General features: G+C 38.1%; 95 protein-coding genes, 2 tRNA genes and 1 pseudogene. 52 read left to right on the top strand and 46 right to left on the bottom strand.

All coding sequences use genetic code 11. The features are described from left to right. Position 1: 1 nt before the first annotated feature. Positions 2-86: transfer RNA gene (locus tag DUT70_RS03125), tRNA-Ser, on the top strand. A gap of 57 nt (positions 87-143) precedes the next feature. On the opposite strand, the gene DUT70_RS03130 is transcribed toward DUT70_RS03125, so the two are convergent. Next, positions 144-779 (bottom strand): GNAT family N-acetyltransferase, encoded by a 636-nt coding sequence (locus DUT70_RS03130; protein ID WP_240432010.1) that lies wholly within the window; start codon positions 777-779, stop codon positions 144-146. 125 nt (positions 780-904) lie between these two features. Here DUT70_RS03130 and DUT70_RS03135 point away from each other — a divergent pair. Further along, a tRNA-Ser gene (locus tag DUT70_RS03135) sits at positions 905-989 on the top strand. Between the two features lie 174 nt (positions 990-1,163). Beyond that, the gene (locus DUT70_RS03140; protein WP_113645834.1) at positions 1,164-1,769 is read left to right on the top strand and encodes a hypothetical protein; all 606 of its coding nucleotides are present in this window, start codon (positions 1,164-1,166) and stop codon (positions 1,767-1,769) included. A 29-nt stretch (positions 1,770-1,798) separates the two neighbouring features. On the opposite strand, the gene DUT70_RS03145 is transcribed toward DUT70_RS03140, so the two are convergent. From DUT70_RS03145 to DUT70_RS03165, 5 genes are all read right to left on the bottom strand, one after another. Further along, entirely contained in the window at positions 1,799-2,977 is a 1,179-nt protein-coding gene (locus DUT70_RS03145) for a hypothetical protein (RefSeq protein WP_113645835.1), read from the bottom strand. A gap of 90 nt (positions 2,978-3,067) precedes the next feature. Beyond that, positions 3,068-4,333, bottom strand: a complete 1,266-nt coding sequence (locus tag DUT70_RS03150) for an aspartate kinase (protein WP_113645836.1) — start codon at positions 4,331-4,333, stop codon at positions 3,068-3,070. Continuing rightward, positions 4,334-5,143 carry a DUF3298 and DUF4163 domain-containing protein gene (locus DUT70_RS03155; protein ID WP_162926559.1) on the bottom strand — a complete coding sequence of 270 codons (810 nt, stop codon included), beginning with the start codon at positions 5,141-5,143 and terminating at the stop codon, positions 4,334-4,336. Between the two features lie 11 nt (positions 5,144-5,154). Beyond that, on the bottom strand, positions 5,155-5,625 hold the full coding sequence (locus DUT70_RS03160) for a GNAT family N-acetyltransferase (RefSeq protein WP_113645838.1): 471 nt from the start codon (positions 5,623-5,625) through the stop codon (positions 5,155-5,157). An 83-nt stretch (positions 5,626-5,708) separates the two neighbouring features. After that, positions 5,709-6,401: a YggS family pyridoxal phosphate-dependent enzyme gene (locus DUT70_RS03165; protein WP_113645839.1), complete on the bottom strand. Its 693-nt coding sequence runs from the start codon at positions 6,399-6,401 to the stop codon at positions 5,709-5,711. 75 nt (positions 6,402-6,476) lie between these two features. Between DUT70_RS03165 and DUT70_RS03170 the strand changes: the two genes are divergently transcribed. From DUT70_RS03170 to DUT70_RS03205, 8 genes and pseudogenes are all read left to right on the top strand, one after another. Continuing rightward, positions 6,477-6,869, top strand: a complete 393-nt coding sequence (locus tag DUT70_RS03170; RefSeq protein ID WP_113645840.1) for a DUF4296 domain-containing protein — start codon at positions 6,477-6,479, stop codon at positions 6,867-6,869. A gap of 2 nt (positions 6,870-6,871) precedes the next feature. After that, positions 6,872-9,244, top strand: coding sequence for an endonuclease MutS2 (locus DUT70_RS03175; protein ID WP_113645841.1), 2,373 nt, complete (start codon positions 6,872-6,874; stop codon positions 9,242-9,244). Positions 9,245-9,247: 3 nt separating this feature from the next. Next, positions 9,248-9,853, top strand: coding sequence for a Crp/Fnr family transcriptional regulator (locus DUT70_RS03180; protein ID WP_205529721.1), 606 nt, complete (start codon positions 9,248-9,250; stop codon positions 9,851-9,853). 57 nt (positions 9,854-9,910) lie between these two features. Further along, complete coding sequence (locus DUT70_RS03185; RefSeq protein ID WP_113645842.1) at positions 9,911-10,642, top strand: GNAT family N-acetyltransferase; 732 nt, start codon at positions 9,911-9,913, stop codon at positions 10,640-10,642. A 269-nt stretch (positions 10,643-10,911) separates the two neighbouring features. Continuing rightward, a complete protein-coding gene (locus tag DUT70_RS03190) occupies positions 10,912-11,994 on the top strand; it encodes a PQQ-dependent sugar dehydrogenase (RefSeq protein WP_113645843.1) in 1,083 nt (360 codons plus the stop codon). Positions 11,995-12,138: 144 nt separating this feature from the next. Then, positions 12,139-12,840 carry a CoA transferase subunit A gene (locus DUT70_RS03195; RefSeq protein WP_113645844.1) on the top strand — a complete coding sequence of 234 codons (702 nt, stop codon included), beginning with the start codon at positions 12,139-12,141 and terminating at the stop codon, positions 12,838-12,840. A 179-nt stretch (positions 12,841-13,019) separates the two neighbouring features. Next, positions 13,020-13,262 (top strand): annotated as a pseudogene (locus DUT70_RS21530) (four helix bundle protein). 66 nt (positions 13,263-13,328) lie between these two features. Further along, positions 13,329-13,988, top strand: coding sequence for a CoA transferase subunit B (locus tag DUT70_RS03205; RefSeq protein ID WP_113645845.1), 660 nt, complete (start codon positions 13,329-13,331; stop codon positions 13,986-13,988). Between the two features lie 64 nt (positions 13,989-14,052). Here the strand turns inward: DUT70_RS03205 and DUT70_RS03210 are convergent, their stop codons facing one another. Beyond that, positions 14,053-14,898, bottom strand: a complete 846-nt coding sequence (locus DUT70_RS03210; RefSeq protein ID WP_113645846.1) for an NAD(P)-dependent oxidoreductase — start codon at positions 14,896-14,898, stop codon at positions 14,053-14,055. Between the two features lie 905 nt (positions 14,899-15,803). On the opposite strand from DUT70_RS03210, the gene DUT70_RS03220 reads away from it, so the two are divergent. Further along, a complete protein-coding gene (locus tag DUT70_RS03220; protein ID WP_113646548.1) occupies positions 15,804-16,529 on the top strand; it encodes an RluA family pseudouridine synthase in 726 nt (241 codons plus the stop codon). Positions 16,530-16,551: 22 nt separating this feature from the next. Continuing rightward, positions 16,552-18,339 carry a chloride channel protein gene (locus tag DUT70_RS03225; protein WP_113645848.1) on the top strand — a complete coding sequence of 596 codons (1,788 nt, stop codon included), beginning with the start codon at positions 16,552-16,554 and terminating at the stop codon, positions 18,337-18,339. Here the strand turns inward: DUT70_RS03225 and DUT70_RS03230 are convergent. Beyond that, entirely contained in the window at positions 18,331-20,235 is a 1,905-nt protein-coding gene (locus DUT70_RS03230) for a tetratricopeptide repeat-containing sensor histidine kinase (RefSeq protein ID WP_128353281.1), read from the bottom strand. The two genes, DUT70_RS03225 and DUT70_RS03230, sit on opposite strands and share 9 nt — an antisense overlap. A 335-nt stretch (positions 20,236-20,570) precedes the next feature. Between DUT70_RS03230 and DUT70_RS03235 the strand changes: the two genes are divergently transcribed. The 11 genes from DUT70_RS03235 (at position 20,571) to DUT70_RS03290 (ending at position 40,566) form a co-directional block, all read left to right on the top strand. Next, positions 20,571-21,035 carry a pyrophosphohydrolase domain-containing protein gene (locus DUT70_RS03235; protein ID WP_113645850.1) on the top strand — a complete coding sequence of 155 codons (465 nt, stop codon included), beginning with the start codon at positions 20,571-20,573 and terminating at the stop codon, positions 21,033-21,035. 21 nt (positions 21,036-21,056) lie between these two features. Beyond that, a complete protein-coding gene (locus DUT70_RS03240) occupies positions 21,057-21,518 on the top strand; it encodes a MaoC family dehydratase (RefSeq protein ID WP_113645851.1) in 462 nt (153 codons plus the stop codon). A 124-nt stretch (positions 21,519-21,642) separates the two neighbouring features. Then, positions 21,643-23,565, top strand: a complete 1,923-nt coding sequence (locus DUT70_RS03245; protein ID WP_113645852.1) for a 7TM diverse intracellular signaling domain-containing protein — start codon at positions 21,643-21,645, stop codon at positions 23,563-23,565. Positions 23,566-23,856: 291 nt separating this feature from the next. Further along, the gene (locus DUT70_RS03250; protein ID WP_240432012.1) at positions 23,857-27,009 is read left to right on the top strand and encodes a SusC/RagA family TonB-linked outer membrane protein; all 3,153 of its coding nucleotides are present in this window, start codon (positions 23,857-23,859) and stop codon (positions 27,007-27,009) included. Positions 27,010-27,020: 11 nt separating this feature from the next. After that, entirely contained in the window at positions 27,021-28,901 is a 1,881-nt protein-coding gene (locus tag DUT70_RS03255) for a RagB/SusD family nutrient uptake outer membrane protein (RefSeq protein WP_162926560.1), read from the top strand. 125 nt (positions 28,902-29,026) lie between these two features. Beyond that, entirely contained in the window at positions 29,027-31,657 is a 2,631-nt protein-coding gene (locus tag DUT70_RS03260; protein ID WP_113645854.1) for a glycoside hydrolase family 2 TIM barrel-domain containing protein, read from the top strand. A gap of 370 nt (positions 31,658-32,027) precedes the next feature. Beyond that, the gene (locus DUT70_RS03265; protein ID WP_113646550.1) at positions 32,028-34,490 is read left to right on the top strand and encodes a glycoside hydrolase family 2 TIM barrel-domain containing protein; all 2,463 of its coding nucleotides are present in this window, start codon (positions 32,028-32,030) and stop codon (positions 34,488-34,490) included. A 9-nt stretch (positions 34,491-34,499) separates the two neighbouring features. Next, positions 34,500-35,666, top strand: coding sequence for an alginate lyase family protein (locus DUT70_RS03270; protein ID WP_205529722.1), 1,167 nt, complete (start codon positions 34,500-34,502; stop codon positions 35,664-35,666). 39 nt (positions 35,667-35,705) lie between these two features. Then, on the top strand, positions 35,706-36,884 hold the full coding sequence (locus DUT70_RS03275) for a glycoside hydrolase family 88 protein (RefSeq protein WP_113645856.1): 1,179 nt from the start codon (positions 35,706-35,708) through the stop codon (positions 36,882-36,884). Positions 36,885-37,012: 128 nt separating this feature from the next. Further along, positions 37,013-39,040 carry an FUSC family membrane protein gene (locus DUT70_RS03280; protein WP_113645857.1) on the top strand — a complete coding sequence of 676 codons (2,028 nt, stop codon included), beginning with the start codon at positions 37,013-37,015 and terminating at the stop codon, positions 39,038-39,040. Positions 39,041-39,375: 335 nt separating this feature from the next. Continuing rightward, on the top strand, positions 39,376-40,566 hold the full coding sequence (locus DUT70_RS03290; protein ID WP_113645859.1) for a BaiN/RdsA family NAD(P)/FAD-dependent oxidoreductase: 1,191 nt from the start codon (positions 39,376-39,378) through the stop codon (positions 40,564-40,566). A 198-nt stretch (positions 40,567-40,764) separates the two neighbouring features. On the opposite strand, the gene DUT70_RS03295 is transcribed toward DUT70_RS03290, so the two are convergent. Beyond that, entirely contained in the window at positions 40,765-44,016 is a 3,252-nt protein-coding gene (locus tag DUT70_RS03295; protein ID WP_113645860.1) for an amidohydrolase family protein, read from the bottom strand. Positions 44,017-44,491: 475 nt separating this feature from the next. On the opposite strand from DUT70_RS03295, the gene DUT70_RS03300 reads away from it, so the two are divergent. The 5 genes from DUT70_RS03300 (at position 44,492) to DUT70_RS03320 (ending at position 50,354) form a co-directional block, all read left to right on the top strand. Further along, on the top strand, positions 44,492-46,384 hold the full coding sequence (locus DUT70_RS03300) for a RecQ family ATP-dependent DNA helicase (protein WP_113645861.1): 1,893 nt from the start codon (positions 44,492-44,494) through the stop codon (positions 46,382-46,384). Positions 46,385-46,574: 190 nt separating this feature from the next. After that, positions 46,575-47,204, top strand: a complete 630-nt coding sequence (locus DUT70_RS03305) for a putative polyvalent protein kinase domain-containing protein (protein WP_113645862.1) — start codon at positions 46,575-46,577, stop codon at positions 47,202-47,204. Between the two features lie 51 nt (positions 47,205-47,255). Beyond that, positions 47,256-48,590, top strand: a complete 1,335-nt coding sequence (locus tag DUT70_RS03310) for an MFS transporter (RefSeq protein ID WP_113646551.1) — start codon at positions 47,256-47,258, stop codon at positions 48,588-48,590. A 21-nt stretch (positions 48,591-48,611) separates the two neighbouring features. Continuing rightward, positions 48,612-49,349, top strand: a complete 738-nt coding sequence (locus tag DUT70_RS03315; RefSeq protein WP_113645863.1) for a (Fe-S)-binding protein — start codon at positions 48,612-48,614, stop codon at positions 49,347-49,349. Positions 49,350-49,466: 117 nt separating this feature from the next. Next, positions 49,467-50,354, top strand: a complete 888-nt coding sequence (locus tag DUT70_RS03320; RefSeq protein ID WP_113645864.1) for a hypothetical protein — start codon at positions 49,467-49,469, stop codon at positions 50,352-50,354. A gap of 188 nt (positions 50,355-50,542) precedes the next feature. Here DUT70_RS03320 and DUT70_RS03325 read toward each other — a convergent pair whose 3' ends face one another. Then, a complete protein-coding gene (locus DUT70_RS03325) occupies positions 50,543-50,920 on the bottom strand; it encodes a GxxExxY protein (RefSeq protein WP_113645865.1) in 378 nt (125 codons plus the stop codon). Positions 50,921-51,114: 194 nt separating this feature from the next. On the opposite strand from DUT70_RS03325, the gene thrS reads away from it, so the two are divergent. The 5 genes from thrS (at position 51,115) to trxA (ending at position 54,678) form a co-directional block, all read left to right on the top strand. Further along, entirely contained in the window at positions 51,115-53,040 is a 1,926-nt protein-coding gene (gene thrS, locus DUT70_RS03330) for a threonine--tRNA ligase (RefSeq protein WP_113645866.1), read from the top strand. Positions 53,041-53,052: 12 nt separating this feature from the next. Then, positions 53,053-53,625 carry a translation initiation factor IF-3 gene (gene infC, locus DUT70_RS03335; protein WP_113645867.1) on the top strand — a complete coding sequence of 191 codons (573 nt, stop codon included), beginning with the start codon at positions 53,053-53,055 and terminating at the stop codon, positions 53,623-53,625. 25 nt (positions 53,626-53,650) lie between these two features. Continuing rightward, positions 53,651-53,851: a 50S ribosomal protein L35 gene (rpmI, locus tag DUT70_RS03340; RefSeq protein WP_113645868.1), complete on the top strand. Its 201-nt coding sequence runs from the start codon at positions 53,651-53,653 to the stop codon at positions 53,849-53,851. 74 nt (positions 53,852-53,925) lie between these two features. After that, complete coding sequence (gene rplT / locus DUT70_RS03345; RefSeq protein ID WP_113645869.1) at positions 53,926-54,270, top strand: 50S ribosomal protein L20; 345 nt, start codon at positions 53,926-53,928, stop codon at positions 54,268-54,270. Between the two features lie 111 nt (positions 54,271-54,381). Next, positions 54,382-54,678, top strand: a complete 297-nt coding sequence (gene trxA / locus DUT70_RS03350; protein ID WP_113645870.1) for a thioredoxin — start codon at positions 54,382-54,384, stop codon at positions 54,676-54,678. Positions 54,679-54,684: 6 nt separating this feature from the next. On the opposite strand, the gene pdeM is transcribed toward trxA, so the two are convergent. After that, positions 54,685-55,320: a ligase-associated DNA damage response endonuclease PdeM gene (pdeM, locus tag DUT70_RS03355; protein WP_113645871.1), complete on the bottom strand. Its 636-nt coding sequence runs from the start codon at positions 55,318-55,320 to the stop codon at positions 54,685-54,687. A gap of 167 nt (positions 55,321-55,487) precedes the next feature. Next, on the bottom strand, positions 55,488-57,938 hold the full coding sequence (locus DUT70_RS03360; RefSeq protein ID WP_113645872.1) for a ligase-associated DNA damage response DEXH box helicase: 2,451 nt from the start codon (positions 57,936-57,938) through the stop codon (positions 55,488-55,490). A 109-nt stretch (positions 57,939-58,047) separates the two neighbouring features. On the opposite strand from DUT70_RS03360, the gene DUT70_RS03365 reads away from it, so the two are divergent. Continuing rightward, on the top strand, positions 58,048-58,728 hold the full coding sequence (locus DUT70_RS03365) for a hypothetical protein (protein WP_128353282.1): 681 nt from the start codon (positions 58,048-58,050) through the stop codon (positions 58,726-58,728). 3 nt (positions 58,729-58,731) lie between these two features. Here the strand turns inward: DUT70_RS03365 and DUT70_RS03370 are convergent, their stop codons facing one another. After that, entirely contained in the window at positions 58,732-60,321 is a 1,590-nt protein-coding gene (locus DUT70_RS03370) for an ATP-dependent DNA ligase (protein ID WP_113645874.1), read from the bottom strand. Further along, complete coding sequence (locus DUT70_RS03375) at positions 60,318-61,355, bottom strand: ligase-associated DNA damage response exonuclease (protein WP_113645875.1); 1,038 nt, start codon at positions 61,353-61,355, stop codon at positions 60,318-60,320. Before DUT70_RS03375 ends, DUT70_RS03370 begins: the two co-directional genes overlap by 4 nt. Before the next feature lie 156 nt (positions 61,356-61,511). Between DUT70_RS03375 and DUT70_RS03380 the strand changes: the two genes are divergently transcribed. From DUT70_RS03380 to mgtE, 3 genes are read left to right on the top strand one after another with little or no spacing between them, the layout of a single operon-like run. After that, on the top strand, positions 61,512-62,129 hold the full coding sequence (locus DUT70_RS03380) for a SatD family protein (RefSeq protein ID WP_113645876.1): 618 nt from the start codon (positions 61,512-61,514) through the stop codon (positions 62,127-62,129). Next, positions 62,120-62,824 carry a DUF3307 domain-containing protein gene (locus DUT70_RS03385; protein WP_113645877.1) on the top strand — a complete coding sequence of 235 codons (705 nt, stop codon included), beginning with the start codon at positions 62,120-62,122 and terminating at the stop codon, positions 62,822-62,824. The genes DUT70_RS03380 and DUT70_RS03385 overlap by 10 nt, the downstream gene beginning before the upstream one ends. A 30-nt stretch (positions 62,825-62,854) precedes the next feature. Beyond that, positions 62,855-64,204 (top strand): magnesium transporter, encoded by a 1,350-nt coding sequence (mgtE, locus tag DUT70_RS03390; RefSeq protein ID WP_113645878.1) that lies wholly within the window; start codon positions 62,855-62,857, stop codon positions 64,202-64,204. 99 nt (positions 64,205-64,303) lie between these two features. Here the strand turns inward: mgtE and DUT70_RS03395 are convergent, their stop codons facing one another. Together DUT70_RS03395 and DUT70_RS03400 are read right to left on the bottom strand one after the other, a co-directional pair. Then, positions 64,304-64,714: an organic hydroperoxide resistance protein gene (locus DUT70_RS03395; RefSeq protein ID WP_113645879.1), complete on the bottom strand. Its 411-nt coding sequence runs from the start codon at positions 64,712-64,714 to the stop codon at positions 64,304-64,306. Between the two features lie 63 nt (positions 64,715-64,777). Next, entirely contained in the window at positions 64,778-66,949 is a 2,172-nt protein-coding gene (locus DUT70_RS03400; protein WP_240432013.1) for an FUSC family protein, read from the bottom strand. Positions 66,950-67,058: 109 nt separating this feature from the next. Between DUT70_RS03400 and DUT70_RS03405 the strand changes: the two genes are divergently transcribed. Together DUT70_RS03405 and DUT70_RS03410 are read left to right on the top strand one after the other, a co-directional pair. After that, positions 67,059-68,231, top strand: coding sequence for a DmpA family aminopeptidase (locus DUT70_RS03405; protein ID WP_113645881.1), 1,173 nt, complete (start codon positions 67,059-67,061; stop codon positions 68,229-68,231). Between the two features lie 687 nt (positions 68,232-68,918). Further along, the gene (locus DUT70_RS03410) at positions 68,919-70,265 is read left to right on the top strand and encodes a PhoH family protein (RefSeq protein WP_113645882.1); all 1,347 of its coding nucleotides are present in this window, start codon (positions 68,919-68,921) and stop codon (positions 70,263-70,265) included. Positions 70,266-70,405: 140 nt separating this feature from the next. Here DUT70_RS03410 and DUT70_RS03415 read toward each other — a convergent pair whose 3' ends face one another. From DUT70_RS03415 to DUT70_RS03425, 3 genes are all read right to left on the bottom strand, one after another. Next, positions 70,406-71,617 carry a TCR/Tet family MFS transporter gene (locus tag DUT70_RS03415; protein WP_113645883.1) on the bottom strand — a complete coding sequence of 404 codons (1,212 nt, stop codon included), beginning with the start codon at positions 71,615-71,617 and terminating at the stop codon, positions 70,406-70,408. A gap of 325 nt (positions 71,618-71,942) precedes the next feature. After that, complete coding sequence (locus DUT70_RS03420) at positions 71,943-72,191, bottom strand: hypothetical protein (protein ID WP_113645884.1); 249 nt, start codon at positions 72,189-72,191, stop codon at positions 71,943-71,945. Between the two features lie 106 nt (positions 72,192-72,297). Further along, positions 72,298-74,466 (bottom strand): S46 family peptidase, encoded by a 2,169-nt coding sequence (locus DUT70_RS03425; RefSeq protein WP_113645885.1) that lies wholly within the window; start codon positions 74,464-74,466, stop codon positions 72,298-72,300. Positions 74,467-74,574: 108 nt separating this feature from the next. Here DUT70_RS03425 and DUT70_RS03430 point away from each other — a divergent pair, with 108 nt between their 5' ends. The 3 genes from DUT70_RS03430 (at position 74,575) to DUT70_RS03440 (ending at position 75,922) form a co-directional block, all read left to right on the top strand. After that, complete coding sequence (locus tag DUT70_RS03430) at positions 74,575-74,775, top strand: PLDc N-terminal domain-containing protein (protein ID WP_113645886.1); 201 nt, start codon at positions 74,575-74,577, stop codon at positions 74,773-74,775. A 66-nt stretch (positions 74,776-74,841) separates the two neighbouring features. After that, the gene (locus DUT70_RS03435; protein WP_113645887.1) at positions 74,842-75,318 is read left to right on the top strand and encodes a GAF domain-containing protein; all 477 of its coding nucleotides are present in this window, start codon (positions 74,842-74,844) and stop codon (positions 75,316-75,318) included. Further along, positions 75,311-75,922 (top strand): DNA-3-methyladenine glycosylase, encoded by a 612-nt coding sequence (locus DUT70_RS03440; RefSeq protein ID WP_113645888.1) that lies wholly within the window; start codon positions 75,311-75,313, stop codon positions 75,920-75,922. Before DUT70_RS03435 ends, DUT70_RS03440 begins: the two co-directional genes overlap by 8 nt. A 190-nt stretch (positions 75,923-76,112) precedes the next feature. On the opposite strand, the gene DUT70_RS03445 is transcribed toward DUT70_RS03440, so the two are convergent. Next, positions 76,113-76,949: a hypothetical protein gene (locus DUT70_RS03445; protein WP_113645889.1), complete on the bottom strand. Its 837-nt coding sequence runs from the start codon at positions 76,947-76,949 to the stop codon at positions 76,113-76,115. Next, the gene (queG, locus tag DUT70_RS03450; protein ID WP_113645890.1) at positions 76,946-77,881 is read right to left on the bottom strand and encodes a tRNA epoxyqueuosine(34) reductase QueG; all 936 of its coding nucleotides are present in this window, start codon (positions 77,879-77,881) and stop codon (positions 76,946-76,948) included. The genes DUT70_RS03445 and queG overlap by 4 nt, the downstream gene beginning before the upstream one ends. Positions 77,882-77,987: 106 nt before the next feature. On the opposite strand from queG, the gene DUT70_RS03455 reads away from it, so the two are divergent. Then, positions 77,988-78,209: a hypothetical protein gene (locus tag DUT70_RS03455; RefSeq protein WP_113645891.1), complete on the top strand. Its 222-nt coding sequence runs from the start codon at positions 77,988-77,990 to the stop codon at positions 78,207-78,209. Between the two features lie 35 nt (positions 78,210-78,244). Here the strand turns inward: DUT70_RS03455 and DUT70_RS03460 are convergent, their stop codons facing one another. The 9 genes from DUT70_RS03460 to gyrA form a co-directional block, all read right to left on the bottom strand. Further along, positions 78,245-79,750, bottom strand: a complete 1,506-nt coding sequence (locus tag DUT70_RS03460; protein WP_113645892.1) for a carbon-nitrogen hydrolase family protein — start codon at positions 79,748-79,750, stop codon at positions 78,245-78,247. A gap of 380 nt (positions 79,751-80,130) precedes the next feature. Further along, positions 80,131-80,856 (bottom strand): TlpA family protein disulfide reductase, encoded by a 726-nt coding sequence (locus DUT70_RS03465; RefSeq protein ID WP_113645893.1) that lies wholly within the window; start codon positions 80,854-80,856, stop codon positions 80,131-80,133. Positions 80,857-81,057: 201 nt separating this feature from the next. Further along, positions 81,058-81,297 carry a DUF4369 domain-containing protein gene (locus tag DUT70_RS03470; RefSeq protein ID WP_113645894.1) on the bottom strand — a complete coding sequence of 80 codons (240 nt, stop codon included), beginning with the start codon at positions 81,295-81,297 and terminating at the stop codon, positions 81,058-81,060. A 28-nt stretch (positions 81,298-81,325) separates the two neighbouring features. Continuing rightward, positions 81,326-82,348, bottom strand: coding sequence for a Holliday junction branch migration DNA helicase RuvB (gene ruvB / locus DUT70_RS03475; protein WP_113645895.1), 1,023 nt, complete (start codon positions 82,346-82,348; stop codon positions 81,326-81,328). Positions 82,349-82,521: 173 nt separating this feature from the next. Further along, the gene (locus DUT70_RS03480; RefSeq protein ID WP_113645896.1) at positions 82,522-83,409 is read right to left on the bottom strand and encodes a 3-hydroxyacyl-CoA dehydrogenase family protein; all 888 of its coding nucleotides are present in this window, start codon (positions 83,407-83,409) and stop codon (positions 82,522-82,524) included. Positions 83,410-83,473: 64 nt separating this feature from the next. Then, on the bottom strand, positions 83,474-84,535 hold the full coding sequence (locus tag DUT70_RS03485) for an HNH endonuclease (RefSeq protein WP_113645897.1): 1,062 nt from the start codon (positions 84,533-84,535) through the stop codon (positions 83,474-83,476). Positions 84,536-84,699: 164 nt separating this feature from the next. Beyond that, entirely contained in the window at positions 84,700-85,836 is a 1,137-nt protein-coding gene (locus DUT70_RS03490; protein ID WP_113645898.1) for a tetratricopeptide repeat protein, read from the bottom strand. Positions 85,837-85,925: 89 nt separating this feature from the next. Continuing rightward, positions 85,926-87,011: a tetratricopeptide repeat protein gene (locus DUT70_RS03495; RefSeq protein WP_113645899.1), complete on the bottom strand. Its 1,086-nt coding sequence runs from the start codon at positions 87,009-87,011 to the stop codon at positions 85,926-85,928. Between the two features lie 97 nt (positions 87,012-87,108). Beyond that, positions 87,109-89,661 (bottom strand): DNA gyrase subunit A, encoded by a 2,553-nt coding sequence (gene gyrA, locus DUT70_RS03500; protein WP_113645900.1) that lies wholly within the window; start codon positions 89,659-89,661, stop codon positions 87,109-87,111. A gap of 341 nt (positions 89,662-90,002) precedes the next feature. On the opposite strand from gyrA, the gene DUT70_RS03505 reads away from it, so the two are divergent. The 4 genes from DUT70_RS03505 to DUT70_RS03520 all read left to right on the top strand — a co-directional run bounded on the left by DUT70_RS03505 (position 90,003) and on the right by DUT70_RS03520 (position 93,836). Continuing rightward, a complete protein-coding gene (locus DUT70_RS03505; RefSeq protein WP_113645901.1) occupies positions 90,003-90,488 on the top strand; it encodes a DUF4442 domain-containing protein in 486 nt (161 codons plus the stop codon). A gap of 59 nt (positions 90,489-90,547) precedes the next feature. After that, the gene (locus DUT70_RS03510; RefSeq protein WP_113645902.1) at positions 90,548-91,183 is read left to right on the top strand and encodes an AlbA family DNA-binding domain-containing protein; all 636 of its coding nucleotides are present in this window, start codon (positions 90,548-90,550) and stop codon (positions 91,181-91,183) included. 95 nt (positions 91,184-91,278) lie between these two features. Then, positions 91,279-92,676: an MATE family efflux transporter gene (locus DUT70_RS03515; protein ID WP_113645903.1), complete on the top strand. Its 1,398-nt coding sequence runs from the start codon at positions 91,279-91,281 to the stop codon at positions 92,674-92,676. Positions 92,677-92,696: 20 nt separating this feature from the next. Then, a complete protein-coding gene (locus DUT70_RS03520) occupies positions 92,697-93,836 on the top strand; it encodes a cytochrome-c peroxidase (RefSeq protein ID WP_113645904.1) in 1,140 nt (379 codons plus the stop codon). Between the two features lies 1 nt (position 93,837). Here the strand turns inward: DUT70_RS03520 and DUT70_RS21095 are convergent, their stop codons facing one another. The 5 genes from DUT70_RS21095 to DUT70_RS03540 form a co-directional block, all read right to left on the bottom strand. Further along, positions 93,838-93,996: a hypothetical protein gene (locus DUT70_RS21095; RefSeq protein ID WP_162926561.1), complete on the bottom strand. Its 159-nt coding sequence runs from the start codon at positions 93,994-93,996 to the stop codon at positions 93,838-93,840. Positions 93,997-94,210: 214 nt separating this feature from the next. Then, positions 94,211-95,302, bottom strand: coding sequence for a DNA polymerase IV (gene dinB / locus DUT70_RS03525; RefSeq protein ID WP_113645905.1), 1,092 nt, complete (start codon positions 95,300-95,302; stop codon positions 94,211-94,213). Beyond that, positions 95,302-96,243 (bottom strand): hypothetical protein, encoded by a 942-nt coding sequence (locus DUT70_RS03530; RefSeq protein ID WP_128353283.1) that lies wholly within the window; start codon positions 96,241-96,243, stop codon positions 95,302-95,304. Before DUT70_RS03530 ends, dinB begins: the two co-directional genes overlap by 1 nt. 16 nt (positions 96,244-96,259) lie before the next feature. Further along, entirely contained in the window at positions 96,260-97,009 is a 750-nt protein-coding gene (locus tag DUT70_RS03535; protein WP_113645907.1) for a hypothetical protein, read from the bottom strand. A 37-nt stretch (positions 97,010-97,046) separates the two neighbouring features. Next, entirely contained in the window at positions 97,047-97,730 is a 684-nt protein-coding gene (locus DUT70_RS03540) for a pseudouridine synthase (protein WP_113645908.1), read from the bottom strand. 76 nt (positions 97,731-97,806) lie between these two features. On the opposite strand from DUT70_RS03540, the gene DUT70_RS03545 reads away from it, so the two are divergent. Next, a complete protein-coding gene (locus DUT70_RS03545; protein WP_113645909.1) occupies positions 97,807-99,414 on the top strand; it encodes a Na+/H+ antiporter in 1,608 nt (535 codons plus the stop codon). Positions 99,415-99,482: 68 nt separating this feature from the next. Then, on the top strand, positions 99,483-100,490 hold the full coding sequence (locus DUT70_RS03550; RefSeq protein ID WP_113645910.1) for a bestrophin family protein: 1,008 nt from the start codon (positions 99,483-99,485) through the stop codon (positions 100,488-100,490). A 42-nt stretch (positions 100,491-100,532) separates the two neighbouring features. On the opposite strand, the gene DUT70_RS03555 is transcribed toward DUT70_RS03550, so the two are convergent. The 5 genes from DUT70_RS03555 to DUT70_RS03575 form a co-directional block, all read right to left on the bottom strand. Then, the gene (locus tag DUT70_RS03555; protein ID WP_162926562.1) at positions 100,533-101,408 is read right to left on the bottom strand and encodes a carboxypeptidase-like regulatory domain-containing protein; all 876 of its coding nucleotides are present in this window, start codon (positions 101,406-101,408) and stop codon (positions 100,533-100,535) included. 142 nt (positions 101,409-101,550) lie between these two features. Next, positions 101,551-102,453 (bottom strand): histone deacetylase family protein, encoded by a 903-nt coding sequence (locus DUT70_RS03560; RefSeq protein WP_113645912.1) that lies wholly within the window; start codon positions 102,451-102,453, stop codon positions 101,551-101,553. Between the two features lie 96 nt (positions 102,454-102,549). Then, a complete protein-coding gene (locus DUT70_RS03565; protein WP_113645913.1) occupies positions 102,550-103,410 on the bottom strand; it encodes a bestrophin family protein in 861 nt (286 codons plus the stop codon). Beyond that, positions 103,403-104,695, bottom strand: a complete 1,293-nt coding sequence (gene kynU / locus DUT70_RS03570; RefSeq protein WP_113645914.1) for a kynureninase — start codon at positions 104,693-104,695, stop codon at positions 103,403-103,405. Before kynU ends, DUT70_RS03565 begins: the two co-directional genes overlap by 8 nt. A gap of 97 nt (positions 104,696-104,792) precedes the next feature. Then, positions 104,793-105,734 (bottom strand): 3'-5' exonuclease, encoded by a 942-nt coding sequence (locus DUT70_RS03575; protein ID WP_113645915.1) that lies wholly within the window; start codon positions 105,732-105,734, stop codon positions 104,793-104,795. 134 nt (positions 105,735-105,868) lie between these two features. Here DUT70_RS03575 and DUT70_RS03580 point away from each other — a divergent pair, with 134 nt between their 5' ends. Together DUT70_RS03580 and DUT70_RS03585 are read left to right on the top strand one after the other, a co-directional pair. Continuing rightward, positions 105,869-107,845 (top strand): DUF3857 domain-containing protein, encoded by a 1,977-nt coding sequence (locus DUT70_RS03580; RefSeq protein WP_113645916.1) that lies wholly within the window; start codon positions 105,869-105,871, stop codon positions 107,843-107,845. Further along, positions 107,845-109,743 carry a DUF3857 domain-containing protein gene (locus DUT70_RS03585; RefSeq protein ID WP_113645917.1) on the top strand — a complete coding sequence of 633 codons (1,899 nt, stop codon included), beginning with the start codon at positions 107,845-107,847 and terminating at the stop codon, positions 109,741-109,743. The genes DUT70_RS03580 and DUT70_RS03585 overlap by 1 nt, the downstream gene beginning before the upstream one ends. Positions 109,744-109,812: 69 nt before the next feature. Here DUT70_RS03585 and DUT70_RS03590 read toward each other — a convergent pair whose 3' ends face one another. From DUT70_RS03590 to mutS, 6 genes are all read right to left on the bottom strand, one after another. Further along, complete coding sequence (locus tag DUT70_RS03590; RefSeq protein ID WP_113645918.1) at positions 109,813-110,427, bottom strand: thioredoxin family protein; 615 nt, start codon at positions 110,425-110,427, stop codon at positions 109,813-109,815. A 25-nt stretch (positions 110,428-110,452) separates the two neighbouring features. Further along, a complete protein-coding gene (locus DUT70_RS03595; protein WP_113645919.1) occupies positions 110,453-110,935 on the bottom strand; it encodes a TlpA family protein disulfide reductase in 483 nt (160 codons plus the stop codon). Positions 110,936-111,030: 95 nt separating this feature from the next. After that, complete coding sequence (locus DUT70_RS03600; RefSeq protein ID WP_113645920.1) at positions 111,031-111,594, bottom strand: redoxin domain-containing protein; 564 nt, start codon at positions 111,592-111,594, stop codon at positions 111,031-111,033. Further along, positions 111,594-112,091 (bottom strand): C40 family peptidase, encoded by a 498-nt coding sequence (locus DUT70_RS03605; RefSeq protein ID WP_113645921.1) that lies wholly within the window; start codon positions 112,089-112,091, stop codon positions 111,594-111,596. Before DUT70_RS03605 ends, DUT70_RS03600 begins: the two co-directional genes overlap by 1 nt. Beyond that, a complete protein-coding gene (locus tag DUT70_RS03610; protein WP_113645922.1) occupies positions 112,088-112,387 on the bottom strand; it encodes an RNA polymerase alpha subunit C-terminal domain-containing protein in 300 nt (99 codons plus the stop codon). The genes DUT70_RS03605 and DUT70_RS03610 overlap by 4 nt, the downstream gene beginning before the upstream one ends. A 52-nt stretch (positions 112,388-112,439) precedes the next feature. Beyond that, positions 112,440-115,049: a DNA mismatch repair protein MutS gene (gene mutS, locus DUT70_RS03615; RefSeq protein ID WP_113645923.1), complete on the bottom strand. Its 2,610-nt coding sequence runs from the start codon at positions 115,047-115,049 to the stop codon at positions 112,440-112,442. Positions 115,050-115,343 lie beyond the last annotated feature (294 nt).

The raw sequence follows: 115,343 nt of genomic DNA on the forward strand, positions 1-115,343 counted from the left end.
CGGAGAGCTGGCAGAGTGGTCGAATGCGGCAGTCTTGAAAACTGTTGACTGTAACAGGTCCGGGGGTTCGAATCCCTCGCTCTCCGCACAAAAAAGGGAATGATGTGAAAATCGTTCCCTTTTTTTATTTCATTAGCAGCAGCTCAATTTACTTTCAGCTCAAGATGAATATCAAATGGTTCCAGTTCAAACAATTCTTCATCAATTTCCTCGACCAAACTGGCTCCTTCCTTTAAGTAGAAATCAACAGTTGCTTTGGTAGGCGTTGCCGAGATATAGAGTTTTTCCGCTCCAAATGTTGTTGCAATCTTCACACACTTCCGAACCAATTGATGTCCAATTTTATTCCCCCTGTAGCTATTGCTCACATACAAAATATCCATTTTGCAATAGTGCTGTTTCTTGCCTCTTCGTTTTCGTTCAACGGAAGCTACGCCTATCAGTTTGTCATCAGAAAATGCGGCAATCACTTTTCCGCCGTTGGCAATCAGTAGGTGCTGGCGTTGTATCATCTCTTGAAGTTCCGCCTCATCAAAGGAATTAACCAAATCATGTACCGACTTTATGATCAGTTCACCATCTTTATATTCGTAATATTCAAATATATTTTCGGTCCTATCAATTTCCTTTATCCTGATTAGCTCATTTTGTTTCAATAATCTAAAAGTAATTTCTCTCATAATGTAAAATACACCTATACTCATCAAGTTATCGAAATATTGCCTGTCGAGAGCATTTTTATTTGCATTAAGAGCCGTAAGTTTTGCCTTTATAGGCAATTTACAGTTTTATTTTAAAGCTATTTTTTTTGGTTTTCAATAGGTTTGGCAAAGGCCTTTAAACTTTATTTAACATTTTTTTAATCAAAGTTTGCAAAATTGATTAGAGTTTGTACTTTTGCGGCGGAGAGCTGGCAGAGTGGTCGAATGCGGCAGTCTTGAAAACTGTTGACTGTAACAGGTCCGGGGGTTCGAATCCCTCGCTCTCCGCGGAAAAAGCCGTCCTTTAGGATGGCTTTTTTTATTTCTTTTCAAATAAGCAACACACTCCCTAGCTTTCGCAAAGTATAAGGTCGATTTTGTACGCCAGTATAAGCATAACTATATCTGAATTATTGATTTTCTTCATATATTGCTTATAATTCTAACTAAAAAACATTTACTATGAAACACATTTTAACAAGATTTACCATTGAGAATATGCTTGATGAAGTAGGGCATGATATTGCACTAGTCAACCTATTTTATCGTATTAGTAATCAGCCAGAAATTGAAAAACCCCTTGTTGTTCCTTTTGATAAGCTGTTGAAGTTTATAGCGCAAGAGGATGTAGAAGCTTCCAGATATCTTCATAAAATCCGTTCTAGCATAGGTGGTTACGGACCAAAACATAGCAAGGTTTTAGACATGATGAATAATGAAGGATTTGATTTAGATCCTTATGTACTCATTTTTTTTAATTCCCTTAACAGAGATATGCTTGATCAACATATTCAACATGTAGAGAATTTGTCGATACAAAACAGCGAAGCGATAGCAGATAAATTTGAAGAGCTTGAAGATTTGGTTGATGACATGAAAGAAAGTAATATCAAAATGTCACAGTTTACCGAAGAGGTTGATCAAGTTTTGCATGAACTGACACTTAAGCACTTCCCCGAACTTTTTGAGAATGGGAATGAATGTATCGAAGCTTATCGAAGCCATCTTATTACTACCACCTTAGATTTTGTGGAGGGGATAGATGAGATTTTGAATGACGAATTTTAAGGACCGTTCGTCATTAAGCTAACGATTTTTCAATAATACTGCTCAATCACCGTTTTAAATACAACATAATCCTGTTGTACTTGGCTAAAGATATAAAATGTGTCTTGATCGGGTTTTATTTTAAGCTTTTTAACTAGGTTTTCTGCTCGTTCTGGGAAGTTTCTAATGATGACGTTCCCTTGCAAGTTCTTTTCCTTTTTAAGCTCATTAGGCGCATAAATTTGCGTTATCTTAAATATGCGGCCAATAAAATCTTCCTTAAGATCTTCAGAAAAGTATAAATGGCTTTGTTTTCCGAGTTTTGTTAAAGTAAATGCATTGGCAATGGCATTAAAAGCACCGCTTTTCATCAGCGCTGCATCAGGTTCGTATAAATAACCTGAGCTTTGCACCTTTTCCATCAAGACTACATCACTATCGTCGTGTAAGGGCAACTCTATTTGCTTAATGCTCGAATTTAAAGTAGCACAGATGATTTTTGTTTCTTCGTTAAAATTCTTATCAATTACCCACAAGAGTTCCTTACATTCGTTTTTGACGCTTACAATGTGAATTTCGGAAACATTTTTCAGTTCCGTTAATCCTGCTTGAAGGTCTAATAAAGGGGAGGTTTTAATGATGATTCGCGCTGCCTTATTCAATAGTAGTTGAAAATGTTCTACCACATTTGGCGTACAATCGGCCAGTTTAAAAACTTTTCCACTGGTGCTTCTTCTGGCAGGGTCTATATAAATGGTATCGAATGTGCCCTCGGTTTCCGAAAGGTAGGCCAAACCATCTATGGCGAGACATTGAATAGATTTTGCGTCCAGTAATTCAGCGTTATACGCAGAAATGGCCGAGAGTTCTTCGTTGATTTCACAACTATAAACCTCTTCCATTTTTTTGGAGAAGTAATAACTATCTACCCCAAAACCAGCAGTAATATCAATCAGGCGTTTTCCTTTTGCCAGGTTGCTTTTATACTTTGCAGTATCTTCTGACGAAGTTTGCTCAATAGATAACATAGTTGGATAATAAACCTCTTTAGTGTTAAACCAAGTCGGCAGTTTCTTCTCCGCTTTCTTTTTGGCTGCAATTTGATTGGCCAATTCCGCAGAACTTACCTCAGGAAAAGGAGATTTTGACAGCACAATTTTACTCACATCAGCGTTTAAATGACTGTTGATGTAAGCTTGTACTTCCTTTCCTAAGATGTTATTGTTCATGAAATAATAGTGGCTAGGGGTTAGTAATTAGTGGTTAGTAGTTTGTTCCTAACCAGATAACAATTAAGCTATACAACAATTCCTCAAAAATTAATCTCTATTCTTCATCACCATTTGACAGGTGTTACGGCTTTTTACTTCTAACCAAACTTTTTTATCCGTAGTTACCCTATCAATGGTTTGTTGGTTGTAATAACGTATCGTTACCAACTCCATATTTTTATTGTATTTCACCTTAAAATCCGCCGATAAATCATTAATTAGGCGTTCAATTTTAGAATCATCTTCGTCAACACTTACCGAAAAGCTAATGGCCGAATTAAGCATGGTATTTACCTTTACTTTGTTTTTGTGCAGAATGGCAAAAATATGGCTCAAGTTTTCTTCAATAATGAAAGAAAAATCTTTAGGCGAAATTGACAACAATACCTGGTTAACCTTAAATATAAATGAAGGAATAGGAATAGTAGTTGCTTCACTGCTGATCTCGGTTCCTTTTTCCTCTGGATGGATAAAAGATCTTACATACAAAGGAATGCTCTTATTTTGTACGGGTTTAATCGTTTTTGGATGGATTACCGTAGCACCGTAGTAGGTCAGCTCAATGGCATCGTGATAGGAGAGTTGCGGAATTTTCTCCGTCTCGTCAAACCATTTTGGATCGGCATTGAGTACTCCCGGAACATCTTTCCAAATGGTCATTTTCTCGGCATCAAGTGCTGCACTAAAAATTGCTGCACTGTAATCGGAACCTTCGCGACCTAAAGTACTGGTGAAATTCTCGCTGGTTGCCCCAATGAAGCCCTGCGTTAACACTATACCTTGCTCTAAATAGTTAGGCAACTGCTTTTGTATCGCTTGGGTAGTTTTATCCCATTGCACATTTGCTTCTCGGTAATTGTTATCCGTTTGGATATAATTCCTAGCATCTTGCCAAATGGCGAAAGTGCCTTGCTGATTCAAATAAGCCGCAATAATTTTGGAAGAAACCAATTCACCAATGGAAACAATTTGGTCATAAAGGTAGTCGGCACTGTCTTCGGCATCTTCCTCTAAAAGCCATTCTATTTCTACAAAAGTATTGGATACGTCATTATACACTGGATTTTTAGTGTCTGGAAACAACTTTCCAATGATATCAAAATGGAACGCCTTGATGTTTTCAAGCAATTGATGCTGGTTTTCATCACCATTAATGTGTGCAAAGGCTAATTCCTGTAACCTATCCGTCGTTTTGTCCATTGCCGAAACGACCACCAGTAAGTTTTTTGTGCCGTAGGACTGTATAATTTGAGTAACGTTTTTTATTCCTTCGATGTTTTTGATGGATGCTCCACCAAACTTGTATACCTGCATTTATTCTATAGGAGTTAAGATGGTTTGTGGTTTAGCAATATCGCCAAGGGCTGCAAATGGGATTACCAATTCAGTGGTTCCTTCGGCGTATGCTTTAATTTCATAAGGATTGTAAAGGAAAGTCAGGCCTTTATCGCTCACATAAAATGCTGCTGGCAAGGAGAATTTTCCATTGGTAAAAAAGTAGCGTTTATCTAAAGGCTCTGTAGCACTCATGTGCTCATTTTTTCTGAATATACCTTCTGCTAGCTTAAGTAAATCCGCTTTTTTATTGGGTAAAATCAACGAATCTAACACAATAGGTTGATTGGTTTTTGGGTTATAATTGATGTAAGAGATAGAGGTGTTGCCATGCGCACCGCCAGCATAATCAGAATGGATGTACTTTAGGGCAATGTAATTGTGCAATTGACGCATTACTTTAATGTCAATCAGCAAATACCACCATTGAGCCGTTCCAGGATTTTCCATATAAAAATCGTTATAGCCTCTAATGAAACTACTGGCTACATCTTCATAAGCGGTAGGATGTTCATCTTTTCCAAAGTAATCGAATACTTGCTTTTTGATGTAGTGGTTTAAGCTATCATTGTCAAAAACAGGATATTTTACCACTGCGTTTGCAGTATCTGCTTCCGAATTTACACCTGGCTTTACTAAATTATTACTTACCACCTTCACCGAATCATAACGATAGGTAAGCGTGTCATTTTCAGCAGTAATTACATGGGCAACTTTTTTGTCCTTGTTCTCATTTCTACAAGCCATTAATAAACTAATAGCTACTAGGGGTAAGATAATTTTTTTCATATCTATAAGATTTAATTTAGTGCTTCCAACTGCTCTTTGGAAAAGGAAGCATTTAACCATTCACTTTCATAAGCTGCGCCATACTTATCGTAAAAGTTAATCGCAGGAGTATTCCAGTCAAGCACTTGCCAGTTCATCCCATTAAAATTTCCTTCTTTAGCCTCTTGCACTACACGGTCAAACAGTAATTTTCCAATGCCTTTTCCGCGGTAGTTTTCTGTAACCAAAAAGTCTTCCAAATATAAACGACAACCTTTCCAAGTGGAGTATCTCACATAAAACAAAGCAAGACCAACGATGTTTTCGCCATCAACAGCCACAAATGATTTCCATACTGGATTTTCTCCAAAGCCAGCCGCTACAAACTCATCTAAGGTAACCGTTACTTCTTGTGGCGCTTTTTCATAAATGGCTAATTCCATAATCAGTTCCAATAAACGTGGACAGTCCTCGGCGATTGCTCTTCTTAATTTAATATTCATTTTTTTTTAGGTACTAGTGGTTAGTTTTTTGGCTTATGCTAACTTGCACTCACGCTGTAAGTAACTTTCCAACTTTCAACTATTTACTCTTTGTTTTTCCAGTGTTTAATCACTCTTTTCCCAAAGATATTACTGCCAATTCTTACCATGGTGCTTCCTTCTGCTATGGCTAATTTATAATCGGCCGACATGCCCATCGAAATCTCCTTAAAGGAATCAGCTTTTCTGAAAAAACTTACTTTCACGCCATCAAATAACACTTTTAGCTCGTTAAACTCGGCAATGGTTTGCTTTTCTTGCGCTGTATTGGTGGCAATGCCCATTAAACCTATAATGCGCACATTTTTCATCGCTTCAAACTCCTCAGAACGCAATAGTTCAATAGCTTCATCAAAGCCTAACCCAAACTTACTTTCCTCATCAGCAATATAAATCTGCAATAGGCAATCAATTACACGTTTGTGCTTCGCCGCCTGTTTATCTATTTCTTTAAGCAGTTTTAAGCTATCTACAGATTCAATCAATTTTACAAAAGGAGCAATGTATTTAACCTTGTTCGTCTGTAAGTGACCAATCAAATGCCATTCAATATCAGCTGGTAACTGTGCTTGCTTATCTACCATTTCCTGCACCAAATTCTCACCAAAAACACGTTGACCAGCTTCATAAGCTTCCATTACAGCCTCTGCAGGATGATTCTTCGAAACTGCTACCAACTTTACACCTTGGCTCTCAATTTCGTTTTTATATTTCAATAAGTTATCAGCAATGCTCATTTATCAGTATTTTTGGAGGTAAAATTAACAACCCTTTTTTAATTTGGCTAAGAAAGCTGAAGTTTTAATCAAGAAATGACGAGATTTTTGTTGCTATTTTTCTGCGCGGTGTTGGCTTTTAGCTGTAAACCTGGTATTCCGAAGGATATTGTACAACCCGAAGAAATGGAAAAAATATTATTTGATATCCATGTGGTAGACGGTTATGTATCGTCTATTCCTACGCCAGATAGTGCCAAGAAAGTGTCGGCACCAATCTACAAAGGCATTTTCAAGAAATTTGGCATCGATTCGGCCATGCATGCAAAAAGTATGGCATATTATTATAGTCGCCCTGATTTGCTATCGAAAATGTACGATAGGATTAGCGATAAGATCAACAAAAGTAGAGAAGATTTAATTAAGAAGCACGAAAAGCAAACGGCAGCTGAAGCAGCCAAACCAGCAGCGCCGCAACCTGTAAAATAAATATGCTGTACCCTGAAAATTGCGAAGAGAGATTAGGTTTTAACGAAGTAAGGCAATTGGTGCGTGATTATTGCCTAAGCACCATGGGTCAAAACTTGGTTGATAAGATGCAGGTAATGACCAAGCATGACCAGATTGACAAGTTTTTGCGTCAAACCAAAGAGTTTAAAAGTATCCTGGAGAACCAGGAACCCCTACAGATTAGTACTTTTTTTGACATTAAAGTGCTGGCCGATAAGATTAAAGTAGAAGGCAGTTACCTAGTGGAAGAGGAACTGTTCAAAATATACACTTCCTTGCAAACGGTATTTTCCGTAATTCGCTTTTTTGATGAGCGTAAAGAGGTTTACCCTAGTTTAGAAGCACTATTTGAACACCTGCCCATTGAGCGGAATATCCTTAAAAAAATAGAAACGGTACTGGATGCGAAAGGCAAAATTAAGCCCAATGCTTCTGCAACGTTGTTAGAAATCAGCACGGCTATTTCCAAAGGTGAACAAGAAGTTCGTAAAAAGATGGATTCCATCTATAAAAGTGCCGTAGCCAGCAATTGGGTAGCCGATGGTAGTTTGACCATTCGTGATGGTAGGATGTGCATCCCCATTTTAGCCGAAAACAAACGTAAAATCAAAGGCTTTATCCACGACGAGTCAGCCAGTGGACAAACCGTTTATTTGGAGCCAGAAGAGGTTTTTACGCTAAATAACAAGCTTCGCGATCTAGAGTTTGATAAACGCAGGGAGATTATCCGTATCCTGATCGCTACTACGACGGAACTTAGGCCGTATATTCCGATATTACTTTCGTATCACGGATTTTTAACCAAGTTAGATTTCGTAAGAGCAAAAGCTTTATTCGCCATCAAAATTGGTGCTCAAATGCCTGTATTGGTCAAAGAGCCTAAAACAAAGCTGATCAATGCTCAGCACCCTTTGCTGTTGCTTTCCTTTGCCAATGATCAAAAAAGCGTTGTGCCTTTAAACATCCATTTAAATGAAGGCATGCGGATTGTGCTGGTTTCAGGACCAAATGCGGGTGGTAAGTCGGTTTGTATGAAAACCGTTGGACTTTTGCAGATGATGTTGCAAACAGGTTTATTGGTACCTGTGGATGAGCATAGCGAAATGGGAGTTTTCAATCAAATTTTTGCAGATATTGGTGACGACCAGTCCATAGAATCTGATTTGAGTACCTACAGCGCCCATTTGAACAAGATGCGCTATTTTGTAGAACACGCCACACCTAAAACCTTGATATTGATTGATGAGTTTGGCACAGGAACCGACCCACAATTTGGCGGACCAATGGCCGAGGCAGTACTTGAGGTGCTTAATCAAAAAAAGGTACGTGGCGTAATTACCACTCACTATTCTAACCTTAAACTTTTTGCTGGCGATACCGAAGGTTTAGAAAATGCTTCCATGTTATTTGATAACAGTAAAATGAAGCCGCTTTATATTTTAGATATTGGAAAGCCAGGTAGCTCTTATGCTTTTGAAATTGCACAAAACATTGGCTTGCAAAAAGAGGTATTGGCATTGGCTAGACAAAAGATTGGCACCAACCAAAATAGTATCGATAGTTTATTGGTGAACTTGGAGCGAGAAAAACGTCAAGTGCATGAAACCAAAGTGAAACTGGCCAATCAGCAGAATAAGCTGAACCAACTGCTATCTGAAAATGAAAAGCAAAAATCTTTTCTTGAAGAGAATAAGAAAACGCTGATTAAAGATGCGAAGGTTCAAGCTCAAAACATCATTAAAGATGCTAATAAGCTGGTAGAGAACACCATTGCCCAAATTAAAAAGAAGCAGGCTGATCGGGAAGCAACTCGAGAAATTAGACAAAATCTACAGCAAGGGCTGGCTAAAAATGAAGTAAAGCCAGAGCCTAAACCAGTGATAGAGTTTGATGATACTGAAATTGAAGTTGGGGACTGGATACAATTGCTTGGCACCGAAAATACTGGGCAGATTTTAGAAATCAATAAAAACAATTTAGTGGTTGCCTTTGGTGACTTACGCTCGGTAGTAAAACGTAACCGAGTGCAAAAAATTAGTAACCGACAGGTGAAAAAGCTTGTGCAGCGTACCTCATTTACCAATAGTTTAAGCGATGCCGTAAGTAATTTTAGGGCCGAACTTGATTTGCGTGGTATGCGTGGTGAAGTGGCTTTGCAAGAATTAGAGAATTACATGGACAAGGCCGTGATGTTAGGTTTTCCATCCATTAAAATTATACATGGTAAGGGCGATGGTATTTTGCGTAAGTTGATCAGGACCCATTTAAAGCAATACTACAAACAAGTAGACCGAATGGAAGATGAACATTTGGATAGAGGTGGAGATGGTATTACTTACGTTTATATGAAATAGCCAGTGGATATCTCAGATGAAGATAAAGTGTTTTATTTGGATGCGTTAAGAACTTACTTGTGCAATTATTCAAGCATTACTTTATCTTCATTTGAATTGGTTAAAGACCTTGTTAAATTTCAACAAATCTCTAAAAACGATATTTTACTCAACGAAGGTGATGTCGCTAAAAACATCTACTTTTTAGGCAGTGGAGTCGTTAGGGCTTATTCTAGTGATCAAGAAGGACACACCTATAACAAAAATATTTTCCTAGCTGGCAAAATGGTAGGTTCAATGGTTTCGGCCTTACTGCAAAAGCCGTCTTCATTTACCTTACAGGCTTTGGACGAAAGCATATTACTTAGTCTCAATTTCACCAAATTCAAGCAGTTCATTCTCGAAAAAGACGACCTAAAAAACTATTATATTGCTTACCTCGAAAAGGAATGGGTGATGGATAAAGAACAACGAGAAGTGTCCTTAGTGATGGAAAGTGCCAGTGTCAGGTATGAAAAATTCATGGAAGAAAATCCTGGTATCGATCGAAAGATTTCATTGCATCACATTGCCTCGCATTTGGGAATTACCCCCACACAATTAATTCGAATCAGAAAAGATTTAAAATGAGATCAAAATCAACATATGTAAATGTTTTTGTTTGATAAAGGGTAGAACTTTGCCTCTATGGAAAATATTAACGAATTAAATATAGATAACCTTACTTCTTTGTGGGTTAAAGTAGGACAGGCTGTTGGGCATTATGTGAACGAAAACAATTACGAATTGAGTTGCGTGAAAAACTCTGAATGGCCTAACAAAATATGGATTAAACAGCCTCTAACTAACGAGCTACTCATTAGTTTATCTCAAAAAATGGCTTCGTCCGAACAGTCTTTAGTATTTCCTCATTGGGATATTTACCCCAATGAAGGTTCAGAAATAGCACTGGAAGGTTTTACCCAAAAATCGTTTCAAACCGGTATGTCGCTTCCATTAAACAAACCATTCCCGTCATCCAGTTCTTTAACAGCTAAAAGAGTATCTAATACCGAGGAAGCTAAATTTTGGGCAGCCATTTATCCGAAATGTTTTGGCTATGTGATTGGCGAAGAAATACTCATCCAAACTATGAATGAGATGGAATACAATCTTTTTTATTTTAACGGAGCACTGGTAGGCACCGCAATTTATCATCCAAATGAGCAAGTTGCAGGGATACATGGTGTGGGGATTGTTCCAGAGATGAGGAGAAGAGGATTTGCAGAAGAAATCATGTATCTTCTGCTCAATAGAGCCATCGCTGAAAATATCTCCTATGCAACGCTGCAAGCCTCTGAACTTGGAAAAGGAATTTATCAAAGACTTGGGTTCACGGAAGATTTCATCATTAAGAACTATGTGCCTAAGTTCGACTAATATATTGCTAGTTTATTACTGTTTAACTCTTTCGGTGTATAGCTGACCCTGAAATAAATTTATTGCACAGCTTTCTGCTTCGCTACAGGTCAGGGTAACGTTAAACCAAGCTCACCGTCATGCTGAATTTATTTCAGCATCAGTTTTACATTACCAATAAGTTAGAAATGGAACTTAGGTTATGTTTTAATAAGGTAATCAACCATCTATTTGACTGATTATAAACCAAAAGCGACTTATGATTGTTGTGTCCTTAAAATATTAGGGATATGAAAAAGTTATGGATTGTTTTTGGAATACTGCTCTTAAGTATTGGTTGTAAAAAAGATGGTAACAATAGTGGGGATGATGATACGCCTGTAGACCTTAAAACCAGGACGTTGGTTTCCAATCTGTCTCTACCTTGGGAACTGGTGTATGGCCCCGATAACCTCATTTGGTTCACCGAAAAATCGGGGAAAATTAGCAGACTAAATCCCGCTAACAGTCAAGTAACCTTGCTACATACCATTTCAGAAGTAAGTGCACAGGGCGAAGGTGGTTTATTGGGTATGACGCTTCATCCTAACTTTGGAGCAAGCCCTTATGTGTATGTGTTTTATGGTTATGGAAATCCTTATAAAAACAAGTTGGTAAGGCTTACTTATAGCAACAATAGTCTAACCAGTCCACAAACTTTATTAGACAATATTCCTGCGGCCAGTATCCATAATGGCTGTAGATTGCTTATTGATGGCGACAAATTGTTCGTCACCACTGGCGATGCTAATGATACCAGCACACCCCAAAACCTCAATTCCGTAGCTGGAAAGGTATTACGTATTAACTTAGATGGAAGTATTCCTGCCGATAATCCATTCCCTAATAGCCCTGTATGGTCTTTCGGCCACAGGAACCCTCAAGGTTTAGCCTTGGTAGGGAATAAGTTGTTTTCTTCGGAACACGGACCAGATACTGATGACGAAATTAATATTATTGAAAAAGGTCGTAATTATGGTTGGCCTACTGTAAGAGGCAAATGTGATGCTACCAATGAAACCGCCTTTTGTAATCAGAATAATGTAGCAGAGTCTATTATCCAATGGACACCAACCATTGCACCAAGTGGAATGATTTACTACAATTCAAACTACATCCCTCAATTTAAAAATTCCCTGCTGTTGGGTTTGTTAAAAGGCACCAAGTTAATGCAGCTAAAATTAAACGATGCACAAACTGCGGTTGCTGAAACCAAAGACTTATTTGTGGGTGATTTTGGTCGAATTAGAGCGGTTTGCCAATCGCCAGAAGGCAAAATATATTTATGTACTAGTAATGGATCAGGTGATAAGATTGTAGAAATTTATAAGTAGCGAATAAGCTTCGCACACTTATTAACCAGCTGTTAATCTTGTTTTTAAAGATCACCTTAGTGTAGCCCTTACAATGTTATAGGCTACACTTTACTTTTGCAAAGCGATAGATTAATCCTATTTTAGTCGCAAAACACACCAAATATGATCAACAAAGTTGTAGCAAACGCCGATGAGGCCATCGCTGACATTACGGATGGGAAAACCCTTATGCTGGGCGGCTTCGGTTTATGTGGTATCCCCGAAAACTGCATCACTGCCTTAGTAAAAAAAGGCACCAAAGATTTAACTTGTATTTCGAACAATGCTGGCGTAGATGATTTTGGCATAGGACTCATGCTAAAACAACGTCAGGTAAAGAAAATGATTTCTTCCTACGTAGGTGAAAATGCCGAATTTGAGCGTCAGTTATTGAGTGGCGAACTTGAGGTGGAATTGATTCCGCAAGGAACTTTAGCCACTCGTTGCTTAGCTGCTGGATATGGTATGCCCGCTATTTTCACGCCTGCAGGGGTAGGTACCGAAGTGGCGGAAGGTAAGGAAGTAAGAAATTTCGACGGAAAAGATTACCTGATGGAATATGCTTTCGATGCTGATTTTGCTATTGTGAAAGCTTGGAAAGGCGATACTGCTGGAAATTTAATTTTCCGTTCTACCAGTAGGAATTTTAATCCTGTGATGGCCATGGCTGGTAAAATTACCATTGCAGAAGTAGAGGAGTTGGTAGAGGTAGGCGAATTAGAACCTGACCATATTCATACCCCTGGAGTTTATGTACATCGCATTTTTCAGGGTAAGGATTACGAGAAGAGGATAGAGCAGCGTACTTTAAGGAAAAGGGATTAGATGATGAGATAATTCAATAATTTGATGATTGGAGAGATCGATCATCAGAACTTTCTACCTATGAATAATGAAAGAATTAATGAGAATATCATTGTTAAACTAAGTTTTGAATTTGCTTTACAAATTATTCAGTATACGGAGATCTTAGAGGAGAAACGAAATGTGTCTTAGCAAAACAATTGCTAAAAGCAGGAAGCAGTATTGGTGCTAATATTTGGAGAGCTCAAAATGCAGAAAGTAAGGCAGATTTTATTCATAAAATAAAGATATCTGCCTAAGAATGCGAAGAGTCAAAATATTGGTTGCTTTTATGTAAACATGCCGACAACTATCCTGATACTAATAATTTATTGGAGAAGATAGAAGCAATTCAAAAAATACTTAATAAGATAATCACTACTTCAAAAACGAAAATAACTTGATCATCAGCTAGTAACGATAAGATTAAATTAGCCAATGATCAAATCAACTAATTATCAAATTAATCTATGTTAGATAAAGACGGTATAGCGAAACGGATCGCTAAAGAAATAAAAGACGGTTATTATGTAAACTTGGGTATTGGTATCCCAACTTTGGTAGCCAATTACATTCCCGAAGGAGTAAATGTTGTTTTACAATCAGAAAACGGATTGCTAGGCATGGGGCCTTTTCCTTTTGAAGGAGAGGAAGATCCAGATTTAATTAATGCAGGTAAGCAAACCATTACCACTTTGCCAGGATCGTCGATTTTTGATTCGGCCATGAGCTTTGGTATGATTAGGGCTCAAAAAATAGATTTAACCATTTTGGGAGCGATGGAAGTTTCAGAGAATGGTGACATCGCCAACTGGAAAATTCCTGGTAAAATGGTGAAAGGAATGGGAGGGGCCATGGATTTAGTAGCTTCGGCCAAAAACATTATTGTAGCCATGCAGCATGTCAACAAAGCAGGCGAAAGTAAATTACTGCCCAATTGTACTTTGCCGTTAACAGGCGTAAAATGCATTAAAAAGATAGTAACCGAATTGGCTGTTTTAGATGTTTTACCTGAGGGGGGCTTTAAGCTATTAGAAAGAGCACCAGGAGTGAGTGTAGAAGAGATTAGAAAAGCTACCGCAGGAAAGCTGTATGCCGATGACGATGTGCCAGAAATGGTGATTGATTAGTGTTAAAGACTATACTTTTTGAGACTTACGAAGTTTCTAAAACTTCGTAAGTCTATATTTGATACTACTTCAACGATTTGATGATTCCAATTACATCATCACCACCCAATCCTTTGTTGTGTGCTGCTTGATAAGTATTGATAACCGCTTCCGACAATGGGAAATCTGCACCTGCCTTTTGTGCCAGTAAAATATCTTTAAGCATCAAATCCAATGCAAAAGCAGGCGGATAGTTTTCTTGGATCAGCAAAGGGGTTTTCACTTTGGTAGCACCGCTTCCGCTAGCACTTTCATTGATGATTTCGAGCATATCCTTACGCTGAATACCTAATTTTTCGGACAACAAAACTGTTTCTGCCAAACCTTGATAAATCAATGAAAGAAAGTAATTGATGGATAACTTAGCTGCAATTCCTTTTCCGTTCTCGCCTAAATGCTTAGTAAGCTTTCCTAATTTATTAAAATAGGGCTGAGCCTTCGCAATATCTTTCTCGTCACCTCCAACCATCATAATTAACGTGCCTTCCGCTGCTGGTTGCGTACTGCCTGCCACTGGTGCATCTATAAAACCAGCGCCTTTTGCTTTAATTTGTTGAGCAATGGTTAGAGAACATTCTTGGGAAATGGTGCTGCAATCAATGAAAAGCTTTCCTTCCAGCTCTTCATTCAATATTTCGGCATAAACTTGGTTTATGGCTTCATCGTTGGTGAGCATGGTGAAAATTACGTCACTTGTTTGTACCAGTTGACCAATGTTTTTGCAAATGGTAGCGATCGTTTTAAAATCTTCTGTTTTATCGGCTGAGCGATTATAAACGGATATAGGATAACCTGCTTTGATGAGGTTTTTAGCCATTGGGCTACCCATGTTGCCTAAGCCTATCCATCCTAATGTAGTATGTTGCGTCATTTTTCTTAAATGTGATAAAGTGAATCAAGCTGTTGTATTTAAAATATATGGAAGTTCCCTAATAAATACATTCGACTTATTTTTCTGCTAATTTAGATATTTCGTTTGTTTTGGGGCAAGGTTAATGTCTTCGTTTAAATCGACCTGCACCAACGTACCTATAACGTCATTTCGACCGTAGTGGAGGCCGAGGAGCAGCTACGAAGTAAGATCTTTGGATATGCTTCAAAGAAAATACTATGTAGCGTAGGAACGGAATGACTAATAATCAAGTTCCAATAACTAACCACTAGTGACTAACCACTAAAAATGATAACCAGTTTCAAAAGATTCTTCGTTGCACTCTGAATGACAAACTAAGGGTGCGATAATATGACATTGTACGAGAGCTGATGGAAAAGAAAAATACAGCTTTGAAAAAGGCAAATGTGTAATGATAAATTAGTGCTGCATCTTTTACCAGAAAGATGCGCATCTTTTGCTCAAGACTACGTTAGGTTTTGCCCAAAAGATGCGCATGTTTTTTGAAGAGGTACGCCAGCAATTGAAAAAGTGCCCTGAAGGGGTCAATAAGCATGGTCATTACATCATAATGATTCACCGAATAACTGGCTTAAAGAGATCCTTCGCTACCGAAGAGTCGGTACAGGTAACGCTCTGGATGACAAATAGGGTTTGTTTCCAAATAGACTTACGAAGTTTCTAAACGGCGAAGCCATCAACCTTACCTTTAAAACAATCAAAAAACTAAGGTTAAACTTCGTAAGTCTCAAACCAATGACCCAATGACCAATATTCAATAGACTAACTAACCACTAGCCACTAAAATTTCAGAAATTAGACTTGCCATAAGGCCAATAAAGTGCTAAATGTATTGTATTTTTGCAGCTTTAATTTGTATCCATTTGAAATATCCCAATTTTAAAGATCTTATCCTATTCGAAAACGAAGATTATATCGTTATCAATAAACCTCCGTTTGTGGCTTCACTAGATGAACGCGGTGCTGCTGGTGCTGGTGAAGTGAACATTTTGCGTTTGGCGAGGCTGTACACGGAAGATGCGCAGATTTGCCACAGGTTGGATAAGGAAACTTCGGGTGCTATTGTGATTGCCAAAAATCCTGAGGCTTACCGTAACCTTTCGATACAGTTTGAAAAGCGAAAAGTAAACAAAATTTATCATGCAGTGGTTGATGGTCAATTCCAATTTGACAATCTTTTTGTGGATTTGCCGATTTTGAATGATGGCAATAAAAATGTAACCATTGACAGGCAAGAAGGCAAACGTGCCGAAACTTACTTTAATTCGTTAAAATACTATAAGCATTATACCTTGGTAGAATGTAAGCCTGTAACAGGTCGTATGCACCAAATCAGGATACATTTGGCTACTCAACGTGCAGCGATTTGTGGAGATACGATGTATCGTGGAAAACCTGTTTTTCTTTCTAAAATTAAAAGGGGATATCGGTTAACTGATGAAGAGGAGCAACCTATAATGAAGCGTTTCGCCTTACATGCTAAGCAAATTACGTTTAAAGGTTTGGATGGAAAGGATATTTTAGTGGAAGCTCCTTATCCTAAAGACTTTGCTACATTATTGAAACTATTGGACAAGTTTGATAGTTAGTGGTTAAACTAAAATAAATATTATGTACATCAAGTTTGTAAATTTTGTAGACCGTTTTAATCAATACAGACAAAGCAAAATTTCGAACAAAAATTTTCTAATTATCGCTGCTGTTCTGGTAGGGATATTGGCAGGATTAGCGGCTTCGCTGTTAAAAGGAATTACGCACAGGATAGAACATTTTTTACAAACTGATTTACAGTGGCAATACAAATATTACTTGTATCTTTTGTTTCCAACCATTGGTATTTTACTTTCGGTACTTTATGTACGTAGGTTCATCAAAAAGGGAAAGTTCGAAACAGGTTTAACGCCTTTACTATTTGCCATTTCTAAAAAATCGAGTAAGGTAGAAGCGCACAATAGTTATTCACAGATTATCACTTCCGCTATCACCGTTGGTTTTGGAGGTTCTACAGGTTTAGAAGCCCCAATTGCTACCAGCGGCGCCTCAATAGGTTCAACCTTAGGAAGGTTTTTGGGCTTAAGTTACAGAGAAACTACTTTGCTATTGGCTTGTGGCGCTGCTTCGGGCATTGCAGGTGCTTTTAATAGTCCAATTGCGGGAATTGTTTTTGCCATTGAAATATTATTGCCTGAATTTACTATTCCTGTTTTTATTCCACTTTTATTATCAGCAGCCACCGCTTCTGTAGTGGCAAGAACTTTTTACAACGAACAGTTGTTTTATCTAGTAACAGAAGGCTGGCAAATGAAAGCATTGGGCTTTTATGTGATTTTAGCGGTGTTGGTGGGTCTATATTCCATTTATTTTGGAAAGGTTAATTCTGCAGTGAAAGGCGCTTTCTATAAAATCAAAAATCCTTATCATAAAATTGCCATTGGTGGTTTAATGCTGGGCGTGTTGATTTTCTTATTTCCGACCTTATATGGCGAAGGATATATTACCATTAACAATTTACTTAAAGGCGATTATAGCTCAGTCATTAGCAACAGTATTTTTGCTGAATTTAGCAATCTGCCCATGGTAGTAATTGCCTTTACCGTGGCTACTATTATGTTAAAATCAGTAGCAACCTTGGTGACGCTATCTGCTGGTGGTAATGGCGGTACATTTGCACCAAGTTTAATTATCGGTGGTTTAATAGGCTTTGTGGTGGCTTACAGCATTAATGTTTCGGGATTGGCCGAAGTAAATACTGCCAACTTTATTGTAGCTGGCATGGCGGCGGCCTTAGGCTCGTTAATGCATGCCCCTTTAACGGGGATATTTTTAATTGCTGAAATTACTGGTGGCTATATTTTGATGGTACCTTTGATGATTACCACGGCCATTGCTTATTTGATTAACAGAAGTGTGAGCCAATATTCTATTTATACCAAACCATTAGCTGATAAGGGAGAGCTTTCACATCATTCGGATAAAGATACAACGGTACTTAACATGATGAACCTAAAGGCACTGATTGAAAAAGATCAGATAATTTTAGTAGTTGATGATTTGTTAAGAGATAGGGTAAATGATGTTTTAAAATCGAAACGAAATGTTTTTCCTGTGGTAGATGTAAAGGGACAATTTAAAGGCGTGATTTATGTCGAAGTTATTTTAGAACAATTGCTAGCAGATAAAAATTCTGACCTGCGTGTAAATGATTTAATGCATACTGAAATTATTCCCATTACCCTTAACAGTGACCTTAAATTGGTTTTGAATAGGATGGAGGAAGATAATTTATGGGTGTTGCCTGTGGTAGATAGTTTAGGCAACTATATTGGCCTTATTTCTAAAACTTCTATTTTTAACAAGTATAGAGACATTTTAAGCCAACAGGCAGATTATCTAGCTTAAGGGCAGCTCCACGTAAAAAATTGTTCCACCCCCAACGTTGTCCTGCAGCCATATTTTTCCTTGATGGCTTTCTACAATTTGTTTACTGATGGACAAACCAATGCCAAATGGCTGTTCACCAGAAGTTCCTGTACGTTTGGCCGAAGTGAACATTTCAAAAATGCGTTGCTTGTCATTTTCCGGCACGCCAATGCCTTGGTCAATAATAGCAATCCTTACGCTTTTCTCTAACCGTTCTAATAGTACTTTAACCACGGTATGGTTGGGGCTAAATTTAATGGCATTGACCACAAGGTTATTGAAAACTCGCCAAATTTTTTCGCGGCTCAATTGCAAATAAACTGGTCCACCGCTAATAAAAATAATCTTTTGCTGCTTCTCGTCGGCTTTGTATTGTAAAAGCTCAGTACATTGACGCAGCAGATGTTGGATATCTACCTTTTCTTTAGTGAGCACCTCGTTTTCAATGGCTAAATTGGAATTGAGCAGTTGATTGATCATTTCGATAGCATTATTGCCAGAGCTGGAAATAAGCTGCAGCATTTCTCTATCGTCTTCCAAAAACCGCTTTTCTTCCAATAATAAATTACTGATACCGACCATACCCCCAAGCGGATTTTTCAAATCGTGGGCCATTACCTTCATCATTTTTGCATAGTCCTTATTCCGATTTTCCAAACGCACCATCGCTTTTTTCAATTCTTCACTATGCTTGATGGTTGCTTTTTCGGTTTTATGGGCTTGCCTAGCATTTTTAATTACCAAAAATACAATGCAAATGAGCATGATAATAAAAACAGCGGCACATAATAAATAAAAAGTGATATGCTCGTTAGTTTTAGTTAGTGACTTTAAATCCTGTTCAGTCTGTTTATTTTTAAATCTAACTTTTAAATCGACCCTTGATAGCTCGTTTTCAACATTGATGCTATCCATCGCAACGCTATATCTATTCAATAAACGATAAGCTTCTTTATAGTTTCCTTTAGAAAGATATAGCTCACTTTTGGCCTTATTCCAGCGAGGCATTAATAAGTAAGGATCAAATGGGTTTTCCTGAATAACGTTTTTAGCAATGGTTAATAATGAATCTGCCTTTTGAAGTTTATTGAGCCTACGATATACATCCGCAAGTTTCATAAACGCCGTAATTTTAATCTTTTCTTTGGCATCGCTATCCAAAGAAATACTTTCCTGTAAATATTGCTCTGCTAGTTTTAGCTCGCCCAGCTTAGCCATTAATCCACCTAAATTGTCAAGCAAAACTATTTTAGATTGATTGTGTTGATTAATAGTGACTGTATTTTGTTTTAGCTGCTGCTGTATGAATGAAAGTCCTTTTCTGTAAAGAAATGCAGCGCTGTCCAACATTCCTGCTTTTTCATAAGAAAATCCTGCATTGTTAAGTGCTCCCTGCTTAATGTGAAACATACTCCTTGGATCTAAGCCGTTTACAGATTCTAAAACATTAAATGCTTCTAAATGATAATTTGCAGCCTGTTTAAATAGGTTTTGAACATAATAAAGATGTGCAATACGAGTAATGTAATTTGCATAAACTAGAGGGTCGTCCGTTTTATTTAAGGTTGATTTTATTTTGAAGTAGTTTTCTAAAGCCTTATCATATTTTTTAAAGAAAACATAAACATCACTCTTTAACATCAATGCTTTTGCAAAAGCCATAGGAAATTGCTGCTGCCTATTTGGGTCTTCAAAAAAGGCCAACGCACTATCTGCATACCTATTCATCGATAGTGTATCTTTATAACTGGTTAAGCCTTTATAGTAATAAAAATTAGTCAGTTCATTAATGTCGTTTGCATCAATTTTTGGCTTGAGACTATCTAAAAGTCGTGAGGTTTCCGCTAAATTGCTGGTTAAATAAACACTATCCACTCGCTTAAAATTAGTTGAAAGGCCTTTATTAACGACTGGATCAGTTTTTTGCTTAGAATTACAACCAAAAATAGATAAAGCTAAAAGCGTGAAAACAAATAAGCTTTGGATTTTGAGGGCTTTAGAAAGAGGTAGACTTAATATAAATATTGATGGATTTTCCAATAATCAAAAGTATCTTAAGTATCAAACAAATTTACCAAAAATATAGCTAAAAGAAGTTAACATTTTATAATATTGATAAACAGCTTCATCCATCGCTTTTATTTATTGTTGATAAGAAAATTTGATATTCATCTCAAATTGTTAAACCTTAGCGTTTTTAAAATATCATTATGGAAGATTTAAGTGCTTTAAGCCAAGTAGCAGAGTTTCACCACACTTTTAAACACCCCATTGTAGAACGAGCGGCCATCCCATCTAAAGTGCGAAGTAAATTGAGAATAGATTTGATTGCTGAAGAGCTAAAAGAGCTGCAAGAAGCGGTGGATAACGATGACTTGGTTGAGGTAGCCGATGCATTATGTGATTTGCAATATGTATTGGCAGGTGCTGTTTTAGAATTTGGACTAGGTACTAAATTTAAAACACTTTTTGATGAAGTGCACCGATCCAACATGAGCAAAGCTTGCAAAACAGTAGAAGAGGCAGAAGAAACCATCGCTTTCTATAAACAAAAAGATAATGTAGATGCATATTTTAAAGAAATAGACGGCTTATATCTTGTTTATCGCAAGGGTGATGATAAGACCTTAAAATCTATCAATTATTCTCCTGCGGATCTTAAAGGTTTACTATAGCATTAAATAATAACTTATTATATGATTGAAATTAACAACCATGATGATTTTGCTTCCTACTTAGGAAACGAATTAGGCACATCTGCTTGGTATCAAATCACCCAAGATCAAATCAATAAATTTGCAGATGCTACGTTGGACCATCAATGGATACACACTGATGCGGAAAGAGCAGCGGTAGAAAGTCCGTTTAAAACAACCATAGCACATGGCTACTTAACACTTTCATTAGTTCCCTATTTGTGGCAGCAGATTGTTAAAATTGGCAACCTAAAAATGGAAATCAATTATGGCATCGAAAGTTTAAAATTTGGTCAGGCGGTAACCGTTGACAGCGAAGTACGTTTAAAGGCTAGCTTAAAGTCTATTTTAAACTTACGAGGTACCACAAAAGTAGTGGTAAATATCATTTTGGAAATTAAAGACCAGACAAAGCCTGCTTACAATGGCGATGTGGTATTCCTTTACCATTTCCATTCATAAAGAAATTCTTATTCTGACGTGAAATAGGTGTTCAAAGTTTATTCTTTTGAATACCTATTTCAATTTTAGTGACTATATTTAACGTTACCAAACAAAACTAACTGGATGTTGGCACTTCATTGTAATGTTTAAAATTCAATCACGAGCATTTTTATTTTTATTCTTCCTCATTTCTTTCGGTGCTATTGCGCAACAACCAGTAGTCATTAACAATAATACTGCCGAGTACATTTTTAAATCGAAAGAGATTGTAGGCTTAGAAGATCCTAAGGGAGAGCTAAGTTTCGATGCGATTTCAAGTGCCGCCTATCAAAATAAATTTAAACCTAATGTAGATTATTATCCGAAAAACTATAATCGTAGCTCCACCTATTGGTACAGGGTAAAAGTAAGGTTTGAAGAAGACTTTGAAAAATCGAGTGTCATTGAGTTTTTTGACCAAGTTACTGATCATATTGATGTTTACTTTCCAGATGAGAATGGTAAGTATGTTCATGCCCGCTCTGGCGCCGACTTAACGTTTAAAGAACGTTTATATCGCCATAAGAATTTTGAATTTCTAATTAAGAACCTTAAAAAAGGGGAGTATTATTATTATTTTAAAATCAAATCGAAAGATCGGGTAAACGTCATTATTGTATTCAGAACCATTGAAAGGTTTATACAATACGGGCTTACCGAGTACCTTACTTATGGCTTGTTCTATGGCATGATCTTCATCTTCAGTTTCCATAACCTGTTGATGTATTTGGCCGTACGCAGAAGGCAATACCTATATTACATCTTGTACATTTTAAGTGTAGGTTTGTATGAGGTGTCTATTGATGGCATTGCTTTTCAGTATTTTTGGCCCCAACATCCCATTTGGAATGAATATGCCTACGGAATAGCGTTATTTTGTATCAGCTCGTTTGCACTGATCTTCACCAAGGAACTACTTCACGTTAAGCAAAAGGCACCTGTTTTTTCGAAAATGATTAACGTAGTGCTTTTGCTTCGTTTATTGTTTTTTCTTGTTTGCTTGATATACAATCCTGATTGGTTTAAATACAAATTCATTGAGTTTATACCACTTTCCATTGGCTTTATAACAGGTATTTACATTTTATGGAAGAAGAGATACAGGCCAGCTCGCTTCTTTGTAGTTGGCTATTCATTTCTGTTCCTAGGCTTTGTAATCAAGGTAGTTCATATTTTAGGTTATGCCCGACACATTCCTGGTGCCTTGGGTTTCTACAGCTTAAGTTTTGGCTTTTTATTTGAAATGGTGTTTCTATCCTTCGCTATCGGAGATCAAGTGCGTATCCTAAAGAAGAAGAAAGAAAATGCACAGAAGCAGATAATCAAGCAAATGCAGCTAAATGCTGAAATGAAGGATAATTTGAATAGAGAATTAGAGGCAAAGGTTGAAAAACGCACCATAGAAGTGAAACAACAAGCTATTGCCCTACAAAAGCAAAATGACACGATCGAAAAGCAAAATTCTGAACTACTGTTAAAAAATGACTTGCTACTACAACAGGCTGAAGAAATTTCGAGGATGAATGTCTTGTTGGAAAACGACAACATCAACCTTAAAACAAGTATTGAGAAGGTTACGGATGCTCGTGTAAATGCTACTGAATTGGATTTTGACGAATTCAGTTTAAAATATCCTGATAAAGAAGCTTGTTACAAATTTCTATCTGAACTAAAATGGGCTGGGGGATATACTTGCTTAAAATGTAACCACACCAATTATTGCAATGGAAAAGTACCTTATAACAGGCGCTGTACCAAATGTGCGTATGAAGAGTCGGTATTGCACCACACCATATTCGAAAATAACCGTATTCCAATCAATAAAGCGTTCTATTTGGTCTATCTAATGTATAGCTCCAAAGGAACAATCTCTTCTCACAAGCTTTCCGAGAAGCTTGGTATTAGGCAAAGTACTTGCTGGGCCTATGCGTCTAAAGTTAAAAAGGTAATGGAAGAGCGAAAAAAAGATCTCAGAGGCGTTGGTAAATTAGGCTGGGCCAAGCTAGTACTTGATAAAAATGCCTAGAAAACGGCGTTTAATTCTGTTAACGCAAACGTTTTCGTAATTTTTTATGATGATTTTTTATTGCGTTTTAAACGTATCAGTTTAAAATTTTATGATCTGTTCATATAGCAACTAGTCAGTTACTTACTCTATTTTATAATTGTGATTTAAGCGTATCAAAATCAATATAACATTCTAATTATCAGTTGTTTGTGTTTTAATTGCTATTGTAAATATCACAATAACACCTCTATATTTACACTTGTCAAATCCCATTTTGACACTAACCCATTAAACCAAATTTTTAACTGTATGAGTAAAATTCTATCAAAAAGGATTTTGCAGAACGTAGCCATGGTGCTTCTTTGGTGTTTCTTTCTGCAACTTAAAGCCTCAGCTAGCATTCACAACGCTGAATCTGAAAAATCATTAAAAATATTTAAAAACAGTGCGCAAACGGAAATTACTGGTACCGTTACAGATGCGTCAGGTGTGCCTATGCCAGGTGTTGGCGTTAAAATAAAAGATACACAACTATCAGTAGTAACCAACGGTTCAGGAAAATTTGCCATCAGAACCAACAATTCAAATGCCGTATTGGTATTCACTAGCATTGGATATAAAACAAAAGAATTACCGTTGAACGGAAAAACCAGTGTAACAGTTACCCTAGAAGAAGATGATGCCAAAGGACTTTCTGAAGTGGTGGTAATTGGTTATGGTACGGCAAGTAGAAAAGATGTGACTGGTGCCATTTCCAGCGTTAACGCAGCCCGTTTAGAAAATGAAAATCCGCAAAGTGTGGCCGACATTTTAAAAGGTAATATTGCCGGGATGAGCGTAAGCTTAAATACTAGTGCTAAAGGTGGTGGTGATTTGTTGGTGAGGGGAAAATCAACCCTTACGGCTGGTAACTCGCCATTAATTGTATTAGACGGAATTATTTACAACGGTCAATTATCTGACATTAACCCTAACGACATTGAAAGTGTAGATGTACTGAAAGATGCCAGTTCGCTTGCTGTTTACGGTGCCAAGGCAGCAACTGGGGTTGTGGCCATTACCACCAAAAAAGGAACAGGATCTAAACCAACCATTACCTTTAATACTAATGTTGGTTTGGCTCAACTGGCACAAAACATGAGACCTTACGATGGTCCAGGTTTTTTAGATTGGCGTGCAGATGTAATGAGAAGCGGTGCTTCAACGCCAAGTTATATTTACAACGACCCAAGAAACCTGCCTGCTGGAGTAACCATTACACAATGGTTAAATGGACAAACTACTGCAGATCCTGTTGATTTATGGTTGAATAGACTTGGCTTAACCGCTAATGAAAAAGCCAATTATATGGCTGGAAAAACAACCAATTGGTACGATGACATTTTTAGAACTGGTTTCCGTCAGGACCATACTTTAAGTGTGAGCGGTAACAAAGAAGACATCAGATATTACATGTCATTAGGCTACCAAAAAAACCAAAACTTAATTGAAGGTGGCGAGTTTAGCACGGTAAGATTTAGGTTAAACCTAGAAAGCCAAATTGCCAAATTTATGACGGTTGGTGCCAATATCCAATACGCAGATAGGGACGAAGGTGCTATTGAAGCTGACTGGGGACAGTTGATCAACCTTTCACCATACGGAGACAAATACAATCCCGATGGCAGCTTGCGTAGAATACCAACGGATGATGTGGGCTTAAATGCCAGAAATCCATTTTTAGATATGACCTATAATAGCCGAATGAATAGACAAAATACCTTGTTCGGTAGTTTGTATGGTAAAGTAACCTTGCCATTCGGTATTACTTATCAGCTTAATTTTAGCCCTGGTATTGATATGTATCGTACATTCAATCACTTGTCTTCACAAAACCCTAACGTAATAACACCTGGAGGTTCAGTAACCAGAGCAAACGAAACTCGCTATAACTGGCAAGTAGATAACTTGATCAAATGGAATAGAACCTTTGGCAAAATCCATAACGTAGATGTAACCTTACTTGCAAATGCAGAGAAATATCAAACTTGGTGGACAAATGCAGGTAACTCAGGCTTTATTCCAAGCGATCTTTTGGGCTATCATAATTTAGCAGCGGGTATTTTGCCAACTGTAAATGCCGAAGATAAAGTATATACAGGTGATGCTTTAATGGCGAGAGTGAACTACAGCTTGATGCAACGCTATTACCTTACTTTATCGTTAAGAAAAGATGGCTATTCAGTATTTGGTGTGAACTTTAAAGATGCTACTTTCCCAGCGGCGGCATTAGCATGGACATTTACTGAAGAGTCGTTCATGAAAAACATCAAATGGCTAAACTATGGTAAATTACGTTTTTCATATGGTATAAATGGTAACAGGGATTTACGTAATCCAAGCAATGGTACGGTTGAGCCTTATGCGGCTTTGGCGGTATTAACCACAGGGAAATCAGTTGGTTTTGATGCCAATGGAAACGTAGTATCGATTACGACCTTGGCTAACGGTGGTCGTATGGCCAACTCTGATTTAAGATGGGAAGAAACCAAGGCGTTTAACGTTGGTTTAGACTTTTCTGTATTAAAAGATAGGTTAAGCGGAACAGTAGAATTCTATTCTAAACAAACCAATAACCTTTTGGTAGAGCAAAAAGTACCTGATATCACTGGATACGATTATGTTTATTCAAACCTAGCTGAAATCAAAAACAAGGGGATGGATATTACTTTGAACAGCAGAAACTTTAGTAGCACCAATTTCAAGTGGAATACGAATTTCACCATGTCTTTCTCTAGAAATAAGATTGTTAAACTGGCATTACCAACTGACGACCCTGCAAACGGTTGGTTCATTGGTAGAGATATCAATAGTGTTTGGGATTATAGAGTGGTAGGCGTATGGCAAGAAAACGAAGTAGCCGAAGCCAATAAGTTTAATAAGGCAATTAGACCAGGTGATTTCAAATTACAAGATAGAGATGGAAACTATGTGTATGGTGATGCGGATAAAGATTTCTTAGGATTTACCACACCCCGCTTCATTTTTGCGATGAGAAACGAATTTAATATCTTCAAAAACTTCGATGTTTCTTTCCAATTACTTTCTAACTGGGGACAATTAAAACAATTCAATACCGCTAAAAACCAACCAGGCAGTGTGGGATTTGCCCGTATGACTTCATATCAAGTTCCTTATTGGACCCCGTCTAATCCAATTAATGATTATTCAAGATTAAATTCAGGAACAAGCGGTACCAGCTTTAACGTTTACAGAGATAACTCTTTCATCAGATTAAACGCTGTAGCGGTAGCCTATTCGTTACCACAAAGTTTACTAGGCAAAGTGAAAGTGAAAAATGCGAAAATATACGCCAACGTAAATAATGCCTACGTATGGACCAAGGATTGGAATTTCTGGGATCCAGAGAATAATGGCCCTACACCAAGAATTTACACCTTAGGTTTGAATGTTTCTTTATAATGCTAATCAAAATGAAAAATATAAATAAGAAAATTGCTGTATCATGCTTATCGGTAATCTTGTTGGCCGATATGGGTTGTAAAAAAGCCTTTTTAGATACAGATATGCTATCTACTTACCAGCCAACAAGTTTAAATACACCAGCGGCAATGCGTTCTGCCCTGGCTGGCGTATCCACAATCGTAAGAAGTGAATATTTTGGAGACTCGGCGCCAATGCTAACCGAATCGATTTTTTCAGATGTGGCTGTTGAAGGTACTACTGATAAAAGTACACCAGCTCAAGATTTAGTTACCCGTATTACTCCTGATGCCAATTTAAACAGTGACGATTACAACAAAATTGGATGGTACTGGACCAATGAATATCGTGCCATCAGGCAGGCCAATACGGTAATTACCAATATTGATATTCCTAAATATGCTTCTGAAGCAGAGAAAAATGCCATTTTAGGAACGGCTTATTTCTACAGAGCTTATTTCTATTACAAATTGGTACATCAGTTTGGCGATATCCCGGTTTTACTAAAAGATTTGGATGCCCCACGTACCGATTTTTATTCGACCAAAAGAGAAGTGATTTTGGCAAGAATGAAAACGGATTTGGAATTTGCTCAAACTTGGGTAACCGATAATGTGGCTAAAGGCGAAGTAACTAAAGGTGCGGTAAGCCATTTGCTCACTAAAGTAAATTTGGCCCTAGGTAAATTTGACGATGCCATCACTTCGGCCACCAATGTGATTAATGGCGGTAAATATGCCTTAATGACCACTCGCTTTGGTAGCACTGCTGCTGATATCACTAAAAACGTGGTATGGGATTTACACAGAATGGATAACAAAGCTATTCCTGCAAATAGAGAAGCTTTATTTTTAGTATTGGATAGAGAAGCATTTCGTGACTTAGGTGCAACCGCCAATGGTTCACAATTGATGCGTAATACCGTACCAGCATGGCACTTTGCCAACGTAAAAACGCCTTCTGGAGCAACAGCAATGGTAGATGCTGCTACTGCAGAGATTCCATTGACTAGAATGTATGGTAGAGGTATTGGAAGGTACCGTGGTACACCTTACAGTACACAATACATTTGGACCGACAATACAGATTATAGACATGCTAAAGGAATGTGGATGGACATGACGGATTTAGTTTACAACAATCCAGCATTAAAAACCTCTTCAAATTTAGCCGACAGAGCATTATATGGTCAACCATTGCAACCTTATAACTCATCAAACGTAGCACAAAGATTTCAAAACGGCGCTTTAGATACCATTCGTCACTGGTTTGGCTGGCCACACTACAAAGTATTCATCAATTCAACCAATGCCTTGGCAACTGACCCTTATTGGAATCCGCCTCGTGGTACTAATACCGATTGGTATGTGTTCCGTTTAGCAGAAACGTATTTATTACGTGCAGAGGCTTACTATTGGAAAGGCGATTTAGGTTTGGCCATGGCTGATATTAATGAAGTTAGAAGACGTGCTAATGCAACCCTTTTAACTGATGCCAGCAAAGTTACCATCGGTACCATTTTAGATGAGCGTGCAAGAGAATTGTTCTGGGAAGAGTCACGTAAAACAGAGTTAACTCGTATAGCTTTCATTTTTGCACAAACGGGTAAACCTGCCTATAATGGTAAAACATACAGCTTGGCTACTTTTTCAGATAACAACTTCTTCTATGATCGCATCATGGAAAAGAATGATTTCTACAAAAATAATGTACCAACGTTACAAGGGGTAAAATATACTATAGCCTCATATCATGTATTATGGCCAATTCCTGCATCAGCACAAAGATTTAATACCACAGGACATATTAACCAAAACAAAGGTTATATAGGCTATGAAAGCAATGTTCCTGCAAAGGACAAAATTGAGTAATGGTTTTTTTTCATAAAATAGGTTAGTAGATTGGAGGAGCATCCAAATGGATGCTCCTTATTAAATCACTTCCCCCATAATTCTAATAGTATCCCTCTAATTGATCACTCGTTAAAAGTATCTTCTTGAAAACAAAACTCACTTTCCTTCTTTTATTCAGCTTCCTTCAAGTCTTTTCACAGTCGAAAATAAATGTAAAACCACGAACGGCAATTAATATCAATCAAAACTGGAGCTTCTCCAAAGATCCTAAAGCTCAAGGTTATGCGCTGCTAAAATACACGCCTGTAAATATTCCCCATACCTGGAATGCCTTTGATGTATTAGATGATGTGCCTGGTTATTATAGAGGTGCGGGCTACTATAAAAAAAAGCTTCAACTTCAACCTAGTTGGAAAACAAAGAAAATATATCTTGATTTTGGTGGAGCAAACCAAGAAACAGAAGTTTATTTAAATGGCAAAAAAATTGGACAGCACATCGGCGGCTATACTGGTTTCATGGTTGCATTAAACGATTTAAAATTTAATGGCAATGATGAAATCATTGTAAAAGTTGATAATAGTTACAATGAAGCCATAGCCCCATTAACGGGCGATTTCACCTTTTTTGGCGGCTTATACCGAAATGTTTCTTTGGTAATTGTTAACGATGCGCATTTTGCAGAAGAGCAATATGGCACAAATGGCGTATACATTCATGCAGAAAATGTCAGCCAGCAAAATGCCACCATTCAAGTGAAAGGCAATATCGCTGATCACACAGGCAAACAGTTGAAAGTAATCACTACCATTATCGATGCAGTTGCCAATAAAGTGGGAGAAAGTAGCATCGTTGGTGTTAATGCTTTTCAACTCCCTCAAATACAAATCAAGAACCCAATTTTATGGTCTCCCGAAAGACCATATCTATATAAAACCATCACCAAGCTGATAGATCCAACCACGAATAAAGTATTAGACGAAATTAAAATAAATGTTGGCTTAAGATATTTCAGTTTTGATGCTGAAAAAGGCTTTTTCTTAAATGGAAAGCAAACCAAATTAATCGGTGCTAGTCGTCATCAGGATTTTGCAAAAATGGGTAATGCCGTACCTTCGGCATTACAAGTAAAGGATGTAGAACTGCTCAAGGAAATGGGCGGGAACTTTTTGCGTGTAGCACATTATCCCCAAGACCAAGCCATTCTCGACGCCTGCGATCGTTTGGGTATTTTAGCCTCGGTTGAAATTCCAATAGTGAACGAAATCACGGAAAGCGAAGCCTTCTACAACAATTGCAAAGCCATGCAGGTAGAAATGATCAAGCAAGGCTACAACCATCCAAGCATTATCATGTGGGCCTATATGAATGAGGTATTGCTTAAAATGCGCTACGGAAATGATCCAGAGAGAAAGAAGACCTATTTAAAGAATATTGAAAATCTTGCACAGCAATTAGAAGATTTGACCCGCAAAATGGATCCTACACGCTATACTTTAATGAGCAATCATGGTGATGTAAATGGATATACCAATGCAGGTTTAACTAAAATCCCTATGGTGGTAGGATGGAACCTTTACCAAGGTTGGTATGGTGGAAAATCGGAAGACTTTGGCCCTAATTTGGACAAGATACATGCAGCCATGCCCGATAAACCTTTAATGGTGACCGAATACGGGGCAGACGTTGATCCAAGAATACACGCCGACCTTCCTGTGAGGTTCGACAAAAGCTTGGAATATGGAATGGACTACCATCAAATCTATATCAAAGCCATTATGCAGCGTCCCTTCATTGCGGGTGCTGCAGCGTGGAATTTATCCGATTTCAGTTCTGAAACTAGAAGCGAAACCATGCCAGGTATCAACAACAAAGGATTGCTCACCTTGGATAGAAAACCAAAAAACACCTATTTCTTATACAAAGCAAACTTTAGCCCAGTGCCTTATATTAAAATTGGTGATGGTTCATGGACATTAAGATCTGACGTTAAGACTAAGCAAAATCTAAGCGTCATCAGTAATTTAGATAGCGGAACGTTAACGGTAAATGGAAAGACTTACGAAAAAAAGGCATTTAAAGAAACACTCGCCAATTGGCAGATTGATCTTAAATTGGGTAAAAATACAATCATTGCCAAAGGCTACAAAAATGGAAAGTTATTTACTGATCAAAGTACTATTGATTTTGTGTTGCAGCCACAAGCCTTTTTAAATGGAACCCATTCTTTTAATATCCTAATGGGTTCACAAAGACAATTTATAGATGACCAGCAACGAATTTGGCTACCAAGCAAAGCTTACGAACAAAACGGCTGGGGACATTTAGGTGGCGAAGCATTCAAAATTAAGAATAGTGGTAGGATGGCTTATGGTTCAGATAAAAATATCCTGGGAACACAAAACGATCCTATTTACCAAACCCAGCAGGTAGGTATAAATGGATACCAGCTCACTGTACCTAAAGGAAAATATGAAATCACCTTACATTTTGCAGAGCTCATGGGAAATGGCATACAAACCAATTTACCCTATAACTTGGATAGCTTGATTGCAGAAGGGAAGGATGTGCCACCTCAACGTATTTTTGATGCTTACTTGAATGGCAAACTGATAATTAAAGCTTTAAACCTAGCAGCTAAATATGGCGTCGCCCAAAAAGTAGAAAGAAAGTTTGAATGTACTGTTAGCGATGATAAGGGTATCCAAATCACTTTTAAAAGTGTAGAAGGAAAGCCTGTTTTAAATGCACTTCAGGTGAAAAAAGTAAAATAATAGTCTGCCAAAAAAGAAGATTAGTCCGCAAACGTTTTCGTGTTTTTTCGCAGCTATTTTTTCAACATGTTTTGGTTTGGAGTAGACATCATTAATTATTCAAAAGTAATTGATATATGTTAATGAAATTATCTCCAAAACGATATTAATAAGCTTTATTTCAGTTAATTAAAAAGAAATAAAACATCAAAAAGGTTATACTGTAGCACTAACGAACTAAACAACGAAACGACATTTTCTATTAGACTTATTCGATTAAAATGAAGCAGCACATAAGGGAGATAGTTTGCCAAACAAAAAGCGTTTTGTAGCTTACAGGGATAAAAATGTTGGAGGAAATCCTGCATTCAACCAAATAAAAACTTTAAGTATGTTCAAAAAAATCAAACTGCTATTTCTATGCTTAATTGCAGTAAGCCAAGCTTTACAAGCTCAAAATTCAAAACGGTTAAATACGGATTGGGAGTTTGTAAAACAAGATTTAGGCGGTATTTGGGAAGCTGTGCGTACCGCAGGCAAAGGAAACCCAGAAGAACTTCCGTTTTGGCAAAAAGTTAATTTACCGCATTGCTTTAATGCTACTGATGCCACCAATCCCGATGTTCATTATTATCAGGGACCAGGTTGGTATCGCACCAATATTGATATAGAGAACCCGTACACCAACGGTAGAACGCTATTACATTTTGAAGGCGCAGGGCAAAAAACCGAAATATACATTTACACGACTAAAGTAGCTTCACATGTGGGCGGTTACGAGGAATGGACAGCTGACATTACCGATGCCGTAGCTGCTTTTAAGAAGCTACCTGTTTATAAAACGCAATTCAAGGGCAAGGTACCAGTCATCATTCGTTGTGATAACAGTAGAGATTTGGAAATGATGCCATCCAGTTTATCTGATTTCAACGTTTACGGGGGACTTTATCGCTACCTAAATTTAGTGTACAATCCGCCTTTGGCTGTAGATAAGATTTTTGCTAATGCTTCAGTTGACGCCAAAGGAAGTTTGGGTAAACTGTCTATAAAAGCGAGATTGCTTAACGCCGATCAAATCAAAACAGCAACCCTAAAAATCAACTTGGTTGATCCAAGTGGAAAAAATGTTTTGAGCATCGATAAAAGCATCAATACTTTTAAAGGTGATTCCTTATTGCTGGAAACCAGTGTCAAATCGCCAAAATTATGGTCGACAGAGTTACCACACCAATATGAAGTAAAACTGAGTTTATCTGCCAATGGACAAACTTACCAATTGAGTCAAAAGATAGGATTCAGGCATTTCGAATTTGTAAAGAAAGGCCCGTTTACGATTAATGGAAAACGATTGTTGCTACGAGGAACGCATCGACACGAAGACCATGCTGGAGTTGCCGCTGCCATGACGGAAGAAATGATGGTAACTGAAATGAAGATGATGAAGGAAATGGGGGTAAACTTCATTCGCTTGGGTCACTACCAACAATCTCGCATCATTCTTGACCTTTGCGATAGCCTAGGTATTTTGGTTTGGGAGGAAATTCCTTGGTGTCGTGGTGGTTTGGGCGGCGCAGTTTACCAAGCTCAAGGCAAACGTATGCTGACCAATATGATTGAACAACATTACAATCATCCATCCATTATTATTTGGGGATTAGGTAACGAAAACGACTGGCCTGGTGATTTCAGCGAATTTGATAAAGAAAAGATCCGCACTTACATGAAAGAGCTTAATAACTTGTCGCACCAATTAGACCCATCAAGAAGCACGGCCATTAGACGTTGTGACTTCTGTAGAGACATTGTCGATGTCTATTCACCTTCTATTTGGGCGGGTTGGTATCGTGGCAACTACACCGAATATAAAAGTGTTTCGCAAGGCGAATTTGATAAGTCAGACCGTTTCCTACATGTAGAATGGGGAGGAGATAGCCATGCCCGACGTCATTCTGAAAATCCAGACAATGCTTTGTTAAAGATCAGACAAGGCGGCGGTGCCGATGAAAGGGCAGGAGATGCCTCTTTATACGGTGGCGCTGCAAGGGTAAGTAAAGATGGTGATTGGAGTGAAAGTTATATTGCCAACCTCATCGACTGGCATTTGAAAGAACAAGAAACCATGCCTTGGCTTTCGGGAACGGCCTATTGGCCTTTTAAAGATTTCAGTACACCTATCCGCCCTGAAAATCCAGTACCTTATGTGAACCAAAAAGGAGTAATTGAGCGTGATTTCACCAAAAAGGAGTCCTTCTATATTTTCCAATCTTATTGGACCAACATCCCAATGGTACACATTTACGGGCACTCATGGCCAGTACGTTGGGGTGCAGAAGGTGAAGAGAAAATGGTAAAAGTGTACTCTAATTGTGATGAAGCTGAACTTTTTGTGAATGGAAAAAGCTTCGGCGTGAAGAAACGCAATAGTCAAGATTTTCCTGCTGCGGGCTTACGTTGGTCGGTGCCAATGCAAAAAGGAACTTATCATTTTAAAGTAGTCGCTAAAAAAGGTAAGTTAACCGTTACCGATGAAATTACGCAAGAATATCAGACTGAAAAATGGGCCAAACCAACACAACTTACTTTAAATAAAATCAGCGAAGCCGATGGTGTAGCCACCGTAGAAGTAAAAGCTTACGATGCGAATAAAGTACTTTGTTTAGATGCTGCCAATGAAGTTAATTTCAGTTTAATTGGTGATGGAGAACTCATTAAAGACCAAGGAACTTCTACGGGGTCTTCTAAAGTTCAACTTTATAACGGACGAGCGATGATTAAGCTTAAAACCAACCAAAAGAAAAGTATCGTATCCGTAAGTGCTAAAGATTTACCAACCGTTTTTCTAAATATTGAATAACATATGATCATGATGAAAAGCCTGAAACTATTCCTATTATTCACCGCGGTTACTGTTACCGCTGCGTTTGGACAAAATACATTTAAAGCACAAGCCACCACAGTTTTAAAAGCACAAGTACTTAAGGAAGCAGCTTGGGCCATGAAACAGCAACCTGTTACCGTTACGGCAAGCAGCTCTCCTAAAAGTGCAGGCGGCAAACACGATTTCTTTTCGGAAGCCGACTATTTTTGGCCAGACCCTAAAAATCCAGAAGGGCCATACATCAACAGAGACGGGATGTCGAATCCCGAAAATTTTGTAGCCCATCGCTATGCCATGATTCGCTTTAGTGAAATCATTGGTGCATTGGCTTCGGCTTATCAAATTACTGGCGATGAAAAATACGTTAAGCATGCCATTTCGCACCTAAAAGCATGGTTTGTGAACCAAGAGACTTTAATGAATCCCAATTTAGCTTACGCACAAGCCATCAAAGGCTTATTTACAGGTAGAAGCTGGGGGATTATTGATTCTATTCATTTGATGGAAGTAGCACAAGGAGTGATCGTGATGGAAAAATCAAAGTCATTGGATAAAGCAACTTTAGCCACCATTAAAAAGTGGTTTTCGGATTATATCCTGTGGTTAAACACGAACAAGAATGGGATTGCAGAAAAAAATGCGAAGAACAATCATGGAACTTGTTGGGCCATGCAAGTCGCTTCTTTTGCCAAACTGGTAAATGATCAGCCTATGCTCGATTCGTTGAGATTGCAGTATAAAAACGTGTTTTTGCCTAATCAAATGGCTGATGATGGCAGTTTCCCATTGGAGATGAAAAGAACAAAACCTTATGGATATGCTATTTTCAACTTAGATGCGATGACCACTTTATGCCAAATACTGTCAACCCCAAAAGATAATTTATGGACCTACGAAACCACTAATGGTAAATCCATTAAAAAAGGACTGGAATTTCTATATCCCTACATTGCAGATAAATCAAAATGGACTTTAAAACCCGATGTAATGTATTGGGAAAACTGGCCAGTGGCACAGCCATTCCTTTTATTTGGTGCCAACCAGTTTGGTAAACAAGCTTGGTTTAACACTTGGAAAAGTTTAGATTTAAAACCAACTAATGCCGAGGTCATCAGAAATTTACCCATCAGACACCCATTAATTTGGTTGTAATCCAATAATAGAACTAGGACAAAACAAGTATAAACACATATGAAACTAAAAATTACTGCCGCATTATTGCTTGCCACGTTAGGAGCGCAGGCGCAAAAAATAGATGTTGCTAAGTCGATCAAATCTGCAGAACTTCAAACCGATATTTTGGTTAAGAATGTAGATTCTGCTAGAAAAATCAAACCTAATCTGGTATCACCTAGAACGGTGGAAAAGGGTCAGTTAAAAATGGTGATTTCCAGAGATTGGACCAGTGGCTTCTTTCCAGCCCAATTATGGTATTACTATGAATTTTCGAAAGATAAAAAATGGCTAGAATTGGCGAAAAAATATACCGAGGACATCAAGAAAGAACAGTTTAACAAAGGTACGCATGATTTAGGTTTCATGATCTTTTGTCCCTTTGGCAATGGCCTTCGATTAACTGGCGATACCGCTTATAAATCTGTCATTATCCAAGCCGCAAAATCTTTGTCGACACGTTTTACGCCAAGTACGGGTGTCATCAGATCATGGGATCATAATGGCGACAAATGGAAATATCCAGTAATCATTGATAACATGATGAACCTAGAATTGCTATTTGAGGCCACTAAATTTACAGGCGATTCTTCTTTCTACAAAATTGCCATCAGCCATGCCGATCATACGATTAAAAACCATTATCGCCCTGATTTCAGCTCATGGCATGTGGTAGATTACGATGTACAGACGGGTAATGTCATTAAAAAAACAACCGCACAAGGTTACGCTAACGAATCCTCATGGGCTAGGGGCCAAGCTTGGGGATTATACGGTTACACCATGTCGTATCGCTACACCAAAAAGCCAGCCTATTTAGCGCAAGCTGATGCCATCGCCAATTACATCCTCACAAATAAAACTACACCTTCGGATGGCGTTCCTTATTGGGACTATAATGACCCAAAAATTCCTAACGTTTCGAGAGATGCTTCGGCGGCAGCCATTACCGCCTCTGCTTTGTATGAATTGGCTAAATACAGTAAAAATGCCAAACGCTATAAAGCAGCGGCCGATAAAATCCTTTACAGCTTAAGCACGGCTTATACCAGCAAAATTGGCGATAACTACGGTTTTGTATTGGAGCATAGCACAGGTCATTTGCCTGCAAACTCAGAAATTGATGTGCCTATCAACTATGCTGACTATTACTATATTGAAGCCTTATTGAGATACAAAGGGAAGTTTAACTTCTAATAACAACCTCTGGTGGGTGTTATCACCAACCACGCTTTCTAAGCGATTTAGAACAAATATAAGGCCTCAGTAATTTTAGTTGCTGGGGCCTTACTACTCTCAAAAATACACTACCTTTGCAGCCGCAAATGAGTAGTAAATCAAAAAAGCATTTCTCCGCCATTATTCGGCTCTTTAAAAGTGAGTACAGTGTTGATGCGCTGCGCAATACCATAGCCGTAATCCTCCCAATTATTTACTTCTTTTATTTAGGATGGCCCACCACGGCCATTGGTATTGGCATAGGTGCACTCATGATTTGCATGACCGATTTACCTGGTAACCGTAGCGATAAAATCAAGGCCGCTTGGATCACTAACCTCATTTTTACTTTCGTAGCAACCATTACCGCTTGGAGCGCCAGCGTGCCAGCCCTAATGATGCTGACCGTTGTACTGATCACCTTCATGTTAACCATGCTAGGCATTGTAGGCCAACGCATGAACGCCATCGGTTTAATGGGCATTATTTTAGCCACCTTTACCATTGGTCTTAAACCTGCAAACCCATTATTGTATGGTAATTATATCTTCCTAGGCGGCTTGTGGTACTCGCTGATTAGCCTTTCCCAAATTTGGATTTTCCCATACCGTTCCCTACGTAGGGCCATCAAACAAACTGAAAGGGATACGGCTGCATTATTGAAACTAAGAGCAAAAGGCTATGACCCTGAATTTAGTCTATCGGGTTTTAACCAAAGCAATATGCGCTTACACCTAAAACTGGCCAACCAGCATGAGCTAATTAGGCAGCTATTATTGAGCGATGAAAGAGCGATGCGTGAAGTGAGTGTCAAAGGAAAGTTTTTTTTAGAGAAATCAACCAACCTTATCGACCTTTACGAACAAGTAAGTGCTGTACATTACGATTATCCATACCTCCGTAATCAATTCGTATCCACAGGAGTTTTGCCGCTTATTCAAAGCAGCATTGAAGTTTTGGCAAAATTGCTTACTCATCCCAACAGTGATGCCTTAAGCAAATTTGAGAGTTTACGTTTGCAACTGCTTCAAAAAGTGGAAGAGCTAGATAGCGAAAAAGCAAGTTTACTGCAACAAATCTTGACCAATATCGATGAAATCAGCGCTTTAATTGCTGCCATTCATCAGCCAAATATTACTATATCATCAAACGAAGAAGAAGTTCGCGTTCGGGATTTTTTAACACCAGCTCCCATACAAGCCAATGCCATTAAGCAGCATTTTTCAATGCAGTCGCCTGTATTTCGTTTCTCTTTACGACTATCAACCCTGTGTTTAATTGCATTATTGCTTATTACCTGGCTTTCCGACGAACATTATAGTTATTGGCTGCTATTAACCATGGTTATTGTGAGTAGGCCAAGTTATGGACAAACCGTGAAACGTAATGCAGAGCGTTTTGGTGGAACTGTTATTGGATTATCAATAGGCTGGCTGGTCATTAATAGCGTTGGCACTCCTTGGCAATTATGCATAAGCGTGATAGGGCTCTTCATTTTCTTTGCCTTTAATCGCTCAGCTTATAGCATTAGTGTTATCGGCATTACGCTTTCCGTTATTCTTTGTTTAAATGTTTACGAAGGAAATTTATGGCAACTCGTCTCAGATAGGGTCTTATTTACCGTTTTAGGCATCGCCTTGTGTTTAGCTGCCACCTTTTTGTTTCCTATTTGGAATGCCCCTAGGTTAAGTGTGTTACTCACCGAAGTTTTAAAAGCAAACCACTTATACCTTCAATCAGCGCTAGAACTAAAGCCACATCATCTTACTTCCATTCATCAAACCCGTTTAGCTCGTAAATTAAGTCATCAGCGTTTGTCAATGCTGAGCGAAGCCATAAAAGCTGCACACAATGAGCCTTTCCGTAAAAAGTTAAACTGGCCATTAATTAACCGTTTACAACTTTTAAATTATCAATTAAACGTGCTAATTGCCACTTTGGCTTCCATGCAAAAGCAAAGTAAATCGTTATTGACCCTTAATGAGATAAAGCAAATTAACGAACACCTGAAAAATTCTTTAACACAGGCAGAAACACTGGATTTACATCGTCAATTTGTACTTCCATCATGGGGAAGTCGTCCATTAAATTTAGTAGAGGTTTCTACTCATCTGAGCAAACTCATCAAACCTTAAAGTATTTTTTGAAGCAGAGAAATACTACAAAACACAACCGATAGTCCTGCTTTTCGCTACAATCTTTTTGTGTCCAAACGCTTAAAATCTATGAGGTTTTTTCCGAGGGCAAAAAGTATTTCCGCTTCAATCAGGGCTATTTTAGAGCGGTACACCATTAAAATATAACCGCAAAGAAAAGTATAAGCAACGCTAAGAACGCAAAGGATATCAACATTCTTTGCGTCTCTTTGCGAAAACTTCCAAAACTTCGCGGTAAAAAAATCAACGCTAACAATTAAACTGATAATCACCATTCATTTTTTACTTTTGCCTTTTAATTTGATACTTCATAAATGGCTTACGATGCGATAATTATTGGTGCTGGTGCTTGCGGATTAATGTGTGCGGTGCAAGCAGGCTTTTTGGGAAAGAAAGTGATTGTGTTGGAAAAGAATGATAAGCCAGGCGCTAAAATTTTAATTTCTGGTGGCGGCCGTTGCAATTATACCAACATCGGTGCTACACATGAGCAATTTATCTCTGCCAATGAGCATTTCGTAAAATCAGCCTTTAAACAATGGACGGTAGAAGATTCCATCAACTTTTTTGAAACTTACGGTATTTATGGTGCCGAGAAAACCTTGGGTCAACTTTTTCCGGAAGGCAAAAATGCAAAAGATGTGGTAAATGTGTTTACATCGCTTTGCGAAGAAATGGGACAGCAAATTTTATGCAATGCAGAAGTTACTTCCATCAACAATAATGACGGAGAATATCAGGTCAATTACCGCATTAACCAAAAAGAAAAAACCATTGCAGCGCCCAAATTGGTGATTGCTACGGGTGGTTTGCCAATTCCTAAAATGGGAGCCACAGATTTTGCGCTGAAATTTGCCAGAAAGCACGCTTTAAATATTGTAGAAACAGCACCAGCTTTGGTGCCTTTAACCATTACGGGTAAAGATGAAGATTGGTTTGCCCAACTCTCTGGAAATTCGGTTTTTTGCAAGGTGAGTAATGAAGAAGCCAGTTTTGAGGAAAATATCTTGTTTACCCATTGGGGCCTAAGCGGTCCAGCCATTTTACAAATTTCAAGCTATTGGCGTAGGGGCCAGGAAATAAATATTGACCTCTTGCCGAACGAAAATATTTTACAGATTTTAAGTACTGAACGTCAACATAACGGACGCATCCAATTATCTACTTTATTAAATAGGTTTTATACCAAGAAATTCACAGATGCGCTAGGTAAATTTCTGCCCTTAAGTAAAACCATAGCCGATTTAACCAAGGCCGAAATGGAAGCTTTGGAGCAAACCATCCATTATTTTAAGGTAAAACCTGCTGGTGATAAAGGCTATGATAAAGCCGAAGTGATGCGTGGTGGTATTGATACCAACGAACTATCGTCTAAAACCTTAGAAAGCAAAAAACTTATTGGCTGCTATTTTGGTGGCGAATGTGTAGATGTTACAGGTTGGCTAGGTGGCTATAATTTCCAATGGGCTTGGGCCAGTGGCTACGTGATCGCGCAGTGTATTTAAGGTATTTCGACCATAGTGTAGTCCCGAATGCTGGGGAGATTCTCTGTCATATGAACAAATTAAAACCTTTGCGTTCTTGGCGTAACTCCTATTTTTTCTTTGCGGTTAGGGTTCATCGTCATTTCGACGAAGAATGAGGAGAAATCTAACTATTGCTAGATTTCTCACTATGTTCGAAATGACGGACAATGCTAATTTCTAATCACAATTTGGAACCGTAAACGTCCACGTTTCAGCCATTTTATAAGGTAGGGAAAAAGCCACCCCTTTATCCATTTCAAACCACAATTTCGGACGCATTTTCTCTCTGCTGATGGTTTCGTTCATGGTCATGCTGTCATAAATACGACCGTTAATCATCACATACTTAATCTTCTCCGAATTCCTAATGTCATCCAAAGGATTATCTTCCATAATAATTAAATCAGCAAGCTTACCAGGCTCTAGGGAACCTAATTCTTTGCCCATTCCTAAATATTCAGCCCCGTTAAGCGTAGCACATTTGATTGCTTTTAATGGATCCATTCCACCTTGCACCAACATCCAAAGCTCCCAATGCGCACCTAAACCTTGTATCTGTCCATGAGCACCCAAGTTCACTTTAGTGCCACCGTCAGCAATTTGTTTAGTTGCCTTGGCGACTTCAATGTGTCCATAATCGCCATATTCAGAAGTCGTTCTACGACGGGCACGAGAATCGATAATCGCCCTTGGTGTAAAATTTAACAACCGCTCGTTTTCCCAAACATTGGTACGGTCATACCAATAGTTTTCGCCCCATTGACCACCGTAGGCCACAATTAAAGTAGGCGTGTAGGCCACATTGGTGTTATTCCAAAAACTCACTACATCCTTATAAGCAGGCGCTACTGGAATACTGTGTTCAATGCCCGTATGTCCATCAGCAATTTGGGTCATATTGTGGAAAAAGGTAGAACCACCTTCGGGTACCACTTCCATTTTTAACTGTCGGGCAGCTTCTAAAATCTGCTGACGTTGGTCCCTACGTGGTTGGTTGTATGATTTTACTGAAAATGCACCTACAGCTTTCAATCTGCGCAGGTGCGACAAAGCATCATCTAAACTGTTAATGGTTACCTTAAAATCACCATCAGCACCGTAAAGAATAGAACCTGTTGAATAAACCCTTGGTCCAACCATTCTTCCTGCTTTCAGCATTTCACTTTGACTAAACACCATTTCAGTATTGCTCGAAGGATCGTGCGAAGTAGTAACGCCGAAACTCAAATTAGCCAAGTAAGACCAATCCTGTTGTGGACTAATGCCATCAGGACTTGTCCTTAAGTGAGCGTGAACATCCACAATACCTGGCATAATGGTTTTGCCCGTTACATCAAGCACTTTAATATCTGCTGGAATAGGCACTTCATCTACTTTGCCAATCGCTTTAATTTTATTGTTTTCAATCAAAATGGTACCTTCTTCAATCACTTGGTCACCTTTCATAGAGATGATTCTGGCACCTTTTAAAGCCACTAATCCAGTAGGAGCATCAGTTTTTAATTTCAATCCAATAGAAAGTCCAACAGTATCTGGTTCTGGTAGTACTTGTGGAGCCCCTTCAATAAAAGAAAAGGTGTTTTTGATTTCTCTGTTATAGTATTTTTCACCCAAAGTCCAAAGCAGCTTTTTGCTGTCGGCACTCCAGTGCAAGTAGGTCCCAGCATCTTTGGTCACTCTCGCCAAAGGGATGGATTTATTGCCTGCTGAAAGGTCTAAAGCAGTTCCAGCGGTAACCATTGGCGTAATGTAGGCATTAAACAGTTCCGTAAAAGCCATCCATTTCCCATCAGGACTTGGACAAAATTGTGTAGCGTATTGAGAAGTGTAGTGAGTGCGTTCATTGCCACCATTCAAATCCACACTTTTAAAAGCCTTTTTGCCAGCTTCGTAACTTTGATAGAAAATACGGGTGTCATCGCCATTAAATTGAGGTTTAATGCCATTATCCAATACCAAAGTTTTAGGTCCACCATTGGCCGACATCACGAAAATGCCATTATTTTTGCCATAAGTTAAGCCCAAAACTTCATTACCAACCCCTTTTCTGAAAACAATTTTATCACCTTTGTTAGCGTAGCTAGGAGAGTAGTAGTAGCCTTTTTCGTCGGTTAAACTCACAGTTTTACCTGTTTTTAAATCCGTGCGTTTAATGGCTCCTTTAAACTCGTCACTCCAAGTCGTATAAATCACAAACTTTCCATCAGGACTAAATTTAGGTTCAAACTCAAAGTCCAAGCCGCTGGTCAACCTTTCTGGTGCACCGTTAGGTAATTCCTTTTTATACAGATAACCAGCGGCATTAAATACCACGGTTTTGCCATCGGGCGAAGTGGCCAGTTGCCTAATCATTTTAGCGGTAAACTCATTGGTATACACCTGCTGGTCGAAATGCAAGGCATCCTGTACAGTTTGGTTGGTGGTTACCTCAAATGGAATATCATTTACGTATAAATTACTAAGCTCCACCTGTCTGATTTTTCCTTTGGCATAAAAGATGATTTTCTTAGCATCTGGAGTCCATGCAAAATTTGGATAAACCCCAAAAATGGCCCAAGTTTCTTGTTGGTCTTTTGTAAGGTCATCGTAAATTGGATACTCTTCTCCTGTTTTCAGGTTTTGGATGTAAAGCACTGATTTCAATCTCACTCGCTTCACATAAGCGATAAACTTGCCATCAGGCGATATTTGTGGACGTACCGAACCGCCTTGGTCGGCAATCAAATTATTTAATTTTCCAGTATTTAGATCTAACTGACGAATGGCATAAATCAAGCCGTTAGGGTCTTTGCTGTATTGAAAAGATGGACCTGGAGAAACATCCTCACTAAAATAGAGGTATTTGCCATCAGGTGATACATTCGGTTCGCCAGCATCTTGTTGATCGTTTTTGCGTTTGGTGAGCTGTACACCATCGCCACCATAAATGCTGTACATCCACATTTCACCAGCACCTAATGAACGTGATGCCGTAAAATGCTTACGAGCAATGATATAATCGCTATTAGGCATCCAAGTAGCATTGTTCAACAACCTGAAAGACTCTTTAGTGATTTGTTTTTTGTTGCCGCCTTGTCTATCCATGATCCAGATATTGTCGGCGCCATTTTTATCGCTCGTAAACGAAATATATTTGCCGTTTGGACTAAAACGAGGTTGTACTTCATAAGCAATACCACCACTTAAAAGTTTGGCTGTGCCCCCTGTAATAGGCATTACGTAGATATCACCCAATAGGTCGAACACAATTTCTTTACCATCAGGACTCACATCCAGATTCATCCAAGTGCCTTCGTTGGTGGTAATACTGAAGTTTTTGGTAGGACCTTTGTATTTTTCAATGTCCCATTTCGGTGTTTCTTTTTTCTCTTGGGCATAGGTTGAACCCAAGGCGCATAATAATGCTGATGCTAATAAATACTTCCTCATTCTTATTTAGTACTAACAAATATTTAATCTTCGCAATTTAGCTATTTCTTGCCACAGATGCACGGATATCATCTTTTGATTTCTACGGGTATATTTTTAGCCATTGAAGCTACTAAGAAAAAATAAAGCAATTTTTACGTTTGTGGCCAGATATTTTTAGAAAAGCAAAATCCGCATTCCATTGGCCACATTAGCCCTGCTGTACGCTGCTATCTTTTTGTGCCGTTTTGCTGTCATTCCGAGGAACGAGGAATCTGTTTCTGATTAGTATGAACTTACAGATCCTTCACTAACGTTCAGAATGACAGATAAACACAAAAAGTATATCCACTACATCAGGTTTAGCAAACAAAGGCAATACAAAAAACAATCAGTCAACTCAGGTTATACGGATTAAAGCAAAGCAATTGCATCTATGATAAAATCTCTTTTTTGAAAAGCGATGATGGTTTCATAGTTTTGGGTTTGCCAATCTATGACTGCAACAGAAATTTTAAAGAAATATTGGGGCTTTGATGTCTTTCGTCCGTTGCAGGAAGAAATTATCCAATCAGTCATTAAAAAACAGGATACTTTAGCCCTGTTGCCTACAGGCGGGGGGAAGTCTATTTGTTTTCAAGTACCCGCAATGATGAAGGAAGGCATTTGCATCGTGGTATCGCCGCTCGTGGCTTTAATGAAAGACCAAGTAGAAAACTTGAAAGCCAAGGGGATAGAGGCTATTGCCATTTACGCGGGGATGGGCAAACGGGAAATTGATATTTTGCTGGATAACTGCATTTACGGCAACATCAAATTCCTATATCTTTCTCCCGAGCGTTTATTATCTGAGCTGGTACGGGTTCGTATTTCCTATATGAATGTAAATCTCATCGCTATTGACGAAGCGCACTGTATTTCGCAATGGGGTTACGACTTTCGTCCACCGTATTTGAAGATTAAAGAACTGCGGGAAATATTACCTAATACGCCTGTTTTGGCCTTGACCGCTACCGCAACACCAGAAGTAAGGACAGATATCATCGAAAAATTGGAGATGAAAGAAGCTCAGGTTTTTGTAAAGAGTTTCTCTCGTAAAAACCTTAGTTATGTGGTCTTTAATTTGGATGATAAGCATAAAAAACTGATAGAGATTTGTAAGAATGTTAAAGGCTGTGGCTTAATCTACGTAAGAAATAGAAGGGAAACCGCCGAAGTGGCGAATTTCCTTCAACGAAATAACATCTCTGCCGATTTTTACCACGCTGGCTTAGAGAAGGATTCGAGATTTCAGAAGCAAGAAGACTGGAAACAAGATAAAATTAGGGTAATGGTGGCCACCAACGCTTTTGGAATGGGCATCGATAAACCTAATGTGCGTTTCGTTATCCACTTGGATTTGCCAGAAAGCTTGGAAGCCTATTATCAGGAAGCTGGTAGAGGAGGTAGGGACGAAAAAAGAGCTTTTGCCGTATTGCTGACCAACAAAGCCGACCAAATGATATTGGAAGCAAAATATGCCGATAGCTTCCCATCGGTGGATGAAATCAAAAAAGTTTACCATTATCTTGGAAACTATTATCAATTGGCTTACGGAGCAGGTCAGGGGTTGAATTTTGATTTTGACTTGGCTGCTTTTTGCAAACGTTTTGGTATTGGTGTGATTAAAACCATGGCCGCATTGAAGTTTTTAGAAAGAGATGGCTATCTGGTTTTGTCGGAAAATATTTTTATCCCATCAAGACTAATGTTTACCGTAGGTCATGAAGATATTTATAGATTCCAAATTGAAAATGCGGCTTTTGATCCCATTGTTAAAACGATACAACGCTCATACGGAGGTGCATTTGATGGTTACGTAAAAATTAGCGAGAGTGATTTATCCAATAGGTTGAGGATTTCATATAATGATGTGATTGCTTATTTGAAAAAGTTGCAGGAGTACGAGGTGATTTCTTATTTGCCCCAAACCGATCAACCACAATTACAGTGGGTAACACCACGTTTGGATATGTTGCATTTAGATGTAGATGCTAAATTTATCCAGCTTCGTAAGCAAATACAAAGCACGCAAATTGAAGCGGTGTTGGCATATGCCTCCAATACCATTTGTAGAAGCGTGCAATTGTTGACTTATTTTGGAGAGGGCGGTGCCGAAAAATGTGGAGTTTGTGATGTTTGCTTGGCCGAAAAAAAGCAGGAAGACCTCGCAGCGTATAATGATACCATTGACTTTGAAATTTGTACCCTGTTGCAAAGTCAGCATCTCGACTTAGATGAACTGGTAAAAAGCATTCAAACAGGTACCGATAATGATAAAATAGAACGAATTAGGGAACTTTTGGACGCTGGCAAAATCAAAACCGATGGCAAGAAATATTATTTATAGATTTTTAATAACCAATTAACCAATTAACCAATTAACCAATTAACCAATTAACCAATTAACCAATTTTCATACCTTAGTTGCAAATCAACAGGTAAATCTAAATAAGCTTTTTCTTAGTTTTATTTACTCAGGATTAACAAATTAGGAATTGCCAACTTTTAGTTATCTTTGTGTTTGTTAGTAAAATCAAGTGAAAGATGAGTTACGTAATGTCCTTTCAGGAAAGAGCAAAGTTAGGTTTGGAGAAATTATCCAAACAATATCCAGTTACCTTAGAAAAAGCACGCGAACAAGCACAGCACCTAAAGACTCAAAGCTCTTCAAAAAACAAGAAACAGAGGTTTTAGAAAGATTCATTGCCGAGAAAAGTCTTTGGATAGATGATATAGATTTCTCTAAGTATGTAAGCGAAGGAGCGGAACAAAAAGTTTATCTAAAAGACGATAAGCACGTTATTAAACTTAATGATGCTATTTATTACTTATCTTGGATAGATTATTTTCACAATCTTCTACTACATAACTACTTTTTCTCCGATACTGCGTACGAATTACTGGGGTTTACAATGGACCAGAACAATGTGTTGTATGCTGTGGTTCAACAAACTTTTGTAACAGTTACAACCATAACAGATTTACAAGAAGTGAAAGACTTTTTAGCAAAAAATGGTTTTTCTAATACTAGGAATCACGACTATTTCAATTCTGAATTAGGGATTATTTTAGAAGATTTACATGATGAAAATGTACTCACCAATAACGGGATTCCTTTCTTTATAGATACCGTTTTTTATCTAACGAATGAATTTTGGAAAGATTGATAATTGCAATTAACCAATTTTCCTATCTTAGCCGCTGCCATTCAAACTACAATGCAAACTAAAAACGACAAAAAAACTATCCGCTCTTGGGCCTTTTTTGATTGGGCCAATTCAGCTTATAATCTCGTAATTACTTCTACCATATTTCCAGCCTATTATACAACAATCACTTCCGATAAGGATGATAGTACCATTGACTACGTTTATTTCTTTGGGTATAAAATCGTCAATTCGGCACTGTATAGCTACGCCATGGCTTTTGCCTTTTTAGTGATTGCCTTACTATCGCCCATATTGTCTTCTATTGCCGATACCCGTGGTAATAAGAAAATTTTCATGAAGATGTTTACTTACATTGGCGCTGTCGCTTGTGGTACGCTTTTCTTCTTTGAAATTAATGCAGAAAAAGGGGTGGATACCTTGAATTTCAGTATCATCATGTTTGTTTTAGCTGCTATTGGATTTTGGGGGAGTTTGGTGTTCTACAACTCTTACTTGCCAGAAATTGCCACAGTCGAAAAACAAGATGATGTGAGTGCCAAAGGCTATATGTATGGCTATATTGGCAGTATCATTTTACAAATTATCTGCTTTGTATTTGTATTCAAGCCAGAATGGTTTGGTATTGTAGATGCCTCCATTCCAGCACGCTTATCTTTCTTACTAGTAGGAATTTGGTGGATAGGATTTGCGCAAATTCCGTTTAAGAACTTGCCAAAAGGAAGCCCTGATTATAAAGCTGAAAAGAAGAATATCATGACCAGCGGCTTTCAGGAGCTTAACAAGGTTTGGAAACAGGTAAAACAAATGAAATACTTAAAACGCTTTCTGTTTGCCTTCTTTTTTTATTCAATGGGGGTGCAAACCGTGATGTTGATTGCTGCATTGTTTGGAGAAAAAATATTGCATTTACCTACCTCAAAGCTCATTGCAACCATCTTGATTTTACAATTGGTGGCTATTCCAGGCGCCATGCTGATGTCGTACCTTTCTTCCAAAAAATTTGGCAACGTAAATGTACTAATAGGGGTGGTTACCATTTGGATTGGATGCTGTATTGCCGCTTACTATATTGATACCGAACTCCAATTTTATGCACTAGCTGCAGTAATTGGTCTGATCATGGGTGGTATTCAATCTTTATCACGTTCTACATATTCTAAATTTTTGCCACAACACAGTCCAGACCATACCTCGTTTTTTAGCTTTTACGATGTAACAGAGAAGGTTGCGTTGGTTTTCGGGATGTTCAGTTTCGGTTATATCGAGGTGTTAAGTGGAAGCATGCGTAATTCTGTTATTGCATTGGCCCTGTTTTTTGTTTTAGGTTTAGTATTTTTGCTGCTTCTTAAAAAAGTGCAGCCCAAAGCAGTGGTTGTTGATTAAAAGTGGAGACTGAAGAATAGCATGAAGATAGAACTGTTTATCCCTTGTTTTGTAGACCAATTATATCCCGAAACGGCATTTAATACCATTAAAATTCTTGAAAAGGCTGGATGCGAAGTGGCTTATAATTCGAAGCAGACTTGTTGTGGACAGCCTGCATACAACGCAGGATATTGGGAACAAGCAAAAGAGATAGGCACTAAATTTCTAGCTGATTTCTCAGATACAGAATATATTGTAGCTCCCTCGGCTTCCTGTGTAGGAATGGTAAAGACAGGTTATAACGATTTGTTTACCAATACGATGGTGCATAATAAATGCAGAAGTTTACAATCTAATATTTTCGAGCTTTCCGATTTTCTGATCAATGTATTGAAGAAAGATTACTTTGGTGCAGAGCTGGAGGGAAAAGCCGTTTATCATGATTCGTGCAGCGGGTTAAGGGAGTGTAAAATCAAAGCAGAACCGCGTCGGCTTTTATCGAAGGTGATTGGTTTGGAGATGTTGGAAATGAAAGATACCGATATGTGCTGTGGCTTTGGTGGTACTTTCGCCGTAAAATTTGACGCGATCTCTTCGGCAATGGCAGAGCAAAAAGTGAATAATGCTTTAGAAATGGACGCTGATTATATCATTTCCACAGACCTTTCTTGTTTGATGCATTTGGATGGCTATATCCAAAAAAATAACCTTGCTATCAAAACCATGCACCTTGCAGACGTATTGGCAAATGGTTGGTTAGAAAGCACTGAATACTAATTGCTTCCATCTTTTGTAAAACTCTGGTTATAATCGAAAGAAATTAACCTTTTTTAATATCGCATTACTCTAAAGTGATTTACTTTTGTTTTGCTTATTATATTGAAATAACCAATCATGAAAAAAATATTTATCGCCTTTTTAGGCCTTTTAGCTTTTACGTTAAATGCTCAAGCACAAAAGAAATCTGGTGCCATCCAGTTTGAAAGTGTGATTGACCCAGTTGCGGCGGCAGAAGCTAGTGGTAGACAAATCCCTGAGGAAATGAAAGCCCGTATGCCAAAATCTATCAAAGCCAATTACGAATTACTTTACAATGCCACAAACGCCAGCTTTATGCCTGTAACAGAAACAGAGGATAGCAACAGTGGGGGCGGGGGTAGACCAGGTGGTGGTTTTAGATTTGGTTTTGGTGGTGGAGGTAATAGAGAATATTACTACACTTTTGCCGACCAAAAAGTAGTAGAAGTTTTTGATATGATGGATACTACTTATGTAATGCCTACCAAACTTGCAGCAACAGGAAACAACCCGATGAATGGTAACGGTGGAAGAAATAACAACCAAAGCAACAGTGCCGTACAATTTTTAAATGTGCCACCAACCATCGAGGTGATTAAAACTGATGAAACTAAGAAAATTGTAAACCTAGATTGCAAAAAAGTAATTATCAGAACTACCCGTAAAGCAAAAGTGTTAAACATGGACAAAGATGTGGTAGAGGAAACAGTTTTATGGTATACCAACGATTTAGGCTTTAACTTTTCTCCAATGCCAAACCTTTGGACAGAAGGTGCTGTTTTAGCCATTGAAATTAAAGGAGGTGGTACCACTGCAAAAAGTATTGAGTACAGAGGCGTGAGCAATAAAGATGTAACTGCCCCTAAAAAAGCAGTAGCCATTACACCAGAGCAATATCAAGCCAAAATGGAAGCAATGATGGCTAGGTTTAGAAATAACAATAACCGTGGTCAGGGTGGCCAAACCAGAGCGGTAATTAATTAAGAAATTCCATTTTATATTTTTTCTGAATGTCTCGGCCATCGTCGGGACATTTTTTTGTCAATTGATTGGTTTCCCGCAGATTTCGCTAATTAGAAACGCAGATTTAAGGAGGTCTTATTTAGCAATTTAATATCGGCGTAAATCTGCGGCTAAGTAATAGAACGGTTCTGTCTAAATCTGCGGGAAATTTACATTCCGTTCACTTTCCTAAAAATAGATTTAGATATATCATCGGTATTGAAGTTTACTAGCAAACCCAATTTCAGTCCAGAGAGCTTTAAATAGGTAATAATTTGTTTGTGGTGAACATTCATGAGCATTTCTACAGATTTTAATTCTATAATTACTTTATCCTCAACAAGAAAATCTAATCTGTAGGCTACATCCAAATGAATAGTTTCGTATTGCATTGGTAGAGGCACTTGTGTAGCATAAAAAAGTCTTCTTCTACCTAATTCAAATCCCAAGGCCGCTTCATAAGCAGATTCTAAAAGGCCAGGTCCGAGATTGTTGTATACGTCGAAAATAGCTCCACGTATTTCATAAGAGATTTCGTTTTCAGTCATTATTTCATAGACAGGTTGATTAAAGATAAATTTTATCTGTGAAAATCAGCGGAAAAAATCTTCTAATATCTGTGGTTAATTAGAATTCAATTCAAAAAATCTATCTAAAAACCCTATCTTTGCACCAAAATAAAATCACACACGTAAGTGATTTTGCAAATCAATTTATTTTAAACTTTAAATCATAGTTGTAGATGATTAACATTACATTACCTGATGGCTCTGTTCGTCAGTATGAAAAGGGTACAAATGCCCATCAAATTGCCCTGTCAATCTCAGAGGGTTTAGCACGAAATGTTTTAGCGGCAGAAGTAAACGGAGAAGTTTGGGACAGTTCACGTCCAATTGAAGCTGACTCTGCGGTTAAATTGCTGACGTGGAATGATACCGAAGGAAAGTCGACTTTCTGGCATTCATCAGCGCACTTAATGGCCGAAGCATTAGAGGCACTTTATCCAGGTACAAAATTTGGGATTGGCCCAGCTATTGAAACTGGTTTTTACTACGATGTAGATTTCGGTGATAGAGAGTTCTCTTCTGATGATTTTAAGCAGATTGAAGACAAAATGCTAGAATTGGCTAAACAAAAAGAAGTTTTTGAACGTAAAAGCGTAAGCAAAGCGGATGCTATCCAATACTTCACTGAAAAAGGAGACGAGTACAAATTAGATTTGATTGACGGTTTAGAAGACGGAAAAATTACTTTTTATACACAAGGTAGCTTTACTGATTTATGTCGTGGTCCACATATTCCAAACACTAGTTTCATCAAAGCCATTAAGCTGATGAACGTTGCTGGTGCTTATTGGAGAGGTGATGAAACTAAAAAACAATTAACGCGTATTTACGGAGTAACTTTTCCTAAAGCAAGTGAATTGACCGAATATCTTCACATGATTGAAGAGGCCAAAAAACGTGACCATCGTAAATTAGGTAAGGAATTAGAATTGTTCACCTTCTCAGAAAAAGTGGGCATGGGCTTACCGATGTGGTTGCCAAAAGGCACTGCATTACGCGAGCGTTTAGTTCAATTTTTAACCAAAGCGCAGCAAAAATCAGGTTACGAGCAAGTAATTACGCCACATATTGGGCATAAGAACTTATACATTACCTCTGGTCACTACGAGAAATACGGAAAAGATAGTTTCCAACCGATCAAAACACCGCAAGAAGGAGAGGAGTTTTTCTTAAAACCAATGAACTGTCCTCACCACTGTGAGCTGTATAAGTTTAAACCTCGTTCTTATAAGGATTTGCCAGTTCGTTTTGCCGAATTTGGTACCGTATATCGTTACGAGCAAAGTGGTGAGTTGCATGGTTTAACTCGTGTACGTGGTTTTACTCAAGATGATGCGCACTTGTTTTGCCGTCCAGACCAAGTAAAAGAAGAGTTTAAAAAAGTAATTGATTTGGTACTTCACGTATTTAAATCTTTAGGTTTTGATAACTATGTGGCTCAGGTTTCATTACGAGACCCAGAGAATAAAGCAAAATACATTGGTTCTGATGAGAATTGGAAACTAGCTGAAACTGCAATTATTGAAGCAGCAGAAGAAAAAGGTTTGCCTACTGTAGTAGAATATGGTGAAGCTGCTTTTTATGGACCAAAACTAGATTTTATGGTTCGTGATGCGCTGGGTAGAAAATGGCAGTTGGGTACTATTCAGGTAGATTACAATCTTCCAGAGCGTTTTGAGCTAGAATACACAGGTAGTGATAACCAAAAACATCGCCCTGTAATGATACACCGTGCACCTTTTGGTTCAATGGAACGTTTTGTAGCTGTGTTGATCGAACACTGTGGAGGTAACTTCCCATTGTGGCTTTCACCAGAGCAATACATCATTCTTCCTATTTCAGAAAAGTATGAAGAATATGCAAAAAAAGTTTCAGAAGAATTAAATAATTCCGATATTCGCGGTCTGATTGACTTTCGTGATGAAAAGATTGGAAGAAAAATCAGAGACGCTGAGGTTAAAAAACTGCCTTACATGCTTATTATAGGCGAAAAAGAGATGGAAGAAGGAAGGGTTTCGGTTCGCAAGCACGGTGAGGGAGATTTAGGAAGCATGACCTTAGCAGAATTTAGTGCATTAATTAACAAAGAAATAACAGTTTAACAAGGAAAGCATTTGGCATTAGGAAGACCAGGATTTAATAGGGGACCACGTCCACCTTTTAAGAAAAAAGAAGCAGAACATAATATTAACGAGCATATTCGTGCTCAAGAGGTTAGGCTGGCTGGGGATAATGTAGAGCAGGGAATTTATCCTTTGTCAAAAGCGTTGGCATTTGCTGATGAGTTAGAGCTTGACTTGGTAGAGATTTCTCCAAACGCAAACCCACCTGTTTGCCGTATTATGGACTACAGTAAGTTCATGTACGAGCAAAAGAAAAAGCAAAAGGAAATCAAAGCTAATGCTAAGCAAACCGTTATCAAGGAAATTCGTTTCGGACCTAATACCTCTGACCACGATTTTCAGTTCAAATTAAAGCATGCCATTAGCTTTTTAGAAGCAGGTGAGAAAGTTAGAGCTTACGTACACTTCAAAGGAAGAGCAATTGTTTACAAAGAGCAGGGAGAAATTTTGTTGCTTAAGTTTGCACAAGCGCTAGAAGAAGTGGGTAAGGTTGAGTTATTGCCTAAATTGGAGGGTAAACGTATGTTTTTAACCGTAGCCCCAAAAGCAACCGCAAAGAAATAATAAATTATATAAACAAAATCAGGTTATGCCAAAAATGAAAACCAATTCCAGTGCTAAAAAGCGTTTTTCGCTTACTGGAACAGGTAAAATTGCAAGAAAGAACGCCTACAAAAGTCACATCTTGACTAAGAAGAGTACTAAACGTAAGCGTAACTTAACCAACACTAGTTTGGTAAACGATGCAGATATGGGCAACGTTAAACGTATGCTTTGCATTGGTAAGTAATTAATTTTTAACCAGGTGAACGGTAGTAAGTTTGTTGAAATACACAGCACCGCTTATCAAAAACACAACACATTATGCCTCGTTCGGTAAACGTAGTAGCTGCTAGACGCAGAAGAAAAAAAGTCCTAGACATGGCCAAAGGCTATTGGGGCTCAAGAAGCAAGGTTTTTACCATTGCTAAAAACACGGTAGAAAAAGGTTTGCAATATGCATACCGCGACCGTAAAGCTAAGAAAAGAGAATTCCGTGCATTATGGATTCAACGTATCAATGCTGGTGCTCGTGAGCACGGTATTTCTTACTCGCAATTGATTGGTAAATTAGCTGCAAAAAACATCGGTTTAAACCGTAAAGTTTTAGCTGACTTAGCAATGAACAATAAAGAAGCTTTTAAAGCTGTTATTGATGCGGTAAAATAGGATACTAAAAATATCAAGAAAAAAGGGAGCGATGAAAATTGTTCCCTTTTTTGTTTTAATGACTAAAACTATTTTGCTTCGGTTTTTGTTCGTTTTTAAAAAGAATAAAATATGTCCAAGTTTTCAGATTTAATTAATGGTGATAAACCTGTGTTGGTCGACTTTTTTGCTGAATGGTGTGCACCCTGTAAAGCAATGGGGCCAATATTGACCGAGCTGAAGAGTCAAATAGGAGATAAGGCGGCTATTATTAAGGTTGATGTCGATAAAAACCAAGCTGCTGCTAGCGCATTTAACGTGCAAGGTGTTCCTACTTTTATTTTGTTTAAAAAGGGAAAAGCTATTTGGCGACAAAGTGGTGCTGTTCCAGCTCCTCAATTGAAGCAGTTAATTGAGATGCACGCTTAAAGCATATTACACTTTCACGATTTTGGTTGGAGTAATGGCAAATACCAAATCGTTTTCTTTTGCCTTTACGAGCTGCAAACCTGTAAAATTGCTAAATGCAGGAAGAATGGCATGATGCTCTCCAAAATAAAAGCAAGGAAATTTTAATCGCTGTTTTGCATTATTGTAAATGCTAATTCCTGGGTGAATATGGCCACTAATTGTATATAAATTTGAATTGCAATGTGTCAAATCGTGTATGAAACAAAATTTATCAGTTTGATAGTTAGGTTCTTGAACTTCGATAGCTAAGTTTTTATAAACCTTTTCTGATTGTTTGTCATGATTTCCCTTTACCAGTATAAAATTGATCTCCCTGAAGTTCTCTTTCCATCTTGCAAATTCATCAATTTCAGCGTTGTAATCGCTATGGAACATGTCTCCGTTGATAAGTAATTGCTTTGGAAAATATTTTTCCATTAATCCTGCCAGCCTGCTTAAATCATTTTGTGATACGCTATTGGGAACGGCTAAGCCCGCTTTACGAAAATGAGCAGCTTTGCCCAAATGTAAATCGCTGATGGCTAATAATTGCTCACTAGGCAAATAAATTGCTCTTTCTTTATCTAATATGAATTCTTCTTCTCTAATCGAAATTTTCACTTTTTTTTAGGAATTAGTGGTTAGTTATGCTGTTTTTCTACTAAGCCATCATTTCGCCCTTGCGGAGACCGTAAAGCAGCTGCAAAGTAAAATCTTTCAAAGTACATTACAAACCATTAAGAAATTAAAGACATTATGTTTTCAGGATACCTTAATCTTTCTTTAACTCATTTAAAAACTTCTTTCTTCATCCTTTCAATACGGTGTTCCAATTCTTCTGAGCTCATATTTGCCCTTAAGCTATCTACTTTGATTGGAAATGACAATGGTGTAAACCTTTTAGGGTAGGTAATCACGATGTTGCTATTTTGAATACGGTTTAGTGCTGCTGCTAATCTAGGTTCTTCCAATTGCTGGTAAAAAACTTCCTCATAAGCTTGTCTTAACAGTAGATTATGTTTGTCGTAATCATTAAAAACATTGAAAAACAACCCCGCGCTACTTTGCAAGTGCTTGTTGGCGATGTATTTACCTGGATAGCCTTGGAAAACCAAACCTGCGATACAGGCAATATCACGAAACTTCCTTCTGGCCATTTCCGTGGAGTTAATGCTCAAAGTAATGTCTTCCGCTAGGTTTTTGGGCGAGAAAACTTCATAAGCAATACCGTCGTCCATAGGTATTTCTATATCGCTAAGTAATTCAAAACCATAATCATTCATGGCAATAGAAAAGGTAATTGGCACTAACTTGCTCAAGCGATAGGCAACCAGTGCTCCTAAAATTTCATGTACCAATCTGCCTTCAAAGGGATAAGCAAATAAATGAAAACCTTCACGATTATTAATCATTTCGATGAGCAGTTCATCACTTTTAGGTACATGAGATCTTTCTTCTTGTATTTTAAAAAGTGGATGTACAATATCCAGTTCCTCATCTTGATGTGTTTGGTCTAGCACTTCGTTGTATTTTTTACGTAATACTGCCCCTAAATTGGAAGAAAGGGGCAAACGCCCACCCAGCCAGCTTGGAGAAATGGCTTTCTTTTGTTTACTGCGACGAACAATGACTGTCATCTCTTTGATTTGTACAAACTCTAAAATTCGCCCTGCTAGCACAAAACTATCACCAGCTTTCAGCTTAGAAACGAAGTATTCTTCTACCATACCAATGTAACCACCACTTAGGAACTTTACTTTTAGCATGGCATCACTAACAATAGTACCAATATGAAGTCGGTGTCGCATAGCAATTTGCCTGCTTTTCACCTTCCATAGTCCATCTTCGTCTTTTATTACCTTTTTAAATTCGTTGTAAGCGGTTAGGCTGTCGCCACCAGAGGTGATAAATTGCATGGCCCAAGCCCATTCGTTAGGAAGTAGCTCCTTAAAAGCATTGGTTTGTTTTACTTCTTCATAAATTTGCTTGTCATCAAAGCCATCGCCTACGGCAAGTGTGACTAAATACTGTATTAAAGTGTCGAAAACCATTACAAAAGGTTCTCTACTTTCAATATTATTTTCTTTTGCGGCTTCTTTTATCGCGGCAGCTTCCACCAGTTCAAGTGCGTGCGTAGGTAAGAAATATATTTTAGAAACTTCAAAAGGCGAATGACCAGAACGTCCAGCACGTTGCAAAAACCTAGCTACTCCTTTTGGGGAACCAATTTGTACTACCGTATCCACAGGTTTAAAATCTACACCTAAATCTAAGGAAGAAGTGGCAATAACGGCTTTCAATAGGCCACTATGCAAACTGTCTTCAATCCAATTTCTTAACTCAAAATCAATAGAGCCATGGTGAATGGCTATCCTGCCAGCTAAGTCAGGTTCGATATCCAACAGATGTTGATACCAAATTTCCGATTGTCCACGAGTATTAATGAAAATAAGCGTGGTTTTGCTTTTATTGATGATAGGAATGAGTTTATGGGCTAATTTTAAACCTAAATGTCCAGCCCAAGGCAAGGTTTCTATGGTGTCTGGTAGGATGGATTTGATTTGTATCTTTTTCTCTAATTGTGCTCTAACAATCATTTTCTTAGCAGATTCCTCGGGAACAATGACCTCTAATGCTTCTTGTATATTACCTATGGTTGCCGAAATACCCCATACACGCAGTATTTCATTCCCATGCTCCTTTTGCAATCCTTTTATTCTAGAAACGGCTAATTCTACCAGTACACCACGTTTGCTGCCCAATAGTTCGTGCCATTCGTCAGCGACGATACATTTTAGATTTTTAAATAGACTGGAGGAACCTTTCTGGGCCAATAGTAAATGTAAACTTTCGGGAGTAATGAGCAATATTTCGGGCATTGCTTTTTTCTGCTGAAGTTTCTCTGCTTGTGAGGTATCGCCATTGCGAACACCCACCAGCCAATCGAGTCCTATAGCCAAAAGCACTTCTCTCATTGCCCTAGCAATATCCTTAGCCAAAGATCTTAAAGGAGTAATCCAAATGAGTTGTACGCCTTTTGCTGGTTTATCCTGATTTAATGCTTCGATGACGACACCTAAAAAGACGGAGAAGGTCTTCCCAAATCCCGTTGGAGCATTTACCAAGCCACTATATCCCTGCAAATAATACTCCCAAGTATCCTTTTGGAAATCAAAAGGCTTCCTTTTATCGGCCTTGAGCCAAGAGATGATCTGTTGATAGCCTTTCGTTTTTTGCATAAATCAATGATATAAACAAATGAAATGTTTAAATGATTAAAATAATTTTATCATTGATGAAAATTTGTGTTTCTACTGAAGAATGGTATTTTAGCGGCAAATAACCATTATGAAATTTTCAGCTCTTTTTGCTTCATTATTATTAATGTCGTGTATTGCTTCTTTTGCCCAGGATTCGAAGAAATCATCGTTTAACATTCTTATCGGGCCTAGCTTGCCTGTAAGTGATTTTGGAGATAAAGATATCAGCGATCCAAGTGCTGGATTGGCTAAGACTGGTGCTTTTTTAGCTTTTGAATATGATCATAGATTATTAAAAAATATTTATTTAACAGGAAGATTGTCGGGAAGTGTAAATGGCGTCGATTTTGCTTATAATGCACCTACAGGTTCATCTTTAAAGATGTCGATGACGAATTGGAAGAATGCTAATGTTTTTATAGGTTTTAGTTACATACATCATATCAGTACCCGCTTTAATCTTATTGCTAGAACATTGGGAGGGCTTCAATATACGAGTTCGCCTGAAGTTAAAATTGCTATTTCAGGTGCCTTTAATGGTAATAGTGTACAAGAATCAGCTGGTGCAACTTCACTTGGGGTTCTTTTGGGAGTGGGCTTTAATTATCATATTTCTCAAAATTTTGGTTTAAGATTAATTGCCGATTACGGAGCTGCTAAGCCAACATTTGATATTAAGGCAAGTGGTAGTGGGATCAGTAATGACCTATCAAGTTCCCAAAATATTAATTTGATTAATTTAGGGATAGGGATGTCTTTTAAGCTGTAATGCTTAATTAGAATTTAATAATTGTCTCAAATCATCCAAGGTGTTAATTTCATCAACGTTTTTGTCTTTTCGCCAACGAGCGATTCGAGGAAAGCGTAGTGCTAAACCAGCTTTGTGACGCTTACTTTCGGCAATGCCTTCAAATGCAATTTCAAATACTAGTTCTGGCTTAACTGTGCGTACTGGCCCAAATTTTTCAATCGCATTTTTATTTACAAAGCTGTTTACTTCCTTTATTTCCTTATCCGTTAATCCAGAATAAGCTTTTGCAATGGTAATAAGTTTTTCGCCATCACGTACTGCAAAGGTGTAGTCGGTGTAAAAATTGGCTCGGCGACCACTGCCTTTTTGCGCATAAATCATTACGGTATCAACGGTATAAGGATTGATTTTCCATTTCCACCAATCGCCCCGTTTTCTGCCTGAGTGAAAAATAGAATTAAGGTTCTTCAACATAATCCCTTCACTATTAATTTCACGGGCCGTTTCTCTAATTTCGGCCAATTGTTGCCAGCTGTTAAAGCTAATGATAGGAGATAGGAGCACCTTGTTTTTGTGGCTGAGTTGGTTGATGATTTTTTCTAGCCAAGCTCTTCGTTGTGACAAGGTTGAAGTTCTGATGTCTTTTGCTTTATGCTCTAGTAAATCGTAGGTGAAAAATCCAATAGGGGCATTCTCTAATTGGTTTTTACTGATGGTTTTACGATTTAGGCGCTGTTGTAAGGTGCTAAAAGGGAGAACTTTCCCATCTTTTACGGCAAGAATTTCTCCATCTAATACGGTTCCATCTGGCAATTCATCTTTGAGGAAATGTAGTTCTGGGAATTGTTCGGTGACCAATTCTTCGCCTCGGCTCCAGATAAATAATTCGCTGTTTCGTTTTACGATTTGTCCTCGTATACCATCCCACTTCCATTCGGCTTGCCAATCTGCAGTATCACCAAGATTTTTAGGTTCGGTATCTAGGGCATAAGCGAGGCAAAAAGGATAAGGCCATGAATTATCTGTGTTTACATGACTACCAGAAGTCAGTTCTGCATAGCTAATGCTGTTGGGTTGCCATTTACCCATAATGCTGTGCATAATTTTATTGGCATCTTGTTGACTTTGCTTGGCGATGGCATTGACCAACATTTTATTGGAAACGCCAATTCTGAAATTGCCAGAAATGAGTTTGTTGAAGATGAACCGTTCTTGCGTGGTTAAACTGTTCCAAGCGGTAAGTACATAGGTTTTCTTTTCTTCATCGGTTTTGCCTTGAAGTTCAGCCAGCTCTGTTATCCATTGATGTAAAGGTTTTTCTATGGTATGTTCGGCAGTTGGCAATACCAAAGCTACGGTTTCGCTAAGGTCGCCCACATTGTGGTAGCTTTCGGTAAATAGCCATTCGGGAATGTCGCTAAGTGCTATTGCCCATTGTTTGATGAGGTTGGTACCAATTGGCCGCTTAGGCTTTTTGCCTGTAAATAGAGCGATGACATAAGGTTTGTCATTTTCATCGGCTTCACTAAAATAATTAACCAAAGCTTCTATTTTGTCATTGGTTTTATTGCTTAGTTCCAGTTCCTGTATCAGTTGGGCAAAACGCTTCATATTTTGGTTTGATCCTCTTTAACTTCATTTTCAACTACCTTTTCTTCTGCTTCTTCTTCCTCTCCGTATTGCGTTTTAACCTCTTGGGCACTAATGCCTATCTCATTTAAATATCGGCTGAAAATAGCCGTACTTCCGTGTGTTACCATTACTTTTTCGGCTTCGGTAGCTTTTATGGCAGTGAGTAAGCCTGCCCAATCGGCATGGTCGCTAAGTGCAAAACCAGCATCGGCACTGCGCCATCTTCTACCGGCTCTTACAGCCATCCAACCACTGCAAATTCCAATTGCAGGATTAATAAGATTCTTCACCCATTTGCTATCTGCTAATGCTGGGGGCACAATGACTATCCCTTTTTGCAACTCGTCCTTCTTTATTTCTGGAGTGATTTTGATGGTTGAAGGTAGCGCTACACCAGCATCAATAAATGCCTGATTAAGATTGGCAATGGTTTGGTGCACAAAAATGGGCTCATTGCCAGCCAGGTGTTTAATTAATCTTTGTGCTTTTCCTAAACTGTAGGCTATTAAGATGCTGGTTTTGTTTTTTTGAAGATTACCTGCTACCCAATTTTTAATGCTCTCGAAGAGCTGTTTTTGTGGCTGCCATTTATATATAGGTAAGCCAAAAGTGCTCTCTGTAACGAAGGTATGGCATTTTATAGGTTCAAAAGCGGTGCTAATACCATCGTACTCGGTTTTGTAGTCACCAGAAACCACCACAATTTCGCCTTTGTATTCCAGTTTGATTTGCGCAGAGCCAATGACGTGTCCTGCAGGAAATAAAGTAAGTTTTACACCATTAATGTCGATGGTCTTTTGGTAAGCTAAGGTTTCTACATTATCAAACAAGCCATATCTTTCTGTTAAAATGGGCTTGGTTAAGGGATGGCATAAATAGTTTTTGTTTCCCCATTTTGCATGGTCAGCATGGCCGTGGGTAATCACGGCTTTATCTACAGGTTGCCAAGGATCAATGTAAAAATTGCCTCGCTTGCAATAAATACCTTTGTTGGTGAATTCTATTAATGCCATTATCGTTTAATAACGGATATTTTAAAGGATAGTTTTGAATCATTTATCGGAAGAATGGCCGATAAATTATATTATCGGCTTTTTTGCCGATATTTTAAATTATCGGTTAATTAGCCGATATTTTGTATTATCGGCTTTTTTGCCGATATTGGTATTATGATTGCAGTAATAACAGGCGATATTATTAATTCAAGGGAATTATCTCCTCAATGGATGGCTACTTTAAAAGAGACCTTATCAGCTTTGCCAGAAAGAAAATCAAGATGGGAAATTTTTCGTGGCGACAGTTTTCAGGTTGAATTGCCAATGACAGAGGCTTTGCTAAATGCCTTATATATCAAAGCTTGTATCAAAACCATCAAAGGTGCTGATGTGAGAATGAGCATAGGTTTGGGAGAAATTACAATTGTTTCGGAAAAGGTAACTGAATCTAACGGAGAAGCTTATGTCAATTCGGGTGAAGGGTTTGATACGCTTAAAAGTAATAAGGTGAACCTTTTGGTCAAAAGTCCATCGTCAAGATTTGATGAGGACATGAACTTATATCTTAAACTGGCCTTAATTACCATGGATGGATGGAGTCCAACAGCTTCGGAAGTGGTAAAGCATATGCTCGAAAATTACAACGAAAAGCAAGATAAAATTGCCCAAATATCGGGAAGAAGCCAATCTTCTATTAGCGAAGCACTAAAACGAGCGCATTTTACCGAAATCATGGAATTGGAAAATAAGTATAGGAAGTTGACTGCCGAAATCTTTAAAAAATGGAAATAGCATTAATTAAATTTTTACTGGCTCATGTGCTTGGCGATTTTTTCCTTCAGCCAGATAAATGGGTAGTAGAAAAGGAAAGCCTTAAGCTCAAATCAAATAAGTTGTATTGGCACGTAGGTATTCACGTAGCATTGGTGTTTGTGTTTTTCTTTTCTTTAGATGTTTGGCCACAGGCAATCATTATTGGGGTTAGCCATTATCTGATAGATGCCTGTAAACTGGTTTTTCAGAAACCAAAAAATAAACGCGTTTGGTTTTTTGTAGATCAAGCATTGCATATTATGGTAATCGTTGCTTGCTGGTTAAGTATGTCGGCAACGGCAAATATCAATTTTGCTTTCCTGTACGAACAAAGATTCTGGCTCTACATTTTTGGCGCATTATTACTCTGCTCGCCTACAGCAGTCGTTATTAAAGTGGTTATAGCGAGGTTTATTCCTGATAAAAATTCAATTTCACTACAAAATGCTGGTAAATTTATAGGCATTTTAGAGCGTTTACTGATTTACGTTTTTGTGTTAACTGGACATTTTGAAGCAGTAGGATTTTTATTGGCTGCAAAATCTATTTTTAGGTTTGGTGATTTAAGGGAAGCTAATGAACTTAAACTTACAGAATATGTTTTAATAGGGACTTTGTTAAGTTTTGGGATTGCTTTAGGGGTAGCTTTGGGAGTTGCGCAATTAAATTTATAGAACAAACATTACATTTTTAATCTCGCCAACATGCAATCGTTCGAATTAGATAAGACAGACCTTTCTAAACTAAGAAAGGCAATTGAGGGAGATGACCAAGAGCTTAGTAGCATTTTGGCCGAATATCACGCATCTGAAATTGCTATTCTTTTCGATAATATTAAGGCGGAGGATAGGCAGCGGATCATCAACCTGCTCGAGGTAGAAAAGGCTTCGGAGGTGATTGCAGAAATGAGCGAAGAGGCCCATCCTGAAGAGCTTTTAATTCAGCTGCATCCAGAAAAACGTACTGAGATTGTTGAAGAGCTAGATTATGACGATGCTACCGACATCATTTCGCAACTAGAAGCACACGAGCAGCATGAAATTCTGGAAGATTTAAGTAAGGATGACGCTGAAAGCATCAGGAATTTATTAAGCTACCACGAAGAAACTGCTGGTGGTTTAATGAATACGCAGATGATTAAGGTGAATATTAACCTCACCAAAAAAGATGCGATAGATCAAATTATTCAGCAAAGCGAAGAGATTGAGGAGTTTTATACGGTGTTTGTAGTTGATGATGATAATATCTTTAAAGGGATTGTTTCTTTGAAAGATATTATCAAAGCTAAGGGTAATGTGAAGATCATGGATATGGTGAAGCCTGATGCTGTTTATGTGAACGCAGATACCGATCAGGAGGAAGTAGCCAAGCTTTTATCTCAATATAATTTAACGAGTATACCTGTTGTTGATGGCTATTTGAAGCTTTTGGGAAGGGTAACTTTTGATGATGTGATCGACGTACTCGAAGACGAAAATACGGAGGATATCCTTAAAATATCAGGGGTATCGGAAGATGAGGAGTTGGCTGGTAACTGGGTGGATGCCGTAAAATCCAGATTGCCCTGGCTCATCATCAACCTTGGTACTGCTTTTTTAGCATCAGCCGTAGTGAGATATTACGAAGACACCTTAGCGCATTTAGCCATTTTATCGGCTTATATGACCATTATTGCTGGAATGGGGGGCAATGCCGCTACGCAAGCACTGGCGGTTACGGTGAGGCGTATTTCATTATATGATTTGACAGATAAACAAGCTTATAGAGCTGTTTTGAAAGAGTTTACCGTAGGAATGATCAATGGTGCCGTAACGGGAGCCATTGTATTAGCTTTCGCTTATTTCTTCGATGCAAATTTAATGCTTGGCTTCGTGATATTCTTGGCCATGACTGGAAACTTAATTATAGCAGGTTTCACGGGCGCTGGTATTCCATTGTTGCTGAAAAGGGTAGGCATTGACCCAGCCATTGCATCTTCTATTATTATTACCACTTTTACTGACGTATTTGGTTTCTTGTTGCTATTGGGTTTGGCCAGTAAGTTGTTGTTGTAAAACTCAGTACGTCATTCCCGAAAATGCGAGAATCTTAACACGTATTTGGCATTAGGATTCCCGTCAAGTTGGGAATGACGTAGTGTGAACATCAGATAATTAAACTGCGGTAACCCTTGTTTCTACATTGCCTTTTGTGGCTTTGGAATAAGGGCAAACGGCATGTGCTTTATCAGCCAGCGCTTGAGCTTCTTCTATGCTGATATCGGGAATATGCACATCCAAATCAGCTGAAAGTGCAAAACCATTGCCATTTTTGTTAAAAGATACATGCACATTCACACTGGCATTGCTGGCATCAACACCTTCGGGGTCTGCTACAGATTGTAAAGCTCCCAAATAGCACGAACCCCATGCCGTGGCGAATAACTGCTCGGGATTTGGCGCACCACCTTGTCCGCCCATTTCCTTCGGTTTCCTTAAATCTGTTTCAAATATACCATCACTTGATTTTGCGTGCCCATCTCTACCGCCGATAACGGTAACTGAGGCTGTATATACTTTTTCCATGATTGTCTTTCTTTTTTTGTATGCAACAAACGAAAGACTTTTTAGTTTGGTAAAGTATTTAGACTATATTTTGATTTTTTCGGTAAGCTTAAAAATATCGTAAGATACTTTTTGGATCAAATCAAACTGCTCCTCGATCACGATGGCTGTATCAGAAAGTTGAGGTTCAGGCGGTTTTTTTAAACGAATTAACGGAACGTTGCTAGGTTCAACAACCTGTTTGTGGAGATTTTCGCTGGCATTTTCCAATAAGTAAGTAGTATTTTCTGCAATGGGTCTAATTTCCTGATAATTGGTGCAAATGAAATGATGTTCTTTGATATACAAGGACAAACTGGCTACATAAGAAGAAAGCAAGTGGTTGAGTACCGTAAACTGATGCAGTTCTTGCATATGAACCTGTTTACTCTTCGGTTCCGAAAACATACGCTGAAACAGGGAAGCCAAATTGGAGCTCTTTACAAAAACTTCTTTTCGGGCTAGTTTGTAGCTCGTTAAATCTGATCCATTTTCGAAATACAGCTTAATCACTTCGGCAAAATAATACTTGTTCGCATTGATCATGTCTACCATCGCTTCTTTCACTTTTTCGTGTTCCCAATTAGGGAAAAGTGAATAGCTAGCCAATAGGGCAATACCCGAACCAATCAAGGTGTCATAAATTCTTTCTCTGGCAATTGACATGGTACCCATGCCCAAAAATTCGAAAATAATGAGAATGTAAGGCGTCATAAACAATACGCTCACCACGTAATTTTTGCGCTGAAAGCTGTAGCCTGCAATCATGAACAAGATAAGGATGATGAATAAAGTGTTCTTATCATGAACGTAGTGTAAAATAGCCATCCCTATAAAAGCGCCCACAATGGTACCTATAATACGATGGTAGTTTCGTTCCTTGGTTAAGCTAAATCCAGGTTTCGAAATCACGAGGATGGTCAACAAAATCCAATAGCTGTGGGCGAAATCCAGACTTCTTGCCACCACGAAACCAATAAACATTACAATGGCAACTCTTACCGAGTGTCTAAAGGTGGAAGATTTAAAAGTAAGGTTGTCTAATAAAAGCTTGATGTTGATTTCCTGCGAGGTCACAAACTTGGCTACATCAACATCTCCCTTTTTAATTTTACGTTTTTCCTTCTTGTTAAAATATTGGTTGATGGTTTTGATACGCCCTACAATGTTTTCGATATTTACCTCGATGTTACGTAGTGCGATAATCCCTAAGGTATTATAAGTTTCACCTTTCTGCTGCTCTAAATCACTAATTTCCTGTCTTAGTTTTAACAAGTCGTTTTCTAAATTCTCCGCTAAAGTTGGAATACCACCACTCTTTAAAGCAAAAGCAATATCATCTAACGAATCCGCAATTTTATTGATAGCTTCTTCATAATGAGATAAAATACCTATCGAATCAAATTGCTTGTGCAGTTGTTTGTAATTGTAATAGGTAGACATCACCTGTTCAAACAAATCTACCGTATCCGTAAAAACAATTAATAGAAATCTGCCTTGAGGGGTCGATTCCCTTACAATTTCCCTTGTTTTAAAAAGCACTTCTCTAACTTCATCCTGCTTTTGGTGTACGTCTACCTGTAACTGTAATAGGTCAGCATAATTCTTTTCGTAGTCGGTATTATGAGAATAGAATTTCGCTTTGGCCCTTAAAAAATCCGCAATCTCATGTATCGAGTCGCTTAACGTTTGTTGCGCAAGGCGATAAGGTCGTAGTCGATAGATGATGTAACTCAGAGAAGTGTACCAAATACTGCCAATAAATACCAGTATACTATAAAAAATCACTTCCTGCCAAGGCCTTACATCATCAATACTCAATATCATGATCAGTAAAACCGAAGTACCGATAGAGGCCGCTCTGTTTCCGTATAGAAACAACATGGAAAAGACAAAACTGAAAACCACCACCATAATGCCAGTGAAAACATCACTCTTATTGGTTAAACCAACAATGATACTCACTAAAAATAGCAGGGCAGTAGTTACCAACATGGCATTTCTACGATGGTGGATTGGACCTGGAGAGTCTACTATACTCACACAAAGTGCTCCCAGCGATAAGGTCATGCCGTATTGCAACATCCCAAAATGCGCCATGATCAATGAAGGACAAAGTACACCGAAACTAATTCGGAGGCCTTCTGCAAAGTAATTGCTCAATAAAAAATCTTGGGTATCTCTGATCGGGCGTTGAAGCATATACAAATCTAACACTATTTGCGCTGAAATGATTTTAAAATAGGCGAGAAATAGTCGCTTTTGTCATTTGTAAACGTTTAAGCATATCCATAGCTTAGAGAGAATTTATTTTAATACCAATGATATGAAGATTAATGCGATTTTGACGATGGGATTTGTTGTGTTTATGGTCACAACCACTGATGCACAAGAAAAAAGAGGAAGGGCTCGTGATTTTGGAGTTTTTACGGGAATACTTCATACAGGAAAATACAATGCCATTACCGATGTGGCAGGTGTAAAGGTTGGACATACCACCTTGATTAAAGGAGATTCGGTGAGAACTGGAGTGACGGCTATTGTTCCTCATGGAGGAAATGTCTTTCAGGATAAAGTCCCCGCAGCGATTTATGTGGGCAATGGTTTTGGGAAATCCATGGGCTTATCCCAAATTAAGGAGTTGGGTAATTTAGAAACACCTATTCTTTTGACCAATACTTTAAATACACCTTTGGTGGCCAATGCTTTAATTGATTATATGCTTTTGCAACCTGGTAACGAGCAGGTAAAATCGGTGAATGCCATGGTTGGTGAAACCAATGATGGCGGATTAAATGATATTAGGGGACGTCATGTGCGTGCCGAAGATGTGCTGAAAGCAATTAATGAAGCAAAAGAAGGAATGGTAGAGGAAGGCTGTGTTGGTGCAGGCACTGGAACGGAAGCGCTAGGCTATAAAGGTGGCATCGGAACGTCTTCAAGAGTGCTGCCAGCATCAAAAGGTGGCTATACCGTAGGTGTGTTAGTGCAGTCAAACTTTGGTGGGGTATTGCAGATCAACGGTGCGCCAGTAGGTAGGGAGTTGAATAATTTTTATCTGATGGATAAAAGTAAACCTTACAAAGCAGATGGTTCTTGTATGATCATCATCGCTACCGATGCACCACTTTCCGACCGAAATCTGGAACGTTTGGCCAAGAGGTCTTACATCGCCTTTGGTAATGTGGGCGCATTTTCTTCCAATGGGAGTGGTGATTATGCCGTAGCATTTTCCACTTATGAGAGGAACAGAATTCCGTATCAATCCAAAAATAAAGTAAGGAATATAGATGATTTAAATAACGATGAACTGTCGCCTTTGTTTATGGCCGTTTGGGAAGCAACCGAAGAAGCACTCTTAAATTCGTTGTTTATGGCCACTGATACTAAAGGAAATGGTCGTGAAGTGAAAGCGTTACCCATCAAAAAAACATTGGAGATTTTAAAGAAATACAATGCACTTGATCAAAATACGTTGCCCAAAGCCATCGAAAAATAGCAAAATGAGTTTCTGTTGTTAATAAGTTGTATGTTAACAACTTAGTCTGGGTTTTAGGCAATATACCGATTCCAGCAAATTGATTAAGTTTTCTGGCAGTTTGACCTGTTGGTTAGAGGTAAATATTTGGTTCATAACTTGTTAATAAATTTGAGTTAATTTTCTTGCTAAATGGGCTTGTCTGTAGTAATTTAGATGATATCAAAAACGAAGTACTTTGATCGTCTAATAAAAATCCAAAACGAATGATGAAGCTGAAAAGCTAAAATCTTCGGGATTAAAAATTGTTTCAGTCTACACATGTTTTCGATAACATGGTAGGTTCATAGAGGTTCAACACCGAAATGAATAAGACAGCGAAACTCAGGTCATCCGCAAGGAAAGATGGAGAAGCAAATTGGTAGAGATACCTTATGCTGAACAATTAAAATAGACAATGATGGGAAAAACTGGAACTCTATGGAGGGAAAGCTTGAGAACATCATTTCAAGGCAGAACAATCGAAAGAAAGGGAAGCTGCGAAAGGTCAAGTAAAATTCGATTGATAGCTTACCATTGTTTACGAATGAAGGTAGGTTTAAACGGAGAACCAAATCGAAAGAGGCAGTTCTCCGTTTTTTTTTGTGCCCATAAAAGTTTTAAATCTTGCTGCCATCTTTGCTCGATAAGTGCTAAATTTAAATAATCATGGCAAAAAAGGAAAATCCGCAGCTTTCAAAGAAAATATTCGTACTTGATACCTCAGTAATTTTGTACGACCACAATGCAGTCAACAATTTTCAAGAGCATGATGTGGCTGTTCCAGCGCTAGTGTTGGAGGAACTTGATAATTTCAAAAGCGGTAACGATACCCGTAATTTTGAAGCCCGTAATTTCATCCGAATTATTGATAGTGCTTCCAAAAGCAATTTGCTTAATAAATGGTCGGTTTTGAACAAGCAAAGCACAGGAAGATTTAAAATTCAGATTGATGAGCAACCTAGCCAGCAAAATGCAGAAACTTTATTCAGCCATGGCAAGTTCGACAATAGGATACTGAATGCGGCTTTGGTGATTAAAGAGGAACATCCAAACCAAAAAGTAGTGCTGGTTTCGAAAGATATCTGCCTGCGTTTAAAAGCGAAAGCACTTGCGCTACATGCGGAAGATTATGAGACGGGAAAAGTGAAAAATGTGGGGGAGCTTTATAGCGGTAAAACGATACTGAAATTTTCAGATGTTACAGTGTTAGATGATTTGAAGAAACAGAAATTGATTAATGCCTCGAAGTTAGATTTACCGCACACCACCTCAAATCATTTTTATGTTCTCAAAAATAAGCGAAAGGAACAAATCGCATTTTACAATGTAAACGACCATAGCTTAAAGTTAGTGGAAGATGAACCTATTTTCGGAGTATCGCCACGTAATGCCGAGCAAAGCTTTGCCATAGAAGCGCTGTTAAATCCAGCAATTAAGCTGGTGACCATACAAGGCAATGCAGGAACTGGCAAGACATTGCTTGCTTTGGCGAGTGCTTTGGAGCAGCGTAGAAACTACCGACAGATTTACATTACCAGACCAATAGTTCCTTTAAGCAATAAGGATATTGGTTTTTTGCCTGGTGATGTGAAGTCGAAAGTAGATCCGTACATGGCGCCTATTTGGGATAATCTGAAATTTATCAGGGAACAATTTGCCAATGATGAAAAAACACAGCACAAAATAGATGAGCTGGTGAGTACTGAAAAAATTGAAATTGCTCCATTAGCCTTTATTCGTGGCAGAACATTAAATAAGATTTTCTTTATTGTCGATGAAGCTCAAAATCTTACGCCTCATGAGATAAAGACCATTATTAGCCGTGCAGGTGAGGATACCAAAATTGTATTTACAGGAGATGTGTATCAGATAGACACCCCGTATTTAGATTCGGAAAGCAATGGCTTGTCTTATCTTATAGAGAATGCCAAAAACCATCCATTATATGCCCATATAACCTTGCAAAAAGGGGAACGTAGTGAATTGGCAAATTTGGCGACAGAACTTTTGTAATTAGCTAATGAGATCATACGATAATTAGATAATGTGGTAATTAGCTAATTGTCTAGTGAACGCAGCAACGGGCTAAAAAGCTGCGAATTTCGAAGAACCAAATATCATCAAATTATCTCATTAACCAATTAGCTAATTACCTAATGATGCTTCTTCAAATTCTGATAACAAATCACAATGGATACGCAGGTAAGTACAGCACCCATCATAAACGGTGCTCCAGGAAAGTAAATGCTACTTTGCTTGCTGGTGAAATGCGCAAAAAGGTACGACATTAATAGCGGGCCAATAATACTTGCCAAGCTCATAAAACTGGTCATAATCCCTTGTAATTCGCCTTGCTCATCTGGTTTTACTTGCGTAGAAATAATCCCTTGTATAGCTGGACCAGTAATGCCTGCAAGCGCATACGGCACCATAAAGGCGAACATCATCCATCCCTTACTGGCAAATGCGAATAGAACGAAGCCTAATACATACAAAGACAAGCCAAACATAATCGACTTTTTCTGTCCAAATTTTGGAATAATGATACGGATTAATCCACCTTGTACAATGGCAACAGTTAAGCCCACAAAGCCCAACGAATAACCAATCCAAGTTTCGTTCCAGTGAAACTTCTCTTGCGTATAAAATGCCCAAACGGTTTGGGTAGATTGTGCGGCGATGAATAAGATCAAAAGGGCCGCTAGTAATCCCAATAATGAAGGATAGCGTTTAATTTGCATTAAAGCGCCTACAGGGTTAGCTCTTTTCCATTCAAATTTGCGTCTATTCTCTTTCTTTAAAGATTCAGGAAGGATGAAATAACCATATAACCAGTTGATCAGTGAAAGTCCACCAGCAATCATGAAAGGCACCCTTGTTCCAAATTGACTAAATACACCGCCAATGACGGGGCCGATGATAAAACCTAAGCCAAATGCGGCGCCGATTAACCCAAAGTTTTGTGCTCTTTTTTCTGGTGTACTTACATCTGCAATGTAAGCAGAGGCGGTAGTGATACTTGCCCCACATATCCCTGCGATGATACGACCAAGAAACAACAAAGAAATGGTATGGGCAAATGCCAAAAAGAAATAATCTATGGCCATACCAAATAAGGAAATGAGTAATACAGTTCGCCTACCTGTCTTGTCACTTAAGGCCCCAAGAATAGGTGAACAAGCAAACATCATCAGCGAGTATACGGTAAGTAAAAAACCACCATATTCAGAAGCTTCACTCAGCGTTGCACCAGTGAGTTCCTTAATGAGGGCAGGCATGATGGGAATGATGATACCAAAACCTATGCAGTCGAAAAGGATGGTTACTAGTATAAAGAATACACCAGCATTTCTATTGTTTGCCATGAATTTTTTTTGAGAAAACAAAGTTAATCTAAAACAGCACTTCTAGTGCTGTAAAAATAAATTTTTATGCGGCGCAGTAAATAGGGGAAATAAAGAGTGATTTTAGCCAAACTTTGCATTTGTTTGGCGTTTTTTAGGTACCGAATTATATTTCGTTTGCTTTTATAAAGTATTATAAATCAATATTTTTAAATTAACTCTATTAAAGTTTTTATTTTTATAAGGTTCGATATTTAGTCGCAAAAATGTTTAAAATGCAGAATAAAATTCTGTTTTGATGATTAAGTGTCTTTTTAATAGATGGTTGCAGTTTTTAAATGGAGGTTTACTGCTGTCTCTGGTAAGCAGCTATAAAATCGCCCCTCATTACTTTGAAGCGCTCTATTACTGTTTCGATAAACTCTTCGTCTATGATTTGAAATACTTCATTTACCCCTCCTCCTGTAAGGTCTAATTCCGAGATTTTGTAGCTCTGTTCATAAGGTCCTTGTTCAAATTTTACAATGAATTTTTGGTTCATGCTGAAGATGCTGATTTTGCATTGTGGGTGCGGTAATTCTGCTATAATTCTCATTGTTGTTTTCGATTTTAGTTTTGTGTAATACGTTAGGTGTTGGCAGTGCTCGATCGATCCGTTATTTGTAAATCTGAAATCGAGCACTGCGGATACCTAAATTGGATTAAAGTTTAACACCCATTTCTTTGAGTAAGAAGTCGGCTTTGTCTATTTTGGATGCTGCCCAAAGTACGTACCTGATGTCGACACCTATAGAGCGGCTATAGCTTTCATTCCAAGCGTAGTCGTTTATCGTGGCACCGTAAGCACGGTCAAAGTTTACGCCAATCAATTCGCCATTAGCATTCATGATCGGAGAACCAGAGTTTCCGCCAGTAGTATCCATGTTGTAAAGGAAAGCAACGGGAACATCGTTTAATTCTTTTTTAGCAAAAGGACCGAAGTCTTTTTTGTTCCAAAGCTCCTTAATGATGTTTGGATAGTAGAAATCAGGATTGCTAGTAGCTCCTTTTTCTAATATTCCCTTAATGGTGGTGTAAGGTGACATGTATGTGGCATCAGCAGGCGAGTAGCCGCGTACATATCCGTAAGTTAAGCGTAGGGTACTGTTCGCGTCAGGTATGAAGCCTTTTTTTAAGAATTTTTCTTTAACATTCACATAGTCGCCCATCAATTTATTCAGTAGTCCATCCCTTCGATCTTTTTCTGGTTTTAATTCGGCTATTTGACGGGCAATATCGCTCTCCAATAAGAGTAAGCCATCATTATAGTCGGTTAAGGTCTTTGGAGACTTTAAGAGGCTGTTAAATACGTAATCTTGGTCTTTTAGCTTCGTTAGGCCAAAAGTGTCACTGATGTAGTCATTGGCCATCGCTTCGTTGTTGCTTCCGCGGTTAATGATTTTGTCGATCGCGGTTACTCTTTGATTTGGCGTAAAAGCCACGGCATCCATCATCATTCTTTTGAAGATTCGTCTGTCAACATCAATATCGTAAGCGTCGTAAATGGTGCTTAAGGTTTGTTTTAGCTTGCCAATATTGTTCTCGAAATAAGTTTGTTTTTGAGCTGAAGGCTGCTGATTGAGGTTGTTTTTAAAGATGTTGATGTTTTTGGCAACATTCAATAGGCTGGTAGAGGTGTAGATTTGGCTCAACCATAAATCTCTATTGGCATCGCCATTAATGATTTTGTAAAGCTGGTCGATGTTGGCCATCAAATTTCCGTATTGTGCTTTTACATCGCTATTGCTGTTGATGAATTCAGCCAAAGCAGCATCTTCTTCTTGTTTTTTAGCGACAAGGTCAATTCCTTTTATTCCAGTTAATTTACCGCGATAGTTCTTCATTACATTTGCGTTGCGCTTAATGCGTGTTGCTAACTTTATTTCGGTCGCTTTATCTTTTTTGCCTACGTTTTCCATTGTGGTGTTTTGGAAATCATATAAATCAGAAGTATAGGGCAGTACATATTTGGCTTGGTAGTCAATGAACTGCGCAGGGCGATGACGGAAAGTTTTGCCAGGATAGCCCAAAATAAATACGAAATCCTCTTCATTGGTGCCGTTTGCATTTACCTTTAGTGATTTTTTTGGTTTGAAAGGAACGTTGTCTTTGCTATACTTTGCTGGTTTGCCATCCTTGCCTACGTAAGCTCTCATGAACGAGTAGTCACCTGTGTGACGGGGCCATACCCAATTGTCTGTTTCTCCACCAAATTCGCCAATCTGACGGTTGGGTACATAAACCAATCTTACGTCTTGAATGGTTTTGTATCTGAACAACACATAGGTTTTGCCAATGAACATTTCCGAAACTTCGGCTTTAATGCTTGGGTCTTTTTGTTCTGCGTCGGCTGCAATGTTTTTCATTTGATTGTTGATCATCTGCAAGCGGGTGGCAGGATCATCGATATTGGCTACTGATCCTAAGATTCGGTCAGATACATCTTCATAGCTATCTGTAATACGGCAGGTTAAACCTTTTGCTTCAATTTCTTGTTCACGTGTTCTTGCTACAAAACCTTTGTTTAAATAGTCATTTTCAGGCGTGCTTGCCAATTGTACAGCACTAAACGCACAGTGGTGGTTAGTAATGATCAATCCTTCGTCTGAGACAAACGATCCCGTACATCCGCCAACGTTAACCAATGCATCTACTAAGCTGACGCCATTTGGATTATATACTTCATTTTGGTCAATTTTTAAACCAGCTTTCTTTAAATCCAATTTGCTGATTTCGCTCAAAGGAAACATTCCTTCATCACGTAGTTTGTAGCCCAAATGGCTCAAACCACCAATCAGAAGTAAAGTAATTAATAAGCTTTTTTTGTTCATTGTGTTGTTAGTTAAGTTCTAATCGGTCAAAACTAAGGAAATTGTTTTATCCAAACCACAGATGTTGAATAGTTGTAATTTGTGGAGTTTTTTGTTTAGATTTATCATATGAACGCTTTAGGTTTTGTTTTAATCGTTGCCATTCTGCTTTGGATAGGGCTATCTGCTTGGGCAGTAAAGGATATTGCTAAACGTGCCACGGATGTTAAAAAGCGGCAGCATAAAACTGCTTGGACTAACATTGTGGTCATATTCCCTTTTCTTGGTCTGCTGGCTTATGGGGTATATGGAAGAAGGACTTTGCGCTAATCTCATTTTATTTCCATTTTATATTCTCTTTGATGTATCCCGTTATTTAATAACTAAATTTGTGCCATGGCAGAAGATTTAACCATTTTAAAGACGGCTTCGAAAGAAGAAAAGTATCAATCTATTATTCCGCAAATTAAAGCCCTTGTTGAAGGTGAAGATGATTTAATTGCCAACTTGGCCAATGTTTGTGCGGCTTTAAAAGAGCAGTTCGGCTGGTTTTGGGTGGGTTTCTATTTAGTGAAAAATGAGGAGTTAGTATTGGGGCCTTTTCAAGGACCAGTAGCTTGTACACGTATCAAAAAGGGAAAAGGGGTTTGTGGTGCCTCATGGCAAAGAGAAGAGGTGCTTGTGGTGCCAAATGTGGATGAGTTTCCTGGGCATATCGCCTGTGCTTCAGCATCTAAATCTGAAATTGTATTGCCTTTTTATCTCCAAGATCAAATCGTTGGGGTTTTAGATGTTGATAGTGAATATCTATCTCATTTTGATAATGTTGATGCTAAATACCTAAATGAAATTTTAAGATTGATTCATGGCTAAATTACCTGCTTCTTTTTACCAAAATGAAGATGTAGTTGAGGTAGCCAGGCAGTTACTTGGTAAAATGTTGTTCACCAATATTGATGGAAAACTTACTGGTGGTATCATTACAGAAACAGAAGCTTATGATGGGGTGGTAGATAAAGCCTGTCATGCATATGGTGGAAGAAATACCAATAGAACAGCAACCATGTATTTAGCTGGTGGCGTCACTTATGTGTACTTGTGCTATGGCATTCATCATTTATTAAATGTGGTGAGTGGTACGGCTGGTAATCCACAAGCGGTATTGATTAGGGCCATAGAACCTACGGAAGGTATCGAACTGATGTTGGAGAGGAGAAAGATGGAGAAGTTAGCTTCTCGTATTACTGCAGGTCCAGGAGCATTATCAAAAGCTTTAGGTATAGATAGGCAGCTTAATGCTAAAGAACTATCTGCCAACGAAATTTGGATTGAAGATAGTGATAGACAATATACTGAAGATGAGATTGCAGCCACTACTAGAATAGGTGTGGCTTACGCGCAGGAACATGCCTTATGGCCTTTTAGGTTTTACCTTAAGGGGAATAAATATGTTAGCAAGCCTAACAATCTGAATTAAATTATTAATTATTAGTATTCCCTATAAAACTGATGCTGAACTAAATTTGCTTCGCAGCTACTTCGTGGTCAGCATGACGATGCATTGATTTGTCGTCACCCCAATTTATTTTAGGGTCAATGTTAAGCGATTATAAATTAATGAGCATAATAATAATCGTTTCTGGTGCTCACGAGGACAACTGCACTGTCTAATCTATTGGATATTTTGCTTCCATGATCATTCCCTCATCACTTAGCAATTCGTGAAGAATAGGATCTTTTAAAAGATCAGTAAGCTTGATTTTTTTTCCATTAAGATAGCCAATATTACTAATCAAGCGAACTCCGTGACTATAATCCGCCCAGGTATTGGTGTGTTTATTATAAACAGGTTGTATGGCTTTACCATCTAGCTTATGCCAACCGTAAATCACTACTCTAGGGGTAGCTTGTCTATATATTTTATTAGAGATAATGATGTCTTTTTTATTCCCCGCAGTTAAGCTGCCTTGTTTGTAATTGCTACCCAATGCTTGTAACTGTTTTTGCACTATCTCATGGTGCATTCTAAAAACAGGCACGGTGGTCATTGCTTTTGTGGGTGGGATAGGCTGTGGTTCTAATTTGATTATCGCTTGGCGATAGATCTCATCTACCATGCTTTTGGTAGGTAATAAGGTGTGGGTTAAATTGGCGATACGCTGTGCCAGCATAGGTGTGGTGGGCATGTAGATGTAATCGGTGTCGGTGCCAATAGAAAGATAATCAGATGTTGTATAAATAATTAATTGATAGTTTTTTATATCAATTACTTTGTTTATTTCTATAGGTGATAGCTTCCTTAAGAATGAAGGGATATTTCCGTTTTTAACCTCCTGCCAAATCATTTCTTCTCGTGCAGAAAGGCTTATGTTGGTATCGACAATTAGCTTTGAAAATTGACTTCCTGTAAGTGCATCTGCTTTGCGTTTTTTTAGTTTCAGTTCCTGAGCAAATGCTCCTAAACCAATAATTAGAACAATGAATAATAATGGAAGTCTTTTCATGATTGCTTTAAAAAATCAATGTTACGTTTTAAACCCGTAAACTTAGTTCGTTTAACGGGCGAATTTTTGAAAACCTTCTTGAATACTTCATCCGTCATGTCAAGCAGTTCGCTTTTGCTTAATCCTAGCAATTCTTCTTTGGGTTTAAAATTCTCTTCATTATGAACGGTCGCAAATCTGTTCCAAGGACATACATCCTGGCAAACATCGCAACCAAACATCCAATTGTCCATTTTTCCCTTAAACTCGGTAGGAATTTCGTTTTTAAGCTCAATGGTCAGATACGAAATACATTTGCTGCCATCTACTTTGTAAGGGGCTACAATGGCATTGGTAGGGCAAGCGTCGATACAACGGGTACAAGAACCACAATGGTCTGTAGGGAAGGGATTGTCGTAATCCAGGTCTAAATCTATAATCAGTTCTGCGAGAAAGAAAAAAGAACCTGCTTGCTTGCTGATTAAATTCGAATTTTTGCCCCGCCAGCCTAAGCCAGCTTTTTGCGCCCAAGCTTTATCCATTACTGGGGCCGAGTCTACAAAACAACGTCCGTCTACTTCGCCAATATTTTCACGGATAAAATGCATTAACTCCTGTAGCTTTTCTTTAATCACAGCGTGGTAATCCATTCCATAAGCATATTTGGAGATTTTTGGCGCATGTTCGTCCCGTTGCTTTTCTTCCGAATAGTAATTCAACGTGAGCGATACGATTGATTTAGCACCTTCCACCAATAATCTAGGATCTAAACGTTTATCGAAGTAGTTTTCCATGTAGCCCATTTCCCCATGGTGGTTGTTTTTGAGCCAGTTTTCTAATCGAGGAGCTTCTTCTTCCAGAAATTCGGCCTTGGCAATACCACAAGACATAAAGCCTAAACGCTGGGCTTCTTGCTTGATCATGTGACTGTATTTACTCGCCTGATTGAACATTGTTTTGCAAAGATAGCCATTTGGCTAACAAACCTTTTACTAAGGTTGGTTGTTAAATAATAGCAATACAAATTATAATAAGCTACTACTAAATTTAAACTGAGTTATGGAAAATCAAACGGAAAATACTGAAAATGAAAATAAACATGTAACGCATGACGTAGAAACCAATTACGATGCGCATCAAGAAAACCCTAAACCTGCGCCCACGGTAAATGAGCCCGATAATGAAGGGGCAGGCCAGGCCATGAAATGGGTCATTCCAATTGTAATAGTGGTTTTGCTAGTGGTTTGGTTCATCTTTTTTAGAAACAATGTGACAAAATAGTGTACCAACCAACTATATTTTGAGTGTAAAGCTGCTTATTTTAGCAGCTTTACTTCGTACAAATCAGTTCTTCTGTCTTTTAAAATCTTTACCGTACCAAAGTGGTGCAGTTCATCCAAAAGGTGTAAGTCAACATCTACCATCAACATCATTTCTGTGTTTGGTGTAGTTTCGGCTTTGATGGCATTGGTTGGAAATGCAAAATCTGAAGGGGTAAAAACTGCCGATTGTGCAAACTGGATATCCATATTGTTTACTTTAGGCAAATTTCCCACACAACCAGCAATGGCCACATAGCATTCATTTTCTATGGCTCTGGCCTGTGCACAATGCCGCACACGGGTATAGCCGTTTTGAGTATCTGTTAAAAAGGGTACAAATAAAATTTGCATTCCTTGGTCGGCATAAATACGACTCAGCTCTGGAAACTCCACATCGTAACAAATTAAAATACCCACTTTACCACAATCGGTATCAAATACACCAATTTTATCGCCGCCACTCATGCCATAGTATTTTTTCTCGTTAGGGGTAATATGTATTTTACGATAATCCTCTGTTAAACCATTTCTGTGACATAAATAAGTAGCATTATACAATTTGCCATTTTCTTTTATAGGCATGCTTCCTGCAATGATATTTACGTTGTAGGAAACTGCATACTCTTGTAGCCGATGCACAATCTCCTCTGTTTTATCCGCCAATTTTTTCATGGCTTCCTGCTCGGGTAAATGATTATAAGGTTGTAGGAGAGGGGTGTTGAAAAACTCTGGGAACATGATAAAGTCCGATTGGTAGCCACTTACGGCATCCACAAAAAACTCTACCTGCTCATAAAAAGCGTCTAAATCGTTAAATAAACGCATTTGCCATTGCACCAAACCCAATCTAATGGTTTTGGCTGATCGAGGCGAAATATTGTCGTGATAGTAGATGTTATTCCATTCAATCAGCGTGGCATATTCCTTCGATTCTATATCCCCAGGCAGGTAATTTTTCAGCACCTTGCGTACGTGGAAATCATTGGAAATTTGGAAGCTTAAGGTTGGATCGTAAATTTCCTTTGCTTTTACCTTATCAATATACTGACGGGGTGTTAATTTCTCTGCATATTCGTGATACCCAGGCAGCCTACCACCAGCAATAATGCTTTCCAAATTAAGCAGTTCACAAAGTTCTTTTCTAGCTTCGTATAAACGTCTGGCCAATCGTAAACCTCGGTATTCAGGGTGAACGAAAACTTCTATTCCGTAAAGTACATTACCTAGCGGCGTGTGCGTTGAGAAGGTGTACTTTCCAGTAATTTTCTCATAAGTATGGTTGTCGCCAAAGATATCGTAATCAACAATAATGGAAAGCGAACACGCTACTACTTTGCCATCTACAGCAATACACAGTTGTCCTTCGGGGAAAATTTTCAGTAGATCGTTTATTTTTGCTCTGCTCCATACGCCGTTGCCACTGTCTAAATAGGCTTGCTGCATGGATTCCTTGAGGTCGTTGTAATCTTCAATAGTGAGCTTACGTAATTCTATATTCATATGTATAGTGAACAAAAAAGCAAACTGAATGTTTACTAGCCTTTAATTTACCATTAATAAATGGAACTATTCAAAGATATATTAGATTAACCAACAAAGAGTTAAAAGTGGATTTTTAGAAAATTAATTTTAGTGCTTTTCGGTCGCTTTAGTCCCGCTATCCATTTCAATCTTTTTGTTTCGGTACTGTTGTTATCCCTAGTTTTGAGGGAATCTATTTCGGTAATGCTCAGTGTAGATCCTTCACTATCGTTCAGGATGACAGGTCAAAACAAAAAGGATTTACATTGCTATCGGGTTTGTGGAACCAAAACCTGCTCGGAAACTTTATGAAATAGTAAATTGAAAATTAACGAAATCCTTAAAAGCCAATATGGATATTATAACTTCGAAAGTGCTGTTTTCAAAGTAGAGATATCGCTTTCATCTGCCATTAACACTTTTCCTTTGTCATCTAATAAAAACATTGATGGAATAGCATAAAGATTATACTTCTTTTTGATTTCCTTAAAGTCACCAGGAAGGTTAGCTAAATTAGGCCATGGCATTTTTTCCAATATTACAGCTTGTTTCCATTTAGATATGTCATGATCTATGGATATGCTAATGAAATTTATTCCTTTGGCCTGATAGGTCTTATGAAGTTTTTTCAGTTCTGGGATTTCTTGACGGCATGGCCCGCACCAACTTGCCCAAAAAATAACTAGCGTTCCATTTTTTCCTTTAAGATTTTCCAATGCATTTACTTTCCCATTGCGATCGTTATAAGCAAAATTAGGAAATGTACCACCTTCTTCTAAGTACGGCATTTGATTAATGAAGTCGTTTAACTTTATTGCTCTGCTTGTATTTTTATAATCGTTTGCTAACGAAGAATAAATCGCTTTTAGCTCACTGGTTTTAAAAAGCTGCGCTCGTTCATGTAAAAATAAGATGGATAAATAATGAGTTGGATTTTCTCTAAATATTTTTTCGAGATTTATTTTAAAATCAAGAATAATATTTTCTTTCTCTTTAAGGGCGTTAGCTAGTTCTTTGTTGTTTTTAGCTTTTTTTAAGGTCTCGATTTTTTTATCTACCGCTTGCGTTTTGAGATACTGCCACAATTGATCGGCATATTTAAAATAGAAGTCTGTTTCTTTGGAACCTGATATTGATAACCCTTTTTTATCTAATTGATTACCGTCAATTTTAATGACAGCATTTTCTAAAATGAAGTTGCCCTGTCTACTTTGGTCAGATGGGTTATAAAAACTAAGATAGCCAGTTTTCTTACTGGCAGTGTCTATGTAGCTTAGTGTAGCCGCCTAACTAGGCTCTAAAATATTTGTATCTCTTTTGATTATAAATTTACCATCCTTTACCGCCGCTGAATCAATTTTAGTGACATAAGGTTGATTACTTACGGGATGGGATTTAACCAAATGGAGAAAAATCTGTTTGGCTGGAATATTTTTGATATCGCCACTGATTTCGTAATGATCTATTTGGGCAAAAGAACTGTTAAATGCAAAAAGTACAATGATGATCGAGCGTAAGAGGTTCATGGTTAATTGTTTTGGTTGTTACACCAATTTAAAACAATTTCCCCGTTTGTCCTAATTTAACACGATTTAAGTGCTTGTAAGCTGCTTCTGTTACTTCGCGACCACGAGCGGTACGCATTAAATAACCTTCTTGGATTAAGAAAGGCTCATAAACCTCTTCAATCGTTCCATCATCCTCGCCAACGGCAGTGGCAATGGTTTTTAAGCCCACAGGGCCACCCTTAAATTTGTCGATAATAGCCAATAGAATTTTATTGTCCATTTCGTCCAAACCATGCTCATCTACATTGAGCGCCGATAAAGCATAACGGGCGATTTCAGTATCGATTTTACCAGTGCCTTTAATTTGTGCAAAATCACGGGTACGACGTAATAGGGCATTGGCAATACGCGGGGTACCACGGCTACGTCGGGCAATTTCATAAGCACCTTCTTCGCTGATAGGCGTATTAAGAATAGCTGATGAGCGTAATACGATGGTAGTTAATAGCTTAGCATCATAATAAGCTAAGCGAGAATTGATCCCGAAACGAGCTCTTAAAGGTGCTGTAAGCAAACCAGATCGGGTAGTGGCACCTACTAACGTAAACGGATTAAGACCTATTTGTACTGAACGAGCATTAGGACCGCTTTCCAGCATAATGTCAATCTTGAAATCCTCCATAGCCGAATAAAGGTATTCTTCTACCAAAGGAGAAAGGCGATGGATTTCGTCGATGAAAAGAATATCGCCACTATCTAAATTAGTTAATAGCCCAGCTAAATCTCCAGGCTTATCCAATACTGGACCAGAGGTTACTTTGATATTTACGCCCATTTCGTTGGCGATGATGTGCGACAAAGTGGTTTTTCCCAATCCTGGAGGGCCGTGCAGCAACACGTGATCTAATGCTTCGCCACGCAGTTTGGCAGCTTGAACGAAAATTCTAAGGTTTTCTAAAACCTTTTCCTGCCCTGTAAAGTCCTCAAACTCCTGTGGGCGCAATACTTTTTCAATATCGCGTTCGGTTGGGCTTAAATTCTCTGAAGAAGGATCAAGATTTTCGTTCATGGAACAAATATAGCTTTTTTGTAGGTTTTTATTGGGTATGTGTTGTAAAGCCCTAAATAAAATAGCCCTGACAGTAGCGAACACGAAGCCTTGAGTTGACGAAAGGCGAAGTAAAGCGAATGGCAGGACTATCGGTATTTTGATGCAGTGTTTTTGCGCTACTAATGATTGGCCTAACTAAATTTAGCGGCAACTTTGGCTTCTTTAATGCCGTTGCTGTAGTCGTAGAAGCCTTCGCCACTTTTAACGCCCTTTTTACCAGCAGTAACCATGTTTACCAAAAGAGGGCAGGGGGCATATTTTGGATTTCCGAAACCTTGGTGCAATACATTTAAAATAGCCAAACATACGTCTAAACCAATAAAATCGGCCAGTTGTAATGGTCCCATAGGGTGAGCCATTCCTAATTTCATTACGGTATCAATTTCGTAAACGCCAGCAACGCCTTCGTAAAGGGAATAAATAGCTTCATTAATCATTGGCATCAAAATACGGTTAGCCACAAAACCAGGATAATCGTTCACCTCAACAGGTACTTTATCCAGTTTCTGTGATAATTCCATAACTAGGTTTGTAGTTACATTGCTGGTGCCGTAACCACGAATCACTTCAACCAGTTTCATAATGGGCACTGGATTCATGAAGTGCATGCCAATTACTTTATCGCCACGGTTAGTTACGGCAGCAATCTGAGTAATGGAAATGGAAGACGTGTTTGTGGCCAAAATGGTTTCTGGTTTGGTAAATGCGTCTAAATCCTTAAATATTTTGAGTTTTAAGTCTATATTTTCTGTAGCAGCTTCAACGACTAAATCTACGTTGGCCACTGCAGATTTCAAATCTGTATGTGTGCTCAGGTTTTTCAGCGTATTTTCTTTGTCGTTTTCGCTAAGGGTTCCTTTGGCAACTTGACGATCTAAGTTTTTGCTAATGGTATCAATGGCTTTTTTTAGGGCATCGGCATTAATGTCGATTAAGTTTACAGCGTAACCAAATTGAGCGAAGGTATGTGCAATACCATTTCCCATAGTACCTGAGCCAATTACAGCGATATTTTTCATTTGTATGTTATTGTTTTATTGGGTTAGAAATTGTTGCTAATTTAGGAAATAGATTGGATTTTAGTTAAAACCCATAAAAGACTCTACTAGCGGACAAAAATAGGGGATGAGGCCAAAAACGACTATCTTTTGGTAGATTAATTTTCTTTTCTTTAAATCTGTATATGTTTTCGTATTCTTTTGTTTTTGGAATATAATCACGTATCAATATTCTATAATCATCATCTATAGAGAGCCATCCTGAATCGAATGCCCAATGATGTAAAAAACACAAGCAAATACCGTTTCTTAAATCGTCATTGCCATTCTGATTTTTAGGATAGATATGAGATGCGTGAATTGCGGGAATGCCTGTCGGACTTTTAAGGGACACGTCACAAATTGCGCATTTATAATCGTAATTTTTTTTAACCAATATTCTAAATGCTTTTTCGCGGCTAGAGATTTTAACTGTTCTTTTCGACGGAAATAAGTCTTTTAATATGGGGGCATCTTTTGCTAGAGCTACAAGTTTTCCTTCTTCGTATTGGGTATTTAATAAGGCATATTCTTCAATATCTTCGTTAAGAATGTATGTTATAGTATCTTCACCAAGATAACGTGAGTATGAATTTAAAATATTAGATATATATTCAATGGCACCGCCGAACTTATCAAATCTTTTATTGTCTATTTTGTAAAAATTTCCTCTCGGAGAAAAATTTTCTTTATATCCCATATCTTCCAGGAACTGAATCCACATCAGTTCTATGTTTACCGTATCAAAGAAGAAAATATATGGAAACTTTGAGTCTTGCCAGAGGTATTCAGATAAAGCTCGCATTTCATATTTCTCGAATAGCTTAACAGGAGACAACGCCGAAACCATACCATTTATTCTCGAACTCTCTACCAAAAAAACATAATCACCATTTTTAAGGTTTGTTATAACACTTTTGGCACCCTGTGGCACGCCCCAGCAATTAAATTCACCCGAAGGGAAAGCTTGTTCTAATTTCTTTATCAGTTCAGGATCTTTGATGGCTTTGTCTGCTATCAATTTTTTTAACTGAACTTTTGTTTGGATGGTTTTGGGAAAATCTCGATCTGCGCCATCTTGTCCTACATGGTGAAAGAAAATGTTCATAAAGTAATAGATATTTATTCACAATAATAGGTCTAATATAAATTAAAAGAAACATAAATTATCATTACAATTTATGTTTTATAATTTACGTTATGTTAAGTTATACTTTTGAATACCTCGTCCCAATCTTCATTTTCTACACTTTTGGAGAAATATAGGATTATTTAAAACTCGTTAAGTTTGCGTTTAAGCTCTTGTACTTTGTCGAGCCTATTTTTACGAGTGTAAATATCAATCAATAATTTGATGGTGTTTTTATGATTGATATTGATTTCGTGAGCCCTTAATAATGAATATTCAGCTCTGTTGATATTGGCCGTAAATTTCTGATTGTCTTTTTGTGTTAAGGCTTGATTGGCATCTTGAATATATGCCAAGGCCAACTGATAAAGCGCATCAAAATAATTGTAATCGACCTCTAGCGCTTTTTTGTAGGATAATTCGGCTGTAGCGATATTTTTGGCTTGATTTTGTTGTAAATAGCCATATAGGAAAAACAATAATTTACTCCTTTTATCAGTTTTTAATGAGGTTTCTACGGCTTTGGTGGCTTTTTCGTATTGTTCGGTGTCCAATAATAAATTGATATAGTCGTTGGTCAATAACGGATGATAAGCGTTTAATGAAAGGCCTTCCTCTAAGGTCTTAATGGCCAAATCAGTCTCAAATTTGGAAGCATAGATATTGGCAATGTTTTGAAACAAGGATGGATTTTTTGCTCCTTTTTCTTTGGCTTTGATATAATACGAAAGTGCGTCGTTATATTGTTGCAGGTTTTGTGCGCAAATGGCCACGTTGGTAGCCAATAAAGTGTCTGCAGGCATAAAATCACTTACATCTTTAAGTAAGTCATAAGCAACTGCAAAATCATTTTGTTGGAAAGCTTCTGTTCCTTTGCGTAGTCTTTTAACGTGAATATTGTGATTGGCCGCTTTAATCAATTCAGTATTAGATTGGAATTTATCTAACTGGGTCGCCTTCACTAATGCATCTTGTGACAATTGGAAGTATTTGTCGGCATTCGCTTCATTTTCATCAATAAGTGCTATGTATGAACTTAAATAGGCTTTGATGGCCCATGTTTCTGGCCAATTTTTGGTTTTCTTGTCATTTTCTGCAAGGTCAATGGCTTTAATCCCCTCTCCTATAATGGTCAATTGCTTTTTAGCATCTGCTTTTTCGGCAATGCTATTTTGTAGCTTGGCTAAGCTATTATTGGCTATTTTAATTTGTGAACCTTGAGAAAATGCCAGCTGGCTAAATAACGATAGTGCAAGTATATTGAAAAGTAATTTACGCATTGGTATAAAAAGCTTTATACAAAATAACTAAAAAAAGGGAGATAATGTTTAATTATCTCCCTTTTTAATTCGCTGATTTGCTCAGTTAGTTATAGTTTTTGCTGAAGAGCATCTAAAAGTTTTTTAGCTGCTTCATAACTTTTAGTATCATTTTTAAATGCATAAATTTGTTTTAAGGCCTCTAATGTATGTGCAGCCTTAGGGTCTAAATCATATGCTTTTTTGTAGTAAGGTAATGATTTATCAATTAATCCTGTCATTTTAACGGTCAATGCGTTGTATTCCTTTACCTTTTTGGCATCAATCTTTTGTCTTTCGCTTTGTACGTTAAGTGCTTGCTTATAATAAGTTTCGCCTAAAAGGAAGTGGTAAATCGCTTTGTTTGGATCTTTGGCTATTAACTTATTTAAAGATTCCTGAGATTTTTCTATTTCACCTCTAACAATATAAATATCTGTTTGAATACTTACAAAATCAGGGTCATCTGGGAATTTTTTAAGTGCTTGCTCAATGGTTGCCATACCTGCCACAGTATCTTTTAGGTTTACCAATTCAATGTTGATCGCTTCTAATAAAAGATTTTTGGAGTCTGGCCCGTTAAGTTCAACTACTTTTTTGAAATTTTTAATTGCGCCTGCATAGTTCTTATCCTGTTTTGCAGCTACACCTGCATTTAAATACATTGAAGTATCGGTTGGGTTTTTCTCTGTAATTTCAGTAAAAACCTTAAATGCGGTAGCGTAATCTTTTCTATTATAGGCTCTGATACCTCTTGATTGAATTGCATTGGTGATGTTGATTTTTGCATTAGTAAGTGCATCTTTTTGTTCACCTTTTTTATCTAAAGTCTCTGCTTGAACAATTGCTTCCTCTGCAATTTTCTGTTTAGCTAAAGAATTTGCATCACTAGTGGTATCTAATAAAGCGATTGCTGAAGCTAAAGATGCTCTTAAAGACCATGGTTCCGCCATGTTTTTGGTTTTTTCATGAGCAATAGCTGCATCAGTATGGGTTAAGCCTTTATTTAGACCTGCCAAATTCTTTTGAAGGTTTTGTGCCTGATTCATTGCTTGGAATAGGTCCCAAGATTTTTTTGCTTCGGCAACTTCTGATTTTTGGGCATAGGCAAATACTGATAAACTCATCACGCCTACACTTAAAATTAACTTTTTCATGTATTTATAAATTATTGTTCTTTAACGGGAAACCCATCACGATATTACTGAATTTTTAACAATCGTGAGGGATTTCGGTTTAAATTTATGCAATTATTTAGTTTTCTGGAGTACCGTTTTCATTCTCATTGCTTGCTTCAGCATCTCCATCTTGGTTTTCACCAGTTGTTAAGCCTTCGATTTCCTCTTCTTCATCTTCATGGTCAATTTTAGCAACAGAAGCAATTTCATCGTTACCTTTTAAGGTAATCAATCTTACTCCCTGAGTGGCTCTACCCATCACTCTCAGCTCACTTACGGCAATTCTAATTACGATACCTGATTTATTGATGATCATTAAATCGTCAGCATCAGTTACATTTTTAATGGCTACTAAGTCACCTGTTTTATCGGTAATGCTAATGGTTTTAACACCTTTACCACCACGGTTGGTTACCCTGTAGTCTTCAATATCGGTACGTTTTCCGTATCCTTTTTCAGAAACTACCAATACTGTTGCATCAGGACTGTCGATAGCGATCATGCCAACTACCTCATCTTTATCGTGAGCTAAAGTTACCCCACGTACACCAGTGGCTGTTCTGCCCATTGGCCTAACCGTGCTTTCGTTAAAACGAATTGCCCTGCCTGAACGCAATGCCATTACAATTTCACTGCTACCTGTAGTTAAGCTAGCTTCTAATAATTGATCTCCTTCGTTGATGTTGATGGCGTTGATACCATTTACACGTGGACGAGAATAAGCTTCTAGAGAAGTTTTTTTGATGGTACCCTTTTTGGTACACATAATGATATAGTTGTTCTCCAGATATTCCTGGTCTTTTAAGTTCTTCACCTTAATATAGGCTTTCACTTTTTCTTCCTTAGGAATATTGATGATGTTTTGTAGGGCACGTCCTTTGCTTTGGCGTGTACCTTCTGGAATTTCATAAACCCTTAACCAGAAACATCTACCTGCTTCGGTAAAGAACAACATATAATTGTGGTTGGTGGCAATTAATAGGTGCTCTATAAAATCCTCATTTCTTGAGTCACTTCCTTTTGAGCCCTTGCCTCCCCTGCTTTGTGTACGATATTCAGAAGCTGGGGTACGTTTGATGTAACCTTCATGGGAAATGGTAATCACAACCTCTTCGTCTACAATGAAGTCTTCCATGCTCATATCTTCGGCTGAGTGAACGATTGTTGTTCTACGCTCATCACCGTATTTATCACGCATTTCAATCAACTCATCTTTGATGATCTGCATACGCAAACCTTCATCTGCTAAGATAGATTTCAAGTACTCGATGGTTTTCATCAACTCTGCGTACTCTTCTTTGATCTTATCACGCTCTAGTCCTGTTAACCTACGTAGCGTCATATCTAGGATCGCACGAGCTTGGATATCGGTTAAACCAAAGGTTTCCATCAAGCCTGTTCTTGCTTCATCAGGCGTAGTTGATGCACGAATCAATTTGATTACTTCATCAATATGATCTAAGGCGATCAATAAACCCTCTAAAATGTGCGCACGTTTCTCGGCTTCCGCTAATTCATAACGTGTTCTACGAACAATCACATCATGTCTGTGTTCAACAAAGTGATGGATAAGGTCTTTAAGATTTAATAGTTGTGGACGACCGTTTACTAAAGCAATGTTATTTACACTAAATGAGCTTTGTAGCGCAGTTTGTTTAAATAAATTGTTTAATACGACATTTGCATTGGCATCTCTCTTGATTTCGTAAACAATACGGATACCGTCTTTATTGGATTCGTCTTTGATATTCGAAATACCTTCGATTTTTTTCTCACCAATTAATTCAGCGGTACGCTCAATCATCATGGCTTTATTTACCAAATAAGGGATTTCGGTGACAATGATTACTTCGCGTTCTTTGATGGTTTCAATTTCAGCTTTAGCACGCATTACAATACGGCCTCTACCTGTTTCAAAAGCTTCCTGTACGCCAGAGTAACCATATATAATGGCTCCAGTTGGAAAATCAGGTGCTTTAATGAACTTCATTAAATCAGCAACCGTACTTTCCCTATTATCAATGTATGAAATAGTGGCATTGATGGTCTCTGTTAGGTTGTGTGGCGCCATGTTAGTGGCCATACCTACCGCAATACCCGAAGAACCATTAATTAACAAGTTTGGCACTTTTGATGGCAATACTGTTGGTTCCACCAAAGAGTCATCAAAGTTGTTTTGGAAATCAACCGTATCTTTATTGATATCGGCCAACATTTCTTCCGCAATTTTTTGGAAACGGGCCTCGGTATAACGCATTGCCGCTGGTGAGTCACCATCGACAGAACCGTAGTTACCTTGTCCGTCAACCATCATGTAGCGTAAGCTCCAAGGTTGGGCCATACGTACCATGGTCATATATACCGATGAATCGCCGTGAGGGTGATACTTACCTAGTACCTCACCTACAATACGTGCTGATTTTTTGTATGGCTTGCCTGCACCTACACCTAGGTCTAACATTCCATAAAGTACCCTACGGTGCACTGGTTTTAAACCATCACGCACATCAGGTAATGCCCTACTCACAATTACCGACATCGAATAATCGATGTAAGCAGTACGCATCTGCTCATCTATATTGATGGGGATAATCTTATCGTTCTCTTGATTTTCTAAATCTTCTGCCATAAATTTTTATGTTTTGCATTTTACGTGATAAGTTGAGCGCTTTTTTTACACTAACTGCCTATCGTTAAACACAAGATTATTGTTTTATTATAACCTTGCGAATTTAGCAAAATAAGCTACACTTTAAGTGCCATTGTGGAAAAGTTTTAGACACTTTAGAAATGTTACAAAATATTGCAGCAATAAACCAAAAAGCCACAGATATACAGATTTTATCGATTGGTAATTGAATTGGATTTTTCGAGGTATTTGAGGAATGCATTTGTGATCAAAAGTTATGTCCAGGTTAAGTTTTGCACAAAGCTTTTTTACTTGAATGCAAATGTTGATATTTAGCTGTCATGATTGTTTCTGAAAGAACCCTGAAATGGGCACTGAGTTTATATCCGCCATTGTTGTTTCAGCGTATTTGGGTGAAAAAGTTCCATAGGGGATTTAGAGGAGTTGATGTGAAAATTAGCAATAGCATTTTAAATAGAAATTATAATGGTTCTATTTTTGGCGGAACTATTTATGCCGCCACCGACCCTTTTTATGCTATTTTGTTTGATCAACTCATGCAACGCAGAGGTTATAAATGTAGGGTTTGGCTTAAAAGCGCTTCTATCCAATACATCAAACCTGGACTTACTAGTTTATACTTCACCTTAAAAATCACTGATGAAATGATGGCAGAGGCAGAATCAGCCCTGAACGAATATGGAAAGTTTGTAAAGGCCTACCCTATGGAGCTTTATAATAAACAAGGTGAGCTTTGTGCAACGGTGATGAATGAGGTGTATTTAAGGATTAAGTTTCCTGGAGAAAAACAACGTGTGGCTATTTAGTGCAGAGTTTAAAGTTGAGAGAATAGTTCTGATCTCCGAATTAATTTAATTGGTCTGAAATGAATATTAAAAGATTGATCCTTGAAGGCGAAAATGTTAGCCTAGACTTTAAAAAGACCATTAGTAAAGCTGAAAAGATTGCCAAAACGCTGGTAGCCTTTGCTAATAACCAAGGCGGACGGCTACTTATTGGCGTGGCTGATGACGGATCGATTAAAGGCGTGAAATCTGAAGAGGAAGAAAAATACATGGTGAACAAGGCAGCACACCAGTTTTGTAAACCCGCTATCGAGCCACGCTTTGAAGAGTATTTGGTGGATGATAAATTGGTATTGGTAGCCGAAATTCCAAAGAGTGATATAAAACCTCATTATGCTTTAGATGAACAAGGTAAATGGTGGGTTTACTTTAGAGTGCAGGATAAAACGGTGTTGGCTAGCAAAATTTTAATAGATGTACTTAAGAAGAATAATCAGGCTGAAGGTACATTGATCAGCTATTCTGAACAGGAAAAGATCTTGTTGGAATATCTTGATGCCAATGGTCGTATAACGTTGAAAGAATTCAGCAAATTGACCAGAAGTGCCTATCGTAAAGCGCAGAAAATCATTGTTAACCTAATTTTATCGGGCATTATATTGCCGCATATTACCGAAAAGGAAGAGTATTATGTAATGGCAGACTTAAAAGTGTAATCCCATAGGTTTTAAGTACTGTTTGGCTGTCAATGAACACTAGTTTGACGTTTATCAGAGAATAATCCCGTTTAAAATTCCGAATTTTGCGGCGTATGTTCACTTATTCATTTACCAAATACAAGTCTTACTATAAGGATAATTTAGTTCTAGCGATGCCCATTGTGCTGTCACAATTGGGGCATACCTTGGTGCACATGGCCGACGGCATGATTGTGGGACATTTTGCTGGAACTGTACAATTAGCAGCAGTATCCTTAGTGAATAGTCTTTTCATGCTGATTTTGGTTTTGGGCTTGGGTATTTCATACGGTTTAACGCCTTTAATTGCACAGGCTAACGGTGGTGATAATAAGGTAGAATGCGGTAAGCTTATCTCTAACAGTTTGTTGATTAATTTAATAGCTAGTGTCATTCTGTATAGTTTGGTGTTAGTTGTTTATTATTTTGTAATTGATCACCTTAAGCAATCGCCAGATGTTGTGATGCATGCAAAACCATATCTCATGTTCATGGGAGTATCTATTTTCCCTTTGATGATTTTCCAAGTATTTAAGCAATTTACCGAAGGTTTGGGCTTTACAAAACAAGCCATGTTGATCTCTATTTGGGGTAACCTGGTGAATGTGATTTTGGGAATCATCTTTGTGAAAGGGATGTTCGGCATTACGCCAATGGGCGTTAGTGGTGTGGGTTTAAGTACCTTAATTGACCGTATTTTAATGGCTATTGCCATGGGTGCTTATGTGTTTAACTCCAAAAACTTTAAAGCCTACTTAACCGAGTTTAAATTGTTCTCCTTTGATTTTGGAAGGATTAAAAAAATTACCAAGCTAGGTGCTCCAGTGGCGCTGCAATATTCGTTTGAAATCAGTGCGTTTAGTGGTGCTGGGATTTTGATTGGTAGTATTGGCAAGGTAGAGCAAGCGGCTCATTTTACGGCGTTATCTCTGGCAGCCTTTACCTATATGCTTGCTACTGGAATTGCCAATTCGGCTACTATTAAAACGGGAAATAACTTTGGAAGCAAGAATTTTGGTCCCCTAAGGTTTTCGGCCATTGCCAGTTATCACATTGTGATTGTATTTATGTCGTTTACCGCTTTGATATTTATGTTGGCAAATAACTACCTGCCCTATATTTACACCAGCGATCAAACAGTGATTACCATTGCGGCTCAACTGCTTATTCTGGCTGGATTTTTCCAGTTATTTGACGGTACGCAAGTAGTGGGTTTGGGCGTTTTAAGAGGACTTGGCGACGTGAATATGCCCACTTTTATCACTTTCTTATCTTATTGGGTAATTGGGATTCCTGTGGGTTATATTTTGGGCATTGAATTAAAAATGGGTGTTGAAGGTATTTGGTATGGCCTTACTTTTGGCTTGTTAACAGCCTCTATCCTACTGTTTATTCGATTTCAAAACAGAACCAAAAAGCTAGTGGCTAGCGTAAAAACTGAGCCTCATCAGGTTACGGAACAGGTATCATAGAATTTCTTATTTTTGCGGCCATGAACAAAGTATTGCTTGGTATGGCTTTCCTTTTAAGTGGCTTATTGCTGATTTCCTTCAAATCTAATGATTGGATGGGCAGCGATGGACTTACTATCGATTCGTTAAGGAGATTATACGCGCAACCAAAGCAGTTTTGGCCCAAACCAAACGTTGATGGTAGTGTAAGCTTTGAAGAACTAGACACCTTACTGGCATCGCCCTTGGATTTAAGTAATGATTCAATAAGGAAAGTATCAGAGCTGGGTAAGTTACTTTTCTTCGATACGAGGCTTTCAGGTTCTAATCAAATTTCGTGTGCTACCTGTCATGACCCCTCTTTGCAGTGGGCGGATGGAAAGGAAGTTTCTGTGGGACATGATCAGTTGCCTAATATCCGCAATGCGCCATCTTTAGAAAATGTGTGGATTTATTCAAGCTTCTTTTGGGACGGCAGGGCTAATACCTTGGTAAAACAAGCCGAAGGGCCTATTTCGGCACATAACGAAATGAACCAAGACCTGAAATCGTTAGCCAAAAAACTAAATAAAATTAAGGGGTATCGTACTTATTTTAAAGCTGCTTTTGGTACAGCTACCATTACCAATCAACGGGTTTTTGAGAGCTTAGCTACTTTTCAGCAAAGTATTGTGAGTAAGGATACGAAGTTTGACCGCTTTTTAAAGGGCGATGAGCATGCACTTAACGATCAAGAGCTATTGGGACTGCATTTATACAGAACTAAAGCAAGATGTATGAATTGTCATTACGGAGCCTATTTTACGGATAAGGAATTTCATAATATTGGTTTAACGGAATATGGCAGTAAAAACCAAGATTTGGGTTTGTACAACGTCACCAAAAAGCCTGAAGATGTAGGCAAGTTTAAAACCCCTGGTTTACGCAATGTGATGCAAACAGGTCCTTGGTTTCATCATGGTTTGGTGAAGAGTATGGATAGCTTGATGGTTTTGTACAATATGGGAATGCCTGAACATACGGTTTTACCACGGCAAGAGAAAGATCCGTTACTGCCTAAAAATGATAAGTTGTTGAGAGGAATTATGCTTAACATAAGGGAAAGAAAAGCCCTCATTGCTTTTTTGGAAGCATTGTCTTCTCCTCCTTTGCTCATGAAGGTGGAGCGCTTACCGCAGTAAGCTAGATTTTATCGCCACTGTGCTTATCTGGTCTTAGCTCTTTTTTGTTAAGCTCTTTTTCCAAATCCTTCTGGTCTTTATGGTTTCTTTTTACTACAAAGTAAATAAAGCCCAAAATGGCAACAATGGCAACAGCAATAAGAATAAAATTAATCTTCATTATTTCTGATTTGATAACAAATTTAAAGTCAATAGATTAAATGCCTGTTAAGTAATCATTAATTGTTTAGATGGCTTGCCTGCGCAATTGAGAAATCTAGCCACAGATACACAGATAAAATTTGGATGAAAGATTAAAAAAATGATTTTTTGCACTTCAATTTAACGAACAAGATCTGTGCATCTGTGGCTAATGCACAATATGTATTTCATGTTTAAAAGAGTAATTTCTGCTCCTCTATCCTATTCCTTTGTTTTGGCTTCGGTTCGTGGAAATTAGAAAAGCCAACCCCTAACAAGCGTACCAGTTTTCCATCAAAATCTGTTTGTTCTATTAATGTTTTTGCAGCTTGGTAAGCATCATTTTCATTGTTAATGGGATGCTCAAAAGAAATGCTTCTCGTGATTTGTTTGAAATCGGCAAATTTTACCTTTACCGTAAGTGTTCTGCCAAATAACTGGTATTGATTGATGCGTTTGAAAACCGCCTGTGTAATCTGAAGGAGCTGTTCATACATTTCACTTCCCTTATCTAAATCGCTTCCAAAAGTATCTTCAGAACTGATTGACTTGGTTTCTCTATCGGGCTTTACCGCACGGTTGTCAATTCCCCGTACAATGTTGTAAAAGAACTTGCCCGATTTGCCAAATAATAAAGCCAAACGTTCTTCGGTCAGTTTTTTGAGGTCACTACCCTTTCTAATGCCCTGCATTTTCATCCGCTCTGCGGTAACCTTACCCACGCCATGAAACTTTTCAACAGGAAGTTTTTCCATGAATTTCTCAATCTTGGAAGGTCCTATGAAAGTCAAACCGTCGGGCTTGTTCATGTCGGAAGCAATTTTTGCGACAAACTTATTGATGGAAACTCCAGCTGAGGCCGTTAATCCGAGTTCATCTTTAATAGCTTTCTTGATCTGGTCGGCAATGGTAATGGCAGAGCCGATATTCAATTTGTCCTCAGTGACATCTAAATAAGCTTCATCTAAAGAAAGCGGCTCAATCAAATCGGTATAACGACTAAAAATTTCACGTATTTGCCTGGAAACTTCTTTATAAACGCTGAACCTCGGATAAACAAAAATGGCGTAAGGACAAAGTTGTTGTGCTTTTTTGGAAGACATGGCCGAACGGACACCATAGGTTCTGGCTTCGTAACTGGCCGTGGCTACCACACCTCTCCCATCTGGGGAACCACCCACTACCAATGGTTTTCCCCTCAACTCAGGAAAATCACGCTGCTCTACGGAAGCATAAAAAGCATCCATATCAATGTGAATTATTTTTCTGAGTTTGGGTGTTTCCATTACTCTAAGATAAAATTTTGATAAACGGGTTCCGTCCAAAAACGGTAATTTTTAGCAGCAAGTTTAGTGCCTTTAAAAAGTAAATCGATAAAGCCGTTTCGCTCTACCAAAACCGTGTGAAATATTTTTCCTTCTGGGTTTTTAATTAAAGAAAAGGAAGTACTCCCTGATTTATTTTGCCAATTTAATTGTTCGGCTGTTTCTTTAAATTTCAGCTTTCCGATATCGTTTGCCATCGATTTACTGCGGTACCAAGTTCCACCCTTGGGCGATACTAAGGGCTTATTGTTATAAACCACTACGCTATCGTTATACGCAATTACTTGCAGAAATTTACGCGGTTGTTTAAGCCAGTTAGCCAGTTTTTGTTGATGTTTTTCTGTTTCATAAGCGTAAGTAGCATCAATAAAGCCAATTCGTTCTATATAGTTGGGCAATGATTTGGCTTGCGCATTCAAGTAACCAAAAATAAATGAGCCGCCACCACTATGACCGCTTAGTGTCATAAGAGGTTTTAAGTTTTTATATCGATGATAAATGCTATCCACCATTTCGCTAATCAGTTGGTCGGCATTAACGGTTTGCCGACGCCATTGCGGCCAGCTCTTTAAGCTGTTTTCTATATAAATAACGATATAGTTGTACTTCTGGTCGGTATTTCTTACAAATTGTGTTTGTGCGCCAATATGCTGTATGTTGAAATGCCAATCATCGCCTTCGGCCAATTTTTTGCCAAATGTTTGTGCAGTAGTATTTCCATTAGGCAAAGCATACAGCACTAGTTTGCTTGGCTTTTTGGGATTGATGCTAGGTTCGTCAACTGTTAGTAAGACGCCATTTGCCATTTGAATGACTGGCATGGCCTTCATTTTTTGCTCAAATGAAATTTGTGCTGCCGAAATGAGTGGCATTAAGCAAAACAAGATGAAGTATTTTCGCATACTTCAAATTTAGCATTTATTTGGTTTTTGGCTTACGGCCAATGTTGACTACTGCGCCTACTGTAAAAACAGAATGACCAGCGTTTAAAAATTTTCTGCTTTTCAAACCAATATTACTACCACTGGTGTATTGAAGCTGTATTTGCTCGCTAAGTACCATTCGGGTAAAGAAAACGGGTTCTAAGAATACATTATCCTCATTAGGTTGCATTACACCATTTTTGTAAAAATCATCCGTTTCTACAAAGCTCAAACGCCACGCAGTACCATAGTTCAATCCAAATTTGAATCCAAAGATGTTAACGTCGTTTACTTTCTTGGAACTGTAGTTTACCTGAACAAATTTTTTACTGTAGGCTGCATCGTAAAAATCGCTGCTCACCACTACATCATTTTCGTATTCCCTAAATGTTCGTTTGCTTCTACCATTGGCTAAGCCGCCATAAATTTCGAGAATGCGATTATTTTCAGGGCCAAAAGTTTTAAAATAGCCACCACCAAATTCAAACACTTTATGGTTAATGTCCTTTTTCCGACCTTCATTATTCATAAAACCTGCATTGGCCATTACCGCAAAGTGTTCGGTTACTGCATAAGCGGTATTGAAACTGGCATTGCCCTTTAATGAAATATGTGCGCCGCCAGCAAACTCACCTTTGGTAGTAAGCATGGGCGTATTAGGTACGCTGGGCATGTAGATAGACGAGCAGCTGCTAATCAATAAGGCAGCAAATACGAGAGTAACTAGCTGATGTTTTATTGGCATATTCCTACTATAACACAATTTGGAGTAGAAAATTGTTTTAAAATGAAAAATTCATGAGGTCCATCATCCTTTTAAATTCGCCTTGCACTTCTGCTGTGATGGTGATTTTTTCGGAAGTTATTGGATGGCTGAATGATAAGCTGGAAGCATGTAGCATCATCGTGTTCATTTGAAGCTCGTCCTTGAAATAGCGATTTTGTTTATTGCAGCCGTGTGGCCTATCTCCAATAATGGGATGAAAAATATGGGCAAAATGTTTGCGTAATTGATGCATCCTTCCCGTTTTAGGATTAGCATCTACCAAACTATATCTGGAAGTTGGATGTTTACCAATAGCCAAAGGAATTTCAGACTGTTGTAAAGTCACGAAACTGGTTTGTGCATCTTGTAATGTACCATTTTCTTTTGCCAATGGATAATCGATTTCCATTTCCGAAGGTGTATATCCTCTTACGATGGCCAAATAATGTTTATCCACTAATCCTTCTTGAAACTGCTTCTGCATGGCAATTTCCACTTCTTTATCAAAAGCAAATAACAGCACGCCGCCCGTTTTTCTATCTAAACGATGTACAGGGTTTACGTGTCGGCCAATTTGGTCACGGAGCATTTGTAAGGCAAACTCTTTGGCATCATCTGCAATTTTAGAGCGGTGTACCAACAGGCCGTGGGGTTTATTAATGGCAATAAGTGAGTCGTCTTGATAAATAATTTCTAACACGAGGCGAAGATAGAGATAATAAATTCTTAAAATCTCACCTTTTTTATAACTTGATGATGTATTATTTTCGCACCTTATGCACCATCACTTACTTTTAATCTTAACGCTACTTTTTGTTGTATTCCTGTTGGTCATGCTCGCCCAGAGAATTAAAGTAGCCTACCCTATTTTTTTAGTACTAGCAGGCTTGGGAATTAGCTTCATTCCAGGGATTCCACTGTTACATCTCAATCCCGAACTGATTTTCTTGATTTTCTTGCCTCCGTTGCTTTATGAAGCAGCTTGGTATACTTCGTGGAACGATTTTTGGAAGTGGAAACGTCCTATTGCTTTGCTGGCGTTTGGTTTGGTTTTTTTTACTTCTACCATTATCGCTTACACTTCCGTTTCTTTAATTCCTGGTTTTACTTTAGCGCTTGGCTTTTTGTTGGGTGGTATTGTTTCGCCCCCAGATGCAGTAGCGGCCGCAACGGTATTGAAAGGAATGGGTGTGCCAAAACGGATACTCACCATTTTAGAAGGTGAAAGTTTGGTGAATGATGCTTCGTCGCTAATTGTATTCAAATTTGCTTTGGCGGCGGTGTTAACAGGTGCTTTTTCAATGCATCAAGCGGTTGGACAATTTTTCTTAGTGGCTGGTATGGGCATCGTGGTTGGTTTGGCGGGAGCACATATTGTGTATTTTATCCATCGCTTTTTACCCACTACCCCTGCTATTGATGCAGCACTAACGGTGATGACTCCTTACATTCTTTTCTTGGCAGCGGAGCAATTTCATTATTCAGGCGTAATGGCTGTAGTTACTGGTGGTTTGTTCATCTCATGGCGGTCTCATGAAATTTTTCAGACAGGCAGTACGAGGTTAAACATGCTTGGCGTATGGACGACAATGATTTTTGTGATGAATGCCCTTGTTTTTGTATTGATTGGATTGGAGCTTCCAGAAATTATTCATGGTTTGGGCAATTATTCGATTGCAGATGGGATTAGATACGGGTTAATCATTAGCGCTATTGCTATTGCTTTGCGCTTTTTGTGGATTTACCCAGCGGCCTTTGTTCCTCGTTGGCTCAGTGCTTCTATCCGTAAAGACCCATCGCCAGGTTGGAAAGGGCCATTGATTATCGGCTGGGCAGGGATGCGTGGTGTGGTTTCATTAGCTACGGCACTTTCTATTCCTTTGTTAATGACTGATGGAACAGCCTTTCCGCAACGCAACCTGATTATATTCATCACTTTTGTGGTCATTTTTGTGACTTTGGTGGTACAGGGTTTAACACTTCCATTTATTATTAAACTGATCAAATTAAAGGAAATTGATAGTATTTCTCGAAGCGAAGAGCAGCAGGCAGGTATTCGTTTAAAGCTGGATGAATTGGCCTTACACCTAATCGATAAGCATCATCTAGATAAAGTAACGGAAAATGAACTCCTTGGTTTTTATCGTGAGGGATTAAATACCAGTATTATTGATGGTAAGAAACATCTAGAATCTTTGGAATGTGATGAAACTGAATTGGCTGAGATTCATACCTATCACCATGTATTACTGGAAATTTACGCTGCACAACGCAAGGAGTTGTTTAAACTGCGTAAGGAGAAATTTTTCAGTGATGAGGAAATCCGCAAAGCTGAATTGCAGCTAGACTTAAATGAATTGACGATTACAGGCAATGGGCATTAGTAAATATTAAGACTTACGAATTTTTTGAAACTTCGTAAGTCTCCCTCTTATTATAAAAAACAAAAACGATGAATAGCGGAAGGCTTTACAAACTACAACATTTTATTCCTTGGACAAGGAGGAAAATTTATTACCTAATAGTGATTAGTGCGATACCTACAGCGCTGTTTTACTTTTTTGAACTGAAGTGGTTGGCCATTCCTTGGGTACCAGTTGCTCTAGTGGGTACAGCCACGGCTTTTATTGCGGGTTTTAGAAATACCCAAACTTACAATCGTTTATGGGAAGCTCGACAAATTTGGGGCGCCATCGTAAACAGTAGCCGTACATGGGGTATCATAGTGAAGGATATGGTTAGGGATGTTGAAGGTTCTAAAGAACAGGATTTACATCGAACTTTAATCTATCGGCATTTTGCATGGCTAACGGCTTTACGTTTTCAGTTAAGGGAAAACAGGGCTTGGGAAAATGTGAAAACCAGAAGCTATAACCAAGAATATCTGAAATATTACAGCGTGCCCGAATGGGAAGGAAACTTGGAAGAGGAACTGAAAAAGTACCTCAGTGAGGAGGAGTTGAGTTTTATCTTGAAAAAGAAAAATAGAGCAGCACAAATCTTAGCCCTGCAATCTGCTCAGTTACGTACCCTGAATGAAGAAAGGAAAGTTTCTGATTTGAATTACGTAGAAATGTCGACTTTATTAAAAGATTTATACGAACAGCAAGGTAAGAGCGAACGCATTAAGAACTTTCCCTATCCGAGACAATTTGCCAGCATTAATGTGATGTTTGTGTATTTGCTTTCTATGATTTTGCCGCTTGGATTTTTAAACGAATTCTCAAAGATAGGCTCCGAATATGTATGGCTAACTATTCCAATTAGTGTGATTGTAGGATGGGTATTTTTTACTTTGGAGCAAATTGGAGAAAGTACTGAAAACCCATTTGAAGGCAATGCAAACGATGTACCTATTACGTCAATGAGTAGAGGAATTGAAATTGATTTAAGGGACATGCTTGGAGAAGAAGACTTACCAGCACCTTTAAGCGCTAATAGCAACAATATTTTGATGTAAATTTAGCAGACACTTACGAAGCTTTAAAAACTTCGTAAGTCTCTAGTTCTTCTTGGAAAAATCTATCTTCTTCGCATATTTTTTCTTTATTTCTACCATTACTACGCCATTAGCCGCTCTTGAACCATAAAGTGCAGCTGCCTTCGCTCCTTTTAAAATATCTACTTTCTCTATCCAATCAGGATTTAAACTTTGTTTTTGTTGGCTGCTGGCAATACAACTTTTTTTCCCCGAGTAGATTACATAAAGGGGCTCACTGGAAACATGTACTGCTGAAATGCCACCTAAAATGAGCGTTCGTATTTCCTTCATTTGAACAACCATTTGGCTAGTCGCAGCTTTTTCGATAAGGCCGTAACCATCTAACGTGAAAACGAGTATCGGTGCTTGCTCAGTTTTTTTCATTGTTAAAGAGAAATTTCCATCACGATCTGTTAACGCTACAACATTTGCAAAGCCCTTAATTTTCACCTTTACTCCTTCTAAAGACTTTCCTGTTTCTTGGTTCGTTACTTTTCCTTTAATGGTATCCACAACATTTGTTTCTAGCGCATTTGACTGAGTTTCGGTGGATGGTCGAGAAAATACGGGATCATTTTGAATCGTTATTGTTGCAGGGTTCATGGCTTTAACTGGTGTAATTACACTTGCTCCTACCGCTATGGGTAGCAATAGCCAATTCCAATTCGTTTTTTGAGGAGGTGCTACAACATCCCTATTCAATTGTGTAGGCAACAACCTTCCGCAAACATTTTCCTTTTTCTGTTTGAAAAAATCAATCAGTTCAGCATCAGATTTGCTGGTGAGGTCAACGATGTGCTTCTCACATTTATCACAAAAACGTCCAGCTTTAGAAGGCTGCATTTCGTCCCAATTCTCAGAACAGGGATTGGTAAGGATTAATTGTAGCTTTTTCAAATGGTTCTTTTTATTTTTGAGATGCAGAGAATCGCTGCATTCCATAAATTAAAAATTACGAAGTTTAACTTTTTTCAATGACGAAGTTGAGGGCATCGCCGTTTCTAAACTTCTTAAGGCTCTAATTCTACGGAGCCTAATATTATGAGAAAAGGTGAAAAGCTGTTCGGAAAGTATTGCAATGTGCGTCGACAATGATTTTGATATCTTCAGAATAGCCTCCGCCCATGCTTACCTGCAAAGGAATGTTGTTCTTCAAACAATTCTCAAAAACAATTTGGTCTCGTTGTTTGCAGGCTTGTTTGCTAAGTGAGAGTTTTCCCAATTTATCGCTTTCCAATACATCCACTCCTGAAAGATAAAAGATAAAATTAGGTTGATGCTTTTTAATGATGGTGGGTAGTTTGTCGTTTAAAATCGAAAGAAATTCTTCGTCTTGTGTATCATCCGCTAAGGGAATATCTAAATCAGATTGCTCTTTTCTGAAAGGAAAGTTTTTTTCACCATGCATGGAAAAGGTGAACACACGATCTTCATTGGTAAAAATTTCTGCGGTGCCGTTGCCCTGATGTACATCCAAATCTACAATAAGGATACGTTTAGCCAATTGATGGTTGAGCAAGTAGTTGGCTGCAATGGCTTGGTCGTTTAACAAACAAAATCCCTCGCCCCAGTTGCTTCCTGCATGGTGCGTGCCGCCCGCTACATTAAAGGCAACGCCATTCTTTTGTGCATAAATAGCCCCATCAATGGTGCCTTGTGCAATTCTGATTTCCCGCTCAACCAATTGCGCATCCAAAGGAAAGCCAATACGACGTTGCTCTTTGTAGGGTAAGGTAAGTGCTTTTAACTGTTGCCAATAGGCTGCATCGTGAGTAGTAGTAATATTTTCTTCGGTAGTAGGCTCTGGCGCAAATAAATGCTGCGCTTCTATCGTCCCTTCATGCAATAGCTGAGCAGGAATAAGCTCATATTTAACCATTGGAAAACGATGTCCTGCTGGTAAAGGGTGCGCATAAATGGGATGATAGGCGATTTTGATCATTTTTGATGTCAGAAAGTAAATAGTCAGTAAGTCTGGAAGTTGAAAATTCTAAATCTTTATATCATCGGACTTTCGGACAGCTGACTATTTCGAAGGTTAATTAAGAATTTCTTCCACATGTTTTTCAATGTTATCACAAATTTGATCTACGGGTAAATCATTGGCATCTGTTCCAAAAGGATTTTCAATTTCTTCGGCAATGAGCTCCAAACTGGCCAACACATATAAAATGAAAGGAACAATAGGGACCACAAAATAACCTAAACTAAATACCCAACCAAAAGGCAAAGTAATGACGTAAACGAAGATGAATTTTTTAATGAAAGCGCTGTAAGAATACGGTATAGGCGTATTTTTAATTCGCTCGCACGCACCACAAACATCAGTGAATTGAGTAGAGTCGTTGCTAAGCGTCATGAGATGTTCGCTCGTGATTTTGCCTTCTCGCTGTAGCTCAAATAGTTTATTGGTAATGCTGCCTGCTACCTGGTTGGGAATGTGTTTCCCGCCATCAATTTCTATTAAAATAGCATTTTTGCCAAAGTATTGCTTTTCACGCAGGTGTTCTTTAAGTGCAAAAGCATATTTAGGAATGGCATATTTAAAAAATGCCTTGTCTTCTTTACTCAGATTTAAAGCATTAATCCTTATAGCAAAGTTTCTACTTACGTTTACTAAGCTGCCTAATAGTCGTCGGCCTTCCCACCATCTGTCGTAGGAAGTATTGGTTCTAAACACCAATAACATCGAAATCACAAACCCCAAAAGGTTGTGCATCATTCCTACATTTTTGATGTAAGTGGTTTCTGCTAACTTTAAGTGATTCAATTCGATATAAGCAATAATTCCCGAGAAAATTGCCACGCTGAGCATCAATTTCCAAAGCTTATAAAAGGTATCGGCTTTGTGGAAACGGAAAATAAAATTAAACCACTCTTTGGGATTATAATTAATCATTAGCTATGGATTTGGTAACTGCTAAAAGCAATTCTCCTGTTTTAAAAACATCTTCAAAATTATTGTACATGGGTACGGCGCTCAATCTAATGACGTTGGGTTCACGCCAATCGCCAAGCACATTGTTTTTTACCAAGTAATCAAAAACCTTCTTTCCATTTTCTTTAGCGATAATGGATACTTGGGCACCTCTTTCGTCAGGATTTTGCGGCGTAATGATTTTGAATTGCTCCTCACCTAAGGCCTTATTTACCTCGTTAATGATATAACACAAATAAGCTGTTAATTGCTTGCTTTTTTCTCTCAACGGCTCCATAAATCCAACTTTTTCAAACAGCTGTAAAGAAGCATGATAAAGCGCCATGGGCATTACTTGTGTACAGCTTACCTGCCAACCATCAGCTCCAGCTTCGGGTACAAAGCCCTTTTCCATTAAAAAGCGATTGTTTTCTTGGTATCCCCACCAGCCCGCAAAGCGATGAAGGCTTTGATCGTTAAAGTGCTTTTGATGTACAAAAATACCACTAATGCCTCCTGGCCCCGCATTTTGATATTTGTACGAACACCAACAAGCAAAATCTACGTTCCATTCGTGCAATTGTAAAGGGACATTTCCAGCAGCATGAGCTAAATCAAAACCTACTTTTGCACCGGCTTTGTGCCCAGCTTTCGTAATGTTTTCCATATCGAAGAGCTGACCCGTAAAGTAATTGATTCCTCCAAAAAGTACCAACGCTATTTCTGATCCGTGTTTTTCGATCTCAGCTAAAATATCATTGGTTTCAAGCGTATAGGCTCCAGCTTTTGGACTTACTTCAATAATCGCTTCTTTAGGATCATAACCATGAAAGCGAACTTGACTTTCTATGGCGTATTGATCCGACGGAAAAGCACCAGCTTCCATAATGATCTTGAAGCGTTCTTTGGTTGGTCTATAAAAGCTCACCATTAACAAGTGCAAATTGACCGTTAAGGTGTTCATCGGGCAAACCTCATCAGGCGAAGCGCCAACAATGGGTGCCATTAGCTTTTTTAGTTCTTTATGGTAAAACATCCAAGGTTTATCACCTTCAAACCAACCTTCAACCGCTAAGTTTTGCCAATTGTTAAGCTGTTGATTTAAAACCTCCTTTGCTAATTTAGGTTGCAGTCCTAATGAATTGCCACATAAGTAGATAAAAGGTTTTCCATTTTGCTGCGGGAACAAATATTCATTTCGCATTTCCTTCAATGGATCCTGTGCGTCCAAAGATTGTGCGAAGGCAAGGTTATTCTCGAATGTCATTGTTTTTTAGTAGTTAGGGATTAGTGGCTAGGAGTTAGTAATTAGTTTACGTGAATTTAAAACTAGCCACTAATCCCTAACCACTAGTTACTAATAATTATTTCCCAAATTTCATTTTTAACTGCTCTAGCATGTCGTTGGTTACGGGTTTGCTAGGTTCTGGTTTTTTGTATGGTGTTTGCTGAGGTTTAGTAGTTACAGGCGCTTGGCTCCGGTTTTGCTTCTGCTCATCTTTCTTTTTATTCCATCGTTTCCAAATTTCATCCAGTTTCTTTTTGGTAAACAAAGGGAAATCGCCCTGCATCATCCATGAATAATAGCTAGGCTCTACACTAAAAATACTTTCAAGGGTTTTTCCTTTATGCTTGCCAAAATTGATACATTCCTCACCATTATCATTGTAAACAATACGTCCAGCGTAATCTACCGACCTGTTCAAGTTGGTGAAACTATGTAACGCGTCTACATCATTTTTAACTGGAACTGATTTATTACCTTGCTTGTCTTCAAACTCAGTATTTTCGTATTTATCCAGTTGCGCTAACAACACTTCATAAGTCGCTCTAATATCGGCCTCTGCAGAGTGTGCGTTAATCAAATCCTTTTCACAATAAAACTTGTAGGCCGCTTTTAGGGTACGTTGCTCCATTTGGTGAAAAATGTTCTGTACATCTACAAACTTACGGTCGCTCATGTCTAAATCAACCCCTACTCTCAGAAACTCTTCCAATAGCATTGGGATATCAAACTTGTTGGAATTGTACCCAGCCAAATCAGCATCACCGATAAAATCCGCAATCTCTTGAGCTACGTCTGCAAATTTTGGTTCATTTTTGATGTCTTCATCATAAATGCCATGAATAAGGGAAGTGACCAATGGAATGGGGATTTCGGGATTGATGCGTTTGACCAACAATTGTTCGGTACCATCTGGCATTGCTTTCAATATCGCAATTTCCACTACTCTATCTATCCCTACGTTTACTCCAGTGGCTTCCAAATCAAAAAATGCCAAGGGACGTTTCAAGTTTAATTTCATATCAGGTTTTTAATCAGCCAAATTTGCTAAAAACATAGCGTACTTTCTGTTTTTTGGTTAAAAAAAGCGTCGAAAGTTTTAGATAATTTTAGAAGTTAGTTTAAATTGCGTCACTATTTAAATAAACTCTTATCATGCGAAAGATCTTAATTCTTGCCCTAACATTACTTCCTTTTTACGCTATATGCCAAGAGTTTGGCTTCGGTGAAATTACTAGCCAAGAAAAAGACTTTAATAGAACTCAAATCGATAGTACTGCCAATGCCGTTTATCTCAACGAATACGGTACTACTCGTTTCTCTTATGATTCAGAAACGGGACGGGTGAAATTAGTTTTCGATTATCATGTACGCATTAAAATATTTAACAAGGAAGGATTTGAAGCTGCTAATGTGATTGTCCCCTTACACAGAACAGGAACAAATGATGATCAAAAGGAATTTTTATCTGATTTGAAAGCATCGACATTTAATTTTCTAAATGGAAGACTTGTTGAAACACAGATGTCTTCTAAAGCGGTTTTTACTGAAGAGAGATCAAAATATACACATCTTAGTAAATTTACGCTACCTAATGTTGCCGAAAATTCCATTATTGAGTATAAATATACAATCGAAACCCCTTATATTTTCAATTTTAGAACTTGGCAATTTCAATCAGAATACCCTAAATTAAATAGCACTTATGTAGCATTTATTCCTGCTAACTATAAATACAATATTTCGCTTAGAGGCTACTATCCGCTAACTGAAAATAAGGCTGAATTGAGTACTGCATGTTTACGTATTTCAGGAAAAGAAATGGATTGTTCCAAGATAACCTATAGCATGAAAAATATTCCTGCCTTTGTGGAAGAAGATTATATGACTTCGCCAAGCAATTATAAATCAGCTGTTTATTTTGAGCTCTCAGAGGTATATTATCTTACCGGGTCAGTTCAGAAGTATACGAAAACATGGAAAGATGTAGAGAATGAATTGATAGATAGTAAAGAATTTGGAAGCCAAATGAAACGTAAGGATGTGTTTAAAACTATTGTTCCTGGTATTACAACAGGCTTAACTTCTGATCTACAAAAAGCTAAAGCTATTTTTGAGTACATTAAGAAGCAAGTGAGATGGAATGATTATTATGGGAAATATTGTGAGACGAGTGTGAAAGAAGTAGTAGATAAAAGATCAGGGAACGTAGCCGACATCAATTTCACATTAATATCTGCCTTATCTGCAGCCAATTTAGACGTTGAGGCAGTTATTCTTTCCACTAGAGATAATGGTGTGGTTAATAAATTATATCCTATCCTCAGCGATTTTAATTATGTAATTGCTAAGGTTAACATTGACGGGAACAGTTATTTATTGGATGCTACTGAACCCCTCGCTCCTTTTGGTTTGTTACCGTTAAGATGTATTAACGATCAGGGTCGCGTAATTAATTTGAAGAAACCTTCTTACTGGATTGATCTAAAAGCATCTAAACGTAGTTCAACTTCACACAGCTTAATTGGTAAAATGAACGAAGATGGGAAAATCAATGCGACCGTGACTTCACATTCGCTTGGTTTTAATGCCATGAATTTGAGGAAAGATATGAAACGTTATTCTTCTTTAGATGAATATGTAGAAAAACTGGATGAACGTTTGACCAATATCAAGATCAAAAACTACAAAATAGCCAATGTAGATAGTGTTGAAAATGCTTTAGTGCAAGAATATGAAGTAGAGCTTAATGTAGGCAACACAGAAAATACTGCTAATTATTTCAATCCTTTTTTTATTAATCCGATTAGGAGTAATCCTTTTAAACTTAACCAAAGAAACTATCCAGTAGATTTAGGCGCTGCTAGTGAAGAAAGAATTGCCATTAGTATTTCTCTACCTGAGAAGTTTCAAATAAAAGAACAGCCTAAAGATATATCGTTAGCACTACCTAATCAAGGAGGACGATATATTTTGCAAACAAGTTTAACAGACCACAACTTAACGTTAAGTCAACAATTGTTATTTAGCAAAGCGATATACTCTCCAGAAGAATACCACTACCTTAAAGAATTTTATAATAGAATCATTCAGACGCAAAAATCAGATATCCTTTTAACAAAGAGTAATTAATGAAAAAAATTAGTTTGATTGTAGCCTTTGTAGCAATTTCTTCGATTGCAAATGCCCAATTATATGCCGTAGATTCTATTCCAGCTCCTTTGAAAAATAAGGCTAATGCTGTGGTGAGAGAAAGTAAAACGGTGGTTGATATGCGCTCAGTGACAAATGTCGAGTTAAATACCACTAATGCAGTAACTGTATTTAATAAAAGTGGGGAAAGGTATGCTCAATTGGCGTTATTTTATGATAAAAATACTTCCATAAAATCTGTTAAGGGAGAGATTTATGATGAATTTGGAAAACAGATTACTAAATTTTCTTTAAGTAATTTTAAGGACGAAAGTGCCGTGAGTGGCTTTTCATTGTTTGAGGACAGCCGAGTGAAATACTACATTCCACAAATAAGTAGCTATCCTTACACCATTGTATATACTTATGAGATTAGGAATAAACAAAATTTGGTGATCCCTCAATGGAGCCCTGTTCCAGGCTTTGACATTGCTGTCGAAAAAAGTAGTTTCCAGTTTTTGCAGTCACCTATAGATGAAATACGCATTCATGCGATAAACTATCAAGGTGCTTCAGAAGAATTGAATTACGAAAAACAAAAGAGCTTGTACTGGTCTGTTCAAGGGATTAAGGCAATAAAGAAAGAAGCTTACGCGCCAAATCCAGAAACTTATTTCCCTTCCATAAAAATTGCTCCTGTAAACTTTAACTACTATAATTTAAAAGGTGCTTATACTGATTGGCAGGGCTTAGGTAAAATCACTTATGACCACTTATTAAAAGATAGGCAAGCGTTATCCCCAGAAACCATCGCCTCTATTAAAGATTTGGTTAAAGATGAGACTTCAGATAGGGCAAAAGCAAAGAAAATTTACGAGCATTTTCAAAAAAAGACACGTTACATTAGTGTGCAGATAGGGATAGGTGGATTACAACCTATTAAAGCTAGTGACGTGGATAGACTTGGTTATGGCGATTGTAAGGCTTTGGTGAATTACATGCAGAGTTTGCTAAATGTGGCTGGTATCGAGTCTTATTATTGCGTGGTAGAAGCAGGTGAGGAAAAGACGGACTTAATCCCCTCTTTTGCCAGTATGGAGCAAGGAAATCATATCATATTATGTTTGCCATTAAAAGGCGATACTACGTGGTTAGAATGTACTAGTCAAGATGCACCATTTGGATATTTGGGGTCTTTTACTGATGATCGATGGGTATTGGCGTGTACAAAGGATGGTGGTAAACTAATGAAGACCCCGAAATTTGAGGCGATCACTAGCCGACAAATCCGTATTGCTAAACTTTCCCTATCAAAAAATGGAACTGTAGAAGGTGTAGTGAATACTACTTTTGATGGTTCTCAATTTGATAATCATGCCTATCTATTGACTAAATCAGCTATAGAAAGAGAAAGAGCATTGAAATATATATACGACATCAACAATATCGAATTTAAAGAAATATCACTTTCGGCTAACAAAGATATGCCTCTCTTTACTGAAAAATTAGGAATAGATATCGATAAATATGGCCATGCCAACAACGATAAATTACAAATCAGGCCTAATCTTTTTAATGTTAAACGTGATGTTCCCGCATCGAGAAATAGAACACTTCCATTAGAGCTTAAACGCGGTTATACTGACATTGATAGTATCTCTTTTACACTAGGTGAAGGAATTGTTCCTATTGTAATACCTAAGACGATGAAAACAGAGACCAAATTTGGTACTTATGAAGCAGAAATTAAAATGTTAGGTGGTCAATTGGTTTATAGTAGAAAACTCGTGATGAGAGATGGTATTTTTGGTGCCAATGATTATGAAGCCTTCGAAAGCTTTGTGAACGAAATAGCCAATTATGATAGCCTTAAACTTACGCTTGCGTTGAAAAAATAAACTCATAAAAAAAGGACTCAAAATTTGAATTTGAGTCCTTTTTATTTAATCCTTTATCCTTACTCTAAATTATCTGCTCGCTTCTTTTTTCCATTTAATGGTACAGCCAATTGCTTTGGTTGATGCTACACTAGGCTTCTCCCCTTTTAATAATTGATTTACTGCATTTTGTACGTAATTATCTCGCTGAGGATTGGCCTCTTGTTGATCGTTGTCAATCGCACCAATATAGGCCACTTCGTTTCCCTTGGTGGTTTTCTGTAATACAAAAACATGTGGCGTGCGTTGAGCACCATATTTTTTAGTGAACACATGATTTGGATCCTCTAAATAGGCAAAACTAAAACCCTTTTCTTTGGCTCTTTCCTGCATTTTTGCATAGGTGTCGCCAGGAGAAGTTACTGGATCGTTAGTATTAATCGCCACTACTGGATAACCTTTTGTTGCATACATTTTATGGAGTGCTTCAACACGAGCTTCGTATGCTTTGGATACAGGACAAGTATTGCATGTGAATACCACGATATAACCTTTTGCATTTTTGTAATTGGCTAGTGATACGTTTTTGCCATCCACATTTTTTAAATTAAAGTCTGAAGCCAAATCACCTACTTGATAGCCCGTTTGACCGTTTACAGCACTGATCAAAAACATTGATAAACATGCTAAAATTAACTTTTTCATTTCGATATGGGTTTTATATAATGATTTAAGGTTTAATTGCAGTTGAAATTGTTTTCGTCAATTGCTCATAGGTAAATGCTTGTTCGTAAAAAGATCTAACTTTTTTGTCTGTACTTAAAATCAACGTAGCGGGTAACGCACCTGACCAGTTCTTATCCACCTGATCAATGAACTTTTGTTGGTCTGTTTCATTAAGCACATACACTTCTGATTTGATCTTGTGCTTAGCTACAAAAGGTATGACATCCGTTTTTAGTTTCGATTTAAAGTCCAAGCTCATCAGTATTACTTTAAAAGGCTTGCCTACGTTTTCGGCGTTTACTTTTTCAAAATAAGGCAGCTCTTCCACGCAAGGCCCACACCAAGTTGCCCAAAAATTAACCACATAGGTAGTGTCTTTTCCGTTGGCTACTCTTTTTTCTAATTCATTTAAAGTTAGTAATTTAACTTGTGCGTTGGCGTAGTTTACTGCCAAAATCAATAGAATTGTTACGATGAACTTTTGCATGATGATGTTATTTAGGATAACAGATTTACGAAGTTTTAAAAACTTCGTAAATCTAAAGCGAAGTTCACTGTTTAGAAACTTCGTAAATCATAATTTTAATTAACCTTACCCGCTAACAATTTGTTTACTTCTTCTTCCACATATTTTTTGGTCGGCGTTTTCTTTTCGTCAGGCTGATCGTCGATATAACCAATATAAGCCACAGAAAATCCTTCTTTTTGCTTTTTTAGCACCACCGCCCTTGGCGTTTGCCTAATATTGAACAACCAAGTGTATTTAAATTTCTCATCAGCCAAATATGGAAAAGTAAAGCCCTTGCTTTCGGCTAGCTTTTTCATTGCGGGCATGGCATCGTATGGGTAATCCTTTTCATTATCGCCATAAGGCCCAATACCTACTACAAGAAAGCCTTTGGGCTGATATTTATTGTTTAGGGCGATTATACGTTTTTCGTACGCCAAACAATGATCGCAACTTGGGGTCATGAATATGAGAATGAAACCTTTAGCCTTTTGCTTAGACAAATCATAAACTTGTCCTTTGGCGCTTTTTAAAGCGATGTTATGAAGCGTGTCGCCAAGTTTAAGTACTCGTTGTTGAGCGTTGGTGCTTATACCAAGCACTAAGCAGCATAAAATAGATAAGATTAACTTTTTCATCAATTCAAAGTTCCTGTTTTAACAATAGCTTTTTGATAAACTGGCAAGGTCAAATCGTCTATAATTACTCCTCTGGTAGTGGAGGCGTGTACAAAAAAATCACCATTTAAATATACGCCAACGTGGTCTACTTCTCTTCCTCCAAAGGAGAAGAAAATCAAATCTCCTTCCTTTAAGCTATTGTAATTTTTACTTTTAACGGCGTCCGCTTGATCTTTTGATCTTCGTGGCAATGTTTTTCCGTAGATGTCTTTTTGCAATAAAAAAGCAAATCCCGAGCAATCAATCCCACTCTTATCCAGTCCACCAAGTTTATATCTTACGCCTGTCCAGTTGTTAATGAAACGATATAAGGGTTTGCTTCTCAATTTCGCCATCGCATCTGCTGCACGGGCGGCTTTGGTATCTGTGGTGTGTTTTCTACTTCCGCAGGAAGCTAAAATGCCAATGAGCGCTATACATAAACATAAAACATAACTTTTTTTGATGGTAATCATATCATTGGTTTAAAAGTTAATCCGCTGTCGGCCAAAGCTTCTCTAAGTGTGGGAATACTCGCCTTTCCCATACCGTGTAGATTTAAAATTTCCTTTTCAGTATAAGTAGATAGCGTGCTTAGATTTTTAATATCTGCATTTTCTAAAGCACGTCGAGCAGGAGCCGATAGTTTAGATAGAAATCCTTCTAAGGGCTTTTTCTCCCCTTCGCATTTTGGACAGGTGGGACAATCGGTACTTTTGTAGTACTGATGCCCATTTTCACATGTTCTCAATGTCTTCTGGAGTTTAGCCATCTTATAAAAACCTATATCCTGTAACTCATAACTCGCAAACCATAACTTTATACTAATTCTTAATCAGCCTTTGTATCTCATCCAATTTTAGCAAAGCCTCTACAGGAGTTAACGTATTTACGTCCAAATTATTCAGCGAATCGCGAATTTTCACTAAAACAGGGTCATCAATCGCAAACATTTGCAGTTGATAAGCCTGGTTTTGTACCTTTTTGATACTATCTTTAATACTTTGTCCCTCAGTTCTATCTATTTCTAAACGCTTCAATATTTCGTTTGCACGACCAATCAGTTTGGCAGGCATACCCGCCATTTTAGCTACCTGAATACCAAAACTATGTTCGCTGCCTCCTGGAACCAACTTTCTCAAAAAAATCACTTTGTTTTGCAATTCTTTGATGGTTACGTTATAGTTTTTGATACGACCCATGGTATTTTCCAAGTCATTTAGCTCATGGTAATGCGTAGCAAATAAGGTTTTAGGGCGTGCCGTTGGGTGTTCGTGCAGATACTCTGCAATGGCCCAAGCAATGGAAATACCATCATAGGTACTCGTTCCGCGTCCAATTTCGTCCAATAAAATCAAGCTCCTGTCAGAGATGTTGTTCAGGATACTGGCCGTCTCGTTCATCTCTACCATGAATGTACTTTCCCCACTCGAAAGGTTGTCTGAAGCACCTACCCTTGTGAAAATTTTGTCTACCATGCCAATGCTTGCCTCCTTTGCTGGAACAAAGCAACCCATTTGTGCCATGAGCACAATTAAAGCCGTTTGGCGCAAAATAGCTGACTTACCCGACATGTTTGGACCTGTAATCATTAAGATTTGTTGCGTATCGTTATCCAAAAACACATCGTTGGTAATGTACTCCTCACCTACAGGCAAACGCTTTTCAATCACTGGGTGGCGACCGCCTTTAATGTCAATTTCCTTTTTATTGTTCAGCGAAGGCTTTACATAGTAGTTTTTGGTAGCCAGTTGCGCAAAACACAATAACACATCTAACTGAGCCACTAAATAGGCATTCAATTGGATAGGTTTAATGAAGTGCGATACCTGAAACATCAGCTCGTTGTATAAACGGACCTCAATAGCCTGTATTTTCTCTTCAGCACCTAAAATCTGTTCCTCGTATTCCTTTAATTCAGGCGTAATATATCGCTCTGCATTTACCAAAGTTTGTTTACGAATCCAGCTTTCAGGAACTTTATCTTTATGGGTATGGGTAACCTCCAAATAGTATCCAAATACGTTGTTGAAGGATATTTTTAAAGAGGGAATGCCCGTATTTTCAATTTCTCGACGTTGAATCTCTACCAAAAACTCTTTACCACCAAAGGCAATTTTACGCAATCGGTCAAGTTCATCATCTATGCCATCGGCAACTACATTTCCTTTAATCAATAACGCAGGCGGGTCAGCTTGCAATTCCTTTTCCAATTTATCCTTAATGCTGGTGCATGGATTCAATTGCGCCGCCAAGGTTTCTAACGAAGGATTTTTGCTTTGCTCTGCCAGTTTTTTGATTTCTTCAATATGCGTTAAAGCCCTTTTTAACTGTAATAGCTCACGTGGTCCAGCTTTTTGTAAACCAACTTTCGAAATCAGTCGCTCTAAATCACCAATAGGTTTAATATGCTGTAAAAGCTCATCGGCTAAAGTCTCTTTCTTCACCAAAAAATCGACTGTTTCTAAACGTTCTTGAATAGGTTTCAGCTCCTTCAGCGGCATAATGATCCACTTGTGTAGCAACCTTGCGCCCATTGGTGTACAAGTTTCATCAAGCACTTCAAAAAGTGTTACGCCATTATCGTTAGATGAGCTTACCAATTCCAAATTACGGATGGTAAAGCGGTCTAACCACATAAAACGCTCTTCCTCCACCCTCGAAATAGAGGTGATATGTTGCAAATTGCGGTGTTCCGTTTCACCCAAGTAGTACAATACCACTCCAGCAGCAACAATTCCAGCGGTAAGTTTATCTACCCCAAAACCCTTTAACGAGTTGACTTCAAAATGCTTGGTCAGTATCTCATTTGCATAATCTTGGGTAAAAGCCCAATCATCAATATGGAAGGTGTAAAATTTGTCGCCAAACAGCTGTGGAAATTCCATGCGTTTGCTCTTTTGAAACACAATTTCCGTAGGTTTAAAGCTCTGTAAAAGCTTGTCCACGTATTCGGCACTTCCTTGAGCTACTAAAAATTCACCTGTCGAAATATCGCAAAAAGCAACCCCCATCAAGCCCTTGTCAAAGTATACAGCCGCTAGGTAGTTGTTTGATTTTTGGTTCAGTATGTTGTCACTGTAAGCCACGCCAGGCGTTACCAATTCCGTAACCCCGCGTTTTACAATGGTTTTGGTCATTTTTGGATCTTCCAACTGATCGCAAATTGCTACCCTTTGCCCTGCCCTAACCAGTTTAGAAAGGTAGTTTTCCAAAGAGTGGTGCGGAAAACCTGCAAGCTCTAAAGCACCGTTGGGACCAGTGCCCCTTTTGGTTAAAACAATGCCTAAAATTTGAGCGGTTTTAACAGCGTCTTCTCCAAATGTTTCGTAAAAATCTCCAACCCTAAACAATAATAAAGCACCTGGATACTTCGCTTTAATAGCGTTGTATTGCTGCATTAATGGGGTTTCTTTTGTATTTGCTTTGGCCAAAATTATCCTAAATTACTAAGCCGTAAATATACCATTTGCCTACTGTAAGGGCCGGTGTTGTTGAAAAATAATAAAGATGTTGATAGACATCGCTTTACCAATTCGAAATGATGGAAAACCAGCAATAATATACAATTCTTTTTTGAAAAGCAGGCTCCTCCATACTTATTCAAAAGCAGTCCTGCTATCCGCTTTATTTCGTTTCACTCCATGCTCGCTCCTATCAGGTTTAGTTTACAACCAATACTACATCAAGCTCGTCAACCATCACCTGCATTGCCCAAATATAATTGA

The sequence above is a fragment of the Pedobacter chitinilyticus genome (genome assembly GCF_003313385.1).
GTDB classification, from domain to species: Bacteria; Bacteroidota; Bacteroidia; order Sphingobacteriales; family Sphingobacteriaceae; genus Pedobacter; species Pedobacter chitinilyticus.

What these genes read in the sequence shown, in the direction of transcription:
- DUT70_RS03485 (WP_113645897.1), bottom strand. Translation starts at nt 84,535, where the DNA reads ATGAACATTTTCTTTCACCATGTAGGACAAGATGGCGCAGATCGAGAT.
- DUT70_RS03205 (WP_113645845.1), top strand. Translation starts at nt 13,329, where the DNA reads ATGTTAGATAAAGACGGTATAGCGAAACGGATCGCTAAAGAAATAAAA.
- rpmI (WP_113645868.1), top strand. Translation starts at nt 53,651, where the DNA reads ATGCCAAAAATGAAAACCAATTCCAGTGCTAAAAAGCGTTTTTCGCTT.
- DUT70_RS03235 (WP_113645850.1), top strand. Translation starts at nt 20,571, where the DNA reads ATGGAAGATTTAAGTGCTTTAAGCCAAGTAGCAGAGTTTCACCACACT.
- DUT70_RS03255 (WP_162926560.1), top strand. Translation starts at nt 27,021, where the DNA reads ATGAAAAATATAAATAAGAAAATTGCTGTATCATGCTTATCGGTAATC.
- DUT70_RS03300 (WP_113645861.1), top strand. Translation starts at nt 44,492, where the DNA reads ATGACTGCAACAGAAATTTTAAAGAAATATTGGGGCTTTGATGTCTTT.
- DUT70_RS03495 (WP_113645899.1), bottom strand. Translation starts at nt 87,011, where the DNA reads ATGAAAAAGTTAATTTTAAGTGTAGGCGTGATGAGTTTATCAGTATTT.
- DUT70_RS03530 (WP_128353283.1), bottom strand. Translation starts at nt 96,243, where the DNA reads ATGCGAAAATACTTCATCTTGTTTTGCTTAATGCCACTCATTTCGGCA.
- DUT70_RS03425 (WP_113645885.1), bottom strand. Translation starts at nt 74,466, where the DNA reads ATGAACAAAAAAAGCTTATTAATTACTTTACTTCTGATTGGTGGTTTG.
- DUT70_RS03265 (WP_113646550.1), top strand. Translation starts at nt 32,028, where the DNA reads ATGTTCAAAAAAATCAAACTGCTATTTCTATGCTTAATTGCAGTAAGC.
- DUT70_RS03520 (WP_113645904.1), top strand. Translation starts at nt 92,697, where the DNA reads ATGAACAAAGTATTGCTTGGTATGGCTTTCCTTTTAAGTGGCTTATTG.
- DUT70_RS03225 (WP_113645848.1), top strand. Translation starts at nt 16,552, where the DNA reads ATGTACATCAAGTTTGTAAATTTTGTAGACCGTTTTAATCAATACAGA.
- DUT70_RS03455 (WP_113645891.1), top strand. Translation starts at nt 77,988, where the DNA reads ATGGAAAATCAAACGGAAAATACTGAAAATGAAAATAAACATGTAACG.
- DUT70_RS03195 (WP_113645844.1), top strand. Translation starts at nt 12,139, where the DNA reads ATGATCAACAAAGTTGTAGCAAACGCCGATGAGGCCATCGCTGACATT.
- DUT70_RS03600 (WP_113645920.1), bottom strand. Translation starts at nt 111,594, where the DNA reads ATGAAAAAGTTAATCTTATCTATTTTATGCTGCTTAGTGCTTGGTATA.
- DUT70_RS03550 (WP_113645910.1), top strand. Translation starts at nt 99,483, where the DNA reads ATGAATAGCGGAAGGCTTTACAAACTACAACATTTTATTCCTTGGACA.
- DUT70_RS03190 (WP_113645843.1), top strand. Translation starts at nt 10,912, where the DNA reads ATGAAAAAGTTATGGATTGTTTTTGGAATACTGCTCTTAAGTATTGGT.
- DUT70_RS03580 (WP_113645916.1), top strand. Translation starts at nt 105,869, where the DNA reads ATGCGAAAGATCTTAATTCTTGCCCTAACATTACTTCCTTTTTACGCT.
- DUT70_RS03410 (WP_113645882.1), top strand. Translation starts at nt 68,919, where the DNA reads ATGGCAAAAAAGGAAAATCCGCAGCTTTCAAAGAAAATATTCGTACTT.
- trxA (WP_113645870.1), top strand. Translation starts at nt 54,382, where the DNA reads ATGTCCAAGTTTTCAGATTTAATTAATGGTGATAAACCTGTGTTGGTC.
- DUT70_RS03460 (WP_113645892.1), bottom strand. Translation starts at nt 79,750, where the DNA reads ATGAATATAGAATTACGTAAGCTCACTATTGAAGATTACAACGACCTC.
- DUT70_RS03370 (WP_113645874.1), bottom strand. Translation starts at nt 60,321, where the DNA reads ATGAAGCGTTTTGCCCAACTGATACAGGAACTGGAACTAAGCAATAAA.
- DUT70_RS03245 (WP_113645852.1), top strand. Translation starts at nt 21,643, where the DNA reads ATGTTTAAAATTCAATCACGAGCATTTTTATTTTTATTCTTCCTCATT.
- DUT70_RS03380 (WP_113645876.1), top strand. Translation starts at nt 61,512, where the DNA reads ATGATTGCAGTAATAACAGGCGATATTATTAATTCAAGGGAATTATCT.
- DUT70_RS03505 (WP_113645901.1), top strand. Translation starts at nt 90,003, where the DNA reads ATGATTGTTTCTGAAAGAACCCTGAAATGGGCACTGAGTTTATATCCG.
- DUT70_RS03145 (WP_113645835.1), bottom strand. Translation starts at nt 2,977, where the DNA reads ATGAACAATAACATCTTAGGAAAGGAAGTACAAGCTTACATCAACAGT.
- DUT70_RS03360 (WP_113645872.1), bottom strand. Translation starts at nt 57,938, where the DNA reads ATGCAAAAAACGAAAGGCTATCAACAGATCATCTCTTGGCTCAAGGCC.
- DUT70_RS03430 (WP_113645886.1), top strand. Translation starts at nt 74,575, where the DNA reads ATGAACGCTTTAGGTTTTGTTTTAATCGTTGCCATTCTGCTTTGGATA.
- DUT70_RS03185 (WP_113645842.1), top strand. Translation starts at nt 9,911, where the DNA reads ATGGAAAATATTAACGAATTAAATATAGATAACCTTACTTCTTTGTGG.
- DUT70_RS03405 (WP_113645881.1), top strand. Translation starts at nt 67,059, where the DNA reads ATGAAGATTAATGCGATTTTGACGATGGGATTTGTTGTGTTTATGGTC.
- DUT70_RS03575 (WP_113645915.1), bottom strand. Translation starts at nt 105,734, where the DNA reads ATGAAATTAAACTTGAAACGTCCCTTGGCATTTTTTGATTTGGAAGCC.
- DUT70_RS03165 (WP_113645839.1), bottom strand. Translation starts at nt 6,401, where the DNA reads ATGAGCATTGCTGATAACTTATTGAAATATAAAAACGAAATTGAGAGC.
- DUT70_RS03595 (WP_113645919.1), bottom strand. Translation starts at nt 110,935, where the DNA reads ATGCAAAAGTTCATCGTAACAATTCTATTGATTTTGGCAGTAAACTAC.
- mgtE (WP_113645878.1), top strand. Translation starts at nt 62,855, where the DNA reads ATGCAATCGTTCGAATTAGATAAGACAGACCTTTCTAAACTAAGAAAG.
- kynU (WP_113645914.1), bottom strand. Translation starts at nt 104,695, where the DNA reads ATGACATTCGAGAATAACCTTGCCTTCGCACAATCTTTGGACGCACAG.
- DUT70_RS03250 (WP_240432012.1), top strand. Translation starts at nt 23,857, where the DNA reads ATGAGTAAAATTCTATCAAAAAGGATTTTGCAGAACGTAGCCATGGTG.
- DUT70_RS21095 (WP_162926561.1), bottom strand. Translation starts at nt 93,996, where the DNA reads ATGAAGATTAATTTTATTCTTATTGCTGTTGCCATTGTTGCCATTTTG.
- DUT70_RS03170 (WP_113645840.1), top strand. Translation starts at nt 6,477, where the DNA reads ATGACGAGATTTTTGTTGCTATTTTTCTGCGCGGTGTTGGCTTTTAGC.
- DUT70_RS03325 (WP_113645865.1), bottom strand. Translation starts at nt 50,920, where the DNA reads ATGACTGAAAACGAAATCTCTTATGAAATACGTGGAGCTATTTTCGAC.
- DUT70_RS03270 (WP_205529722.1), top strand. Translation starts at nt 34,500, where the DNA reads ATGATGAAAAGCCTGAAACTATTCCTATTATTCACCGCGGTTACTGTT.
- DUT70_RS03140 (WP_113645834.1), top strand. Translation starts at nt 1,164, where the DNA reads ATGAAACACATTTTAACAAGATTTACCATTGAGAATATGCTTGATGAA.
- DUT70_RS03160 (WP_113645838.1), bottom strand. Translation starts at nt 5,625, where the DNA reads ATGAATATTAAATTAAGAAGAGCAATCGCCGAGGACTGTCCACGTTTA.
- DUT70_RS03440 (WP_113645888.1), top strand. Translation starts at nt 75,311, where the DNA reads ATGGCTAAATTACCTGCTTCTTTTTACCAAAATGAAGATGTAGTTGAG.
- DUT70_RS03310 (WP_113646551.1), top strand. Translation starts at nt 47,256, where the DNA reads ATGCAAACTAAAAACGACAAAAAAACTATCCGCTCTTGGGCCTTTTTT.
- DUT70_RS03150 (WP_113645836.1), bottom strand. Translation starts at nt 4,333, where the DNA reads ATGCAGGTATACAAGTTTGGTGGAGCATCCATCAAAAACATCGAAGGA.
- thrS (WP_113645866.1), top strand. Translation starts at nt 51,115, where the DNA reads ATGATTAACATTACATTACCTGATGGCTCTGTTCGTCAGTATGAAAAG.
- DUT70_RS03385 (WP_113645877.1), top strand. Translation starts at nt 62,120, where the DNA reads ATGGAAATAGCATTAATTAAATTTTTACTGGCTCATGTGCTTGGCGAT.
- DUT70_RS03490 (WP_113645898.1), bottom strand. Translation starts at nt 85,836, where the DNA reads ATGCGTAAATTACTTTTCAATATACTTGCACTATCGTTATTTAGCCAG.
- DUT70_RS03515 (WP_113645903.1), top strand. Translation starts at nt 91,279, where the DNA reads ATGTTCACTTATTCATTTACCAAATACAAGTCTTACTATAAGGATAAT.
- DUT70_RS03585 (WP_113645917.1), top strand. Translation starts at nt 107,845, where the DNA reads ATGAAAAAAATTAGTTTGATTGTAGCCTTTGTAGCAATTTCTTCGATT.
- DUT70_RS03240 (WP_113645851.1), top strand. Translation starts at nt 21,057, where the DNA reads ATGATTGAAATTAACAACCATGATGATTTTGCTTCCTACTTAGGAAAC.
- dinB (WP_113645905.1), bottom strand. Translation starts at nt 95,302, where the DNA reads ATGGAAACACCCAAACTCAGAAAAATAATTCACATTGATATGGATGCT.
- DUT70_RS03545 (WP_113645909.1), top strand. Translation starts at nt 97,807, where the DNA reads ATGCACCATCACTTACTTTTAATCTTAACGCTACTTTTTGTTGTATTC.
- DUT70_RS03210 (WP_113645846.1), bottom strand. Translation starts at nt 14,898, where the DNA reads ATGACGCAACATACTACATTAGGATGGATAGGCTTAGGCAACATGGGT.
- DUT70_RS03590 (WP_113645918.1), bottom strand. Translation starts at nt 110,427, where the DNA reads ATGAAAAAGTTAATTTTAGCATGTTTATCAATGTTTTTGATCAGTGCT.
- DUT70_RS03605 (WP_113645921.1), bottom strand. Translation starts at nt 112,091, where the DNA reads ATGATTACCATCAAAAAAAGTTATGTTTTATGTTTATGTATAGCGCTC.
- DUT70_RS03610 (WP_113645922.1), bottom strand. Translation starts at nt 112,387, where the DNA reads ATGGCTAAACTCCAGAAGACATTGAGAACATGTGAAAATGGGCATCAG.
- ruvB (WP_113645895.1), bottom strand. Translation starts at nt 82,348, where the DNA reads ATGAACGAAAATCTTGATCCTTCTTCAGAGAATTTAAGCCCAACCGAA.
- DUT70_RS03280 (WP_113645857.1), top strand. Translation starts at nt 37,013, where the DNA reads ATGAGTAGTAAATCAAAAAAGCATTTCTCCGCCATTATTCGGCTCTTT.
- DUT70_RS03375 (WP_113645875.1), bottom strand. Translation starts at nt 61,355, where the DNA reads ATGGCATTAATAGAATTCACCAACAAAGGTATTTATTGCAAGCGAGGC.
- DUT70_RS03420 (WP_113645884.1), bottom strand. Translation starts at nt 72,191, where the DNA reads ATGAGAATTATAGCAGAATTACCGCACCCACAATGCAAAATCAGCATC.
- DUT70_RS03365 (WP_128353282.1), top strand. Translation starts at nt 58,048, where the DNA reads ATGAAATTTTCAGCTCTTTTTGCTTCATTATTATTAATGTCGTGTATT.
- DUT70_RS03445 (WP_113645889.1), bottom strand. Translation starts at nt 76,949, where the DNA reads ATGAAAAGACTTCCATTATTATTCATTGTTCTAATTATTGGTTTAGGA.
- DUT70_RS03275 (WP_113645856.1), top strand. Translation starts at nt 35,706, where the DNA reads ATGAAACTAAAAATTACTGCCGCATTATTGCTTGCCACGTTAGGAGCG.
- DUT70_RS03470 (WP_113645894.1), bottom strand. Translation starts at nt 81,297, where the DNA reads ATGAACCTCTTACGCTCGATCATCATTGTACTTTTTGCATTTAACAGT.
- DUT70_RS03295 (WP_113645860.1), bottom strand. Translation starts at nt 44,016, where the DNA reads ATGAGGAAGTATTTATTAGCATCAGCATTATTATGCGCCTTGGGTTCA.
- DUT70_RS03480 (WP_113645896.1), bottom strand. Translation starts at nt 83,409, where the DNA reads ATGAAAAATATCGCTGTAATTGGCTCAGGTACTATGGGAAATGGTATT.
- rplT (WP_113645869.1), top strand. Translation starts at nt 53,926, where the DNA reads ATGCCTCGTTCGGTAAACGTAGTAGCTGCTAGACGCAGAAGAAAAAAA.
- DUT70_RS03395 (WP_113645879.1), bottom strand. Translation starts at nt 64,714, where the DNA reads ATGGAAAAAGTATATACAGCCTCAGTTACCGTTATCGGCGGTAGAGAT.
- DUT70_RS03415 (WP_113645883.1), bottom strand. Translation starts at nt 71,617, where the DNA reads ATGGCAAACAATAGAAATGCTGGTGTATTCTTTATACTAGTAACCATC.
- DUT70_RS03315 (WP_113645863.1), top strand. Translation starts at nt 48,612, where the DNA reads ATGAAGATAGAACTGTTTATCCCTTGTTTTGTAGACCAATTATATCCC.
- DUT70_RS03535 (WP_113645907.1), bottom strand. Translation starts at nt 97,009, where the DNA reads ATGCCAATAAAACATCAGCTAGTTACTCTCGTATTTGCTGCCTTATTG.
- queG (WP_113645890.1), bottom strand. Translation starts at nt 77,881, where the DNA reads ATGTTCAATCAGGCGAGTAAATACAGTCACATGATCAAGCAAGAAGCC.
- DUT70_RS03175 (WP_113645841.1), top strand. Translation starts at nt 6,872, where the DNA reads ATGCTGTACCCTGAAAATTGCGAAGAGAGATTAGGTTTTAACGAAGTA.
- DUT70_RS03320 (WP_113645864.1), top strand. Translation starts at nt 49,467, where the DNA reads ATGAAAAAAATATTTATCGCCTTTTTAGGCCTTTTAGCTTTTACGTTA.
- gyrA (WP_113645900.1), bottom strand. Translation starts at nt 89,661, where the DNA reads ATGGCAGAAGATTTAGAAAATCAAGAGAACGATAAGATTATCCCCATC.
- DUT70_RS03560 (WP_113645912.1), bottom strand. Translation starts at nt 102,453, where the DNA reads ATGATCAAAATCGCCTATCATCCCATTTATGCGCACCCTTTACCAGCA.
- DUT70_RS03435 (WP_113645887.1), top strand. Translation starts at nt 74,842, where the DNA reads ATGGCAGAAGATTTAACCATTTTAAAGACGGCTTCGAAAGAAGAAAAG.
- DUT70_RS03565 (WP_113645913.1), bottom strand. Translation starts at nt 103,410, where the DNA reads ATGATTAATTATAATCCCAAAGAGTGGTTTAATTTTATTTTCCGTTTC.
- DUT70_RS03510 (WP_113645902.1), top strand. Translation starts at nt 90,548, where the DNA reads ATGAATATTAAAAGATTGATCCTTGAAGGCGAAAATGTTAGCCTAGAC.
- DUT70_RS03290 (WP_113645859.1), top strand. Translation starts at nt 39,376, where the DNA reads ATGGCTTACGATGCGATAATTATTGGTGCTGGTGCTTGCGGATTAATG.
- DUT70_RS03155 (WP_162926559.1), bottom strand. Translation starts at nt 5,143, where the DNA reads ATGAAAAAAATTATCTTACCCCTAGTAGCTATTAGTTTATTAATGGCT.